The organism is Anaerovibrio sp. JC8, assembly GCF_002100115.1.
In the GTDB taxonomy this organism is placed as follows: Bacteria; Bacillota; Negativicutes; order Selenomonadales; family Selenomonadaceae; genus Anaerovibrio.
Map to the genome: position 1 here is coordinate 1 of NZ_ANBM01000002.1, position 115343 is coordinate 115343.

The 115343-nt window shown below is 47.2% G+C and carries 108 protein-coding genes, 7 tRNA genes and 1 pseudogene (1 of these 116 running past the window's edge); 4 read left to right on the forward strand and 112 right to left on the reverse strand.

What is annotated here, in order from left to right; all coding sequences use genetic code 11:
- Window positions 1–210: 210 nt before the first annotated feature.
- The 8 genes from D081_RS01675 to D081_RS01710 all read right to left on the reverse strand — a co-directional run bounded on the left by D081_RS01675 (window position 211) and on the right by D081_RS01710 (window position 3816).
- A tRNA-Tyr gene (locus D081_RS01675) sits at window positions 211–295 on the reverse strand.
- 9 nt (window positions 296–304) lie between these two features.
- Window positions 305–382, reverse strand: a tRNA-Arg gene (locus D081_RS01680).
- Window positions 383–414: 32 nt separating this feature from the next.
- Window positions 415–491, reverse strand: a tRNA-Ile gene (locus tag D081_RS01685).
- A 57-nt stretch (window positions 492–548) separates the two neighbouring features.
- Window positions 549–624, reverse strand: a tRNA-Gly gene (locus tag D081_RS01690).
- A 6-nt stretch (window positions 625–630) separates the two neighbouring features.
- Window positions 631–706, reverse strand: a tRNA-Gly gene (locus D081_RS01695).
- A gap of 169 nt (window positions 707–875) precedes the next feature.
- Window positions 876–951, reverse strand: a tRNA-Thr gene (locus tag D081_RS01700).
- A gap of 47 nt (window positions 952–998) precedes the next feature.
- Window positions 999–2471 (reverse strand): hypothetical protein, encoded by a 1473-nt coding sequence (locus tag D081_RS01705; RefSeq protein ID WP_085022412.1) that lies wholly within the window; start codon window positions 2469–2471, stop codon window positions 999–1001.
- Window positions 2472–2505: 34 nt separating this feature from the next.
- Window positions 2506–3816 carry an amino acid permease gene (locus D081_RS01710; protein WP_085022650.1) on the reverse strand — a complete coding sequence of 437 codons (1311 nt, stop codon included), beginning with the start codon at window positions 3814–3816 and terminating at the stop codon, window positions 2506–2508.
- 399 nt (window positions 3817–4215) lie between these two features.
- Between D081_RS01710 and D081_RS01715 the strand changes: the two genes are divergently transcribed.
- A complete protein-coding gene (locus tag D081_RS01715) occupies window positions 4216–4593 on the forward strand; it encodes a hypothetical protein (protein WP_085022413.1) in 378 nt (125 codons plus the stop codon).
- Window positions 4594–4640: 47 nt separating this feature from the next.
- Here D081_RS01715 and D081_RS01720 read toward each other — a convergent pair whose 3' ends face one another.
- From D081_RS01720 to serA, 10 genes are all read right to left on the reverse strand, one after another.
- Entirely contained in the window at window positions 4641–6332 is a 1692-nt protein-coding gene (locus tag D081_RS01720) for a bifunctional diguanylate cyclase/phosphodiesterase (RefSeq protein WP_085022414.1), read from the reverse strand.
- Window positions 6333–6515: 183 nt separating this feature from the next.
- Window positions 6516–7283, reverse strand: a complete 768-nt coding sequence (locus D081_RS01725; protein ID WP_085022415.1) for a G5 and 3D domain-containing protein — start codon at window positions 7281–7283, stop codon at window positions 6516–6518.
- Window positions 7284–7470: 187 nt separating this feature from the next.
- The gene (locus D081_RS01730; protein ID WP_085022416.1) at window positions 7471–8256 is read right to left on the reverse strand and encodes a TatD family hydrolase; all 786 of its coding nucleotides are present in this window, start codon (window positions 8254–8256) and stop codon (window positions 7471–7473) included.
- Window positions 8257–8390: 134 nt separating this feature from the next.
- On the reverse strand, window positions 8391–10340 hold the full coding sequence (gene metG / locus D081_RS01735) for a methionine--tRNA ligase (protein ID WP_085022417.1): 1950 nt from the start codon (window positions 10338–10340) through the stop codon (window positions 8391–8393).
- Window positions 10341–10377: 37 nt separating this feature from the next.
- Complete coding sequence (rsmI, locus tag D081_RS12495; protein WP_143272092.1) at window positions 10378–11235, reverse strand: 16S rRNA (cytidine(1402)-2'-O)-methyltransferase; 858 nt, start codon at window positions 11233–11235, stop codon at window positions 10378–10380.
- An 18-nt stretch (window positions 11236–11253) separates the two neighbouring features.
- Window positions 11254–12027 carry a tRNA1(Val) (adenine(37)-N6)-methyltransferase gene (locus D081_RS12500; RefSeq protein ID WP_233127387.1) on the reverse strand — a complete coding sequence of 258 codons (774 nt, stop codon included), beginning with the start codon at window positions 12025–12027 and terminating at the stop codon, window positions 11254–11256.
- Window positions 12017–12844: a stage 0 sporulation family protein gene (locus D081_RS01745; protein ID WP_085022418.1), complete on the reverse strand. Its 828-nt coding sequence runs from the start codon at window positions 12842–12844 to the stop codon at window positions 12017–12019. The genes D081_RS12500 and D081_RS01745 overlap by 11 nt, the downstream gene beginning before the upstream one ends.
- A gap of 1 nt (window position 12845) precedes the next feature.
- Window positions 12846–13865 carry a DNA polymerase III subunit delta' gene (gene holB / locus D081_RS01750; RefSeq protein WP_085022419.1) on the reverse strand — a complete coding sequence of 340 codons (1020 nt, stop codon included), beginning with the start codon at window positions 13863–13865 and terminating at the stop codon, window positions 12846–12848.
- On the reverse strand, window positions 13865–14317 hold the full coding sequence (locus tag D081_RS01755; RefSeq protein WP_369823982.1) for a YaaR family protein: 453 nt from the start codon (window positions 14315–14317) through the stop codon (window positions 13865–13867). The genes holB and D081_RS01755 overlap by 1 nt, the downstream gene beginning before the upstream one ends.
- Window positions 14318–14491: 174 nt before the next feature.
- On the reverse strand, window positions 14492–16072 hold the full coding sequence (serA, locus tag D081_RS01760; RefSeq protein WP_085022421.1) for a phosphoglycerate dehydrogenase: 1581 nt from the start codon (window positions 16070–16072) through the stop codon (window positions 14492–14494).
- A 215-nt stretch (window positions 16073–16287) separates the two neighbouring features.
- Between serA and serC the strand changes: the two genes are divergently transcribed.
- Window positions 16288–17379, forward strand: coding sequence for a 3-phosphoserine/phosphohydroxythreonine transaminase (gene serC, locus D081_RS01765; RefSeq protein ID WP_085022422.1), 1092 nt, complete (start codon window positions 16288–16290; stop codon window positions 17377–17379).
- Between the two features lie 85 nt (window positions 17380–17464).
- Here the strand turns inward: serC and D081_RS01770 are convergent, their stop codons facing one another.
- From D081_RS01770 to D081_RS01795, 6 genes are all read right to left on the reverse strand, one after another.
- On the reverse strand, window positions 17465–19138 hold the full coding sequence (locus D081_RS01770; protein ID WP_085022423.1) for a DUF4127 family protein: 1674 nt from the start codon (window positions 19136–19138) through the stop codon (window positions 17465–17467).
- A gap of 32 nt (window positions 19139–19170) precedes the next feature.
- Complete coding sequence (locus D081_RS01775) at window positions 19171–19842, reverse strand: hypothetical protein (protein WP_085022424.1); 672 nt, start codon at window positions 19840–19842, stop codon at window positions 19171–19173.
- Window positions 19843–19863: 21 nt separating this feature from the next.
- The gene (locus tag D081_RS01780) at window positions 19864–20577 is read right to left on the reverse strand and encodes a DUF2225 domain-containing protein (protein ID WP_085022425.1); all 714 of its coding nucleotides are present in this window, start codon (window positions 20575–20577) and stop codon (window positions 19864–19866) included.
- Window positions 20578–20628: 51 nt separating this feature from the next.
- Entirely contained in the window at window positions 20629–21330 is a 702-nt protein-coding gene (locus tag D081_RS01785) for a hypothetical protein (protein WP_143272094.1), read from the reverse strand.
- A gap of 76 nt (window positions 21331–21406) precedes the next feature.
- Window positions 21407–22348: a homoserine O-succinyltransferase gene (metA, locus tag D081_RS01790; protein WP_085022427.1), complete on the reverse strand. Its 942-nt coding sequence runs from the start codon at window positions 22346–22348 to the stop codon at window positions 21407–21409.
- Window positions 22349–22381: 33 nt separating this feature from the next.
- Window positions 22382–23257: a hypothetical protein gene (locus D081_RS01795; protein ID WP_143272096.1), complete on the reverse strand. Its 876-nt coding sequence runs from the start codon at window positions 23255–23257 to the stop codon at window positions 22382–22384.
- A gap of 167 nt (window positions 23258–23424) precedes the next feature.
- Here D081_RS01795 and D081_RS01800 point away from each other — a divergent pair, with 167 nt between their 5' ends.
- A complete protein-coding gene (locus D081_RS01800; RefSeq protein WP_085022429.1) occupies window positions 23425–23991 on the forward strand; it encodes a hypothetical protein in 567 nt (188 codons plus the stop codon).
- A gap of 58 nt (window positions 23992–24049) precedes the next feature.
- Here D081_RS01800 and D081_RS01805 read toward each other — a convergent pair whose 3' ends face one another.
- From D081_RS01805 to D081_RS01865, 13 genes are all read right to left on the reverse strand, one after another.
- Entirely contained in the window at window positions 24050–24901 is an 852-nt protein-coding gene (locus tag D081_RS01805; protein ID WP_085022430.1) for a PHP domain-containing protein, read from the reverse strand.
- A 49-nt stretch (window positions 24902–24950) separates the two neighbouring features.
- Window positions 24951–25748 (reverse strand): HAD family hydrolase, encoded by a 798-nt coding sequence (locus D081_RS01810; protein ID WP_085022431.1) that lies wholly within the window; start codon window positions 25746–25748, stop codon window positions 24951–24953.
- Between the two features lie 277 nt (window positions 25749–26025).
- The gene (gene nirJ2 / locus D081_RS01815; protein ID WP_085022432.1) at window positions 26026–27018 is read right to left on the reverse strand and encodes a putative heme d1 biosynthesis radical SAM protein NirJ2; all 993 of its coding nucleotides are present in this window, start codon (window positions 27016–27018) and stop codon (window positions 26026–26028) included.
- The gene (gene nirJ1, locus D081_RS01820; RefSeq protein ID WP_085022433.1) at window positions 27018–28208 is read right to left on the reverse strand and encodes a putative heme d1 biosynthesis radical SAM protein NirJ1; all 1191 of its coding nucleotides are present in this window, start codon (window positions 28206–28208) and stop codon (window positions 27018–27020) included. Before nirJ1 ends, nirJ2 begins: the two co-directional genes overlap by 1 nt.
- Window positions 28209–28250: 42 nt before the next feature.
- Complete coding sequence (locus tag D081_RS01825; RefSeq protein WP_085022434.1) at window positions 28251–28910, reverse strand: TetR/AcrR family transcriptional regulator; 660 nt, start codon at window positions 28908–28910, stop codon at window positions 28251–28253.
- Window positions 28911–29031: 121 nt separating this feature from the next.
- Window positions 29032–29109: transfer RNA gene (locus tag D081_RS01830), tRNA-Arg, on the reverse strand.
- A gap of 76 nt (window positions 29110–29185) precedes the next feature.
- Window positions 29186–29545 carry a hypothetical protein gene (locus tag D081_RS01835; RefSeq protein ID WP_085022435.1) on the reverse strand — a complete coding sequence of 120 codons (360 nt, stop codon included), beginning with the start codon at window positions 29543–29545 and terminating at the stop codon, window positions 29186–29188.
- A gap of 28 nt (window positions 29546–29573) precedes the next feature.
- On the reverse strand, window positions 29574–30413 hold the full coding sequence (gene yqeB, locus D081_RS01840; protein WP_085022436.1) for a selenium-dependent molybdenum cofactor biosynthesis protein YqeB: 840 nt from the start codon (window positions 30411–30413) through the stop codon (window positions 29574–29576).
- A gap of 3 nt (window positions 30414–30416) precedes the next feature.
- On the reverse strand, window positions 30417–31079 hold the full coding sequence (locus D081_RS01845) for a TatD family nuclease-associated radical SAM protein (RefSeq protein WP_085022437.1): 663 nt from the start codon (window positions 31077–31079) through the stop codon (window positions 30417–30419).
- Between the two features lie 35 nt (window positions 31080–31114).
- Window positions 31115–31942, reverse strand: coding sequence for a pyridoxamine kinase (locus D081_RS01850; protein WP_085022438.1), 828 nt, complete (start codon window positions 31940–31942; stop codon window positions 31115–31117).
- Between the two features lie 30 nt (window positions 31943–31972).
- Window positions 31973–33184 (reverse strand): FtsW/RodA/SpoVE family cell cycle protein, encoded by a 1212-nt coding sequence (locus D081_RS01855; protein ID WP_233127389.1) that lies wholly within the window; start codon window positions 33182–33184, stop codon window positions 31973–31975.
- Window positions 33181–33831 carry a tRNA (guanosine(46)-N7)-methyltransferase TrmB gene (gene trmB, locus D081_RS01860; RefSeq protein WP_085022440.1) on the reverse strand — a complete coding sequence of 217 codons (651 nt, stop codon included), beginning with the start codon at window positions 33829–33831 and terminating at the stop codon, window positions 33181–33183. Before trmB ends, D081_RS01855 begins: the two co-directional genes overlap by 4 nt.
- An 18-nt stretch (window positions 33832–33849) precedes the next feature.
- Complete coding sequence (locus tag D081_RS01865) at window positions 33850–35766, reverse strand: sigma 54-interacting transcriptional regulator (protein ID WP_085022441.1); 1917 nt, start codon at window positions 35764–35766, stop codon at window positions 33850–33852.
- 256 nt (window positions 35767–36022) lie between these two features.
- On the opposite strand from D081_RS01865, the gene D081_RS01870 reads away from it, so the two are divergent.
- Entirely contained in the window at window positions 36023–36361 is a 339-nt protein-coding gene (locus tag D081_RS01870) for a hypothetical protein (RefSeq protein WP_085022442.1), read from the forward strand.
- A gap of 99 nt (window positions 36362–36460) precedes the next feature.
- Here D081_RS01870 and atpC read toward each other — a convergent pair whose 3' ends face one another.
- From atpC to rnr, 75 genes and pseudogenes are all read right to left on the reverse strand, one after another.
- A complete protein-coding gene (atpC, locus tag D081_RS01875) occupies window positions 36461–36889 on the reverse strand; it encodes an ATP synthase F1 subunit epsilon (RefSeq protein ID WP_085022443.1) in 429 nt (142 codons plus the stop codon).
- Window positions 36890–36892: 3 nt separating this feature from the next.
- Entirely contained in the window at window positions 36893–38305 is a 1413-nt protein-coding gene (gene atpD / locus D081_RS01880) for a F0F1 ATP synthase subunit beta (RefSeq protein WP_085022444.1), read from the reverse strand.
- Between the two features lie 12 nt (window positions 38306–38317).
- Window positions 38318–39178, reverse strand: coding sequence for an ATP synthase F1 subunit gamma (gene atpG / locus D081_RS01885; RefSeq protein ID WP_085022445.1), 861 nt, complete (start codon window positions 39176–39178; stop codon window positions 38318–38320).
- A 19-nt stretch (window positions 39179–39197) separates the two neighbouring features.
- Complete coding sequence (gene atpA, locus D081_RS01890) at window positions 39198–40715, reverse strand: F0F1 ATP synthase subunit alpha (protein ID WP_085022446.1); 1518 nt, start codon at window positions 40713–40715, stop codon at window positions 39198–39200.
- A gap of 22 nt (window positions 40716–40737) precedes the next feature.
- Window positions 40738–41280, reverse strand: a complete 543-nt coding sequence (atpH, locus tag D081_RS01895) for an ATP synthase F1 subunit delta (protein ID WP_085022447.1) — start codon at window positions 41278–41280, stop codon at window positions 40738–40740.
- Entirely contained in the window at window positions 41274–41777 is a 504-nt protein-coding gene (gene atpF / locus D081_RS01900; protein WP_085022448.1) for a F0F1 ATP synthase subunit B, read from the reverse strand. The genes atpH and atpF overlap by 7 nt, the downstream gene beginning before the upstream one ends.
- Before the next feature lie 42 nt (window positions 41778–41819).
- Window positions 41820–42074, reverse strand: a complete 255-nt coding sequence (atpE, locus tag D081_RS01905) for a F0F1 ATP synthase subunit C (protein ID WP_085022449.1) — start codon at window positions 42072–42074, stop codon at window positions 41820–41822.
- A 71-nt stretch (window positions 42075–42145) separates the two neighbouring features.
- Window positions 42146–42817, reverse strand: coding sequence for a F0F1 ATP synthase subunit A (atpB, locus tag D081_RS01910; protein WP_085022450.1), 672 nt, complete (start codon window positions 42815–42817; stop codon window positions 42146–42148).
- A gap of 63 nt (window positions 42818–42880) precedes the next feature.
- Window positions 42881–43258, reverse strand: coding sequence for a hypothetical protein (locus D081_RS01915; RefSeq protein WP_085022451.1), 378 nt, complete (start codon window positions 43256–43258; stop codon window positions 42881–42883).
- Window positions 43259–43405: 147 nt separating this feature from the next.
- Window positions 43406–43660, reverse strand: coding sequence for an AtpZ/AtpI family protein (locus tag D081_RS01920; protein ID WP_085022452.1), 255 nt, complete (start codon window positions 43658–43660; stop codon window positions 43406–43408).
- A 248-nt stretch (window positions 43661–43908) separates the two neighbouring features.
- Entirely contained in the window at window positions 43909–45072 is a 1164-nt protein-coding gene (wecB, locus tag D081_RS01925) for a non-hydrolyzing UDP-N-acetylglucosamine 2-epimerase (protein ID WP_198941934.1), read from the reverse strand.
- Between the two features lie 17 nt (window positions 45073–45089).
- Window positions 45090–46127 carry a glycosyltransferase family 4 protein gene (locus D081_RS01930; RefSeq protein WP_085022454.1) on the reverse strand — a complete coding sequence of 346 codons (1038 nt, stop codon included), beginning with the start codon at window positions 46125–46127 and terminating at the stop codon, window positions 45090–45092.
- 281 nt (window positions 46128–46408) lie between these two features.
- A complete protein-coding gene (locus tag D081_RS01935) occupies window positions 46409–46867 on the reverse strand; it encodes a dCMP deaminase family protein (RefSeq protein WP_085022455.1) in 459 nt (152 codons plus the stop codon).
- 20 nt (window positions 46868–46887) lie between these two features.
- Complete coding sequence (locus D081_RS01940) at window positions 46888–47313, reverse strand: pre-16S rRNA-processing nuclease YqgF (protein ID WP_233127390.1); 426 nt, start codon at window positions 47311–47313, stop codon at window positions 46888–46890.
- Window positions 47314–47568: 255 nt separating this feature from the next.
- A complete protein-coding gene (locus D081_RS01945; protein WP_158087523.1) occupies window positions 47569–48777 on the reverse strand; it encodes a DUF3084 domain-containing protein in 1209 nt (402 codons plus the stop codon).
- Window positions 48778–48845: 68 nt separating this feature from the next.
- Window positions 48846–49937: an LptF/LptG family permease gene (locus D081_RS01950; protein WP_085022457.1), complete on the reverse strand. Its 1092-nt coding sequence runs from the start codon at window positions 49935–49937 to the stop codon at window positions 48846–48848.
- 13 nt (window positions 49938–49950) lie between these two features.
- On the reverse strand, window positions 49951–50670 hold the full coding sequence (gene lptB, locus D081_RS01955; protein ID WP_085022458.1) for an LPS export ABC transporter ATP-binding protein: 720 nt from the start codon (window positions 50668–50670) through the stop codon (window positions 49951–49953).
- Window positions 50671–50686: 16 nt separating this feature from the next.
- On the reverse strand, window positions 50687–51379 hold the full coding sequence (locus D081_RS01960; protein WP_233127391.1) for an LptA/OstA family protein: 693 nt from the start codon (window positions 51377–51379) through the stop codon (window positions 50687–50689).
- Window positions 51380–51396: 17 nt separating this feature from the next.
- A complete protein-coding gene (locus tag D081_RS01965; protein WP_085022459.1) occupies window positions 51397–51942 on the reverse strand; it encodes an LPS export ABC transporter periplasmic protein LptC in 546 nt (181 codons plus the stop codon).
- Window positions 51935–52849 carry a lysophospholipid acyltransferase family protein gene (locus tag D081_RS01970; RefSeq protein WP_085022460.1) on the reverse strand — a complete coding sequence of 305 codons (915 nt, stop codon included), beginning with the start codon at window positions 52847–52849 and terminating at the stop codon, window positions 51935–51937. The genes D081_RS01965 and D081_RS01970 overlap by 8 nt, the downstream gene beginning before the upstream one ends.
- A 42-nt stretch (window positions 52850–52891) precedes the next feature.
- On the reverse strand, window positions 52892–53452 hold the full coding sequence (locus D081_RS01975) for an HAD family hydrolase (protein ID WP_085022461.1): 561 nt from the start codon (window positions 53450–53452) through the stop codon (window positions 52892–52894).
- A 1-nt stretch (window position 53453) separates the two neighbouring features.
- Window positions 53454–54422, reverse strand: a complete 969-nt coding sequence (locus tag D081_RS01980; RefSeq protein WP_085022462.1) for an SIS domain-containing protein — start codon at window positions 54420–54422, stop codon at window positions 53454–53456.
- Between the two features lie 22 nt (window positions 54423–54444).
- Entirely contained in the window at window positions 54445–55269 is an 825-nt protein-coding gene (kdsA, locus tag D081_RS01985) for a 3-deoxy-8-phosphooctulonate synthase (protein WP_027397644.1), read from the reverse strand.
- Between the two features lie 20 nt (window positions 55270–55289).
- Window positions 55290–56036 carry a 3-deoxy-manno-octulosonate cytidylyltransferase gene (gene kdsB / locus D081_RS01990; RefSeq protein WP_085022653.1) on the reverse strand — a complete coding sequence of 249 codons (747 nt, stop codon included), beginning with the start codon at window positions 56034–56036 and terminating at the stop codon, window positions 55290–55292.
- Window positions 56037–56060: 24 nt separating this feature from the next.
- A complete protein-coding gene (gene lpxK, locus D081_RS01995; RefSeq protein WP_085022463.1) occupies window positions 56061–58553 on the reverse strand; it encodes a tetraacyldisaccharide 4'-kinase in 2493 nt (830 codons plus the stop codon).
- A 30-nt stretch (window positions 58554–58583) separates the two neighbouring features.
- Window positions 58584–60314, reverse strand: coding sequence for a lipid A export permease/ATP-binding protein MsbA (gene msbA, locus D081_RS02000; RefSeq protein WP_085022464.1), 1731 nt, complete (start codon window positions 60312–60314; stop codon window positions 58584–58586).
- The gene (gene lpxB, locus D081_RS02005; RefSeq protein ID WP_085022465.1) at window positions 60315–61475 is read right to left on the reverse strand and encodes a lipid-A-disaccharide synthase; all 1161 of its coding nucleotides are present in this window, start codon (window positions 61473–61475) and stop codon (window positions 60315–60317) included.
- 241 nt (window positions 61476–61716) lie between these two features.
- Window positions 61717–62526: an LpxI family protein gene (locus D081_RS02010; protein WP_085022466.1), complete on the reverse strand. Its 810-nt coding sequence runs from the start codon at window positions 62524–62526 to the stop codon at window positions 61717–61719.
- A gap of 15 nt (window positions 62527–62541) precedes the next feature.
- Entirely contained in the window at window positions 62542–63381 is an 840-nt protein-coding gene (lpxA, locus tag D081_RS02015; RefSeq protein ID WP_085022467.1) for an acyl-ACP--UDP-N-acetylglucosamine O-acyltransferase, read from the reverse strand.
- A 201-nt stretch (window positions 63382–63582) separates the two neighbouring features.
- Window positions 63583–64023 (reverse strand): 3-hydroxyacyl-ACP dehydratase FabZ, encoded by a 441-nt coding sequence (gene fabZ, locus D081_RS02020; protein WP_085022468.1) that lies wholly within the window; start codon window positions 64021–64023, stop codon window positions 63583–63585.
- Window positions 64024–64071: 48 nt separating this feature from the next.
- Window positions 64072–64899, reverse strand: a complete 828-nt coding sequence (lpxC, locus tag D081_RS02025) for a UDP-3-O-acyl-N-acetylglucosamine deacetylase (protein ID WP_085022469.1) — start codon at window positions 64897–64899, stop codon at window positions 64072–64074.
- Window positions 64900–64967: 68 nt separating this feature from the next.
- Window positions 64968–65846, reverse strand: coding sequence for a lysophospholipid acyltransferase family protein (locus tag D081_RS02030; protein WP_233127392.1), 879 nt, complete (start codon window positions 65844–65846; stop codon window positions 64968–64970).
- Between the two features lie 123 nt (window positions 65847–65969).
- A complete protein-coding gene (locus D081_RS02035) occupies window positions 65970–67112 on the reverse strand; it encodes a glycerophosphodiester phosphodiesterase family protein (RefSeq protein ID WP_085022470.1) in 1143 nt (380 codons plus the stop codon).
- Between the two features lie 164 nt (window positions 67113–67276).
- Window positions 67277–68296, reverse strand: a complete 1020-nt coding sequence (gene lpxD, locus D081_RS02040) for a UDP-3-O-(3-hydroxymyristoyl)glucosamine N-acyltransferase (protein WP_085022471.1) — start codon at window positions 68294–68296, stop codon at window positions 67277–67279.
- A gap of 27 nt (window positions 68297–68323) precedes the next feature.
- Window positions 68324–68773 carry an OmpH family outer membrane protein gene (locus D081_RS02045; RefSeq protein ID WP_085022472.1) on the reverse strand — a complete coding sequence of 150 codons (450 nt, stop codon included), beginning with the start codon at window positions 68771–68773 and terminating at the stop codon, window positions 68324–68326.
- A 34-nt stretch (window positions 68774–68807) separates the two neighbouring features.
- Window positions 68808–69866, reverse strand: a complete 1059-nt coding sequence (locus D081_RS02050; RefSeq protein WP_085022473.1) for a hypothetical protein — start codon at window positions 69864–69866, stop codon at window positions 68808–68810.
- A gap of 75 nt (window positions 69867–69941) precedes the next feature.
- Entirely contained in the window at window positions 69942–70406 is a 465-nt protein-coding gene (locus tag D081_RS02055) for an OmpH family outer membrane protein (RefSeq protein WP_085022474.1), read from the reverse strand.
- A 119-nt stretch (window positions 70407–70525) separates the two neighbouring features.
- Window positions 70526–71881 (reverse strand): hypothetical protein, encoded by a 1356-nt coding sequence (locus tag D081_RS02060; RefSeq protein ID WP_085022475.1) that lies wholly within the window; start codon window positions 71879–71881, stop codon window positions 70526–70528.
- Window positions 71881–73860 carry an outer membrane protein assembly factor gene (locus tag D081_RS02065; protein ID WP_233127393.1) on the reverse strand — a complete coding sequence of 660 codons (1980 nt, stop codon included), beginning with the start codon at window positions 73858–73860 and terminating at the stop codon, window positions 71881–71883. Before D081_RS02065 ends, D081_RS02060 begins: the two co-directional genes overlap by 1 nt.
- Window positions 73861–73908: 48 nt before the next feature.
- The gene (locus tag D081_RS02070) at window positions 73909–74472 is read right to left on the reverse strand and encodes a hypothetical protein (RefSeq protein WP_085022476.1); all 564 of its coding nucleotides are present in this window, start codon (window positions 74470–74472) and stop codon (window positions 73909–73911) included.
- 136 nt (window positions 74473–74608) lie between these two features.
- The gene (locus tag D081_RS02075) at window positions 74609–75241 is read right to left on the reverse strand and encodes a sigma-70 family RNA polymerase sigma factor (RefSeq protein WP_085022477.1); all 633 of its coding nucleotides are present in this window, start codon (window positions 75239–75241) and stop codon (window positions 74609–74611) included.
- Between the two features lie 13 nt (window positions 75242–75254).
- Entirely contained in the window at window positions 75255–79673 is a 4419-nt protein-coding gene (locus D081_RS02080; protein WP_085022478.1) for a translocation/assembly module TamB domain-containing protein, read from the reverse strand.
- A 113-nt stretch (window positions 79674–79786) separates the two neighbouring features.
- On the reverse strand, window positions 79787–81142 hold the full coding sequence (locus D081_RS02085) for a TolC family protein (protein WP_085022479.1): 1356 nt from the start codon (window positions 81140–81142) through the stop codon (window positions 79787–79789).
- 76 nt (window positions 81143–81218) lie between these two features.
- On the reverse strand, window positions 81219–82496 hold the full coding sequence (locus tag D081_RS02090; RefSeq protein WP_085022480.1) for an MlaD family protein: 1278 nt from the start codon (window positions 82494–82496) through the stop codon (window positions 81219–81221).
- Between the two features lie 2 nt (window positions 82497–82498).
- On the reverse strand, window positions 82499–83239 hold the full coding sequence (locus D081_RS02095) for an ABC transporter ATP-binding protein (protein WP_085022481.1): 741 nt from the start codon (window positions 83237–83239) through the stop codon (window positions 82499–82501).
- A gap of 18 nt (window positions 83240–83257) precedes the next feature.
- Entirely contained in the window at window positions 83258–84028 is a 771-nt protein-coding gene (locus D081_RS02100; protein ID WP_085022482.1) for an ABC transporter permease, read from the reverse strand.
- Between the two features lie 95 nt (window positions 84029–84123).
- Window positions 84124–86148 (reverse strand): SpoIVB peptidase S55 domain-containing protein, encoded by a 2025-nt coding sequence (locus D081_RS02105; protein ID WP_085022483.1) that lies wholly within the window; start codon window positions 86146–86148, stop codon window positions 84124–84126.
- 184 nt (window positions 86149–86332) lie between these two features.
- Window positions 86333–87826 carry a phosphodiester glycosidase family protein gene (locus tag D081_RS02110; protein ID WP_158087526.1) on the reverse strand — a complete coding sequence of 498 codons (1494 nt, stop codon included), beginning with the start codon at window positions 87824–87826 and terminating at the stop codon, window positions 86333–86335.
- A gap of 82 nt (window positions 87827–87908) precedes the next feature.
- Entirely contained in the window at window positions 87909–88385 is a 477-nt protein-coding gene (locus tag D081_RS02115) for a rod-binding protein (RefSeq protein ID WP_085022485.1), read from the reverse strand.
- 12 nt (window positions 88386–88397) lie between these two features.
- Window positions 88398–89513, reverse strand: a complete 1116-nt coding sequence (locus tag D081_RS02120) for a flagellar basal body P-ring protein FlgI (protein WP_085022486.1) — start codon at window positions 89511–89513, stop codon at window positions 88398–88400.
- Between the two features lie 28 nt (window positions 89514–89541).
- On the reverse strand, window positions 89542–90108 hold the full coding sequence (locus D081_RS02125) for a flagellar basal body L-ring protein FlgH (protein ID WP_369823983.1): 567 nt from the start codon (window positions 90106–90108) through the stop codon (window positions 89542–89544).
- 67 nt (window positions 90109–90175) lie between these two features.
- Window positions 90176–90922, reverse strand: a complete 747-nt coding sequence (gene flgA, locus D081_RS02130) for a flagellar basal body P-ring formation chaperone FlgA (RefSeq protein ID WP_085022488.1) — start codon at window positions 90920–90922, stop codon at window positions 90176–90178.
- Window positions 90922–91713: a flagellar basal-body rod protein FlgG gene (gene flgG / locus D081_RS02135; protein WP_085022489.1), complete on the reverse strand. Its 792-nt coding sequence runs from the start codon at window positions 91711–91713 to the stop codon at window positions 90922–90924. Before flgG ends, flgA begins: the two co-directional genes overlap by 1 nt.
- A gap of 130 nt (window positions 91714–91843) precedes the next feature.
- On the reverse strand, window positions 91844–92653 hold the full coding sequence (gene flgF / locus D081_RS02140) for a flagellar basal-body rod protein FlgF (RefSeq protein ID WP_085022490.1): 810 nt from the start codon (window positions 92651–92653) through the stop codon (window positions 91844–91846).
- A 22-nt stretch (window positions 92654–92675) separates the two neighbouring features.
- Complete coding sequence (locus D081_RS02145) at window positions 92676–93698, reverse strand: rod shape-determining protein (protein WP_085022491.1); 1023 nt, start codon at window positions 93696–93698, stop codon at window positions 92676–92678.
- Between the two features lie 352 nt (window positions 93699–94050).
- Window positions 94051–94953 carry a succinate--CoA ligase subunit alpha gene (sucD, locus tag D081_RS02150; RefSeq protein ID WP_027405992.1) on the reverse strand — a complete coding sequence of 301 codons (903 nt, stop codon included), beginning with the start codon at window positions 94951–94953 and terminating at the stop codon, window positions 94051–94053.
- A gap of 14 nt (window positions 94954–94967) precedes the next feature.
- Window positions 94968–96167: an ADP-forming succinate--CoA ligase subunit beta gene (gene sucC, locus D081_RS02155; protein WP_085022492.1), complete on the reverse strand. Its 1200-nt coding sequence runs from the start codon at window positions 96165–96167 to the stop codon at window positions 94968–94970.
- A gap of 167 nt (window positions 96168–96334) precedes the next feature.
- Window positions 96335–98029: a bifunctional diguanylate cyclase/phosphodiesterase gene (locus tag D081_RS02160; RefSeq protein ID WP_085022493.1), complete on the reverse strand. Its 1695-nt coding sequence runs from the start codon at window positions 98027–98029 to the stop codon at window positions 96335–96337.
- A gap of 155 nt (window positions 98030–98184) precedes the next feature.
- Window positions 98185–99465, reverse strand: coding sequence for an S-layer homology domain-containing protein (locus D081_RS02165; RefSeq protein WP_085022494.1), 1281 nt, complete (start codon window positions 99463–99465; stop codon window positions 98185–98187).
- A 224-nt stretch (window positions 99466–99689) separates the two neighbouring features.
- Window positions 99690–100211: a hypothetical protein gene (locus D081_RS02170; RefSeq protein ID WP_085022495.1), complete on the reverse strand. Its 522-nt coding sequence runs from the start codon at window positions 100209–100211 to the stop codon at window positions 99690–99692.
- On the reverse strand, window positions 100189–101373 hold the full coding sequence (locus D081_RS02175) for a hypothetical protein (RefSeq protein ID WP_085022496.1): 1185 nt from the start codon (window positions 101371–101373) through the stop codon (window positions 100189–100191). The genes D081_RS02170 and D081_RS02175 overlap by 23 nt, the downstream gene beginning before the upstream one ends.
- Before the next feature lie 72 nt (window positions 101374–101445).
- Window positions 101446–101637, reverse strand: a complete 192-nt coding sequence (locus tag D081_RS02180; protein ID WP_085022497.1) for a DUF951 domain-containing protein — start codon at window positions 101635–101637, stop codon at window positions 101446–101448.
- A 127-nt stretch (window positions 101638–101764) separates the two neighbouring features.
- A complete protein-coding gene (rfbC, locus tag D081_RS02185; RefSeq protein ID WP_085022498.1) occupies window positions 101765–102370 on the reverse strand; it encodes a dTDP-4-dehydrorhamnose 3,5-epimerase in 606 nt (201 codons plus the stop codon).
- Complete coding sequence (gene rfbD, locus D081_RS02190; protein WP_085022499.1) at window positions 102371–103243, reverse strand: dTDP-4-dehydrorhamnose reductase; 873 nt, start codon at window positions 103241–103243, stop codon at window positions 102371–102373.
- Between the two features lie 8 nt (window positions 103244–103251).
- The gene (rfbB, locus tag D081_RS02195; protein ID WP_085022500.1) at window positions 103252–104232 is read right to left on the reverse strand and encodes a dTDP-glucose 4,6-dehydratase; all 981 of its coding nucleotides are present in this window, start codon (window positions 104230–104232) and stop codon (window positions 103252–103254) included.
- Window positions 104233–104234: 2 nt separating this feature from the next.
- Complete coding sequence (rfbA, locus tag D081_RS02200; protein WP_085022501.1) at window positions 104235–105134, reverse strand: glucose-1-phosphate thymidylyltransferase RfbA; 900 nt, start codon at window positions 105132–105134, stop codon at window positions 104235–104237.
- Between the two features lie 70 nt (window positions 105135–105204).
- Window positions 105205–106311 carry a redox-regulated ATPase YchF gene (gene ychF / locus D081_RS02205; protein WP_085022502.1) on the reverse strand — a complete coding sequence of 369 codons (1107 nt, stop codon included), beginning with the start codon at window positions 106309–106311 and terminating at the stop codon, window positions 105205–105207.
- Window positions 106312–106330: 19 nt separating this feature from the next.
- On the reverse strand, window positions 106331–107347 hold the full coding sequence (gene galE / locus D081_RS02210) for a UDP-glucose 4-epimerase GalE (protein ID WP_085022503.1): 1017 nt from the start codon (window positions 107345–107347) through the stop codon (window positions 106331–106333).
- An 11-nt stretch (window positions 107348–107358) separates the two neighbouring features.
- Window positions 107359–108229, reverse strand: a pseudogene (galU, locus tag D081_RS02215) (UTP--glucose-1-phosphate uridylyltransferase GalU).
- A gap of 49 nt (window positions 108230–108278) precedes the next feature.
- The gene (locus D081_RS02220; RefSeq protein ID WP_085022504.1) at window positions 108279–109289 is read right to left on the reverse strand and encodes a type I phosphomannose isomerase catalytic subunit; all 1011 of its coding nucleotides are present in this window, start codon (window positions 109287–109289) and stop codon (window positions 108279–108281) included.
- Window positions 109290–109516: 227 nt separating this feature from the next.
- Window positions 109517–109891, reverse strand: a complete 375-nt coding sequence (locus tag D081_RS02225) for a desulfoferrodoxin family protein (RefSeq protein WP_198941940.1) — start codon at window positions 109889–109891, stop codon at window positions 109517–109519.
- A gap of 96 nt (window positions 109892–109987) precedes the next feature.
- Window positions 109988–111691, reverse strand: a complete 1704-nt coding sequence (locus D081_RS02230) for a methyl-accepting chemotaxis protein (protein WP_085022506.1) — start codon at window positions 111689–111691, stop codon at window positions 109988–109990.
- A 78-nt stretch (window positions 111692–111769) separates the two neighbouring features.
- A complete protein-coding gene (gene pfkA / locus D081_RS02235) occupies window positions 111770–112750 on the reverse strand; it encodes a 6-phosphofructokinase (RefSeq protein ID WP_085022507.1) in 981 nt (326 codons plus the stop codon).
- Window positions 112751–112796: 46 nt separating this feature from the next.
- A complete protein-coding gene (smpB, locus tag D081_RS02240) occupies window positions 112797–113267 on the reverse strand; it encodes an SsrA-binding protein SmpB (RefSeq protein WP_085022508.1) in 471 nt (156 codons plus the stop codon).
- Window positions 113268–113431: 164 nt separating this feature from the next.
- A protein-coding gene (gene rnr / locus D081_RS02245) for a ribonuclease R (protein ID WP_085022509.1) crosses the window boundary here: on the reverse strand, window positions 113432–115343 show its 3' portion. The gene runs 452 nt beyond the window's last position; 1912 of the gene's 2364 nt are visible here — the last part of the coding sequence; the start codon falls outside the window, past its right edge — the gene reads right to left on this strand; it ends in the stop codon at window positions 113432–113434.

Consider the following 115343-nt stretch of genomic DNA (forward strand, 5'->3'; position numbering starts at 1 on the left):
CTACTTTATGAAAAGTAGTACCATCATCTGGCTTGAATCATGTGTGCATGATTCCTCATTGCATTGTTTAGTTTTCAAAGAACACCCGCTTTCTCAGAAGCCTCAACTTCGTGAGTCAGCTTGTTTAGTATATCTTTTAAAACCTATCTTGTCAAGCACTTTTTAAAACTATTTTTAAAGCTGTATTTGACTTAGTTTTTAAAAGAAAAATGGTGGGCAGGGATGGATTCGAACCATCGTAGCCTACGGCGACGGATTTACAGTCCGTTCCCTTTAACCACTCGGGCACCTACCCAATATAATATGGTGACCCAGGAGGGACTCGAACCCCCGACCCCTTGATTCGTAGTCAAGTACTCTAATCCAGCTGAGCTACTGAGTCATGTTAAAGGTTATGCTGCTTGATCAGTGAAATGGTGGGCCCACCAGGACTTGAACCTGGGACCGACCGGTTATGAGCCGGTTGCTCTAACCAACTGAGCTATAGGCCCTTTATTTACTGATAGAAAATCTCGCACTGTTAACCAATGCGAGAATCGCAAACTTTATGGAGCGGAAAACGAGACTCGAACTCGCGACCCCCACCTTGGCAAGGTGATGCTCTACCAACTGAGCTATTTCCGCATGATATGGAGCGGAAAACGAGACTCGAACTCGCGACCCCCACCTTGGCAAGGTGATGCTCTACCAACTGAGCTATTTCCGCATTTTATGTAGTTATCATCAGCTTTCCCGCACCAGCGTTTCGCTGACTGACAAAACATATTCTACTGTTTTCGGCTTTTCTTGTCAACACTTTTTTCAAAAAAGTTTATTTTTCATCCTTTAGCTTGAAAAATAAAGGCCCCCGCATGGACGGGAGCCCTGAAACTCAATGGTGCTGACAGCCAGGATCGAACTGGCGACCTTCGGGTTACGAATCCGATGCACTACCAACTGTGCTATGTCAGCGACACTAATACATTATAGAGCATGACCAATAGCTTTTCAATCCTTTATCAGAATTTTTCCAGCCGTTTTTTGGTCTGCTCATTTACTTCACTGTCCTTCAGCTTCAACAGGGTTGATTCCATGGCACTGGTCAGCTGAAAGTCTGACTTTCTCCACTTATCAACAGTATTTAAGGCAATATTCCTTGTGCCTATAACTGGAGAATAGAGTCCTGCACAAATAAGCTTCTCACCCTTGCCCGGAACAGCCTGAAGCCCCTGAATAACATAAGACAATATACCATAATCGGCAAACTTCTCATCATTGCCCATTTCATTTTCCGGGCCGGAAGCCATATCCTCCAATGGCAGTTCATCCTCAAAGAGCTCAATGATTTCATCCACGTACTGTTTTTCCGGAAGCAGCAGGTCAATCATATCATACTTGGTCTGCCAATCATGACGCAGGGTATCCATAGCCCGATCAGCATAGTCAAGTCCCAATGCCTTGCCAAGATAGAAGCCTTCACCTGCATCCATGGACGCTTCTACACAATCAATACACTCCTTGGAATCGAGAATTACAGCGGCACTATTCAGCAAACTGCCCTTTTCTGCCAGCTCGCTTTTCTCCAAAAAGTCCCGAATATCAAAAATATTACTGTAATCCTCCAGCTCCTCTGCGTATTTGTCCGCCAAATTGAAATACGCAGTAAGCAACTCGTTGGTTTTCTTGTATTTACTGAGTCCCGGAATCGGATTATCCTCCAAAGAGGCACCAATAAGCTGACCCGCCAATACAAAATCCTCTTTGGTTGCATCATCAGCAGACAGCTTTTCCAAAAGCCCGCCCCGCTTAATGGCTACAATGGCAGAATATTCCGGCATAATCTCATTCTTCCAGCCTTCCTCCAACAGCCACTGGGCCATCTCATCATTTTCAGGCTTCAGCATGCTCACGGCATGAATCCTGCCCCAGCCCTTAAGACGCTTGGCAACAGAATAAATCAGGGCATTGCCATCCTCAAAGGTACTCAAAAGGAACAGACAGAATAATGTCAGCTCCTCAGATGCAGCCAATACCAGCAGAATATCCCGCAGTTCCTGGCTTTCCTCACGGTCAAGAAGCTCCAGAATAGTAATGGCAAATTTTACGGATTCCACATCCTCACTCTGCACCAGCAGGGTCATGCAAAAACGGCCCAGTGCCTCCGGAGAAAGCTTCTCCGGATGTTCAAATACCCAATCCTGAAGAGCATCCATAACAGGCAGCATAACGCCTCCTGCCTGGAAATGAGTCAGCAGTGCGTTAACAGAATCCTTAAAACGCTCCTGGGAAGCCATTTCCAGCACCAGTGTCAAGGCACTGATATCCGGATTCTTGGTAGGTCCCATATGATAGCGGACAGTGCCATCAATAGCACCATCAGCAAAACGAAGCCCCTGCTCCGGCAACTGACGGAGCACAAAATCATCAGGCAGGGTGCCATCCGGCAGCAATGCCTCTTTTATTCTATTATAAATTGATAAATTCTCTGACATAGTAAAATCCCCTAAAATACCCCAAAATTATATATTATTCCACGCTGCCCTTTTTCTCCCGGCTCATCTTAAAACGGTAGCCTGCATAAAGAATACACAGCCAGATAGGAAGTGCAATAACCGCCATTCGCATATCCGGAATCTGGGTCATCATTACAATTACCCCCACCAAAAATGCCATACTAATATAGTTGGTCAGCGGATAAAGTACAGACTTGAATTTGGAATGAACACCATTTTCCTCGCAATACTTTCTGAACCGCATGTGAGTCAGGGTAATGCATACCCAATTTATAACTGCAGAAATGACCACAACCGCAAAAAGATACATAAATATCTGGCTTGGGAACAGATAGTTCATAACCACAATAATAAGGGTTATACAGGATGATACCAGAGTACCAATTACTGGCACGCCACGGGAGGACAGCTTCATAAACACCTTAGGTGCATCTCCCTTTTCAGCCAAGCCGTAAAGCATACGGGCATTACTGTAGATAGCGGAGTTATAAACAGATACCGCAGCTGACAGCACAACGAAATTCAGAATATGGGCTGCCGCCGGAATACCTACATTATCAAAAATCTGTACAAACGGAGAAGACTCCATCCCCACCTGGTTCCAAGGCCACAGGCACATGAGCACAAACATGGTGCCCACATAGAATATCAGAATTCTCCAGATAACCTGGTTGATAGCCTTTGGAATGGAACGGTCAGGATCTTCTGCTTCACCGGCCGTAATACCCAAAAGCTCAATACCACCATAGGAGAACATAACCACAACGCAGGCCATAGCCAGGCCCCATACTCCATTTGGCATAAATCCGCCGTAGCTCCACAAATTGCTGATATTGTCAGGATAGCCCAAAGGATTTGTAATAATAAGATAAGCTCCCAAAAGAATCATACTGAGAATAGCCACTACCTTAATGAGGGCCATCCAAAATTCAGTCTCACCATAGGCACTTACATTAACCAGATTAATCGCCGTAATTACAATAAGACAAATAAGTGCTGACAGCCACTGAGGCACATCAGGCCACCAGTAATTTACATATATACCCACGGCAGTTATCTCTGCCATACTCACCATAATATAACAATACCAATAATTCCAGCCTGCCAAAAAGCCCGGGAATCCCCCCCAGTACTTGGTGGCATAATAACTGAAGGAACCTGCCACTGGCTCATGCACTGACATTTCCCCAAGCATACGCATGATAAAATAAATTACTATGCCGCTTACCAGATATGCCAGCATAACTGACGGCCCGGTAAGGGCAATAGTTGAGGCCGAACCATAAAAAAGACCTGTGCCGATAGCACTCCCCAGTGCCATCATTTGCAGGTGCCGGTTCTTCAAGCCTCGTTTAAGATTCTTGTTTTCCAATTAACCCAACTCCTAAAATTGAACATTATCTCACAGCCAATTTCTTGTGGATATTGTTAATAAGTTATGCACAGAATACCCCTTTTTGTGAATAACTTAGTGGATAACCCGAAAAATCAGCCATGTTTTTGCCAACTTTTCCCCAATTTCTGTGGATAAGTGTGTGGCAAATGACAAATAGTATTATAACGCAATTGTTCACATTTTTCCATTTTTTGAAATGGAAAAATATTCCTCTTAGCGTTTCAACGAGGCAACAGCCGAGTTATAACATATTTTCAGTTTAGAAATAAATAACCTCTTGATGTATACATCCGCTTATGCTTTAATTACCTTCAGAGGTGACATTTTATGGAAGAAAATAACAATCAGCAGCTTATAGATATGGCCCACGGTATGCAGGAAGACATCAAGATGAAGATGCTGGAAATGGTCCAGCAGGCTGCCAGTCCTTATGATATTCTCTATGAGATAGCTAATTATCTGGAAGCCGTTTCTGCAGAAAGAGGCTACGCCCAGCACATTATTGACAACATCCACACCATTTATGGCATCGCCCTGAAGGATAAGAAGCCTCTGGAGGATGAGATAAAGGATCTGAAGGACCGGGCTGCACGAATTCAGGAATCCCTTGACAGCGGCAAATTCTCCGAAGAAGAAAATGCCAGAATGGATTTTGCCATTAAGGCCCACCAACGAAAAATCAATCAGCTGAAAGACATGCTGTAACCAAAAAACTGTAGCAAGCATCAAGCCTGCTACAGTTTTTGTTTTTATTATATAAGCTTTTCAAATTCTTCTACGGAAAGTGGCTGAGAGAAATAATATCCCTGCACCCAATTACAGCCAATGGATTTTAAGAATTCTGCCTGCTCCTCAGTCTCAACCCCCTCGGCAATAGTGTGGAGATTAAGGCTGCCCGCCATCTGAACCATGGCACTGAGAATATTGCCTCCTCTGCCGGTCTGGTCGGTGCTCCGCAAAAATTCCATATCCAGCTTTAATATATCTATATGAATATCCTTCAGCATGTTCAGAGATGAATAGCCGCTGCCGAAATCATCCATAAGAATCAGAAATCCTTCATTCTGGAGGGATTCCGTAACCTGCATAATCATCCTCGGGTCATCTGTATAGGCCGATTCGGTAATTTCCAGCTCCAGCAGATGCTTAGGAATGTTATATTTCCCCGTAAGCCCCACCAATACATTGATCAGCTCCGGATCATACAGGTCTATTCTTGATACATTTACAGAAACCGGCTTAACTTCCTTCCCCAAATCCATCCATCTCCGGAGATTCCTGCAGGTTTCCTCCCAAATGTAACGGTCCACAGAATAAACGGAGCCATTCTTTTCCAAAACCGGTATAAACACCGAAGGCATCACACTGGTACCATCTGACTTAATCCAGCGTACAAGAGCCTCAGCTCCTATGATGTCCTTGGTAACCAAATCATATTTTGGTTGAAGAAACAGCTTGAATTCCCTGTGCTCCAATGCGGCATCAAACTCATTGACTATTTTTTGCTCCAAAAGCATCTGGTCCCGCATCTTGTTGTCATATAAGCAATAAGGCATCACATGATTGCCCTTTGCCTGATTCAGGGCCATATTAGCCCTCTCAATCATTGTGCTGACAGGTATGCTCTTATCATCAACATGATATATCCCGAAGGTCAGTACCGTGCGATGGGATATCTCAAAGCTATTGGCCACTATCTGCATGGTATAAATCAGCTTTTCTGCATCGCCCTCACCAGATTCAAAGCAAACCACAAAGTTATCGGCATAAAGTCTGGCCGAAAGACACAGCTCCAGGTCAATACTCTTAAGAAAGCCCGCTATATAGTTCAGCAGCTTATCTCCCTGATGCTCGCCAAATACCTCATTAATGACCTTAAACCTCTCAATGTTGATGCGCAGGATATCAAAGGATTTCTCCGGATAGTCCGTCATCATATCCGACGCCCGGGCACAAAAAGCCTCACGATTAAGAAGGCCGGTAGCACTGTCATAGGACGCCAAAAATTCCAAATCGTCCATGGCAGTCTCTGTCAAAACCTTGTAGGTTTTTTCCCGGTCATAGTCCAGAGCCATATTAATGCCGTTAATCATGAAGCCATCCGGTACCATGCGGTACATGGTGTTGATATTTAAAAGCAGCAGCTTTCTTTGCTGCAGGCTGGTCATGATTACATGGGATTCAATGGAAAGCTGCCCCTCCCGGATAAACTGCCGGCTGCGGATCTTGCTGATGTTGCACGGAGCAAACCGCTCATATTCTCCCTGCAGGAACCTCTTAACTTCCCAGCTGCCGCGGAAATAATAATGATCCGACGGGCTGAAGCCCACTACATTATCATCCAGCACATCGGCTATGGCATCCACTACTCCCTCGGTAAACAGACGCTTTATTAATTTTTCAGTTGCTCTTTGAAGATTATCTATTCCTACTCTTAAAGCCATAACAAAGCCCCATTTATCGTAACGTTTATTAACTATTGATAACTATTATTGTAAAACAAATACTACTTTTTAGCAATATTTCATTTTACCTGCAAAAATAGAAAGCGGGGAATAGTAAAGGCCGTTGTTACCCTTACTAATCCCCGCTTCCTATTGCTTCCCTTCAGGAAACAATCTCCGGTTTTAGTTTAATATGTACACCTCTACAGTACCACGGCCAAAGTTAATGGCCTCACGATAAGTATTCATGCACAAGTCTATTCTATTGCCTCGGATAGCTCCACCGGTATCTGCGGCAATTGCCATTCCATATCCCGGAATGAACACGCGGCTTCCCAGCGGTATCACATCTGGATCAACAGCGATTACTCCATGCTGTGCAACCATGCCGGTAGCAGTTATACCGCTGCCGCCACCATCACTTGGAATATATGCTGTGGCCTCCATTGTTAAATGACTCTTGTAAGTCATGGACCCCTGTGGGGTATTTACTACATTTACCGGAACAACTGGTACATCAGTAACCTTTATGTGCATACCAGCTACAACGTCTGTTTCTCCGGCCTTATCAATCTTATATCTGTTACCTACATAACCAAGCTCTATCATGATGTCGTCTACAGTAGCATTGGCAGTAAGCAGCTCTTTCTGCTCGCCCTTGTACTCAACAACAACTGGTACAGCTCTTCTGATGTTGATGACCTCATTGCCATTTTCATCAGCAGTTATCTTATACACATCCTTCTCATTTCTGATGACACCAGCCTGAGAAAGGATATTATCCACAACGTGATATGGAGTGCTTAGCTCAATGTGCTGACCATCAACGGAAATTGTCACATGTCTTTGGGACACAAAACCTGTTACCATGGTCATCACAGTAAGCAGTCCAATGAATATCAGGAACCGGAAATCCCGGATACATCGGACATGGGACTTGTCAAAATTCATTCAATTCCTCCCTTGTTCTGAAAACATGTTTGTTAGTATATCAGCAAAAAATTGCTTTGTCAAATTTTAGAAATTCTCAATCACCACTTTGGGGGTAATATTATACTCCAAACATGAAAATAATATGAAAAAACGGCTGCAAAATAGCAGCCGTCTCCCACATTGGTATATTTTTGCCCTTGATGGCTTATTTAAGCCTTGTGTATAGTGACTTGGCATTAATTGTGGTTTGCCTTTTCACAGCCTCAAAATCCATACCTTTCAGTTCCGCCAATTTCTCCGCCACAAACTTAACAAAAGCCGGTTCATTGCGCTTTCCCCGCATAGGTGCAGGAGCCATATACGGACAGTCCGTTTCCACCAAAATTCTTTCCAGAGGAATATCTTTCACAATCTCCGGCAGCTTGGCCGCATTTTTGAAGGTGAGGGGACCGTCCACTCCAATATACCAGCCCATTTTCACCAGTTCCCGGGCAATTTCCAGGCTGCCTGAATAGCAGTGCATAACACCAACAATGCCCTTACCCTCTTTTTTCAGTATTTCCATGGTGTCTCCGTGGGCATCCCGGTTATGGACACACACCGGTAAGTCCAGCTGTCTTGCCAGATCAAGCTGCTGAATAAAAATACGTTTTTGTAAATCTCTTTTTTCCGGATCTTTTTCCCAATAATAATCTAGTCCGATTTCCCCGATACAGACAACCTTTTTATTTTTCGCCCAAATTGACAATTTATCAAAATCATCATTTTTCATTTCAAAGGCTTCCTCAGGGTGTACGCCAACACCAGCATAGCATATATCATAGGCTTCAGCCAGCTCCAACACGTGTTTAGATGATTCTATGGTGTCGCCCAAATTAATGATTGCCCCCACGCCATTCTCGATAGCGTTGGTAATAATTTTTCCTCTATCTTGGTCAAATTTTTCACTATTTACATGAGCATGTGTATCAATTAAAATATTTTCTTTCATATTATATATTTCTCCAAAATAATTTTTTCAAAATTTTGCTCTAATTTTGCCACTTTAATTACAATGTTTTTTCAAGAAATTTCCTATATAAATAAGGGCTGCCACAAAACGCAGCAACCCCCATAAAATATTTTTTATCTAACAATACTGCCCACTGGCATATCCACAGTGACAACCTCCAGGTCATCCCCCTTGGTTGCAGCCAAAATCATACCCTGTGATTCTACACCACGGAGCTTTGCAGGCTTCAAATTCATCACCAAAATTACCTTTTTGCCAATAAGCTGGTCTATTTCATAATGCTTGGCAATGCCGGATACCACCTGTCTCTTTGCCTCACCCGTGTCCACAATGAGCTTTAAGAGCTTATCTGCCTTTGGAACTGGCTCCGCCTCCACAATTTCTACCACCTGCAGCTTCACCTTGCCAAAGTCATCAATGGTAATGAGGCCATCCCCGGCTGGTGCCTCCTTCTTCTCAGCCTTGTCTTTTTTAGGCTGCTGCTTTTCCTTCTTTGGAGCCTGAGTCTTGGCCTTATCCTCTTCGTCCAGCTCAATACGTGGGAACAGCTGCTGCGCCTCACCAATATGCATACCGGCAGGAGTGCCGCCCCAGTTACGGATATCATCAATACGGACATCCTTGAAATCCCCCGGAATGTTCAGCTGCTGCCAAACCTTCTCAGCAGTTACAGGCATGTACGGAGCAATCATTACGCTGATAACACGCATGGACTCAATGAGATTGTACATTACATTGGCCAGCTCCTGCTTCTTGGCAGGATCCTTGGCCAAAGCCCACGGTGCAGTTTCATCAATGTACTTGTTGGCCCTACTGATAAATGCCCACACAGCCTTCACTGCATTGCTGATTTTCATATTGGCCATGCCATCATCAAAGGCCTTAACTGCCTCATGGGCTTCATTAATGAGGGACTCATCAATTTCAGACCGGCCCTCAGGAGCCAATACCTCACCATTCTGGAACTTGCCCACCATGTTAAGGCTGCGGTGCAGCAGATTACCCAGGTCGTTGGCCAAATCGGAATTAATACGCTGCACCAATGCCAGCTCCGAGAAGTTGCCATCCTGTCCCAGATTAATCTCACGAAGCAGGAAATAACGGATAGCATCTGGTCCATATTTCTCAATCAACTCAATAGGGTCAATTACATTGCCCAAAGACTTGGACATCTTGGTACCGTCCACCACCAACCAGCCGTGGCCATAAATCTGCTTAGGCAGTGGCAAATCCAGAGCCATGAGAATGCAAGGCCAGATAATGGAATGGAAGCGCACAATTTCCTTGCCCACCAGATGAACATTGGCAGGCCAGAATTTCCTGAACTTTTCAGGATCATCCAGGAAACCAATTGGAGTCAAATAGTTGGTCAGAGCATCAAACCATACATAAATAACATGCTTCTCATCTATTGGCACAGGAATGCCCCAATCAAAGGAAGTACGGGAAATGCAAAGGTCGTCCAGTCCCTGCTTGATAAAATTAATCATCTCGTTGCGGCGGGATACTGGCTGGATAAACTCAGGATTATCCTCAATATACTGCAAAATCTTGTCAGCATATCTGGACATCTTGAAGAAATATGCCTCCTCGGCTACTTCCTTAACAGGACGGCCGCAATCAGGGCAGCAGCCATTCTCATCAAGCTGCAGCTCAGTCCAAAAGCTCTCACATGGAGTGCAGTACAGCCCCTTGTAGGAGCCCTTATATATATCGCCCTTGTCGTAAACACGGCGGAAAATCTCCTGAACCACCTTCTCATGGCGTGGCTGGGTGGTACGGATAAAATCATCATTGGAAATATTCAGCATTTTCCAGAGGTTCTGGAAACCTGCCACAATCTTGTCAGTGTATTCGATAGGCTTAATACCCTCAGCTTCTGCCTTTTCCTGAATTTTCTGGCCGTGCTCATCACTGCCAGTAAGGAAAAATACATCATCCCCGGCCAAGCGATGATAACGGGCCACAGCGTCCGCAATAGTGGTGCAGTACGCATGACCAATGTGCAGCTTGGCACTTGGATAATATATTGGTGTAGTTATGTAAAAGCTCTTATTACTCACGAAAGAATGCCTCCTAAAGTGTAATTATAAATTCTATTTATTTTAGCAGTGCCTGATAAACATCACGGCGACTGATTCCCAGCTTCTTTGCAGCTTCCCGCATGGCATCCTTACGGCCCATGCCCTCAGCTTCCAGCTTGGCCACCATTTCCTCGGGACTAAGCTGCTGCTCCGGCTCAGCGAAAATATCATTATCCGCATCAAAGCCTTCTATTATAATGACGAACTCACCCTTGGGCTCACGTTCATCATAATATTCCTTTAACTCACCCAAGGTACGGCGGTTAAATTCCTCAAAGGTCTTGGTTAGCTCCCGGGCTGTTGTTGCCCGACGATGGCCTCCTAACGCCTTGATTAAATCTTCCAAGGTCCCCTTTAAATGGTGGGGTGCCTCATAAAAAATCAATGTTTCAGGACTTTTGGAAATGCGTTCCAACAGCTCCCGACGCTTTTTCCCTGTCCTTGGCAAAAAGCCATAGAAAGTAAAGGCCGTAGTATCAAGTCCTGAGCATATAAGGGCGGATAATGCCGCATTGGCTCCTGGCAAAGGACTTACCTGAACCCCCGACTCAATGGCCAATTCAGCCAAATGAGCTCCAGGGTCAGATATTCCCGGCAGGCCCGCATCGCTGATACAAACAATGGTATCTCCCGCCAGCATCCGTTCCACCAGCTCCGGCCCCTTTTCCAGCTTGTTGTGTTCATGGTAGCTGGTAAGAGGTGTATGTATATCAAAATGGGACATCAGCTTGCGGGAATGCCTGGTATCCTCAGCGGCAATCAAATCCGCTTCACCTAGTATCCGCACACTTCTGTAGGTCATGTCCTCCAAATTGCCAATTGGGGTAGCTGACAAATACAGCATACCTATTTTTTTGTTGCTTTCCTCTGACATAAATGCGTCATTCCTTTTTTAATCCTGCTTCATATTGTATATCCGCAAAATATCATCAGTGTAGCTCCCATCGTCATTATGCACAAAAAGAGGCAGCTCAGCCTTCATGCCACCAGGCACTGCCCCCACAATCCCCTCCACCAGCATAAGGTTGGAAGGCTTGCCGGGCTTAGGCTGTACCAGCTGCAACCGCTTAATTTCTATCTGATTTTCATGCATGGCCACAATGATTTCCCCCAGCCGCTCCGGCAGATGTACCATGGCAAACTTCCCCCGAAATCTCAGGAGATATCTGGCAGCCTTTACCACATCCTCAAGGGTAGCAGTAATTTCATGCCTTGCCCTGGCCACACCATCCTCAGCACTTAGGGTGCCCTGATTCAATGGACGATAGGGTGGATTTGCAATAACACAATCAAAGCATTCCGGAGGATACAGCTCGCGAATTTTCCTGTAATCCCCCTGCTGAACGGTAATCTTCTCCTCCAAATGATTCAGCCGCACATTTCGTTGGGCCAGCTCTGCCATTACCGGATTAAGCTCCAGTCCATGAACCTCCTTCACCTCATCTGCAATCAGGAGAGGCATCACTCCAGTACCGGTACCAAGGTCAAAAACCCGCCAGTTTGTATGGTACTTGGGATAATGTGCCAACAGCACCGCATCAATGGAAAAGCAGAACTCCTTGGTATTTTGGATTATTTTTCGGCCGCCCAGCAGCAAATCATCCAGTCGTTCATCAGGCCCCAGTTCAATTTCCATATCCCCATGGGCCTCCTTATCAAATGTCATCTTCGTCCTTCTCGATTACATCCTCCCAGGATGCCACAATAGTCTTGCTGTTATCCAGAAGGATAGTAGCAGTCCGGCGCTGCTGGTTTAGGTTAATAACCTTGCCCTCACCCTCGGCTGTTATTACCTTGCAGCCCTGAGTAGGTGGCTTCACCTTAATCCGCTTCTGGGATTTGCCACAGTAGCACTCGTTTTCGTACTTTAAGCAGCACATAAGACGGCCGCAGATACCGGAAATCTTGGTAGGATTAAGGGACAGATTCTGTTCCTTGGCCATACGGATAGACACCGGCTCAAACTCTCCCAGGAAGGTATGGCAGCAAAGGGAACGCCCACAGCAGCCAATGCCCCCCATAAGCTTTGCCTCATCCCGCACACCGATCTGACGAAGCTCAATACGGGTACGGAATACGGCAGCCAAGTCCTTTACCAGCTCTCTAAAATCAATACGGCCATCAGCAGTAAAGTAGAATATAATCTTGTTGACATCAAAGGTATATTCTACCTGCACCAGCTTCATAGGAAGACCATGGGCACGGATTTTCTCCTCGCAGATGCCAAAGGCCTCCTGCTCCTTGTGGCCATTGTCAATAACCTTGTTTTTATCGGCCTCAGTGGCCTTGCGAAGCACTTCCTTCAGTGGAAGCACCACATCGCTGTCCGGAACCTCACGGGGACCGATTACAGCAGTACCATACTCAATACCTCTGGCGGTTTCCACAATAACATCATCATTTGTTTCAATTTCCAGCTTTCCCGGACTAAAATAATATATCTTTCCAGCCCGCTTAAAGCGAACACCAACTACTGTCTGCACCTTAATCCTCCAATAAATCCTTAACTTTTATAATAAAGCTTTCCACCATCAGCTGCGGGACTATGTTGTATCTAAGTCTCCCCTGATACTCCCGCACCAGCTTAAGCATAGCAATCAGCCGGTTCTGTGAAAGCTGACCAGCCAGCTGATTTATTCTTGCGATATCTGTCTGATTATAAAGGCTGACCTCACTGCCACTATACAGTACCAGCTGATCACGGATAACCATAGACAAAAAGCTGAACCATTGCTTAAGCCTTGCCTTATTTTCCTTGCCCATGGCCCCCAGCCTGCTGCCCTCGCTCCATACCTTTTCCATGTCCAGCCCATGATTGACACAGGCTTCAAAGAACTCCACTGCTGACTTTTGCAGTGCAATCCCCTCCTCATCATTAAGGAGCATGGCGTGACGGACACTGCCATCTGCAAAGGCTGCCAGGTAATTGGCCTGATATTCAGCCACTCCCTGCTGCACCAGCACGGTACTGATATCCTCAGAACTCAATCCGGCAAACTCCTCCCGCATACAACGGGAAATAATAGTGTCCAAAAGGGCCATAAGTGAATTAGTCACCAAAATAAAATAAACCTGCCCCCCTGGCTCCTCAATGGTCTTCAACAGACTGTTGGCAGCCGCCTCATTCATGGTCTGGGCATCGTCAATAATCACCGCCTGTACCTTCGACATAATAGGCACCCTGGCGATTTTCCCCTGCATTTCACGAATAGAATCAATGACAATATTTGCATTGCCTTTTTTTCTCTCCGGCTCCACAGTAAAAAAATCCGGGTGAGTTCCGGCCAAAAGGGCCCTGCAGGAGGGACACTCCCCACAGGCCGCACCCTCAACAGGATTATGACATAAAAGAGTGGCCGCCATAGCCTGGGCAGCCAGCTTCTTGCCTATGCCATCAATGCCGCAAAACAGCATGGAATGGGGCACCATATCCTCCCTGCAAAGGGTTGTCAGGCGTTCAATATTAGATTTGTGACCTGTAATATTATTCCAAGAAATGTTCATTACATATATAAGTCTACCAGCATACCACGGATGGCATCATGGCTGGCCACCACATCCAGCTGGTCAGACTGTCCCAGGCGAATTTTTTCCGCCATGCTTTCCAGCTCCGTATCAATTTTCCGCACAGTGGTATACACCTTCTGACGGCCCATACGGTCCCAGCCTGACTGGGTGCTGACATCATACATCTGGCTGACAACAGTTCCCACAAAATTCTTGATGAGACTGCGATATTCAATGAGCTCATCATATGTAGGAGTCTTTGTAAGCTTGGCCCCCTGCTCATCAATCTGATCCAAAAGGCGCTGCAGCTGTTCATGAGAAGCACTGCTTCGCTGATCCTCAAACTCGGAGGAAAAATCAGATTCCATGGCATTGGCTTTTCGATTGGAGCTGCTGCCCATGGCAGGCATTGTTCCTCTGGTACCTAAGCCTTCTATTTTCATATTAATCACCTGTTATCCATAAAAAGTAGAATACAATATTTACAAGTATACATACCTATTATGATTATAACTTAGTTTTGTGGCTCATGGCAACAAAAGTCATGGTCATTTTCCCATTAAAACAAAAATGCCAGAGAAATATGTTATCACACAAATCTCTGGCGTCAAATATGTCTTTTTTTATTTAAACATAATCATCTTGGCATCGAAAATTTCTTCCATGGAGGTAATGAGCTTCAGCACATCAGCCGGAACCTCACTGTCCAGTGTAAGAATCATCAGGTTTACATCCTCCTTGCCGGTGGTGGAAACCTGCATGCCGGAAATGTTTACACCAGCTGCGCCCATGATGGAGCCCACCTGACCGATAACGCCCGGACGGTTGTTGTGAGGGCAAAGGAGCAGGCAACGGCGCGGAGCCACATCCACTCTGTTATCATCGATCTGTACAATGCGGGCCTTATCCCCAAACAGGGTACCCATAATGCTTACAGTCTGGTTCTTGCCGGCAGTTACATGGACAGTAACGGTATTGGCAAACCTTTCAGTATTCTTGTTCTTAACCTCACTGATCTTAATATTACGGTCCTTGGCCAGACCAGGGGCATTGACGAAGTTTACAACATCATCCAGCTCTGCACTCAAAATTCCCTTCAGGGCAGCAGTGGTAATCATACGGGTGCTCACATCGGCAATCTCACCGTTGTAGGTAACCTCCAGCTTCTTGATGCCACCCTCTACCAAAGCCCGTGCAGCACAGCCCAGTCTTTCTGCCAAATCGAAATAAGGGGCAATGACCTGCATTACAGACTTGTCTACAGGAGCCATATTAACTGCTGTCATAACAGGCTCACCCCGGAGTGCTGCCTTGATACCCTGAGCCACATCAACAGCCACACCTACCTGGGCCTCTACAGTAGATGCACCAAGATGAGGGGTAACAAAGATATTCTTTACACCCAAAAGCGGATGATCTGCCGGAATAGGCTCGCTGGTAAATACATCCACAGCTGCTCCGGCCACCTGACCGTCAAGCACGGCATCCCGCAGGTCTTCCTCAACGATAATGCCACCACGGGCACAGTTAATGAGGCGAACCCCCTTCTTCATCCTGTACATAACTTCCTTGTTAATCATGCCTCTGGTGGTATCAGTAAGAGGCATGTGCACAGTGATAAAGTCAGACTTGGCAATAACATCGTCAAAGGTACCAACCTCAACGCCCATATCCTTGGCCCGTTCCTCATTAATATAAGGATCGTAACCGATAACCTTCATTTCAAAGCCCAAGGCTCTCTTTGCCACGCCACTGCCGATACGGCCCATGCCGATAACTCCCAGGGTCTTGTCCTTTAACTCCACGCCGGTGTACTGCTTGCGATTCCACTCGCCCTTCTGCAGTGTCTCATTGGCTATTGGAATATTGCGGGCCATGGCCAGCATCATGGCACAGGTATGCTCAGTAGCGGCATTGGTATTGCCGCCTGGGGAATTGATAACGATAATGCCCCGGGCAGTAGCAGCCGCCACATCAATATTATCTACACCAACACCGGCCCGGCCAATAATCTTCAGATTGGTGGCGGCATTAATAACCTCAGCAGTCACCTTGGAGGCTGACCGGACAATCAAAGCGTCAAACTCTGGAATAATCTGTAAAAGTTCCTCGGCTGGCAGCTTGTCTTTAATAACACATTCATAATCATCCTTAAGAATGTCCACCGCCATCTGAGAAACGCCATCTGCAATTAATACTTTCATGGTAAGCCTCCTGTTATTTTAAGAATAGAATAATATATATTCATTTCACTATACCCTACATCATATTTTATTTACACCAAAAAATCAAGTGTATTCTGGAGTAAAACTTTTTGTAACAGTACCACAAACTTCCTTGACCCTTTTCCTTTTTCTGATGTAAAATTAAGGATAGACGTTTTAAACAATACTACTTTATATTTTTAGGAGGTTGTCCCATGGAAGCAAATCGTATATATAACTTTAATCCAGGCCCTTCAATGCTGCCTTTGGATGTATTAAAGGAAGCCCAGGCCGAGTTTTTGAATTTCCAGAACACCGGCATGTCCATATTGGAAATCAGCCACCGTGCCAAGGCTTATGACGATGTTCACAACCAGGCCAAGGCAGATATTCTTGAACTGATGGGTTTGGGTGACGATTACGAAGTATTGTTCATCCAGGGTGGAGCCAGCCTGCAGTTCGATATGATTCCTATGAATTTTGCCACCAAGGAAAAGCGGGGCAATTATGTACAGTCCGGAAGCTTTGCTACAAAGGCTTTCAAGGAAGCCCAGATTTTGGGTGTAGGTTATTCCGCAGCTTCCAGCAAGGATGTGGACTACAAGCACATTCCAACCCAGGACGAAATCAAGATGAGCGATGATGCCGCTTATCTGCATCTGTGCTACAACAACACCATCTACGGAACTGAGTACCACTATATTCCTGAGACCGGTGATGTGCCACTGATTGCCGATATGTCCTCCGATATTCTTTCCCGCCCTCTGGACTTTAAGAAATTCAGCTTCATTTATGCCGGTGTCCAGAAGAATCTTGGTCCTGCCGGTGTAGTATTGGTAGTAGCCAGAAAGTCCATGCTGGAAAAGAGTCCGGAAACTCTGCCAACCATGCTGCGCTATGACACCTTCTACAATAAGAATTCCCTGTACAATACTCCACCAGCCTTCTGCATCTACATGGTGGGCAAGACTGCCAAGTGGATTAAGGCCCAGGGTGGTCTGGAGGCTCTGGCCAAGGTTAACAAGAAAAAGGCTGACCTGATATACGGTGTTATCGACAGCAGTGATGGCTTCTACAAGGGTCATGCTGACAGGGACAGCCGTTCCTTCATGAATGTAACCTTCCGTCTCCCTAGCGAGGAGCTGGAAAAGAAATTCGTAGCCGAGGCACTGGAAAACGGCCTCAGCGGTGTAAAGGGTCACAGAAGTGTGGGCGGTATGCGTACCTCCATTTACAACGCCATGCCTTATGAAGGGTGTGAAAAGCTGGCAGACTTCATGGAGAAATTCCACAAGGCAAATAAGTAAGCCAGTCTCCAATTACAATATAATTACATAAAAACAAGCCAGTTTCCTGCTAGTTCAGGAAACTGGCTTTTAAATTGCCGTATATTTATTTTTCAGGACTTATCTTAACCTCAAACAATCTGTTCCATGGACAGGTTATCTGCATTTTCTTAATAAAATCGCTTTTATCTGCAGGCAGATTATCCACGGCAAAGGTATGCATCAAGGAAGTAGCCCGACGCTCCACATCGCCCTTATCGGCCCCCAGCTCGGAATACACACCCGCATCCTTGAACCAGGAAAGCTGGCGGTTCACCATCTGACGGATATTGGCCTGATAGAGCCAATCATCCATATAACGAATGGTAAGAAGCTCGTCCTTATCCTTCTTCTTCATATCCTTGGCCAACACACCCTGAGCCAGGGCAAAGCCAATGCTGTTGGTAGGAGTATTCCACCCGGAATAGGACTGGAGCTTGTAAAGCATCCCCCGGTCCCTCAGCTCCTCCATCAGAGAATTATCGGAGCCGTTTACAAAGGAAACATCCGCTACACCTACGGGCTCGCCACGATTAATGGCCCGCTCCATATAGGATACAAATGTCTTAATATCAGGACGTACCTTTTTGGCATTGCTGAACCAGTTGGCCCCCAGATTATCTCCGGTCTGATGGGTATTCACCATCAGCAGCAAATCCACGTTAGTGCCATTGTCCACATATTCCCCGCCCAAAAGCTTGACATGGGACCGAACCGTGGTATCCACCGGTTCATCGGAATATGGCGGAATAAGATATTTGCCGCTGCCCCAGTTGTAATCAGCTGTTACCACCGGTCGTCTGCCGGTAATCTCATTAACGGCCCTGGTCAACAGCAGCAGGCCCATTTCATCAATACCAGCAATGTTCTGTACCCGGTCAGCCAGCTTGGAATTACTGTATTCCTTTAAATGACGGGCCTCCATGTGGGTCTGGGACCAGGCCGCATTGTCATCCCGCCCCAGAACGAGGCACTCAAATTTATTCTTGGCGCCCAAATCAATAAGAGCCTCATTTACCCGATAATTTTTATCCCGGCGGTTATTCCAGTCCCGAAGATATTCAGATGGAATCAGCTCCTGAAGGAATTCCAGCTCCTTCTTTTCCCGGGAATTGAGCCCCCTGTCATCTGCCTTGTCCTTAAGGGCCGTATAACGAAAAATATCCCGGCCATAGGCCTTATAATAATCCGGCTCCTGAGACCCGGAGTTTTCTCCGGAGGTCGGAGTCCTCATAACAGAGGAAAAGACATAAAGCTTGGCATCATCGTGACGATATTTGTAATCAGCAAAATTAGCCACCCGTTCCTTGAGCTTCCGCTCCGTAATACTGTGCTTGCGGGAGCTTACCAGACTTCCATAAATCATGCTGTCAGCAGAAATAACGATGGCCTTGATATTAGGGTCCAGGCCCCATATCTGACCACCGGTATGGAAACGCTTCTGTTCCAGCTTGCTTGGCTTTCTTTTCACGGTTGTATTCTTTTCCAGCCACATCCAAAGCTTTTCAGGATTCCCCATATTGTCATTGCTTCCCAGCAGCTCGTCAGGAGGTACAATTACCTCGTAGCCCAGCTTTCTGATAGTTTCAGCCGCCATCTCATCGGATACCGGCCGGTTATCATGGGGAACGAATACGATCTTGCCCTTGGATGCACTATCACTTACTTTCTTGGCAGCCTCAGTGCCCGATGCCACCATCAAACATAAAAGACATATAAATAAAACAAATAATTTTTTCATATTCTCTCAATTATCAAAAACTCACTCAACAATTAACGCAATACATTCAATGCCATTTCCTTGATATCATCAGGAACATCCACCTTGGTCTGAACTGTAATATACCCTTCATGTGGAGTGGCCGACTCAACCCTGAACAAATCCAGCAGGCGGTGTCCCCTAAGCTCTGTGGTGGCCAGCTCCGTATTCTCCAGAACAGGCTTTAAATCCACAGTTACCCGGTTGCCCTTAATGGTAGTGGGTATATCCTCCACCTCTATTTTTCCAAAGAGGTCCTGCACCATGGAAAGGGACATACGGGAAAAGAACCAGGAGGCCAGGCCATGATCCTTCAGGGCTCTTTCCTTCACCTTGAAGGTTAAGTGGGAATCATCGGTATTATGTACCATATCCTCAATAAGACAGGAAAACTCAATCCGCCCCAATTTTCTGGTATCCGCCTTAATGTCAATCTTTCCATTTTCATGGGAAGCAACAGTCATAGTCTTAATATTATACTCTTCCTTACTCAGGCGATGCTCCAGAGCATCATTAATGACAGAATCCGGCACGGAAATACTGCCATTCATAATGTCCATTAACGACTGGTGACTCCAGGTATGCTGTATCACCTGAACCACAGGGCCAAAATCTTCAATGACCTCTGACACCTGATACCAATCTATATTTGAAGCAGCCTCTATTATAGCTGCAGGTAAATCCACTATTGGTCATCCTTTTTATGATTACTTCTTCGCAGGCTGCTCCGGAGCCTTGTTTTCCTCAGCTTCCTCTGCCCGGATATCCTGCCAGAGCTTGCGTGCATCATTATAGAGCTTGTTATCCGTCATCTTCAGATCCTTGTCGTTTATCATTCTGCCCAAATACTGGGTACAATGCTCCCGATCGCCAAGGCGGTTAAAGAGGGTAGCCAGCAGATACATTACCGTATTGTCTGAAAGACTCTCCACCGGATAACGCTCCGTCATAAGGGAACGCTCGTAGAGCTGCACTGTCTTTCTGGCCCATTCCAGCTCCTGTTCCTTAAGGCCAACAGTACGGAATACCCAGGAAAGGCGCAGGGATAAGCCAGCGCTCCTTGAAGGCGGGGTTGAAATGGCCTCAGCACAATAAATAGCCAGCTGGTAGGAGGCAATAGCCTCCGGCAGACCTCTTTCCGGAGTAAATACAAAACGCACCCGTTTGTCATGAAGGAATTTTGCCAGCATTTCCTTGTGCCTGTCAGGCAATGCTGCGAGGAAATGCTTTTCATCAGCAGCAAAGCCGCAGTGCTCGCAAACCCAAATGGTGTAGTAATACGGGTTGAAGTCACGGTAATGATTGCAGTAATCATCATCAGTGCGGGAAATCATCAGTCTGGACTTAACTTTTACAACTCTGGTTTCCTTGCCGCAAACAGGGCATTGCTTCTCCACCACGAAGGTAAATTCATTTGACATACTCATCATCCCTCATTTGGTCAGTGCCACAAGCACCGACTGTTTTTCTCACTATTTCTTTTCCTTCTTTTTCTTTTTGTCCTTATCGTTACCCTGAGCCTCCATAGCCGCCTTTAACTTGGCAGCTGACTTCTCATCCAGTTCCTCATTGTCCCTTGCATCCCATGGCTTATGCTCGGCCCGGTATTTGTCCTGGTCAGCCTGCATACGGGCAAGAAGCTCATCATCAGCATTGCTGTTGCTTCTAAGTACCAGCTTCACCCTATTGCGCAGGGCATAATCAATGATTCTGTTGTAGAACTTATAGTCGAAGCTCTTTTCTGAGAGTTTTTCCATCTTAACGGTCTGATCCGGCTTATTCTCTGCCAGAGTGGTCCAGGTAGAGTCCAGAAAATCCTGCTGCTTAAAATCAACAGTCTTGTCCTGAATATTTATCACATAATACTCAGCCGCACCTACCAGATCGCCAAATCCCTCCACGGAGTTACCGTTCCAGCGGCGCTTGGCCACCACATCATTAATCATAAGCTCATCGTAAACCTTGAGGGCAGGCACTACCAGCTTATTATAGTCATAGTTGCCCTCACTGTCCTTAGCATAGCATATCTGCTGCATGTTAAAGAAATAATCACATCTGGCTGAGGACTGGACCCATTTAAATATAGACTCATCCACCTGGGGACTGGCACCGGCCACGGCGGTCCACAAGGTACATAGAATTGCAAATAATACAAACACAGACTTTTTCATCACAAAATATGCCTCCATACATACATCTTCAAAAGTTTACTCTAACCCATCAAAATGAAAAAATTATGAAAACATCTCCTTAAACCCGATCATCAGACGGTGTAAGAGTATCCAGTTCATATGGAGTCTCCTGATATACATAATAGTTGAGCCAGTTGGCAAAAAGCAGATTGGCCACAGACCGCCATCTAACTATAGGTGGCTGGGAAGGGTCATCATCGGGATAATAATTAATTGGTACATTGACATTTGGCATGCCAGCTGCCATATCCCTGTCGTACTCTGCCTTCAGGGATAACGGATCATACTCGGCATGGCCTGTAATAAAGAACTGACGCTTTTCCAGGTTGGCAATGGCGTAAACCCCGGCCTCCTCATCGGATTCTGCCATTATAGTAAGCTCTGGCACCTTCAGAATATCCGCCTTGCGGATTTCCGTATGGCGGGAATGAGGCACATAGAACTCATCGTCAAAGCCCCGGAACAGTCGCTCATTTTCTACACAAAGATGGTGCCTGTACACACCGAAAATCTTTGGTGCCACATCATACTTCTTTATACCATAATGGTAATAAAGACCGGCCTGAGCCCCCCAGCATATATGGAAGGTGGAATAGGCATGGGATTTGCTCCACTCCATTATCTCAGCCACCTCGTCCCAATAGGCCACATCCTCGAAGGGCATCTGCTCCACAGGGGCACCGGTTATGATAAATCCGTCATATTTCTTATGGCGAACCTCTGCAAAGGTTCCATAAAACTCAGTCAAATAATCCGTGGCTGTATGGGTAGGTACGTAGGATTCCGTATAAATGAAATCCACCTCCACCTGCAGCGGGGTATTACCCAGCAGGCGCAACAACTGGGTTTCTGTTACCTGCTTTATGGGCATAAGGTTCAAAATCAACAATTTAAGTGGGCGGATATCCTGACTGTATGCCCGGTCAGAATCCATAACGAATATATTCTCACCCTCTAAAATCTTCGTTGCCGGAAGATTATTGGGTATCTTAATTGGCACAAAATCACCTCAAAAACATTTATTGAAAACCGGTTACTCCTCATCCAGGCTGTAACGCTTTAACCAGTTTTCATGCGTGCTCCCGTAAATTTTGAGAGCATTAAGGGCCTTTTCACTGTTGGTGCCCTTTTCGATGGCGTGATACATGCCATCTGTGGTATTGGTAATATCCTTCCAGCCGTTTTTGGCATTCCAGGTCATGACCCGAACCACCTTTTCGGTGTACATAGGAATATTCACGGCCTTTTTCTGGAAGATAATGCTGTCCACCTCACCGCCGGATTTTTTCTTTTCCTGCCATTCCCAGAAAATCACATTCTGCCCCTTCAGGCGCATGGTGGATGTATCAGCCATGCTGTACAGAACATCTCCATCCCCGGCCACGTCCTGCCACAGGGTAAGCCAGCGGTCACCGGCAGTGCGCCGCTCATTTTCCCCTTGCTTAAAATAGCTGTCCACAATGTAGCAATAAAAGTCCTCATCAAACTCCTGGGAATTCATTTCCTTGGGACGAACCGGACTATACTGCTTTTCCCAAAGCTTCTGGTCATTCTGATCATAGAAGGTCTCATGGATATAAGCCAACATACGGTTCTGAGGATTTACCTCCACCTCTGCCAAGCTGTAAGCCAGCTGCTCCGGCTTGATATCGCTGATACCATAATTGTCCAAGGTCTCCTTTGCCCCGGCAGGGCTGTAGGTTGTCTTGGTCCAGGCACTTATCTGGACTGCTATATTACCAAAGGACCGCAGTACCTGTACCTTATCCGGTGCATAAAACTTACTGTATTTATCATCGGAGGAAATCCAGTACCATTCTGCACTATCGTTGGCAGCATATCCCACGGTAAACATCATCATGAGGCTGCACAAGCACATAAAGCTAACTATGAATCGGCGTATCATCATATATCACTCCTTCATAATCTCTTCTGACACTGCATAAAGAGATACAAATACTTCAGCACTATATATTTTATCATAAAACAGTATTTTTGGACAGATAAGCCTGTTAACCTTGTGAGATATTTCAGGATATGATAAACTGCATTCAGACAAATAGGGGGTTGTAAACCATGAGTTATACTAATTTTCAGGTGGGAGAGAAATTCCCGCTACCAATAAAAAATCAGGGAGACGGAGGACTTTTCCAGATAGACTCCAACGGTGCCATGTTTATTTTACAGCTGAGCCACACGGACGTTATTGCCACTGAGGCCTTCCGCACCGGGGCCATGGAGCTGGGACTCTTTGAAGATGAGGGGATTGTGTTCTTCCTCTACAAGATAGACGGTATTTTTAAAGAAGGCTGGGGCGACTCCCCTCTGGGCATTCATCTGCTGCCACCGGGGAACAAGCCATGCATTGCCGATCTGGATGACCCGGTTATGCACCTTTATCTGGTGGACACCAACCTACAAATTCTCCTGGCCCAGCGCACCGTGACTTTAGACAAGGATTTCCACGCCATGCTCCAGAAAAAGGTCCAGGAGCAGCTGGAAAGCTCCATCACTCCGGGTGCCTTTGTCACCACCCTCCAGCGGGTATGGCAGAAGCACAGCTCCAAGGACATGAGTGACAATGCTTTAATAAAACAATCCGTGGCACTGAACATTCCAAAGCCACCAACACCATTGCACTAATCCCGGAAACAAATAAGAGGTATTTTGCACGTTTCTGTGCAAAATACCTCTTTATTTTTTACCCCAAATCCACCATGATACGCTTGCGCTTGTCGAACATTACCCCCTGGGTGTAGCCATAGCGCTTTACGTACTCTACGGCTTCGTCTATGTAGCTGCCGCAGTCCTCCGGCTTATGGGCATCGGAGCTGGTGATAACCGGCAGCTCTGCCTGGGCTGCCAACTTCATAAACTTATAATATGGGGTTATTTCCGCAATTGGATAGCGGTACACGGTTCCGGTGTTTACATCCACACACATATTGGCCTTCTTTAAGGCCGCGATAGCCCTCTCCAGATAAGGAGTGGCATCAAAGGACGGAATAATGCGGTAAAGGCGGATATTGTATGGGTGACCCAGTATATCATAAAGACCGCTGGTCACCATATGCTCAATCTCCTTGGTGTAGGCATCATATATTTCATCCAAATTATGGTGGTTCCATTCTGCCATAATTTCCTCAGAATCATAGGCCCAGCCATTAATGAAGTGAATGGAGCCAATTATATAATCGAAATCGTACTCCTTCAGGATTTCTGCCACCTGCTCCTGGTTCTGGAAATTGCAGACCTCAATGCCGGTCTTGGCATTGTAGCCGGCGGATTTCAGCTTTTCCATAAACTCAAAATAATCATCCAGGGTATGCTTGAATTTGTTGGATTTCAGCCACTGCTGCTGAAAACGGCCCACAAAGGAATCATCCAAAATCAAGTCATCGTAGTAAAGCTGCTTGAACTCCGGAAAGGTATGGCTATGCTCGGAAATACCGATTTCGTCCAATCCCCGGGCAGCCGCTGCCTCAAAGAAACCCTTGGCCCAGTCAACGTCGTAATCGCCTTTTTCAAAATGCATGTGGTAATCGAATTTCATATACTTTCTCCTTACCCCTATAAACCCCTAATATGCTTATCGAAAAATCTTAGATTAACCCTTGTTTTATAAAATCCTTAATCTGGTACATTACCCCGTGCTCCACGTTGCTTCTGGTGGTAAACCGTGCCACCTTCTTAAGCTCAGGATGGGCATTTTCCATAGCATAGCTGTAATATACCGCCTGCATCATTTCGTAATCGTTCATATAATCCCCGAAAGCAGCACATTCCTCCGGCTTAAAGCCAAACCTTTCCTGAACCTTCTTAATGGCCCAGCCCTTGTTGGCACCTGGGTTAAGTACGTCCACCCAGTAATTGCTGCTTAATGACACCTGCTGCTCCGGCTCAAACCGACTCAGTACCGGCATCAGGTTGTGCTCTGCATCCAGCCCTTCACAGTCCGCAAAGGCCATCTTCACGAACTCATCGTCGATATCATCAAAGCTGTCCACAAACACGCTGTGGGTAAAGAAGCGACGGGCCTCATGGATATAAGGCTCCCATTCCTTCCGCACGTAGGCATTTTTCTTGCCGCAGAGAATGGCGTAAATATGATGTTTGTCCGCCTCGGCAATTACCCGGTGAACCAAATCCATATCCAGCACGCTGGAACAGATTTCCTTTTCCTGATAAATGTTGAAGGCGCCGTTTTCTGCCAGAAACATGAACTCGTTTTTATATTCCCCCATCTGCTCCAAAAGGGCAAAATACTGGCGGCCACTGGAAGGGGCAAAAATAACATTGCGCTTTTTCAGCTCCGCCATGACCTCCGGAAACTCCTCCGGCAGATTCCCGTTTTCGTCCAGCAGGGTACCATCCATGTCTGAAAAAATAATTTTTATCATATATTCACCTGCATATCAATATTACATTACATTATACCGCAATAACGCAGATGATTAAAGTATTTCAATAGAAAAAGGGCAGAAACAGATTGTCTTGAACGTACGGCATCGCTGCGTTAATAAATCTTTTTCTTGGTATACTATCACCTAGTGAAAAAAGTCGATGTCTGAGCGTAGCGAGTTTCGACTTTTTTTGCTATTTAATAGAGCAAGAAAAAGTTTTAGCAGCGTGACCGTGTGAAAGACAACTGCTTCTGCCCTTTATAATTACTATATTTTATCCTTTGCGCCCATGATACAGACACCATGGCTCTTCTGCCATATAATCCCCTTCGTGATAATACGCAGCTCTGGCCCGGCATCCACCGCAGGCCTTCTTGAACTGGCACTCGCCGCAGCCGCCCTTATATTCCAAGGTACGCAGGGTATTTAGCACCTCATTGTTCTTCCAGATTTCATCAAATGGAGTTTCCCGCACATCACCCAGCTCCATATTTAGGTAAGCACATGGCTGTACCTTGCCCCGTGGGCTGATAATACAGTAAGCAGTGCCGGCCAGACATCCCCGACGGAATCTGGTCTTTACGCCCATCTGGGCCGCAATCCGCATAAACTGCGGTGCACAGGTCGGCTTCAATTCAATGTCGACCTCCTGCTGCTTCTTCATAATACGGGTAAGGGTTTCCTCATACTGCTCTGCCCGCAGGGACTCAGCCTCGATGGTCTTGGCCCGCCCCGTTGGCACCAGGAAGAAGAAATGATGGGCCACTGCCCCTTCTGCTACTGCAAAATCCGTAATAGCCTCCAACTCATGGTTATTCCAATCCATAACCGTGGTATGAATCTGGAATGGCAACCCGGCCTCCCGGCAATTCCGCATGCCCTGAACAGCACCTTCCCAAGCCCCTTCAAACTTGCGGAACTCATTGTGCTTCTTTTTATCCATGGAATCCAGGGAAATTCCCATGCCCATGGCTCCGGCAGCCTTCAGCTTCCTGGCCATATCCAGGGTAATCAGGGTACCATTGGTACCAAATACGCACCGCAGCCCCAGCCCGGTGGCATAAGCCACCAGCTCCAGAATATCCGGCCGCATAAGCGGCTCGCCACCGGAGAAAATCATTATCTTAAAACCTGCCCTGGCAATCTGAGCCAGCAGGGTCTTGGCCTCCTCTGTGGACAGCTCCTCTTCTGCCTTGCAGCCGGCCTCACGATAGCAGTGGTCACAAAACATATTGCAGGCATTGGTTACATTCCAGGAAACTATCATTATCTCGCACCTCCAGCCAGACCAATTTCTTCATCCGTCAAGTAGCAGGCCGGATCTGACTCCCAGAAATCCCCGGTCCGTGCTTCTGCCCGTGTACGGAAATTACCATTGCAGTTATCTAGGAATTTGCACTGGCTGCAGCGTCCCTTTAAGAGTTGTTTTCTGTCCTTCAGCCCTGTCATAATTGGGTGGCTGGTATCTGTCCAGATTTCGCTGAATTTCTTGTCCCGAACATTGCCAAAGGTATGATGCTGAGTAAACTGGTCAGGGTGAACATAGCCAAATGGGTCCACCTCGCCGAAGGCAATGCCGGAACGATTGCCGCCGTTCATGGAAATATATTCCTTAATCTGGGCAGCGATTTTCTCATCACCCTCTGCCAGGGCCTTCAAATACATATAAACACCATCACAGTGATTATCTACTGTGAGAATCTCCTTTTCCAGTCCCCGCTCCTCAAAGTCCCTGGTACGACGAATAATGGTATCCATGGCCCTGCGGGATTCCTCAGGTGTTACATCCTCGTCCATCATGGCATTGCCCCGTCCGGAGTATACCAGATGGTAGAAGCATACTCTGTTGATGTTTTCCCGCTCGATGAAATCAAAGATATTATCCAATTCCTGAATGTTGTGATGATTAATGGTAAAGCGCAGGCCAACCCGCTGACCTACTGCCACGCAGTTCTGAATGCCCTGCATCGCCTTTTCATAGGCTCCGTCCACACCCCGGAACTTATCGTTGACATCCTTCAGGCCATCAAGGGAAATACCTACATAGCCAACACCGATGTCCTTAATTCGCTGAGCCACCTCTCTGGTAATCAGGGTACCATTGGTGGACAAGGTTGGACGAACCCCCTTCTTTTGGGCATATTCTGCCAGCTCAAAGAAATCAGGGCGAATAAGAGGCTCTCCGCCGGAGAACAGCAGCACCGGTACCTTGAAATCAGCCAAATCGTCAATAAATTCCTTGGCCTCCTGGGTAGTCAGCTCATTCTGATACTTTTTGTTATCAGAACTCATATAGCAATGACGACATTTAAGGTTGCAGGTCTTGGTGGAATTCCACACCACCACAGGCCCCATGCCTTCACCGGCACCGTTTCTCTGAGCATGGGCACCCTTGGTATAGCGCAGGGAATCCCCATAATACTCTCTAGCGAATAATAACTTTGTTACACTGATCATCTTTTTCCACCTAAATATAAATCTAATATAAAATTACACACACTATTTTTTCTGACTGCAAATTCCCGCCAACAGCAGAGTCAGCTTCATTTCGATATTCTCCTCAAAGGAAACCGGAATATGGCTGAAGGCCGCCGCCTGAAACATGGAATGGAACATTTCTGCCATTATTTCCGGAGGGATATCGTTGCGGAACTCGCCACTGGCCTGCCCTGCCTTTAACAAGTCCAGGAACTTGCCCATGAACTTCGGTGCCGGCATATCTATTTTATGGCCGCCCCTTGGGTTGGACTGAGTCATTGCCCCTGTAAAGAGCAACGGCAGCAGATACCGGTTCTCACCCACCAGCTTCGCCGTCAGCATGACCATTTCCCGCAGAATCACCTTATAACCAGGCCTGGTCTTCATCAGTGCCTGAAGCTCCTCCGACATGGTGCCGGCAAAGCGGTTCAGCAGATTAATCAATATATCTTCCTTGGATGTAAAGTAATTGTAAAAAGTCCCCAGGCCCATATCCGCCCCAGCCATAATATCTGCAATGGAGGTGGCCTGAAAGCCCTTTTCACTGAACTGAATTACTGCCGCATTCAAGATATCATTGCGGGCCTTGATTTTCTTCTGCTCCCGACGGCCCAGCTTCTCCTCCTGCTCCTGACCATCCTGTATTTCTGTTTTATCTAAAGTCAATGGATGTCCTGTCATTCTGTTACCTCCATGAATCCACAATTAATGAATCCCATTCACTTTTTAACAGCTTGTTTAGTATAACACAAAATAGTAGAAAATAAAAGCGCGAAGCAAATGCTTCGCGCTTAATATGCAATGGTGACCCAGGAGGGACTCGAACCCCCGACCCCTTGATTCGTAGTCAAGTACTCTAATCCAGCTGAGCTACTGAGTCATGGTCGGTCTTAAATAACCAACACGAGTATATTACCCTAATAAGGAATATTTGTCAAATACTTTTTAAGAAAATTTTAAATCTCAGCCTTTTTCTCTCCATCAGATACCAGGGCACCGCTGAGCTTCACAAATTCCTCATCTGCCGAGGTGCAGGTAAAAATCTTCTGGTGATCCTTCTTGATTATCTGATTTTCCTCTGCAATGCTGATATCCAGCTGAATACGGTTGTGGCGGTCCTTGCGGAAGGAATACTCTCCCCGGGTGCTTAACCACTCATTAATCATTTCCAGATTCATGAAGGATGCCTGCTTATTGTATTCCTTGTATTCATCCGTGGCTGCTGCCGCCGCCTGCTTCATATCGGAAAAACTGCCAATAAGGAAAAAATCAGTACTGTTCTCCGTAGTCAGCAGCTTAGTAACTATATATGACATCTATTACCATCCTCAAATTTTATTTAGTTTACTTCTTCCAAGGCAACCGTGACTTCTTCACATGGGAGTGCTCCCAACCCACAATTACCTCCAGCACGGAGCCGGATACACATCTGGTCTTGGCAGAAATACTCATGCAGTTGGCCGGCTTGGTGCTTGGGTCAATCTCCGCAATTTTCAGGCCGGTACGCACCGGACAGTTATCGTGAAGCATGCCCCGCAGTACTCCAGCAATCGGGGTCCGAATCTCCATTACATGGCCCCCATCCACATGCAGACGGCCAATCAGCTCATTCTTGTCAATAATATACGCTGTAGGATGCCCGGCCTCCAAATAACCATCACATGGAGAATTAATGGAATGGGAGGCCCGCATAATAGCCCGTGCTTCCGCAATATCCTTCTCCGGCAGAGCAATCCCCTCATGGAGAATCCGCCCCAAATTATGTCCCCTGGCGGTTTCAATAACACATGTTACATCCTGTCCTGCAACAAAACCAGGACCGATACCAATGGTCAACGGAGCCATATCTTTTCTGGTACCAAGATTGCGCTTGGCATAAATGGCATCCACCAGTACATTGGGTTTGAAGATATGCAGGCTATCAAGGCCAGGATCAACCATAATGACCAGCTTACCATCCTTTAACATTTTGGCAGCTTCCTTGGCATTATCAGCCTTATAACAGGTAACCCTTTCCACAGTGGCTTCACCGTCATAAACGGCCTCGGAAAAAACAATATTTCTTCTGATAGCGGATGGATACTGCTGCTCCAGCATGAGCACCTTATATCCGCAATTATGGAGACGATGGGCAATGCCCGTTGCCAGCTCGCCACCGCCCCTAATCATAATAAGTTGTTTCATTTCTTAGCTGTCCTCATATATACGAACACGAAGCTTCAGGCCCCGCTCATCACAAATCTTCTGGCACAGGTCGATTTCCTGCTGGTTCTCCACCTTTTCCACCACGGTCATGACCACATTGGGCACATAGGCCTTGCAGTCCACGGCAAAATTAAGCATGGCATCAAAGGATTCAATACCGTACTTGGCACGGGTCAGCTCCAGATACCGCTCCCTGTTGGAGGCGTTCAGGCTGATGGAAATAGTGTCAAGAATATTCCCGGCAAAATCCCCGGCAGTACTACGGCCGTACATCAAATCAGACAGGCCGTTGGTATTCAGCCTGGTCTTCACCTCCGGATGAGTACTCTTAACATACTTTAAAAGCTCCACCACTGCCTCAATTCGGCAGGTAGGTTCACCAAAGCCACAAAATACAATTTCCGATACCTTCTCCCAAGGAAGCTCATCAAGAAGAAGCTTCACCTCATCAACGGCAGGCTCCTCCTTCAGCCACAGGCTGCTCTGTTCCGCCATTTCCTTCATATTGCGCAGACAGAAGGTGCAGGCGCAGTTGCACTTGTTGGTCAGATTGACATATATACTGCGCTTGCCCTCAGGCTGTTCCTTTAAGCTGTCAGCCACCTGCAAATAGCGGCCGCCGGCGTGAGTTGCATAAACTATCATATTGCCACCCCGTACTACTCCAAACACTTACACTGCTATTTCAGCTCTGTTAAAAATTCCTCAAAGGCCAGACCGTAATTCCACGGCAAATCCAGCTCACAGGTGTATTCCAGAACCTTATTTATAAAATCAGCAGCCTTTATAACTGCCGTCTCCAAAGTTTCTCCGTTTACCAAGCTGCCTGCCACAATGGCAGCGAAGGCATCCCCCGTACCGGACCGGTCATCTCCCACCTTGTCCTTTTTGATAATCCGCTGAACTCCATTCTTTTCATAAAGGTAATTCTTTATATGACTATCATCGCTAAGACCGGTAATAACCACCTGCTCCGGACCCCGTTCTGACAGGGCCTTGGCCATTCCGGCCAGTTCTTCCTCCGTAATGCGGCCATTTTCCGGATATTCCACATCAAGAAGCTGGCAGGCCTCCGTAAGATTTGGTGTTACCAAATCCGCCCATTTCAGGAGGCGGCGCATTTCCCGGCACATCTCCGGAGTATAGGAGGAATACAACCTCCCATAATCACCCATAACGGGATCCACCATAACCCGGGTGTTATCGCCCTTAAAACGGTGAATAAACTCCTCCACCAGATTAATCTGGTCAAGACTGCCCAAAAAACCGGTGCAGATGCCATCAAATTCAATTTTATGCTGAGCCCAGCTATCCATATATGGAGTCATGCGCTGGGTATAATCATCAATAAAGGGATTCTCAAACCCGGTATGAACCGATAATATGGCGGTTGGCAGCGGACAGGCCTGAATTTTCATGGCAGAAATCAGGGGCAGCTCCACCGCAATTGAGCAACGGCCAAAGCCTGTAATATCATTAACTAACGCAATGCGCTTCTGTCGTTTCATTAAACAATCTACCTTCAATCCAGTCAAAACTTACTTTACCCGCCGCAAATTTGGCCTTGGGCGCTTTATTAGATGAGGTTCCTTTTTCAGAGCTTCCCGAATAAGATCTCTTTCCTTTATTCTCACAGTCTGGCGGCTTATATTGACCATAATGCCCACAGCAAACAGGGACATTACAAGAGAAGTACCACCATAGCTTATGAACGGCAGTGGCACACCTACCACTGGAATCATGCCGCTGACCATAATCAGATTGGCCACAGCCTGCCCGCCAATAAGAAGAAGTATTCCCACCGCCAGCATCTGGCCGTACATATCCTGGGCCTGTTTGGCAATGCTTGCCGCATATCGGCAAAACATCATATAAACAATCAAAATACCCAAAACCACAAAAAAGCCCATTTCCTGGCTAAATACCGCAAACGCAAAATCAGTATGGGCCTCCGGTAAATAATCGTACTTGCTGAGGCCTTCGCCAATGCCCATGCCAAACAGCCCACCGGAGCCTATGGACATAAGTGAGCGTACTGTCTGATACCCCTGATCCTGCTCATAGGGCCATGGGTCATAGGTTACCATCAGGCGCTCCAAACGATAGGGCTGCATGTAAATCATAACACCCACCAGAATAAAAGCTCCAAGTACCAGCCACTTTATCTTGCTAAAATGCAGGCCTCCCACTACCATCATTATAATGGGAATACCCATAACGATACAGGCAGTACCCATATCCGGCTCCACATAAACCAGTAGGGCCATAAGCCCCACCACTGCCAGCTGACGGTTAAAGAGATTCAGTTCCTTCCCCAGGCCATTTCGAAAGGATATATAATATCCTGCCAGCATAATGCTTACCAGCTTGGCGAACTCTGCCGGCTGGAAGGAAAAGCCCGGCAGGGAAATCCAACGACGGGCTCCATTAATCGGTGCCGTAAACAAAAGAACCACTACCAAAGCCACAACTATAATGCCAGTCACAGGCATAATCAGACTGCGCCATTTGTGATAGTCAACCCGGGCCCCAACAAAGCATGCCAGCAAGCCAAGCACCATGCTGATTGCATGGCGTATGAGAAAGGCATAGGGACTGCCATAATCCCGTTCAGCCATGACAAAGGTGGAGCTGAATACGTTGAACAGCCCGGCAATAAGCAATATTATCACCAGAGTCATTACTGCCTCATGGTTGTTTTTCCATAGTTTAACGCCTTGCCTACGGGCCAGTGGCTCTATTTTACTCACTGGAAGGTTACCTCACAACGATTAATTTTCTCACCAAAACCACTAAACTTCCGCTCATATTCCGTCATGATGTTGTCAGGACGGTTCTCTGCATGAAGGTCAAAGGACACATCATCCACCTGAAGGCCAGCTTCTTCAAACTGCTCCAGGGAGAAATCAAAGAGAGGGCGGTTATCTGTCTTAAACACCAGCTTACCCGGGTGCTTCAACAGCTTTGCATAACGCTTCAAGAAGCCCACATGGGTAAGACGGCGCTTGGCGTGTCTTGCCTTTGGCCATGGGTCACAGAAATTGATGTAGAACTGGTCTACCTCACCCTCGGCAAAAATATCCTCAATATTATTTATATCAAACACCAGAAGCTTTACGTTGGTAAGGCCTAGCTCACGAATTTTCTTGGCAGCCATATACAGTACGTCCTGCTGGGCCTCAATGCCAATGAAATTTATGTCGGGATGGCGCAGGGCCATCTGGCTGATAAAGTCACCCTTACCGGTGCCCAGCTCCACATGAAGGTCTGCCTTGCGGCCGAAAACCTCATGCCATTTGCCCTTCTGGTCCTCAGATGCAGGAGCATCCTTGGGAAATACAAAATCGTCAAAATCATGAATAGCCTGGTCCACCCAAGGCTTTCTTCTTAAACGCACAGAATCTCTCCTATTCTATTATTTCTTTTCAAAACCGTATTTTTTCAAATAGCGATAGAGTGTAACCCGGCTTACATGGAGCAGATTCGCCATACGGGATACGTTGCCCCCGGCTGCCTTCCAGGCCTTGACGAAGATGTCCTTGTCTTCTTTCCATTTGTTGTCCGGCTTCACATCCCCCATAAGGTTGATGTCCTCAGGACGGATAACACCATCAGTAGTCTTAAAGAAGGCAACCTCCAGCACTCCCTGAAGCTGCTTGATATTCCCCGGCCAATCATAATTGGTAAGAATATTGACAGTTTCCTCCGCAATGGTCTTTTGCGGCATCTGATGCTGGCTGGCCAGCTCGTTGACAATGTGAACCGCCAAATCACGGATATCCTCCCGACGGTTCCGCAGGGATGGAATACGAATCACACTTCTCGAAATAATATCATATAATTCTCTTGCAAACAAGCCTCTTTCCGTGAGACGTTTCAAATCACTGTCACAGGCGCCCACGATGCGCACATCAATGGACCGGTCCACGTCCTCACCTACACGGTTGGATTGACTGGTATTCAAGGCTGCTGCCAATTCAACGGCAATATTTTTCGGCATTTTCTCAATTTCATCAATAAAGAGAGTTCCGCCGGAAGCCAGCTCCAGCTTGCCCGGGTGGCTGATTTCGGAATTCAGTGACACACCAAAAAGCTCCTGTTCCAAAATTTCCGGTGTGGTGTCACCACAGTGAATGGTAATAAGCGGTCCCGCTGCCCGTGGGCTGGCCTGATGAATACCGTGGGCCATACGCTGCTTGCCAGTACCAGCCTCACCCTGAATCAACATGTGATGCTTGTTACGGGCAATACGCAGAGCCTTGTCCTTGATGGAACTGAAGTTGGTGCCGGCACTGACCAGAGAATTAAGGCTGTACTTGGCGGTAAAGCCGGCAGCATGGGCCACCAGGGTACGCAGGTCCTCAATTGGCATGGACACAGCCACCACGCTGCGGACTGTTTCATCCCCATTGTAGTCCAAAGGCACAACAGTGGTAATATCCTCGTAGGTCTTGGCCTGGGTAATCCAGGTGACCTCTTTGTTATAGGATGGCACACCGTTAAAGCCACGATATATTGGGGTGTGACGATAATTCATTATCACTTCATTGAGGTTGGTTTTGACCTCCTTGCTGTCCTGTGGCTTGGCTCCGATTCCCATAAGACGGCTCATACCAAGCTTGTTGGCGTATGCTACCTCATCTCCGGCCATAACATGATAAACAGCAAACGGAGTTGCATCCAAAATAGCCTCCTGGGCCTTAATCCGGGTGAACTGATGGAGGTAAACCTCCAGGGACTCCTTTATGGTCAGCAGCATGGCAATGATGGCATCCTGCGGCATATCGGTCTGCTCTACTGCCACCAGAGAAATAATGTAGCTGAGCTCATTATCCACGATAATTGGTGCAGAGCAGGCATCACTCTGCTGGCACTCAGCCGCCCACATCTCAGGGCCAAAAAGCCAGAAAGGAGCCTTGTGCTCATAGGCAATACTTATACTTGAGGTACCTACTTCTTCGATACCAACCCGCACACCTTCTATCTCTCCCGGTGTCATCTGATAAAAAGGCATGGAATAGCTCTTCAGTACCGTACAGTTGGCGTCCAAAATAAGCAGACTTATATTATATTTCTGGAAGAATTCACGAACATTGGCACAAATATCCTCCAAGTATTTTATTGCCGGCTCATGGAGTCTCTGGGCCTCCTTCAGCTCAGCCTCAGAAAGGCGTTTGACAGTAGACATCCTGTCAGATGGTACCTTCAGTTTGGCACTCTTCTCCCAGGACTTGGCCACCCAGGGATGTACATTAGGGTCAATTTCACCCGTTTCGATAAATCTATGATAATATGCTTCAAGCTTTTCTCGACTACGACGTTCTCTAATCATAAAACCTTCACACTCCCATCCTCTTAATTCTATAAAGCTAAAAGTAAAACTTTTCTAAAACTAATCATATACACCTATTTTAACATTAGTGATTTTTCTCTGCAAATTTTCCCGCCTAAAAGTTACAATTAAGACCATATTTTATCTTATATAATGTAATATTTTGTTTACTGGCTTTTTTCAATACTCCAATTATGGTATAATCTCAGTGTCTGTTTATATAATAGGCAAAAAATAAAAGAATGGTGGTTTATAAATGTCTACTCAATATAAGAAGATTCAGAAGAAAAATGCTCCTGCTGCAGATGCAGGCCAGGCAAAATCCAATATGAAGCCAAAGGCTTCCAGAGATTTACTGCTCCTCATCATGATGGCCTTTTCCGTATTGATTATGGCTCTGGGCTGGGAGGCATTGGATTCCATCGGTGTCGCCATGTACACCTGCCTTATCATTGGTATGGGTGTGGTATACGTTAACCGTCATGGCAACTTTACCGACAAGGTACACAGAATTCTCGTGGGCGTAAGCATGGGTACCCTCTTTGCTTCCGTTGGTCTTCTGGGACTCAGCGTGTACATGCAGTATTTTGCATAATAAAATCAAAGTTTAAAACGGCTTTCTTCAGAAAGCCGTTTTTTATTGCAGTTTTATACATAAAAAGACTGGTCCGAAAACCAGTCTTTTTGCATTTTATTAAATTTCACCCTTGGTTCCCAAAGCCTTAAGACGGGCCAACGCACGCTGCAGGGAAGCCTCTGCCCGGAGGAGATTAATATGGTCACGACCTTCTCCACCAGCCTTATAAGCCTCGATGCGTTCCTTGGCACGTTCCATGGACTTGCGGGCACGATCTGCATCAATGTCCTCAGGAAGCTCTGCCACAGAGGCCAGGACGGAAATCTTTTCCGGCTGCACCTCCATAAAGCCACCGCCTACAGCCACCAGCTTCTCGGTACCTTCCATCTTCACCCGCATGGCATGTGGTACAAGACCAGTTACCAATGGTGCGTGATGAGGCAGAATACCCAGTTCACCGGCAGTGGAGCGGACAATCAGCATATCGATATCAGCAGAATAAACGATCTTATCCGGAGATACAATCTCTAGCTTTATTGTAGCCATGGATTATCCCTCCTTTTTCATCTTCTCTGCCTTCTCCAGAACCTCTTCGATGCCACCTACCATATAGAAAGCAGCCTCTGGCAGTTCATCGTACTTACCCTCCAGGATTTCCTTGAAGCCGCGGATAGTATCACGGAGAGGAACATACTTACCAGGTGTGCCGGTAAAGATTTCTGCTACAGCGAATGGCTGGGACAGGAATCTCTGAATCTTACGGGCACGGGCTACTGTGAGCTTATCATCATCGGAAAGTTCTTCCATACCCAGAATTGCGATAATATCCTGCAATTCCTTATACTTCTGGAGAACTGCCTGCACGCCACGGGCCACCTCGTAATGCTCTTCGCCAATTACGTTAGGGTCAAGAATACGGGAAGTGGAATCCAGTGGGTCCACGGCTGGATAAATACCCAGCTCAGCGATCTGACGGGACAGAACTGTGGTAGCATCCAGATGGGTAAAGGTACCAGCTGGTGCAGGGTCTGTCAAGTCATCGGCTGGTACATATACAGCCTGTACAGAAGTGATGGAACCCTTGTTGGTGGAGGTAATACGCTCCTGAAGGGCACCGATATCCGTGGTCAGGGTTGGCTGATAACCTACTGCGGAAGGCATACGGCCCAGCAGTGCGGATACCTCAGAACCAGCCTGAATGAAACGGAAAATGTTGTCGATGAACAGAAGCACGTCCTGACCCTGAACATCACGGAAATACTCCGCCATGGTCAGACCGGTCAGACCTACACGCATACGGGCTCCTGGTGGCTCATTCATCTGGCCGTATACAAGAGCAGTCTTGTCAATAACGCCAGACTCAGTCATCTCAGACCACAGGTCATTACCCTCACGGGTACGCTCGCCTACACCGGCGAATACGGAATAACCACCGTGCTGGGTAGCAATGTTATGAATAAGCTCCATGATAAGAACTGTCTTACCTACGCCGGCACCACCGAACAAGCCGATTTTACCACCGCGGGAATATGGAGCAATAAGGTCAACGACCTTGATACCAGTCTCCAGAATCTGAGTAGCAGTCTCCTGCTCATCAAATTTAGGTGCTGGACGATGAATTGGCCAGAACTCCTTGTTGCCAACAGGTTCTGGATTATGGTCAACTGTCTGACCCAATACGTTAAATACACGGCCAAGGCAGGCATCACCTACTGGAACCTTGATAGGTGCCCCGGTGTCCACAGCCTCCATGCCACGGGTAAGACCATCAGTAGAGCTCATGGCGATACAGCGGGTAACGCTGTCACCCAAATGCTGCATAACCTCTACTACCAGATCTATTTCCACGTCGCCGGCTTTACCCTTGATTGTAATTGCATTAAGAATCTCTGGCAGTTCACCTGCAGGAAATTCAATATCTACGACAGGTCCGATTACCTGTACGACTTTACCGTTTGCCAATGGTAAACCCCCTTATTTAAGCGCCTCAGCACCGCCCACGATTTCTGTAATCTCGCGGGTTATGCCGGCCTGACGAACTTTATTATAGTGCAAATCAAGTTTTGCGATAAGCTCCTGAGCATTATCCGTAGCGTTACTCATGGCATTCATACGGGAACTGAGCTCACTGGCAGATGCCTGTAAGAGTGCCGCATAAATGGTGGTAACCAGATACTGTGGCAGAAGATACCCCAGCACCTCCGCTGCATCAGGCTCGTAGATGTATTCGGAACGAATCTTCTTCTCCTCGCCCTCCTCACTGGTCAAATCACCAAAAGGAAGCAGCTTGACAGTTTCAGGAACGCAGTTAATTGCAGAAATGAATCTGGTATAAACCATGTACACCTCTTCAATTTCACCGGACTTGAAACACTCAATGATATTTTCAGCTATATCCTTGGCATTCTCGAACTTTGGTCGCTCACTGATGCCGATGTATTCGCTGCAAACATCATAGCTACGGTTGGAAAAATAATCTCTTGCTTTACGGCCTACAGTAATAAACTGAGTATTGCCCTTATCCGCCACCTGGGAAACCGCTTCTTTAATTGCATTACTGGAATAGGCACCAGCAAGGCCCTTATCAGAAGCCATAACCAGAATAAGACGTTTGCCTCCCGGATAAACCTCCAGGAGAGGGTGGCTGAAATCAGTCACATTAGCGGCAACATCAGATACGACCTGAGCCATTTTATCTGCATAAGGCTTATTGGCAACAGCAGCCTCTTTGGCCTGACGAAGGCGGGAGGTTGCTACCATGTTCATGGCATTTGTGATTTGCTGTATACTCTTTACGCTCTTGATACGACGGCGTATGTCCTGTAAACTAGCCAAATAAAATCACCTCGCTGCCTTATGCCATTTTGTAGGTTACAGTTTCCTTAAATTCCTCAATAGCCTTGGAAATCTCAGCCTCTAAAGCATCATCCAGCTTCTTCTGGTCTGCAACCTTCTGGAGAACCTCTGCATGCTCATTGTGCATGAACTTCAGGAGATCGCCCTGGAAGGTAACAACCTTGTCTACCGGAATATCGGTCAGGAAGCCACGAACTGCGGAGAAGATTACTACAACCTGTTCCTCTACAGCCAGTGGAGAATACTGAGCCTGCTTCAGGGTCTCAACCATACGGGCACCACGGTCCAACTGGGCCTTGGTAGCCTTATCCAAATCGGAAGCGAACTGTGCGAATGCAGCCAGCTCACGATACTGAGCCAGATCCAGACGCATGGTACCGGCAACCTGCTTCATAGCCTTAATCTGAGCACTACCACCTACACGGGATACGGACAGACCTACGCTGATTGCAGGACGGATACCGGAATAGAACGCATCAGTCTCCAGCATAATCTGACCATCAGTAATGGAGATTACGTTGGTAGGAATGTATGCAGAAACGTCACCTGCCAAAGTCTCGATAATAGGCAGTGCGGTAATGGAACCGGCACCCAGCTTATCAGAGAGCTTCGCAGCACGCTCCAGCAGACGGGAATGTAAGTAGAATACATCGCCCGGATATGCCTCACGTCCTGGTGGACGACGGAGCAGCAGGGACATTGCACGATATGCAGCCGCATGCTTGGTAAGGTCATCATATACGCAGAGGCAGTGACCGCCCTTGTACATGAAGTACTCAGCCATAGCAACACCGGCATAAGGAGCCAGATACTGGAGTGGAGCACTATCAGAAGCTGTAGCAACAACTACGATGGTGTATTCCATAGCACCGGCATCTTCCAAAGTCTTTACTACACGGGCAACGGTGGACGCCTTCTGACCAATTGCAACGTAAACGCAAGTACAGTTCTGACCCTTCTGGTTCAGAATGGTATCTACGGCAATGGCAGTCTTACCAGTACCACGGTCACCGATAATCAGCTCACGCTGGCCACGGCCAATAGGTACCAGGGCATCAATTGCCTTTAAACCAGTCTGGAGTGGCTCATGTACTGACTTTCTGTCAGCAATACCAGGAGCCTTGTACTCTACTGGACGATATTCGGTTGTGTTGATAGGTCCCTTACCATCAACTGGACGGCCAAGTGCATCAACTACACGGCCAACCATGGCTTCGCCTACAGGAACCTGCATGATGGTGCCGGTACGTTTTACCATATCCCCTTCCTTGATAGCAGTATCGCCACCAAGAATAACTGCACCAACGTTGTCCTGCTCCAGGTTAAGAACAAGACCATATATATCGTTACCGAAATCCAGGAGCTCGCCGGCCATAGCCTTGCTGAGGCCATGAACGTGGGCGATACCATCACCGATTTCGATAACAGTACCTACATCATCAACATTCAAATCAACATTATAGTTTTTGATTTGATCCTTGATAATGGCTGTTATTTCTTCCGGATTCATTTTCATACTTCGCTGTCACCCCAATTTCTCAATTACTTGCCATCAATTCAGCCTTGAGTGCCTGCAAACGACCGGTTACACTGCCATCGATGCGCCTGTCACCGATTTTTACAACCACGCCGCCGATGATTTTCTTATCCTCGTGCATGCGGAGCTGTACCTTCTTGCCGGTCACTTCTTCCAATTTGCTGCCAAGACTTGCCTTGAGTTCTGCCTTCAAATCAAATGCACTGGTCACATCAGCGATTACAATGCCCTGTGCCTTATTGGACAGTTCCTGATAGCACTCGTTAATGGCCTCCAGCAATACAATACGACGCTTGTCCACCAGAAGCAGCAAAAACTTAAACATCAAGTCAGAAATCTCACCCTTTAAAAGCTTGGTAATGAGATCTTTCTTGGCTTGAGGCTGTACCTGCGGGTTGGTCAGGAAGCCCTTAAGATCAGCCTGGGAAAACAGATCCTGGCTTACCTGGGTAAGCTCTTTTCCGTATTTCTCAAGCTCATTTTCTTCTTTGGCAATCTCAAAGATTGCAACCCCGTATTTACGGGCAAGCTGTATATTTAACATGGCAAATCACCAATCTTGTCCTTATCGAGCTGGTCGATAAACTCCTTGATAAGTGCTTCATTCTCAGCAGCATCGATATTCTTGGAAACGATTTTCTCAGCTGCGGCAATGGAGAGTGCAGCAACCTGACCCTTGAGTTTTTCAACTGCCAGAGCGCGTTCCCTCTGAATTTCCTGCTGGGCTGCATGCTTCATCTGATCGATCTCAGCTCTGGTTGTCTGCATGCTGGCCTCATGATCCTCACGAGTACGCTTTTCTGCCTTGTCGATGATTTCCTGAGCCTTAACCCGGGCGCCGGCCAACTGGTCCTGATACTGTTTCAGGGTAGCCTCGGCAGCCGCGGCATCGTCGTCAGCCTTTTTAATGCTGTCAGCGATTCTTTCCTCGCGCTCCTTGAGCATCTTGACGATAGGCTTATAAGCTACTACGCGGAGAAGAATAACCAAGAGAAGGAAGTTCAGCATCTGCGCAAGTAATGTTGCGTTTATATCTATCAATTATATTACCTCCTCTACTTATCACGTCACCCAAAAGCTTTATTATTTGGTGAGAAGTGGGTTAGCGTAGAGCATAATCAACGCGATAACGGTTGCGATAATACACATAGCCTCGATCAGACCTACGGAGATCAGGGTGTTAGTGAAGAGTGCATTCTTAGCCTCAGGCTGACGGGTCAGACCCTCAATGAACTTACTGGTTACCAAAGAGTCACCAAGAGCTGCGCCAACTGCTGCCAAACCCATGATAATACCTACACCGATCATAGCTGCCGCTACCATAATTGCATTTTCCATTTGATAATCCTCCTTAAATTTGAACAAATCTCGCTGTAACAGTTACGTTTAAAATTTCGCAACCACAGCCATTACTCTTCACTATCCTTAACAGCGTTTGCAAGGTAAGCCATAGAAAGGCTTGTGAAGATAAAGGCCTGAACTCCGCCGATGAATATACTGAAAGCCAGCCATATTACTGATGGAATTGGCATCCAGATTGGTACCAGCTTCAGCAGGATGATGATGAGAATCTCACCTGCCAAAATGTTACCGAATAGACGGAAGGCCAGTGTGATTGGTTTTGCTACTTCTTCGATTACGTTGATAACCACAAAGATTGGGAACGGCTGGAAGAAATGCTTGATATAATGCATTCCCTTCATGTAAAGTCCCAATACATGCACAATCAACACAATGAGGAGAGCCAAACCAAATGTGGTGTTCAGGTCGTTTGTCGGCGACGCCATGGTTGGAACCAGGCCCCACCAGTTTGCCACAATCAGGAACAAAAACAGGGTTACGATCAAAGGACAAAGGAAATCGCCCTTTGGACCAAGATTGGTCGCAACCTGTTCTCTGAGCCACACTATGAGTGCTTCAACCACATTCTGGGTACCCGTTGGTACCATCTTGAGGTTCCTGGTAGCCAGTACAGCAATGATTAAGCAAATCGCCATACAAATCCAGGTCATCACCAGTGTCTCCCAATTGAAGGTCAGTCCGGCAAACTGCACTGTTTCGCGAACACCGATTTCGTGCATAACCTATACCCCCTTCTAATGTGTCTGGCACATGCCAAACACAACATGAGAATTTACATTGACTTACAGATACCTGCTGTAGTTGGTCTGTATCAGCAGAACCATTCCCAATAAATAAACAATGGCGAAGCCTACGACAACAGCCGCAAACTGTTCCACCGAAATCTGAATGGCCACACCCAACACAACCAAAAGCAGCACCAACCGTAAAATAAGTCCCATTGCCATGGTGCTTTTCGCCTGTGCCACAGTCATTTCAGAGCTGCGCCACAGTCGCCCCAGCATAACTCCATACCAGACAAAGCCCATAAGATAACCGGCTGCCAGTCCACAGAGCAGGACTATCTGCTGATATACCAGGAGAGAAACCGCCGCCATAGCGGTCAAAATTCCCAGTATCTTTAACATCCTGATGATGTTAGTCAATATAACTTCCCGCATATTCCTCCTCCGACAAGTTTTTATTTACCCGTCTTCGTTGAATATAGTATTGCTCTGCACCGGAATTATTCCGATACAGAATAATTATAGCATAAATGGTTACTGTATTCATCTAATTTTCATAAAAGAAAATCCCATGAATACGGCTTAAATTATGCCTTTAAGCTGCTTGTAGGTCAGATAAAAAGCAATGGGAAATCCAAGGACGATCCCCGTCAGCTTTCCTCCGTATTCAAGGCCCAGAAATTCATCTGCCATAGCTCCCAGGAAAATACATATTCCCATGACTACCGCGAAGAAAATCCCTACGCCGCCTAAAACACCGAAGGCCTTCAGAGCCTGAGCCAGCCCGCTGGCTTCCTTCTCCTTATGCTCATCATCGTGATTATTCGCCGCCTTCATGTGCTTCACCTGCCTTTGGCCCTTGAAATATCTACAACACTTGCAACATTTGTAATTATAGCAAATTATTGTTAATTGTGAAACAATTCTGTGAAATTTATGAAAATAATTTCATATTAATATTTTCATAATTTCCATTTATGATGTTTTCAAATTGGAGTGCTCAGGGGAACGCGAGCGGTTTACTGAGGCATTATAAGCTATTTAAATAAAAAAGAGACTGCTATAAAACAGTCTCCTAAACACAATTATTTTGCTACAAAGCGGTCCGGCTTTGCATGACCCTTGCCATACTTATGGAGAATGGCTTCCACGATGCGGCGGGATGCCTGACCATCACCATATGGGTTGCAGGCCTCAGCCATGCTGTTGTACTCTTTGACATCAGTCAGAAGCTTTTTGGCTTCATCATATACTACCTTTTCATCAGTGCCAATTAGCTTAACAGTGCCAGCCTCTACAGCCTCTGGACGCTCAGTGGTATCACGAAGCACCAGTACAGGCTTGCCCAGGGCCGGAGCCTCCTCCTGCACTCCGCCGGAGTCAGTAAGAATCATGTAAGCTCTGTGCATAAGGTTGGCAAATGGCTCATAGTCCAATGGATCGATAAGGTAAACCTTATCATGGCCTCCCAGCTCTGCCTTAACAACTTCCCGAACCTTAGGGTTCTTATGTACAGGGAACACAATCTCCACGTCTTCAAATTCCTCAGTGAGCTGACGCAGAGCCTTGTATACATTGCGCATTGGTTCACCAAGATTCTCACGGCGGTGGGTGGTAACCAAAATAATCCGCTTGTTTTTGTAATCAATCTTCTGCAGGGTTTCGTTTTCAAATACGAAATCATCACGCACAGTCTTATGGAGAGCATCAATAACCGTATTGCCGGTTACATAAATGCCATCCTTGTCAATGGATTCAGCCAACAGATTGTTCTCGGAAGTATTGGTAGGCGCAAAGTGCATATCGGCAATGGAGCCGGTCAGCTTGCGGTTCATTTCCTCAGGGAATGGCGAATACTTGTTATGAGTTCTGAGGCCAGCTTCCACGTGGCCTACTGCAGTCTGATGATAATACGCAGCCAAAGCCCCCGCAAAGGTAGTAGTAGTATCACCATGTACCAGCACGATGTCAGGCTTTTCCTTCTGCAGCACCTTGTCCAGGCCCATCATGGCCCTGGTGGTAATATCAAATAATGTCTGACCGGCGGCCATGATATCCAGGTCGTAGTCAGGCCTTATATGAAAAAGATTCAACACCTGGTCCAGCATATCACGATGCTGGGCAGTAACTGCCACCACCGGCTGAATTTCCTCAGGATGTTTGGCCAGCTCCAGCACTACCGGAGCCATTTTTATTGCTTCTGGACGGGTACCAAACACGGTCATTACTTTTATTTTCTTACCCATCATTCTCTCCTTCCGCACAATTAAGGGTTCTTCATTCTGAGAATGCCCAATTTTTTCGCACCTAAAAATACAACCAAAACGACCGCAATAACGATAGCAATGGCTATTCCTCCGGATACTTCATTTAAAAGCACGGCACTGAGGCCCAGCATGGCACTGATAATATACATCAGCAGCACGGCCTGACGCTGATTAAAGCCCATATCCAGCAAACGATGGTGGAGATGTCCCTTATCAGGCTTAAAAATAGGCACACCGCCCCGATAACGGCGGATAATGGCAAAGGACGTATCAAGAATTGGCACACCCAGAGCCAAAATAGGCACGATCAAAGCAATGGTAGCTGCACTCTTTACAGCACCAATTACAGAAATACCAGCCAACACAAAGCCCAGGAGCATACTGCCTGTATCCCCCATGAAAATCTTGGCCGGGTTGAAATTATACCACAGAAAACCGATAGCTGCTCCAGCCAACGCAGCTGTAACAACGGTCACCAGGAAAAATTCGTTCTGAATTGCCACCAGCAGAATAGTGATGGAGGCAATGGTTGCCACGCCTGCAGCTAAACCATCCAGTCCATCAATAAGGTTCACTGTATTGGTCAGGCCAACAATCCAAAAGATAGTAGCCGGAACGGCAAAATATTCGAGATAGAAATAATCACCAAAAGGATCAGCTATGAAGTCAATCTGAACTCCAAAGGCCACCAGCACCCCGGCAGCCACTATCTGTCCCAGGAGCTTCACCTTTGGCGGAAGATTTTTATAATCATCCACCAGGCCAAGAATCACAATCAGGGTGCTGCCCACCAGCAGACCGATTACCCCGGAGCGCACATCCTCCGGCAAAAGGTCCAGCTGCAGGGTGCCCAGCACACCGGCCATAAAGGCAATATACATACCCAATCCGCCAATACGTGGGATTGGCTTTTGATGAACCTTTCTGGCATCCGGTGCATCCATGGCACCAGTTTTATCTGCAAAAATTATAACCACCGGAGTAATCACAAGGGATACCACCAGTGCAATCAACAATGCCCAAATAAAATTCGGCATAAAAAAGTCACCTGCTTTCTTTAGAACATACCAATTTTACTGCACGAAATTCACTATGTCAACAGGATAAAAAGCAGGGATTCTGAACCTCAAAAGGCTGAGACTGCTTATTGTCACGTCGGCCATGTGCCTAAAGCTTTTTGTCCGATTATATAGTGAAAAAAATCATAACTCGCTTCGCTCAAACAAATGATTTTTTCCACTATAATCAAGGTACGGACATAAGAGTTTCTTAACGTCCCATGTCCTAATTGTTCCAATAATCAGCCTCAGTCCTTCGCTTACTCTATATCTTTAGGAGCCACTTCCACCGTGGAACCATCCGATTCAAGATAAATAACCTTGTCCAGCATGGCGTTTCTCAGCATACGGCGGCAAAGGAGGCATGGCTTGCCACTGGCCAAAGTGCCATCTGCATTATAGCCTACAATATAGGCCGTAGCTCCCTTCATCTTTTCCGGATCACCATTAATAATGGCATTCTGCTCCGCATGAACTGCCACACACAGCTCATAATTCTGTCCCGGCTTGATACCAAGACGCTGACGCTCGCAAAGCCCCGTGTCTATACAGTTGGCCTCTCCCCGGGGAGCTCCGTTGTAGCCGGTACTGATAATTATCTTATCCTTTACGATAATTGCCCCATATTTACGTCTAAGACAGGTGGAGCGCTTGCCCACTGCCTTGGAAATATCAAGAAAATAATCATTCCATTCAGGTCTTTTTGACGCATCAGCCATTTCTTTCTCCCCTTCTCTGATCACTTTTTACTATGCTCTTCCAAATACCTTCTAGCCAAAATAACCGCCACAAAATCATCCACCGGCTCCGGTGGCTCCTGCATACTGGTTGGCAACAGCTTCCGCCATCCCCTTGGCGGTTTTACCTTCCAGTATTCACGGCGGGCCAGCTGGGTAGTAAAGTACTCGTCCATCTCCACTATCTGCAGCTCCGGACATTCACCTTTAATATGTTCCTGGGCCTCACTGGAGGTTGTACCATTACCAATTACAAGTATATCAGCTTCATACTCTCTCTTCAAACGGCTAATTTTTCCAGGCATGGCTGCAGTCTCCACCACCCGCTGGTAAAGGACTGTCCCGTCTATGTTCAATGCAGCCACACCGCATTTATCCCGTCCCGGGTCAACAGATAATATAGTTTTTCCAATCAATTTCGTACTCAAAACAAATACTCCTATATATTGTCAAGGGCAGATGCTGATTGCCTTAAGCATTAAGTTTCGAAGCGTAAGAAAATAGTTTTTGCGTACTTACACAGCGAGAAAACACCCGCTGTTTGAGCGACGCGCAGCTAGTCCCGTAGGGGCGAAGCGAGTTCGGATTTTTCTTGCTGTTAATTTTAATGCAAAAAATATTTTTAGCATCGAAACTGAGCGAAAGGCAACAGTATCTGCCCTATGTAAATTTTTTTCAGTATTTTAAAATGCACCAATAACTCCGGAGGCTATAATCTTCAGTTTAATCCTCAACGGCCCGAATACCTCACAGGCCCCCTTGGCGTAAGCATATATAGTTGCATTGCCGTGGGCAGCCTTCAGGCCATTGATGGCGTTGTAAATTTCCTCGCCCTCAATAAGTCCCACATTGCCAGAAAGAGGGTCAGGCAGCACTCCCTTTTGGGTTGCAATGCCATTAACCTCCTGAAGGAATCTGGTTATCTCCGAATCCACAGCATCATCCTTGTTGGCATCAACATGGATACTCCTGGTGGCAATGAGCTCACCGTCATTAAATACCCGCTTATTGCGATACAGCTGCAATACAGTACGGACATCCTCACCACGAACCAGATTGCCAATAGAGACTATACGGACAATCATATCGTCCTTACTTTCAGAAATAATCCGGGAAGCATATTGATAATCTGTCTCCAAAATCCAAATCTGCTTTTCCTGCTCTGTAGCCTTGTCACCTAGCCGACGGGCAATATTTTCCCTGGCAATATCTGTAAGCATTCGCAGGTCATTCATGGTCTCCTCAGGACTGCGGCCACATTTAACCACACCACCTGACAGAACCTCACCGGCCCGGAAGGTAATATCACCCTCCCGCATAATCTGTATACCGGTGGTCAGGCTGGCATTTCTGTCCTCCAGGTGCTTGTTGTCATCCACCAGCTTGGCATTATCATCAGCCAGCCCATGATTTTTGGCAACCAGGTTATTATTTTCCGCCATAAGCTCAGCCTTGGCAGCCTCCAGCATATCATTGCCCCGCTGAAGCTCATCGGCCCTTTCCTCCAAGGCACGGCGCTGATCCATCAGCTGGTTCAAATCATCACGGGTAGTGGCCAAAGCTGCTTCAGTTTTGGACTGCTCTGCCTTGGCATTTTCCAGCTCCCTGGAAGCAGCCGCCAAACGGGTTTCCGTAAGGGCCATGGTCTGCTGAAGCTTTTCCATGCCAAAAAGGGCAGTACGAACATTATCAGATACCGTGGTCATTACTGCCAAGGTCATGGTGGTAATGCTGATACCCGTAAGAATAGTCACCAAAACAGAAGTATGCTTCGGTCTGAGTCCAAAAATAGTCAGCTTTTTCTTGCCCACCTTGGACCCCAGTCTATCACCAATAAAGGCTATGGCTCCGCCAACTACTACCAGAACCACAATCAAAAACAGACCATACACGGCGAAGTCACTCCCTTTCTCAATAAACTATCAACAAAATAATTTGTCATTTTGTGTAATTATTCCAATTATCTTGACGCCCTATGCATGAGCCAGCCACCAGCTATAAGTCCCACAATATTAGGCAGCCATACAGCAATAATTGGTGGAACGGTACCTCCCTGGGCGATTGCTCCCGCCATGGTCATCATACTGTAATAAATAAAGATAATTATTATGCTGATAACAAAGCCCCGGGAAGAGCTGTTACGGTTTGGCTGCATCCCCAACGGAACTGCCACCAATGTAAATATAAGGCTGGCCATAGGAATGGTTATGCGCTGATAAAGCTCAGTTTCCAGCTTGGCAGTATTAACATACTGGCTCTTCATAATCTCAATCTGGGCCGTCAGCTCAGCCATGGACATTTCTTCTGGTTTCTTCTGCTCCCGGACAATTTCCTTAGGACTTTCATTTACCGGCAGAACCTGACTGTCAAAATGCATGGTATGACGAGACTCGCCACTGGATACATCATAAATAATCCCCTGATGCATGGTCCACTGATTATCCTTCCATTCAGCGTACTCCGCATTTTCCACATGGCTCAGCTCCCCTTTTTCAAAGGACTGCATGGTAATACCCAACATTTTATTGGTAACAGCATCATACTGACGGGCATAAATCAGGTTTTCAATATTGCCGTTTTTAATGTCCTTAATGATAATATGCTCCTGAGACTGAGGTGCCAAGTTTCCCCTGATTTCATAGTTCAGAACATTGCTGTAGGCCTCGTTGGACCATGGCACCACATATTCACTGAAATAGACAGCAAATACGCTTACAAAGGCACCCAAAACAATAGCCGGTGCCGCAATGCGATAGAAGCTGACACCACAGGACTTCATGGCAGTTATCTCACTGTTGCCGGACAGGCGGCCTATGGTCAGCAGGCCGGACAACAACATGGACATAGGGAAGGTCCAAATCACTACGCCCGGCAGGCTAAGTACGAAAATCTTGGCCACAGAAGTCAGCGAAGCACCGTATTCAGTAATGTACTGTGCAATACGGAACAGGGTTCCCGAACCAATAAAAACAGCAGAAAATGCACATATACCAAATATAAAGGTCTTAAAAACCTCTTTAAATATGTATTTATCTAAAATTCGAATCTGCATCTTCCTACCCCTATTATAATGTAAAGTCATCACCAAGATAGAATTTCTTGGCAAGTTCACTGTTTGCTATGGTATTGCTGTCACCCTCAAGAAGGATTTTACCATTATTGAGGATGTAGGCCCTGTCAACGATGTGCAGGGTCTCTCTTACATTGTGGTCTGTAATAAGAATGCCCATGCCACGTTCCTTCAGGTACTTAATAATTCCCTGAATATCTGCTACTGCCAGCGGGTCAACCCCGGCAAAGGGCTCATCCAGAAGGATAAACTGTGGCTCCAAAGCCAGGCAGCGGGCAATCTCCACCCGGCGGCGCTCACCACCGGACAGCTCAGTACCCAAACGGTCAATGACGTGGGATACATGGAACTCCTCCAGCAACTGCTGGACCCGCTTTTTCCGGGCGTCCTTATCCTTAATGGTTCCCTCCAGAATAGCCATTATATTTTCCTCCACCGTCAGGCTGCGGAAAATAGATGCTTCCTGGGCGAGGTAGCTTATACCCAGCCGTGAACGCTTATACATAGGCATATCACCAATAGGCACATCAGATAAATATACCTCACCATTGGTTGGCTTCTCCAAGCCTACTATCATATAGAAAGTGGTAGTCTTACCGGCACCATTTGGTCCCAACAGGCCTACGATCTCTCCCTTGCTTACCGTCAAGGAAATACCATCTACCACGTTGCGCTTTTTAAATGTCTTTACTAAATTTTTGGCCTCTATATGCACTGAATAGACCTCCTAATTATTTAACAGACGCCTTGCCGTCATCAGCCAAATATACTGTAAGCTTTTTGCTTTTCATAGTGTTGTTGTCCTGCACGGCCCAGGCATTGCCGGTAATAACCGCCTTTCCCTGTTCCTTGCCCCAATAATCCACTTGGTCACCGCCGGCTTCCATGTTATTCTTCGGACTTACCATATGGGCATTGCCACTGCCCACAAAATGATCTTCCTTCATGAAGCCGCGAATAAGGTCTGCCTTAAAAGTACCATCAGCAGAGGTAATGCTGCCGCCTGACGGAATGAGCACATACTCATCCTGCTGGAAATATTCCACCCGCGGACCAATAAAATGGGTATCGGCCTTTATACCATTCACCGCCCCCTGGGCAACTAAATGGTCCTTGCCATCGGTTGTTACCAGCTCAGCAGTAACCCGCATATCATCCTTGGTAGCCACAACATTGCCACTGAACTTTCCCTCCTGGGTATTGGAATTATACTCGGCATAATCCCCCGTAACAGTGGCATTACCCTTGGTCATAACCACATTGCCTCTGGCACTGGCCTGACCGGTCCTCATATCATACTCAACCTCTTCCGCGTCCAAAGTGGCCGGCTCATTGGTTTCAGCCGCATAGATGGTACCTGTTACTGCCATAGTAGCAATACCAGCCATAACGATGGCTTTTTTTATATTTAATCTCATGCTCATAGCTTAATCTCCTATTGTCAATTGCCCTTTTCCAGATGTGCCTTGCCTATAACCTTAAACTTATTGAAGCCATCGGAGCTTTCAATACGGTCACCGGAAGCTTTTACATGGGCCTGCTCATAATCTATTTTGGCTTCACCCTTCATGACCAGCATATCCTTATCATGGAGCCATTCCACTTCCTTGCAGGAAAACTTGCCGCCATCACTGGACTGTCCCTCCACACCATCGAGGATTTCCAGATTGTGTGTCTTGTCACGATAAATAGCCTTGGCCGCCCTCAGTTCTACATTCCGGCCATCCTCAAAGTTATAAACTGCCTTCATATCCTTGAGAAAAACATCCTTGGTATCAATATCCATATCAATACTTTCAGCTGTAACAGTCCATATAACCCTGCCGTCCTTTTCCTCGCGGATAGTATTGCCGTCAAAATTTACAACACGCTTGTCCAGTTCACCGCCATCACCAGGTGGCTCCGGTATACTATTGACTGCCCAGACAATGAGGATTACCAGCAAGGCTGACACAATGCCTATTAAGGCCTTCCCTTTTTTATTCATCACTTGCTACCTCTGTTTTTACTATATGATGCTTCTGCACCTTCTGCTCAGGGGCTGTATTCCAACGCTTCTGGAACCAAAGCCACTGAGTCGGATTTTCAATAATAATTTTTTCAAGAATTTTAGTCATCTTATAGGTCAAATCGAATAAATCCTTGTCGCTGTCGCCGGTATCCTCATATCGAAGAACCTCTCCGATTACAACCTTGTGATGGCCATCCGGCTGGCGAAGAATAAAGGCTGGCAAAATCGGTGAATTGAACTTCTTGGCAAATACAGCAGCTCCCATAGGAGTAGAAGCCGTCTTGCCCAAAAATTCAATAAAAGCGCCACCAGGACCAGCATCCTGATCGGCCAAAAATCCTAATATTCTCCCTTTTTTCAGGGCCTTGGCAGCAGCCAGAAGCTCACTGGTACCCCGGGAGAAAATCTCTACATCAATAGTCGCCCGCAAATCATTCAGGGCATTGGTATAATCCATATTCGGCTGTGGCTTGGCAATAGCACTGACAGGCATATCGTTCATGGTAAAGGCCGCTGACAGCCACTCCCAGTTACCCACATGACCTGTCAGGACAACAACGCCGTGCTTTTCTGCCAAAGCCGCCTCCATCCTTTCCAGATGGTCGATTTCAATATGCTTTTTAAAATTTTCCTTGTTAAGGGCTGGCATATACAACACTTCAAAGAAATTGCGGCCCATATTGATGAAGGATTCCCGAACCAGCTTCTCAGCCTCTTCCTGAGAAACTTTCAAGGATTCTCTCATCTGCTTAATCGCCAGATTTCTCTGTTTCTTTATTAATTTGTAATACAGGATGCCCAAGCCCTTGCCCGCTGCCATAAGCCAGCTGTAAGGGGTTCTGCATGACACCCAGCTCAGAAACATAAGAAGCTTGTATACCATAAAAATCCAAATCTCCTATCCCTATAACAAAGAATAATATATTTATTGACCCACACCGTCAACTGGTTTTTTTCCAATAAATGTTCCCACAAGGGAATCCCATTTCCCCTGCTCCTTCAGTATAAACTCAATAATCTCCCGAACCGCACCATTGCCTCCCTGGGCATCAGCCACCACCTGGGCCAACTCCCTGACCTCCGGCACTGCATCTCCTACTGCACAACCCAAACCGGCCTGCATAATAAGAGGAATATCATTTATGTCATCACCTACGTAGGCAATCTCATCGTCCTTAAGGGAGAATTTAAGCTTAAGCTCCTCGTAAGCTCCCCGCTTGTCGATACACCCCTGGTAAACAGCAGTGAATTTCAGCTCATCAGCCCGTCTGGACATAATGCGGGAGCTACGGCCGGTAATAATGGCACTCTTCAGCCCTGCCTTATGAGCCATGGCAATTCCCATACCATCCCTGGCTGAAAAAGCCTTCATGGCCTCTCCCTCAGGCCCCATAAAAATACGGCCATTGGTAAGAGTTCCATCCACGTCAAAAATAATCATCTTAATTTTCTTGGCAATTGTTGAAGCAGCATTTTTCGTTTTCATATTATACAACTCCCTGACGCAAAAGGTCTGTCAAATGCACAATACCAACCGGCTTATTATCAGCATCCACCACCGGCAAAACAGTAATCGGACGTGGCTTATGCTTTTCCATAATACTCAGTGCAGAAGCTGCCAGCTTCTCCTTGGAAATAGTCTGCGGTGTTTTGGTCATAAGCTCTTCCACCGGCTCATCCAGAAACTGACTGCCCTTGGCAAGACAGCGACGGATATCACCATCTGTCACCAAACCTATAAAATTGCCATTATCATCCACCACGGAGGTAGCACCAAGCCCCTTGTCGGTCATCATAAAGAGAGCCTCCTTGGCAGTAGCACTGTAGTGGATAATAGGGTTATCCTCACCACTGTGCATAACATTTTCCACTGTCAGCAGCAGACGACGGCCCAAGGAACCACCCGGATGAAACAGTGCAAAATCCTGACGGGTGAAGTTACGGGCCTCAAGGAGTGCCACCGTAATGGCATCACCCATGGCCAGGGTTGCCGTGGTGCTGGCTGTAGGCGCCAGCCCCAAAGGACATGCCTCTTTTTCCACGCTGACATCAATAAAGAAATCAGCATTACGCCCCAGGGCAGATTCCCGACGGCCTGACATGGCAATAATTTTGGCACCAATGCGCTTTACCACCGGCAGGATATTAACTACCTCCGTGCTTTCACCACTGTTGGAAATAGCTACAACCACATCATCTGCAGTAACCATACCCAAATCGCCGTGAAATGCCTCGGCAGGATGCATGAAAAATGATGGTGTACCGGTGCTGGCAAGACTGGCGGCAATCTTTCTGCCCACGTGGCCGGATTTGCCCATACCGGTTATAATTACCCGTGCCTTGCACTCCAATATACACTGAACTGCCTGCACAAATTCCTCATCAACATGATCAATCAGCTTCAAAACTGAGTCGGCTTCAATACGAAGAGTTTCGATTGCAGAATCCTTAATCATTTACTACAAGCCTCACAAAAAATCACAACTGTTTTCTTACAATATCATGAATTGCAATGGCATCCTTCAAAAGCTCCTCCAGCTTATCCAGATAAATCATATTTGGACCGTCGCAGAGAGCCTCCTCAGGATTGTCATGAACCTCCATAAAGAGGGCATCAACACCAGCGCCCACAGCAGCCCGTACCAGATTTGGCACATACTCGCGATTGCCCGCAGAGCAGGTTCCCGCACCGCCAGGCAGCTGAACGCTATGAGTGCCATCAAATACTACAGGATATCCAAAGGAACGCATAATTGGAAATGCACGCATATCCACCACAAGATTATTGTAGCCGAAGGTTGCACCGCGCTCAGTAAGCATAATCTGGGAGCAACCTCCCTCATGGAGCTTATCCACTACGTTACGCATATCTGCAGGAGCCATAAACTGGCCCTTCTTGACATTTACCACGGCACCGCTCTTGGCAGCAGCGTAAAGCAAGTCAGTCTGACGGCACAAAAAAGCCGGAATCTGTATAATATCTGCCACCTTGGCCACAGGCTTGACCTGCTCCTCAGTGTGAATATCAGTAACAATAGGCACCTGCAGCTCATCCTTGATATGCTGCAACATCTCCAGACCCTTTTTCAGGCCAGGACCTCTAAAACCGTTAAAGGAAGAACGGTTGGCCTTGTCAAAAGAAGCCTTGAAAACATAAGGGATACCCAGCTTACCGCAGATTTCCTTGATAGTGCGGCCAATCAGCAGACAACGGTCCATTTCCTCCAGGACACATGGGCCAGCCAACAGAGCCAGTGGCTTGCCATTGCCAATTTCAAAATTTCCTACCTGAACAGTATTCATAATGCTACCACCCTTCTTCCTTAGGCATTCTGCCCATCTAAACGCTGTTTATATGCTTTATTTACTGCTTCCAGATCTTCCTTTGTATCCACTCCAACGAAATGGAAGTCAGTTTTGATAACCTTGATTTTATAGCCATTTTCCAAAGCCCGAAGCTGCTCCAGAGATTCAGTGGTCTCCAGAGGCGTTGGTTCCATCTTGGCATAATTGAGCAGAAAATCCCGCTTGTATGCATAAATGCCAATGTGCTTATACACTGTGACCCCCGTATCCTCTCTCGGATATGGAAGGACACTTCTGGAGAAATACAGGGCGTAGCCCTTTTTATCAGTAATCACCTTAACATTATTTGGATTTTTGATATCCTCAGAATTGGTCATGGGTGACTTCACTGTGGCCATCTGCAAATCCGGGTCATCGTCAAAGGCTGCTGCCAATTCATCAATAAGGGATGGCTCTATCATAGGCTCATCACCCTGAACATTGATAATAAGCTCTGCCTCCGGATGAGCTGCAGCCACCTCTGCCAAACGGTCTGTGCCCGTTGGATGGTCCTTGGCAGTCATCATTGCCTGGCCGCCATTTTTTACCACAGCCTCATAAACCCGCTCATCATCAACAGCCGCAATAACTCCCGTAAGGCGTTTTGCCTTGGCTGCCTGCTCATAAACCCTGGAAATCATAGGCTTGCCGCATATATCTGCCAGGGGCTTCCCCGGAAGGCGAGTAGATGCAAAACGCGCCGGAATTACACAAAGTGTATTCATTGACATATCAGCCTCTCTTTAATATTAGACTTTCCGCTGCCCCAGCTTTTCAGCAATTTTCTTCTGCAGCAGCTCCTCAAATTCATCCTTGCCATTCTGGAGTACCACCTCAACAGTGAGTATGAGTACTGGAATAGCCTTATCATCAGGCACCGCTGCCAGGAATTCCATCGGCAGCTTAACCGCATCCTTCTCAGTGGTTACAATGGCCTCAGCCCCCTGACGGACAGCCTGCTCCATGGCATCCACCATTTCCTCCTGGGTATATTCATGGTGATCCGGGAAACGGAAGCTTTCGATAATTTCCGCTCCGGCACTGGCCACCGTCTGCTCAAAGGATGACGGATTGCCTATGGCGGAAAGGGCAACTACCTTCTTGCCCTTAATGACGGAAATGGACATTCCCTCGCTGGCCACATTGCGCTTCCAGTCACACAGCTCTATGCAGGACTGAGGATGATGGATACTCTCCACTATGGTAGGATTGCTGCCATACCTGGCAATCTGATCCCTGATATATTTCTTGAAGCCTGGAAGCCCCTGATCCACCTTGGTCATAAGGCACACATCAGCACGCTCCAGGTGGGTAATTGGCTCACGGAGTGTGCCCCTTGGCAGCACATGGCCATTGCCAAAGAGGTTAACTGAATCAATAAGCACCACATCCAAATCACGGGCCAGCTTCCAGTGCTGGAAGCCGTCATCCAGTATGGCCACCTCAGCACCAAAATGCTCCACGGCATACCGGCCGGTTTTATAGCGGTCACGGCCAATTAACACCGGAACCTCCGGCAGGTGCTTGGCCAGCATATAGGCCTCATCACCGGCCTGATCAGCTTCCATGTAGATATGGCCTCCATCTGATACCAGACCGACCTCCCCCTGCCACTTGGCACGGTAGCCCCGGTTAAGGATAACCACCTTATAGCCCAGATCCCGAATATATCTGGCCAAACGCTGGGCCGTAGGGGTCTTGCCAGTACCACCCACAGTAATATTGCCCAAACTGATTACGAAGCAATCCAGCTTGTTGGTCTTTACAATACCAAATTTATAGCTGTCCAGCTTCAGATTTACCAGCATACTGTACACCTTGGAAAGTATGAACAGTACAGCCATTACGCAACGTGTAAAAAAGCCCTGTGGTTCCTTATTATGGATAATCTGCATGAAATAGGTCTGAAAGTTTTCCAACTTGTCGGTGGCCTTGACCTTGTTCATTTCCACCTTGGTGAGAAGATCATTAAGAATTATGGCAGTTCTATGTGCTGCCCCCTTGTTCTCCTTAACAATGGCCAGGGTTTCAGCTTCCATGCGATGACGTTCCACATCATCTCTGAAGAGATGCAGTGCCTCCACTGCCAGCCCGTCCCCATTCTTGACGGTAACTACCGCATTGCGCTTCTTGAATAATACGTGGGTATCCTTAAAATTCTGCATGTTTTCACCCACGATAATGGCCTTGCCATGGGCAGCCGGCTCCAAAATATTATGGCCGCCATGTGGCACAAGGGTACCACCTACAAAAATAACATCACCCACACTGTACATTTTTCCCAGCTCACCAATGGTGTTCAGTATTACCACGTCATGGTCAGTGGAGAAATTCTCCTGCAGCTGGGTTCTGGTCACTGCCTTAAAACAGTACTGATCACAAATCTCCAAAATTTCATTGGTCCGAAGAATAGCCCGTGGAGCAATAACCAGCTTGGCCTTTGGAAAAAGACGACGTATATCGTTAAATGCCCGAATTACATGTTCTTCTTCACCCTTGTGTGTAGAACCGGCCAGCAGTACCCCCTGATTATCTTCCAGCCCCAGCTCCAGCAGCAGATTGCGCTTTTCCTCAGGGCTTACATCTGTATAGGTCTGATCATACTTAGTATTGCCGGTTACCGTCACCAGGTCCGGATCGGCCCCCAGCTTCAGAATATTTTCCGCATCCACATTGGACTGCATGGCAAAAACCTTAATGGAGCTCAGTATTTCATCCCACAGGCCCATCATATAACGATAGCTCTTGGCACTCTTGTCGCTGATTCGGCCATTAACCATAAGCACCGGAATATCAAGCTTTTTGCAGGCTCTGAGGAAGTTGGGCCAAAGCTCGGTCTCCACTGGCATAAACACCCGTGGGCGCACCCTATATAGAAGATTGGCTGATAACCACGGCAAATCAAAAGGGAAGTGAATTATGCTGTCCGCGTCCTTAATAATGCGGTTAGCCATTTCATAGCCACTGTTGGTAAACACCGATACTAGAATCGGGCTCTGGGGGAATTCCTTGTGGAACTCCTTAATCAGCGGACTGGCAGCCACAATTTCACCTACAGAGGCCGCATGAACCCATATACAATTTTTACGGGCGACCTTGTCCAGGGCATGCTTGGGCAAAAATCCCAGTTGCTGCCTGATTCGTTCTACGAATCCCTTTTCCCGGACAGCCCTGATGCAGAATACGGGAGTCATGAGAATGACCGCCAATATGCCTGCAATATTGTACACTAAATGGAGCATATAATAATTTTCTCCTCAAAAACGTGAAACTTACGCATTACTGTTACGGAACTGTATATTGTAGAGGTTGCTGTACAAACCATCATTGGCCAGCAGCTCCTCATGGGTGCCATGCTCAACCACATGTCCATTTTCCACTACAAAAATCTGGTCTGCATTAAAAATGGTGGACAGACGGTGAGCAATAACAAAGGAAGTGCGGCCCACCATGAGATGGTCCAAGGCCTCCTGCACTATTTTCTCACTTTCCGTATCCAAGGCCGAGGTTGCCTCATCCAGTATCAGCACCCGCGGGTTCTTCAAAATAGCCCGGGCAATAGCCAAACGCTGACGCTGGCCACCGGAAAGGTTCAGCCCCCGTTCACCAATCTTGGTATCATAACCATCAGGAAGCTCCCGGATAAATTCATCTGCATTGGCAGCCTTGGAGGCCTCAATTATTTCTTCATCCGTGGCGTCCAACCGGCCATAACGGATATTCTCCATTACGGTGGTACTGAACAGCATGGTCTCCTGAGGTACCAGACCAATCTGTTCTCTCAGTGAGGCCGTGGTCACCTCCCGCACATCATAGCCATCAATGGTAATGCTCCCGGAATCTATATCATAAAATCTTGGAATCAAATTAGCTATGGTGGACTTACCGCTACCACTTGGACCTACCAGGGCAATCATCTGGCCAGGTTCCGCTGTAAGGCTGACATTGGCCAAGGCTGCCTGGCCTTCCTTGTAGGAGAAGGTAACATCATCAAAGACCACCTTGCCCTCGATTTTAGGCAGCACCTTGGAATCAGGACCATCCTTAATCTGCTCATCCATATCCATAACCTCAAACACGCGCTCAGCAGCTGCCATGGCCTTCTGAATGGCGCCATAGACACGGCTTAGACGCTTTACGGGATTGGCCAGATTAACGGCATAGGTCAGGAATGCCACCAGCTCACCGGCAGTAATGGTTTCGTTGACAACCTCATAGCCACCGAACCATACTATGAAGGTCACCGCCACTGCGGCCAGAAACTCCACAGTAGGAGTCAACAGGCTCATGAGCTTCACATTCTTCATGGCTGCCTGAAAATTCAGCACATTCTGATGATCAAAACGCTTAATCTCATAGGCCTCACGGACAAAGGACTTTACCACCCTGATAGCCGCAATGCTCTCCTGAAGCATGGAGGTAATATCAGCCAAGCGCTCCTGTATAAGAGTGCCGGAAGATTTAAGCTTACGACCAAAAATCTTCATGGCATAGCCTACCAGCGGGATGGTCATCAAGGTCAACAAGCTCAAACGCCAGTCCAGATAAACCATCATTACCAGCGATCCCACCAATACGGATGCCTCAGTTACCATCTCAATAAGGTTATTGACAATGGCACTCTGCATGGCAGCCACATCGTTGGTAATATAACTCATTACCGTACCAGTCTGCTGCTTGTCATAGTAGGACAGCGGCATTTTCTGAAACTTGCGGAACAAGATGCTACGGACATCAATAATAACCTTTTCCCCCACGTAGGACACCAGATAGCTCTGACCATAGTAGAACACGCCCCGAAGGAACATTACCACCAAAATACCAATGGCAATCAGGTTCAGCATATACATATCCTTTTCCATGAGCACCTTATCAATCATGTCCTTGATAATCCATGGAAGATATAGATTGGCTCCTGCTGCCATAATAATACAAAATACTGCCGCCACCAGTCTTCTGGTATAAGGCTTTATATACATAAGCAGACGCTTATAATTCTTCATTTATTTACTAACCTCCAGGCGGTCCCTGCCATATCTTTCTGCCGCCGCCAATATTTTCTCTGCTACTCTGGATGCTGCACCAGGCTTGCCCAGCTTGGCTACAGCTTCCCTCAGGCCTTCCAGGACCCTGTCCCGAAAGCCCTTCTCTGCATAATACTTTCTTGCCTCTTCAAATATTCTTGGGCCCGTAACCTCATTCTGCAAAAGCTCCTTTTGCACCTGACGTCCCATCAAAATATTTGGCAATGTAAAAAATTCGATATCAACCAATAATTTGCCAATGGCATAGTTAAAGGATGCCATCTTGTAAAGGCAAACACAGGGAAGCCCCAAAAGAGCTGCCTCCATTACCACCGTACCAGATGTTGCCAACGCAAATGACCCAATGGACATGAGGTCATAGTTCTTATCCTCAGTATAATGGACAGTCACCTTATATGGGGCCGCAATATCCGTAACCAGCTTCCTGTCTATCCCCGGTGCCACCGGTAAATAAAACTCCAATACATCATTTTCCTGCCGCAAAAGCTCTGCAGCCTCCAGCATGGACGGCAGCAGCATGTTTATTTCCTGCCTACGGCTACCCGGCAACAGAATAACAGGCTGCTTTCCATCAGGCACACCAAAGTATCGGCGTGCCTCTGTCTCCGTCATGGATGGCTTAACCGTATCCACCAGCGGATTACCATTAAATGAAATATTGGCTCCCGCAGCCTCATATACAGGCAGTTCAAAAGGAAAAATGGCCGCAAATTCATCTGCAATGGCTGCACATTTTCTGGCCCGTCCTTTCCGCCATGCCCAGGCGGAAGGCGGAATGTATGAAAACACCGGTATACCCATGGCCTTGGCTTTTTTTGCCAACCGCCAGTTAAAATCCGGGTAATCTATCAATACTAACAGGTCGGGCTTCTCTGCTCTCATAAAAGCCTCCAGCTTATCCAAAAGAGCAAATATCCTCCGAAGGTTTTTAATAACCTCCCAGACCCCCATAATGCTATATTCCCGCATATCAGAGCACAGGCGAACTCCTGCCGCTGCCATTTTAGGCCCCCCGAAGCCGACTAACTCCGCCTGGGGACACTTTTCCAAAACAGCCCTGGCCAGGCTTTCCCCATGCACGTCCCCAGAGGGTTCTCCAGCAGAAAACATTATTTTCACAATAGGCCCTCCTTAAAAATACGCGCAAAAATCCATTAAAAAAGCATTACAATATATTATAACGCAGTTGTTCAAATTTTGCCACAGGCAAAATAACCTTATAACGCGTTTCAACGTGATAGAAGATATAACATTTTTTATTTCAAAAGAAATATCTTAAATCACGTTATCGCACATTTCTCTAAAACGCACAAGAAAAGGGCCTGAAATCTCAGCCCCTTTTCCATTATTTTTCATATTTTTATTCCATAACAGCAATGGTAATGTCATTGGCATCGGCCATTTCAATAACCTTGGCCCTGTCCACCAGCAATGTTCTGCCAGCCTCAATAACCAAAGCCTTGGCTCCCACAGAAATCATGCTTTCAAGAGTTGTAGTACCAACAGCAGGAACATCAAAGCGCAAATCCTGATTTGGCTTGGCAACCTTGGCTACCACGGCACCACCACGGGCCAGCTCGCCGCCACGGCGAATGCAGGCATCGGTACCCTCAATAGCCTCCAGTGCCATAACCCCCAGCTGCTTTACCACAGCAGTCTGTCCCACATCAAGACGGCCAATCTCCCGGGCCATCTCCATGCCGAACTTCATATCCTTTATTTCTTCATCAGTCGGCTGCCGCTTAGTGAGAACACCCACCTCAGGCATTAGGGATTTAATCAGTGCTGTCTGGTCAAAAGCCACCAGATCATCCTTGGCCAACTCCTTAATAAAGGCCAGCATCAAGGTATCATCCTTACGGTCCGGCAAAGTAAATATCAGGGAAAGCATACGAAGATCCGGCTGCACATGCTGACCACTATAGAGAATCTCCTTGGTAACCTTGCCAATCATGGTTACCTGCTGAACCCTATTTTCCTTCAAGTAGTCGATGATAGCCTGCAACTGGGCCACATTTATATCCTTGTAGCCAGCGGTGCATTCCTTTAACTCCTCATCGACTCCAGGAACCAAGCCCACACAATATACCTCATAGCCCATAGCCTTAGCCGCCATTGCACATTCCACAGGCAAACGGCCCACACCAGCCAAAAGACCAATTTTTTCCATACCTAGCCTCCGATATTACTCCTCAGATTCCTCGCCGGATTTGGAAGTATGCTTCACATTTGGACGGCATATCCCCCGATCGGCATTTCTGAGGAAATTAAGTAAGTGCTCTACTTCCTCGCAGGAATCCACCTGCTCCTCAATGGCCTCAATGGCCTCCGGCAAACGAAGGCCGGAACGGTACAGGAATTTATACGCCTGCTTTATCTTGCTGCGATTCTCCGCTGTAATACCAGCCCGGGACATACCAACACTGTTAAGGCCACATGCTCTGGCCGGAGAACCATCCACAATGGTAAACGGAACAATATCATGAATATTGCGGGACATGCCACTGACCATGGCGTTGCGGCCAATGCGAACAAACTGATGCACCCCGGCCATCCCGCCGATAACCGCTCTGTCCTCTACCACCACATGACCAGCCACCATGGCAGCGTTGGCCATGACAATGTTATTGCCCAAAACACAATTGTGAGCCACATGAACATAGGCCATTAGCAGACAGTCATCACCAATCCGTGTAACCTCGTCCTCTCCACAGGCGCGATGTATAGTGCAAAACTCATGAATCTTGGTACGGTTGCCAATCTCCACAAAGCTGCGTTCACCCTTGAACTTCAAATCCTGAGGTTCCTCACCAATGGAAGCCCCCTGGAAAATATGGCAATCCTGCCCAATCTTTGTATAGCCGGTAATTACCACGTTAGGGCCAATTTCCGTACCATCACCGATTTCAACATTTTCCCCGATAACAGTGAATGGACCAATTTTAACATTTTTGCCCAATTTGGCATTGGGATGGACCACGGAAAACTTATGTATATCAGCAACAGAATTATTGTTATCTGTCATATAAAACTACACTCCTTTAGTACGCCCGAAAAAAGCCAAACAGCATTCAGCATACAACCATAGCCACAATCAATGACATATCTTTACTATGGTATAAGTCATGAAATAGTTGTATGCTGCTACACGCCATTTTGGCCTATTTTCCATCATTTTTAGGCAAATACTAAATATTTCTCTGCTTTTCTTTATTTTATGTCTATTTTACTCTCCGGCTGGACGTTGCAATGCAAAGGTGAAGTCACCCTGTGCGGCAAAAACACCATCTACAAAGGATTCAGCGTGTAATCTGCCATAATCGCCGTGAACCTTTACCAGCTCTGCCTTCATTATCAGCTGATCCCCTGGTACTACCGGCTTCTTGAACTTAATATTATCCATGCCACCAAAGAGGGCAATTTTACCACGGTTTTCCTCAGGATAAAGCATAGCAATGCCACCCACCTGGGCCATGGCCTCCAAAATCAGCACACCTGGCATAATAGCCTGATGTGGAAAATGACCATGGAACTGTGGCTCATTATAAGTTACATTCTTGATGCCGGTGGCAGATTTGAATGGGTCAATCTCAATAATACGGTCAACCAACAGGAATGGTGCCCGGTGAGGCAAAATCTTCTTGATTTCATCTACTTCCAATATCATATTAATACCTTCTTCCTTTTTAGATGTTTACAGATATTTAAAAATAACTTACTTGGCAAATGCTTCAGCCAAATGCTTGGCCATGGTGGTATTCAGGGCATGGCCGGATTTAACGGCAATAATATGCCCCTTGATAAAGCCGGCCAACCGCAAATCGCCCACAATATCCAGAATCTTATGGCGGACCAATTCATCCGGATAACGGAGCTCATTCATCCAGCCCTGGTCATTGTACACTATAACATTCTCCATAGTGCCGCCCAAGCCCAGGCCCATTTTACGCAGAGCCTCCACCTCTGCCTCATAGGCAATAGTTCTTGCGGCTCCCACTTCTTTGATATATTCTGACTTAGTTATTTCATAATCACCATATTGAATCCCAATAAGCGGATGCGGATTGATGGATGTGAAGCTTACCCTGAATCCATCATACGGAATAGCCAGGATAAACTTGTCCCCATCGTCTACCCGGTACAGCTTATCAATGACAATTTCCTGACGCTGAGCATCCAACTCCCTGATTCCAGCCTGTTCAATCAGCTCACAAAAAACCTTGGAGCTGCCATCCGCCACCGGTGGCTCCTCCGAGTCAATAAGTACACGGCAATTATCTATCTGCATGGCATTAAACGCCGACATAAGATGCTCAATGGTGAACATCTTGATTCCATTATCTTCAATTGTAGTAGCTCTGAGAGTAGAGGTAACATTTTCGGCCTTGGCTTCCACCTGAGGGGCCCCCTCCAAATCGTTTCTTACAAAAACGATTCCCGTATCCACCTCAGCCGGCTGCAGAGTCAAATGAACATCCACACCAGAGTGCAACCCTACTCCCACATAGCTTACTTCTGAGTTTAGGGTGGTCTGTTTACTCAAATTCAGCCCTCCTTGACATAGTTTTGTATTTTTTATTATACATATTTTCCATCAATAGTGCAAAATTCCTACTCCAGACCTGCCTCACGCGCTGATTTCCAACGGTCATGGAGCCAAAACCAATCCTCGGGATACTCTCTTATATGAGCCTCCAAAAGGTCCATAACCTGCTGGGTTGCCTTTTCAATATCTGCTTTTTTATTATTAGTCTTATCCACATAAATTGGCGGATATATAGTAATATGGTGTCCCCCATCAGGACGGTGCACTATCTGTCCATGAAAAATAGGTGCGTTCTGAAAACGGGCCAACTGGGCTGGCCCCGTAAAGCAGTTGGTAGGTCGATTGAAAAAATTTAGGATTATACCATCATTGATGGCCGGGTCCTGATCGGTAATAAGGCCGATCATCCACCCCTCCTTTATCATCTTGAACATTTCCCGAATGCCTTTAGTATATGTAATATGCATTCCCACCATGGTACGGTATTCATTAATAAACCGGTCCATGGCACCATCCTTCTGCTTGCGGGCAACACCTACCAGCGGCACGCCATATTGGGCTAAAGCCGCTCCCATCAGCTCCCAGCTATCACTGTGTGAGGTAGCAATAACCGCCCCCTGTTTCTTGTCAATGGCCTCCTGAAGGTATTCCAAACCATCAATGGTGACATATTCCTTCATGCGGTCATTTTTCAACAATTCAGGGTAACGCAGTACCTCCATAAGCATTGGTCCAAACTGCACCCAAGAAGCCTTGGCAATACTCTTTGCCTCAGCATCATCTACACCCAGGCAACGCTTGATGTTATCCACTGCCATCACCTTGCGGCGTTTCGGTACTGCCCCCCAGGTCAGCTTACCCAAAATCTTACCAAATCTATTACAGCCAGCCATGGAAAACCGACAGGCCAGCCAACTAAACATTTTCATCAAATAGTAGCCCAAAATTACACCTTCTGTCAGATTTAAATTTGCCTGTACTATTCTATCACATTTATGCAAACTTTGTAATATAAAAGGACCAGGGGGTATTCACATACTCCCTGGTCCAGGTTAAACTATATTTTTTTAGTAGGATGCATCAGCACCGCCAGTAACCTTGTCGGTCTGAACCTCAATATGATCTGGCTCCAGATGATACTTGGACTGGAACGGATGCTTAGGATAGAGCTTCGCACCCTTCTTCTCCAGGAAGGAACGGAGAATCCATGGCTTATCGGAGATAAGGCCATCTACACCCATGTCGTACATCATTTCCATGTCCTTAACATCATTTACGGTCCAAGGAACTACCTTCATGCCTAAGGAATGAGCCTCATCCACCATGTTCTTGCTGATTTCACCGTAATATGGAGAAACAATATCAGCACCAAAGGAATGAGCAGCCGCAATTGCATCGCCCTTGAAGTCCTTAATATCCAGACCACCTAACCAAGGAGATTTTTCCTTGTCAAAAGGTCTCAGGGACTCAGCAGACTTGCCCCAGGATGGCTCCTCCTCAATCAATGCAGAAAGAGTGATGTTTGGATTCATCTTCTTTTCCATCATGAGGGTCTCCCAGTCGAAGGACTGAAGGACTACGCGGTCTTCCATGCCATATTTCTGCACCAGCTCATTGAAGCGGGTAAGGAATGCCTTCTTGTCAGCATTGCCGGCATGCTCAGCCACATTCAGTGGATCAGGATAAGACTTGGTCTCAATGTTTAACTTAACATTCTCATTGCCTGATTCCTTTACCAGCTGGAACAGCTGCTCCAGGGTTGGAATCTGAGCGAACTCAGGGTTTACTCTGGTCAAGCCATGAAGCTTGTAATACTCAATATCAGGATTGATGTCAGAAACATTGAACTTCTGAATCTCAGCCACGGTCATCTTGCGAATATCGTATTTGCCGGCTTCAACCCTCTTACCGTTCGCATCACGGGTGATGTCAGGATTCAGGAACGGATTGTGACTCATTACAATATCACCATCCGCGGTGAACTGCATGTCACACTCGATGCAGGTTGCGCCATTTTCAATGGCATATGCGTAGGAATACAAAGTATTCTCTGGGCGGGCATCACGGCCGCCGCGATGTGGCTCAAAGTCGAAAACCCCTGCAAAATCAACCTTTGCCTCAGCCTGTGGCAAATCAGCAACACCGGCTACCCCAGTTGCCATTACTGCTGCCAAAATACCCATAGCAATTTTTTTACGATTCAATTTCATTTTATTTCCCCCTTAAAATAATGAATCTATAATCAGTATAGCAGAAAATTGAAAGAATGTTTATACAATTTTGGTCCTTTTTGCATGGGTATTATGTCTTAAATTCCTTATAAATAATAAAAGACCTCTGAACAAAGCCTGCGCTAAGTTCAGAGGTCTTATACTTACTTGGACAGCTCCTCTACTTTCTTTTCCAGAGCCTTTATCTGCTTGCCCATATCCGCAAGCTTTTTCATATGAGCCTGCATGCGCAACCATTCCTGATGTGGTCTCGCAGGAAATCCGGCATAGAATACTCCCTCAGGAGTATTGCCAATAATACCGCTACGGGCCGCAAATACTGAGTTGCCTCCAATATCAATGTGCCCTACAGTACCGGTCTGGCCGCCGAAGGTAACATTTGTCCCCGTATTGGTGGAACCGGAAATGCCAGTCTGAGCCACAATCAGATTATTAGGACCAATATGGCAATTATGACCGATATGTACCAGATTATCAATCTTGGTTCCCTTGCCGATTATGGTGGAGCCGATGGTAGCCCGGTCAATACCCGCATGGGCACCAATCTCCGTATCGTCCTCCAGCACCACGTTGCCCACCTGAGGTACCTTGGTATGCACTCCATCCTTGGTGGTAAAGCCAAAGCCGTCAGCACCAATAACAGCAGAGCTATGGACAATAACCCGCTTACCCACCTTGCAGTGTTCCCGTATGGTCACGCTGGAATAAAGGGTAGCATCATCATCCACAGTGGCATACTGACCAACATAAACATGAGGGTAAATTACTACCCGATCCCCGATAACCGCATGGTCATCCACATAGGCAAAAGGCAAAATAGTAACATCCTTGCCAATTGTAACATCCTTGCCAATATGTGCCTCCGGATTTACGCCCTTTTCATGCTGAATTGGAGGTGTAAATGTTGTCAGCAGCACCGCAAAGGCTGCCCGCGGATTCTCCACGTAAATGGCAGGTAGCGGAAAATCCACATCCACAGTGTTCGGCAGCAGAACCGCCCCTGCCTTGGACTTTGCTGCCTCCTCCACATGGGCCTCGTCAGCAAAGGTAACAGCCTCGCCATCAGCCCCTTCAATATTGTTTACTCCAGTAATGACAATAGAAGGTTCCCCGGCCAAACGGCCTCCCACCAGTGTTGCGATCTCCTGTAATGTCATTTTCATATTCCCAAATCTCCCCTAATCAGCGGCTTACTGCAGCTTGGCAATAACGTCATCCGTGACGTCCACTCCGCCGGTAACCATACCATCCTTGCCATTGCTCTTTACCACAGTATCCAGCTTCTTTTCCTTGGCGATACTGTCCATGGCGGCATAAATCTTGGATTGAACCTGAGTAGCGTACTGCTGCTGGATGCCAGCTGCCTGCATTCTCAACTGCTGCTGCAGCTCCTGAAATTTCTGGGCATCCTCCTCAGAATTAATATTGGCACTCTGCTCCTTTAACTGCTTTTCTGCATCCTTTTGGAAATCCTCCATACGCTTCTGCATTTCTTCCAGAGAGCTCTTTATCTGAGGAGCCTCGGTCTGAACACGCTCATAATCCACATAACCAACATTTACCTTGCCGCATCCGGCAGTGATAAACAATGCACACAGTGCAGCCAGAGCCAGCACCAGGGCTTTCTTCTTAAAAATCATTGCATTTGGCCTCTTTTCATATAAAAATTAAACATTATTGTATATTTTTCATCTCCTGCAACATTTCATCCGTCAAGTCCAGAGTATTGATGCCAATAACCGGTGACCTAAGTTCATGCCATGTCACAAACCCCAGGCGGTCAAACTCCAGGCCCAGAATATTATCTACAGGATCTGTAATTATCAAATTTAGATGATGAACCATGGCCAGCTTGGCAGCCCGACTGGAAATATCCTCAAAAATTTTCTTTTCCAGCAGGTCAATTTCCCTCAGCTTCAGCTCCAAAGTCGTCTTTTTCCTGGCAAGATCCATTTTAAGCTGGATAGGCTTCATGGCTTCATCAATAGCCTGGGCATTTCGCCCCTGCACCTCTGCAAAATGCTGCATTGCATCGGTCTGGGCCTGCCCCCTTATGCTGTTTTCCTCAGCCAGCATATTGCGCCGGGCTTCCCCAGTTGCGGCCTCCACCGCAACCTCGTAGCGGTGTTGCTGATCCTTCAGCAACTGATTATGGCGTTCATTCCGCTCATCCTTCAGACGATTCCACTCAGCCTGCAGGCTGGCCCGTTCCGCCTCACTTAGTTCCAAGGTAGCTGCATTATCCGCCTTTATTTGAATATTTAAAATACGATTTTCATACTCCCGGTCAATGGCAGCCCGTTCCTGGTCAAACTGGGATTTCATGCGGTCATAAATGGCATCAGCCTGAGCCTTCAGCTCATCCATCGTTTCTGAATGGCTGGTTATAATCTCCAAATTGGCTTTTTGCTTGGCCGCATCCTCAAACAGCTTTTTATCAGCCGTAACAGCCTGAGCGGTTAATTCAAAGCTCTTCAGCTTTAATTCTGCCTCCATGGACGCAGCCTCCCGCAGCAATGTCTGAAGCTGGCCATAATCCTTGTGAACCCTGATAACCTGTGCCATATCCATAATCCCGATTTCCGGCTCCTGGATTGCGGTTGGGGTATTCTGACGGTTAAACAGAAAAAAAAGCGCTAAAACAAGTATAGTAATAGCCGCTGCACCCATCCATATCCGCCTGTTTCTTAAGCTGTTATTCCTGTCTGTATCCTGTTGCGCCTTAACAGCCATAAGAATCCCCCTTGTTGTAATAAAGTACCGAGCACAAAAGTGCTCGGCACCGTTATTATCTCATTTCAGCTTATCTTACTTGTTGAGCTTCTTAAGAACATCCTGAGTAAGGTCAGTTCCGCCGTATACTACAGCTTCCTTGTTGAGAACTACAGTAATGCCCTTGGCATCAGCAACTTCCTTTACAGCTGCTTCAATCTTGTTGCGGACAGGCTCCATCATGTCCATCTGCTGCTGCTGGAGACGCTGCATGGTCTGCTGATAATACTCGGCCTTCTGCTGGTCGTTCATGCCGGCAGACTTCTCTTCAAAGTCCTTCTGGGCATCATTGGTCAACTGCTGCATCTGAGCCTGCATATCGGTTACATCCTTAATGGAACCAAACTGGGAATAATCAACCACACCTACATTGGAGGATGCAGCTGCATTGGCAATGCTGCTATTGGACTGGGACAATGCCAGGGCCACAACAGAGCCAACAAATACCAGAGCAATGAGAACACTGATAATCTTTACCTGAGTTTTCTTTAACTGTACCATAATTTCTTCTCCTTTTTGTGAGTAAAATTAATATAATTATTGCTCGCCAAGGCCACAAACTCGCCCTATGACTGCACATATTATAACAAAGTATCAGATTTCATTCAATAAAATATAAATTAAAAATATCCTATAAAACGAAGCCATTTATCATCATTATCCATGACTGCCTCCACCGACAGGAAATCATGTAGCTTATACCTTACGGCAAACTCATTGATACTATCCTGACCACGGTATTCATACAGGAGAGACCAGCGTTTGTGGAAATTGTATTCCAACCCAGCCTTCCAGTAGCTGTCACTAAGGGAATAACGGACATTGCCACGAATTTTCGGCACCAGCTCCCGATAAACTCCCAGATCGAAATTCCAGCGGGTATCCTTTGGATAGAAATCTATCAAAGTAAATATACCATCGCGGGCTGACAGCTGCTTACCAAAGAGCCCCCGGAACATAATTTCACCATCCTGATTGCGGCTCTTGTGCCCCAACTCCCCCCGGCCCTCAAAACGGACCAGTACCGTGCTGGAATCTGACCGGCTCATTACCTCCATGCGCTCCGCCGGAGTAATTGTCACTTTGGTATGAACACCCCAGAACTTGGCTTCCTCCAAATCATCAATGCGATGGGACAACAAATCCTGTATGGTGTCCTGATGGCGCTTCACAAAAGCCACTGGTACTCCCACGAACATATCCGCACCATCCTGCATGGTCTGGCGCTCCATTAACAGGGCCGCATTGGGTAACGTATCAGAACGCATACAGAGATCAATGGTTCGGACCACTGGAAGCAGAGGATAAATATCAACTGTAACTTTGGTGCTTTCGCCAACCTCCACATCAAAGTCCGCCCGAAATTCCGGTGCCCGTTCCTGCATAAAAGCCCTTACGCGATGCTTCATGACTCCGTTGGTCCAATCCACCGCCGCCACCGGCAGCTCCTGCAGCATCTCCTTGAAAAGCTGGTCTATGCCGGCAATATCATCCAACAGTAGCTTTTCCACCACCGCTGGCATGCCTATCACCTGTGTTTCCACGGTGATGGACTCTATCCTGTCGTTCCAGCCCAGCAACTCAACAAATATTTGCAGATTATCCCCTGGTGCAATTGTCACTGACTTAACAGTATAACCAACCAGCACCTTGTCAAATACCTGCTGTATAATACCTTCATAATAGCTCCTACGTGATGCTACTTCATCGATATTCTTGCCCTCCAGCAGCTGATTCCCAATGGCTTGGACACTCTTTTCCATCCTCTGGCATACATCCACGGGAATATGACCATCACCCAAAACAGAAGCCCTAACGTCTTCCACCTGTCCATGAACTTTGGAAGAAATCACAGCCTCAGCACTGGCAATATCAGTAGAAGAAAAACTGATACCGGCCACGGAAACCATGGCCAGCATCAAAAAAATTGCACATCTCTTTATTAAGTTAGCTTTACAAAACTCCAGCCACTCCATTAGAAGGATGCACCAACATTAAAGTGTACCCTATTGCCCTGGGAACCATGACCAACATCTATACGGATTGGTCCCACCGGTGTATCCACCATGACTCCAAAGCCCACGGAAGCATGGAAGTCTTTTGGTACCCAACCAGAATTCCAGGCAGCACCCCAGTCAGTAAACAGGGCTCCCTTTATCTTATTTGCCAATGGGAAGCGGAATTCCAGGCTGCCAACATACATGCTGTTGCCCCGGAACTGGTCATCACGATAACCACGGAGAGTTCCCTGACCACCGATTCTGAACTTATTGAAATAGCTTAAGTCACTGGTGGAATGACCATAACAATTACGCAGGGCTACAATCTGATTTCGGCCCACCTTCCGATATACGGAATCATCAATGGTATACTTCTGATACTTAAAGTCACCACCCAAGCCGGCAAACTCCGCTGCTAAAATTACATTATGACCATCTGTTGGATACATAATGTTATCACGGGTATCGGTTGTATGGGACAATGTAATGGACCTGGTCAGTCCAAAGTTTTTGCTGTTCCAATCAGCCCATCCTGGCTTACTGCGATCAATCGGTCCGGATTTATGAGCATCATAGGTATCATCACTGTTTTTAAAATAAATACTATTGGAAGAATACTCACTTACCGGACGGCTAAAGCCAAATTCAAAGCCCTTGGCTCTACGCAACATTTCCTCCAGCAGATCTCCATTTTCATTATAATCGTTATATCTATATGTACGATTATAAATCTTGATTACTCCAGCCGTTTCCTTTTTATCCAGCCACGGTTTGCGATAGGAGAATGTCCAGCCCCGGGCATCGGTACTGGAACCACTCATGGCATAGCTAAGGCCAATAGAATCTCCAACGCCACGGAAATTGGTATCACCTACGCTGATCATACCAATGATACCATCGGCTGTACTGTAGCCGGCACCTACACCAAAGGTGCCGGTATTCTTCTCTGTTAAATCAATCTCCAGCAGGCAGGCATTAGGCTCTACACCAGGAATCGGCTTAATATCAATGGATTCAAAATAATTCAGTTTTGACAAGCGCTGATAGCTGCGGACTACATCCTTTTTGTTAAGGGGTTCTCCTACCTTGGTACGAAGCTCACGGACAACCACCTTTTCCTTGGTTTTCTTCAGGCCCTTGACCCTGTAGCCCTCCAAAATTCCTTCATTAACCTGAATGGAAATCTTGCCATACTCATCAATACCCATATCATGGACCTTGGCCATAATATAACCGTCATTGGTGTAGACCTTCTTGATATTGGCCAGATCCTCCTGCAGGGAAACACGGTTAAGGCGATCACCAGGCTTTAACTGCATGGCATTAATCAGCTTGTCCGTGGATTCACGGCTACTGTTGCCGGTAATCTCAATATCAGAAATAATTGGGGTCGTAAACACGTGGTAAGTAACGATTACTCCCTCAGGAATTTCCTCAAAGCTTGGATAAAGGTCGTAGAAATATCCAGTTTCATAAATATTGTTGGCATCCTTGGACAGTCCATCAATAGTCAGCGTATCCCCCACCTTGGAGTAAAGGGACAGCTTGGCAGTATTGTACACATCCTCTGTGGCCCCCTCAACCTTAATATCCATAATGGTCTTGCCCACCAGAGCCTGGGCTGCTGTTGTAACCTCTGCATCAGTAGGTCTTTCCCCATTCCATTTCGCAGCTGCCTCCTTGGCTGCTGCAGCTGTGTCCGGAGTATTGGTAACATTTTCTGCTGCACCGGCCCTGTCCTCATTAGTGGCACCAGTCTGCTTATCCCTGATATCTGCCATGGCACCGTTCTCCGCAACGGCTGCCATTTTGCCATCCTTCATATTGAATACTACAGCGGAATCAACCGGCTCCTCGGCAGAAACCACCTGGGCTGCAGAAAGGCTTGTTGTCATTGCCACGGCAAAAGCCAAAGCCTTAATATTTCTTTTGGAATTCTTTGAAGTAAATCTCAAAGGAAAAACCTCCTGTAATATATTTCTTTTTTATATTAATTTAATTTTTTATTCCCTTAATGTCTTGCCCGCAGCCTGCATCAGCTGCTGCATCTCAGCATCAGGCACCTCACCCGGCGGCTTGTAAGCTTCTCTGGCAGGTTGCTGTACCCTTTGTACATTCTCAACTGCCGGAATCTCCTGCCGCACGAAGCCTGATTCAGTACTGTCTGCACTCTTTGGTGCAACAGATTCATGTGCCTCCAAGGATGGTGGTACCTCCACCATCTGGGCTTTCTCCAAACCTTTAGAGGAAGTATCCTGCTCATTCACTTTAGGTACATTGGCGGGAACCTCTGCCGGCCTGCTGCTATGAAGAAACGCCAAATAGCCTATTCCGACCAGCACCGCAACAACAAGTGGTGCCAGCCGCAGCAGCCATTTCCGCCATCCATGGCCAAACTTGGTTTCCTGGGCCCGCTGAAGCTCAGCCTGAGCCAGCATGACATCCAGGTCCCCCCGCAGATTGTTTTCCTTGTCCATGGAGCTTTCAGCCCTGCCCAGCCAATCCCTGGCTGCCGATATATGTTTTTTTATTGCCTTATTGTCCTTTATTTTGCGTTCTTTATCCATAAAAGCCTCCACAAGCAAACGCTCCCATGGAATATAATCACAAGCTTAATCCTAAACACAAAACATGAAATTAAGGTGAAAAACGGCGAATTTGGGCAAAATCTCCCAATATGTCCGTTTCCCTGCCTTATACCACCTACTTCCAGTTATGCATAAAACGGGACAACATCCCCCGAATCCGGCGGACTCCGCTTTTTTGCAGGCGATATATGTGGGCAGTGCTGACATTTAGCATATCAGCCACATCCTTTATCTCCTGACTGTTTACAAGAACCTGATTTAATACCAGCTGCTCCTTATGGGGAAGCCGGTCTATGGCCTCCATAACCATGTCGGATGCCACCCGGATTTCCGCCAGCTCCGGTATGGGAGTCCCCATATCCGCCAACATATCCAATCTGGACAATCCGGATTCCATTTCCGCTTCCAGACAGGCAATATCTGCATTGCCCTCTTCCTTTAAATAGCGGTACATACGGCCCCTTATGCGATAGACGCCATAAAGGCTGAAGGCCACACCCCTATCAGGATCAAAGCTCTCTACAGCCTCAATAAGCCCAACTGTTCCCTCCTGGATGACATCCATAATGTTATCCATATCCTTAAATGGCATGGCTGTCTTAAACACCAGTGGCTGATAAGCCTCAATGATGTAGCGGCGGGCCTCAGCACTGTGATGATGCTTAAAATCATACCACAGCTCCCGTTCCCTCTCTGGTTCTAGCACCTGCACCTTATTAAGTTCCTGCATGTACTCAGACAGCTTCATAACATACCTTCTTTTAGCGGGTTATTCTTGCGTAGCCCATATCATCATAAATGAATTTTTCCTCCACCACGTCATTTCCTGGAGAAGCCGTGGAAAATCTAAACCGTGCCCCTATACCAAAAATATTGGCATTATCCTCATCACGATAATATATAAGCTCCGTATTATCTGTCAGCTCATATTCAATTCCTGCCCTATAATCGTTGGTGTTAACACTCTTGGTATAGGTCAGCAAAAATCTGTCAGATATATATTTACCCAATTTGATATTATACACTTCCGCATAATTTTTGTCGCCTGTTTTTTTATTAAGATATTCCGAGGTATCCCGTTCTATGGAGAACAGGTCCAGTGCAAGGGCATTACGAAGGGCTGTTTCCACCTCGGAAAGAACCGTCATTTGCAGTCCCACATTGAACATAGCTGCAAATTTGGCTGAATCACTCATATTTGCATTGAAATCACTTCTAAGTGTCAGAAGCTGAATGATATTCTGCTCCGACATAGGCGGTGATGACATCAGCTTAAATCTCATGTGCTCTACCGGCCCCTCAAGACTTACATACACATGGGTACTTGCCACCTTGGTACCTGCCTTCAACGTAATTGAAGGATAAAGGCTGTCATTTCTATTGAAGTTTATAGCCCCCTCATACACCATGAAATTGGTTTTCAGATAGTTGACAGTACCCTTCTTCACAGTAATGGCCCCACTGGTGTGGGGGGCAAGGGTTGTACCCTTAAAATGAGCCTCCCCTACAAGCAACAGATTCCCCAGATTTGCACTGACAAAACGGACTCCCTTGCCCAGCTCCACATCAAAATCCAGCCCCACCTCCGGCATTTCCGTACTATCAGTAGGAATTGGCGGTGTGGAAATAACATCATTTTCCAGGAACAAGCGTCCCGATAATTTAGGAATTGTTCCATCAGGTGTCTCCAGGCTGTCAAGATTAATAGTTGTGGTCAGTGGCCCCCTGAAGAAATCACATTTCACATCCAATTTATCAGCATCAAAACCAAGATGATAGCTTACAGGTGTCAGGCCATCAACTTCTGCATAGCCTGTCAGTTTATATGTGCCCTCACCCATCCTGCCGGTGCAGTTCTCCAGCATAAAAGTGCTACCCAACATGGAAAGACGCAGCCCCACATCGGTTACTGGCTTGGTCACGCCCTTTATCTTATATGCACCGTCAGATACCACGATATTCCCCTCAAAGGATGGATGATTTGCAGTACCGGTTATATTGACTGTACCATCTGTAGGTCCCACTGCCCACTCAATATATTTTGACAAGGTTGGCAATAGGCTGAGATCCGCATCCTCCAGGGATACCTTTAGATTCATCTGCTCATTGCTATCAGAAGCATCAGACCGGAAAGCCCCCAAGGGTGCATAACCGCTCACCACAACTCTGTTGGCATTATTCCCCACCATTTTCTTGGCAATAAAAGGCTCAGTAATATGAACAGTCTTGTCCTGAAGCTTGAATTTTCCAGAAATACTATCCAGGGCAGCCCCCTGAACTCCAAGGTTTTCACCAGTCAAAGTAATTTCCGCCATAGGGTTGACAGTTTCTCCTGCAGCCTCTACATGGCAGTTAACCTTACCAGTAATATCACCAACATATCCGGCAGCTCCGGCCAGCGCCCCCGCATCAATATTTGAAGCATCTGCCGTCAAGGACAGTTCTCCATCCAAATCCACAGTACCCATGACAGTGAATCTACCGTGTTCTCCCTCTGTGCCTGTAAGACTCTTTATGGTAATAACCCTATTATCAAGGGTTGCGCTGCAATAAACATCATTGATTGGATATTTGCCAAAACGGCCATCCGTAACATAGGCGCCAAATACCAGACTCGGATTCTGGACAGTACCCGCAATATTACAGTTGCCGTTAAGCCGTCCGGTAATATTGTTATTCTCCCAGCCAGCAACGACCCCCAAAGACTTGATATCTACATTTTCCAAAGTAATGCTGCCACCAATAGCCTCTGTTGCAGAATTATATCTGGCATTAAGGGTATACTTGCCCTCTCCCTGCTTTACGTACATATTTTTGAAGAAAATACGGTGGTTGCGGTAATCAATGTCTCCCGCCACCTCATCGAATTCCTCACCACGAACAACAATACCCTTGGAAGCCACAGTGCCGTGGAAGATTGGTGCCTCCACATTTCCCGTCAGGGTACCTGTAAAGTCGATATAGCCATCCAAAGGAATAGGTGACCGCTTATCAAAATCATCCAAATTTATATCTTTGGCTTCCACCGTAATATTCATGTCTCCTTTGGAGGTTATGGTACCGTTGCCAATATAGGCCCGAATTCCAGGAGAAAGGATATGTATGTCCTTTAGTGTCAGTAAATTATTTTCATAGGAATAATTACCAGTAATGCTCTGAATGACAATTTCGTCGTTAAACTTACCCAAACGGTAAGTAAAATGACCATTCACCAGTGGATTATCCAAGGTGCCGGTTATTTCTATTTCATTATCCACGCTTCCTGTAAGAGGCAAATCCACATCTACGGCCTTCAACATATTTTCCATGCGGGCATTTTTAGTGGAAATGTTCAGTTTTACCTTCCTTTCTCCCATAAAGCCCACAATACCATCTACTTCCCAGCGGTTGCCATTGTCACCTTCAATAACAAAATCCTTCACCCCCACACCCCGCAGGCCGCCGATGGCCTTGCCGTGAAGTCTTTTAAATGGCTGGCTGAACAATAAACCATCACGGGCCGCAAAAGAGGCACCTATTACCGGATTATCCAAAGTACCCTTCAGCTTGCCCCGGAAGTCCCAAAAACCGGTAATATCATCCGCTTCCGGTTCAATATCCTGCAACAGGGACAAATCAACCTCGGCACCATAGAAGCTTATGTCCAACTCCTCACCCAAAAGAATGTCTCCCTGAAGCCCCACTTCACCACCACGGGCCAACATGACACTGAGATAATCCACATGAAGGCTGCGGTTTTGATAAATCAGAGAACCATCCAGACGGGAGGCGCCAACCCCCATATAGCTGGCTCCGTTAGAGCTGACAGTAGACGTTACCTTTGTATTGGTCAAATCATTGACATTACCCGTCAACAGAGCATCAGCAGATACAACCCCTCCGGCCTCTGCCAAAGCCGGAATATGGGCTGCTGCCTGACTGAGGTTGATTCCCTCCGCCTTAACCTTGGCCGCAAAATCAAAGCTTTTGGCATCAAAATCGCCCTCGGCAGCTATATGCCCACCGAAGATGTCACCATTGAGCCCGGTAACCGTAACAGCCTGCTCAGCATACCTTACCCTGGCAGTGCAATTGGTAAAATCATAGCCGCTGACACTGCCCCGGTCAATTTTCACATCAGCATCCACCACTGGATTGGTGGCATCCCCCATAACTCTGGCATTGAAGGCCACCGGACCACTATAAGGAATATCATCTGTAAGAACTCCCGGTTCAAAACCGTCGGAGGTCACCGTCAAATCAAGAATTGGCCGTCCCTCTACCAGCTTCACCTTTCCCTTGGCTGCAGCTCTCTGTCCACTGGTTTCAGCACTCATAAACACCTGAACGTCCTTCTCCGTAAAGGAGAAGAGTCCCTTTATATTTTCTACCTTTTTATCGAGGATAATAGCCTCACCGTTCTGCAGCTCCAGCTCGCCGCTGTAATAAAGCTCCGATCCTGTCCTTTCTCCAGCTGCCACAACCCTGGTTACCCTGCCCCGAATACTGCCGGCCTGCAATATATCCTCAGGAATAGTACCTCCCGGAACATAAGGAATATAATTGGCCAGCTCCAGGTCGTAAATTTCCACATTAAAGGTATCCTTAAGACCACCATAGCTGGCAGCCACCTTTACCTCGGCTCCCTGGTGTTTGGCGGTTCCCTCTATACGCACTGCCGGATAATTGTCAAAATCCAGCTCGGCCTGCAGATCCTCCACCAGAATATCCTGACCATTATAGACTGTTCTCAGCGTACCACCAACAATGTGTACCATGCCGGTAAACTTGTTATCGGAAGGCTCTTCAGAAACAAGATCTGAAAAATTCCAGGAGCCGTCGCTGCGCTGATGGATATCTGCCTCTACATCTGTAAGATACACATCCCTGATTCCCTCAGAAACAGAATTTTTAAACATACTAAAGTAGCTGAAGCCCACCCTAGCATCAGCGACCCTGGCAATAATCTTATCCTGCTTATCGTAAACAGCAATGTCCTTTATATCCACAGAGTTAAAGGATTCCACCTTCACCAGGCCGATTTCGACTTTGGTATCCAGCACCTCACCGGCAATGGAAGCTGCGTTTTCCGCTGCTTTCGCCATAAAGACAGAAGATGAAATATAACCGTAAATGCAGGCCATTACTATAAAGACCACGGCCAGAAGGCCAAGGCCCTTCCCCATTACCTTACGGTCCATCCAACATCCCCCTAAAAAGAAAACTGCCACGCAATAACGCGGCAGTTATTATCACTAATGCATATTGCAATTAAAGTATAACATAATAAACTGTAAACTATTTGAAAATTATATTAATTTTTTGCCAATTTATCCTGAAATTTGCTTACATCCAAGTCCACCATGATACCCATGGCACGGTCCAGGGCAGCCTTGCTGGAATTGTACTGATAGAGGGTGTTGTAATATTTGCTTTGGGCAGCCACCAGCTTCTCCTCTGCATCCATTACATCCAAATTGGTACCCACGCCGGCAGAATAGCGGACCTGGGCAATCTTGTAATCATCCCGCGCCTTTTCCACAGCCACCTTGGCGGTGTCGATACTCTTTTCTGCGGAAGTAAGGTTGAGATAAGCAGTCCGTACCTCAAGATCACCGGTATCACGGGCCTCCAGAGCAGCCTCCTTGGCCTTTTCGATGGCAGCCTTTGCCTGCTTGACCTTTGCCTGGGTTACATTGTTGTCAAAAATATCCCAGCTGATACCAATGCCGGCATACCAAGTATTTTGGGAAGAAAAAGCCTCTGCCGGACCGTCATCCTCGCTAAATGGTGTCTCACCGGTAATTGTCTTGGAAACAGTGGCATTAACCTTTGGCAAATTACCGGAGGCAGCCACATCCCGCTGAGCTTCGGCAATCTTCACCTTGTACTCAGCAGCCAAAATATCAGGCCGGTTCTGCTGAGCGTACTCAGAACACTGTTCCAAAGAAATTTCATAAGGCACATATCCCAGCTCATCCTTAAGATTCAGTTCCGTACCGCTGGAAAGTCCCACCACATTGTTTAGTGTGGCAATAGCCACATCATAATTGTTCTGGGCAGAAAGAAGTGACAGTTGGGCATTGGAAAGCTGAACCTGAGAAGCCAGCACGTCCGACTTGGCCACAGTTCCGGCATCAAACTGGGCATTTACATTTTTGAGATGCTCTGTCAAATTCTTTACAGCATCTTGATTTACCTTTATCTGATTGCGGCAGTTAAGGGCATTATAATAAGCCGACTGGGTTTTGGCCTTAATATTCTGTTTTGTGGCCTCTACACTCAGCTCACTGGCATCCAGGGACAAATCTGCCGCTTTGATGGAGCCCTCCAACTGACCGCCGGAATAAATCGGCATACTGACAGCCACTGTATTGGAATACAAGGCGTTCACATGAATCTTGTCATAGCCCCTGCCCCCAACACGCTGGGCTGCACTGGTCCAGTTAAGCTTGGGACCATGCTGCCGACGGGCTGCATGACGGGCCCACAGGGCAGCATCATAGTCATCAATGGAGCTTTTGACAGTATGATTGTTTTCCATTGCCATTTTAATACAATCATCAATATTTACATCCATGGTTTCAGCAAAAGCAATACCGGCCACAGACATGGTCATAATACCGCCGACCACCATGGCAGTTAATTTATTAAATCTATTATTTTTCATTAATACATACCTCCACTAGGGTAATATTACTACCAATTGTTGAAAAAAACATGAGAATCAGATTAAAAATCCTTACTTAAAAGCTTCTCCGTATGCCAAAATAGGTTGCCCTGGTACGGCTACGGTTAATGTCATTTACCTGGGTGAAAAGATATGTATCCGGTGCCACCTCAAACTGCAGCCGGGAGCGAAGCTTAAAATCATTTGGGTCGTAAGCATCCACAGACAGCTGTACCTTGTTTCCCCCGAAAAGGTCTATGCCAAGGCCCGCCTTGCTGTCAATAATTCCACCATGGGCTCCAAACATGCCGGAGCGGGTACCCCCCTGGAGATTAAAGTAATTCTCCCGGCCAATATCGGAGACACCAATCTTGCCGTAGCTGTTGCCACTATAAAGCCCCAAATCAAGATTGCTGGACCAGTCATGCTTATTGCCACTGTACATGGTCTCCAGACCACCACCAACCTTGATGCTGGAAATCTTGGACATCATATTGTCCGCCCTTTCCGTGAGATTTCTGGTATTGTGAATAGTTGTCTTCAAATCGTCTGCCACCTGAGGATCAGTTACCACACCCTCCAGGGATTTGGCCATATTATTGAGCCGCACACTGGCCTCAGACAGATTATTCACTGCCACCTTCAGATTTTCCGCAGTGGCGCCGTCACCACTGAAGGTATTTACCATGGCCTCCACACTGTTGGCACTTCTGGTGAGGCTGGCTGTCATAAGATTGAGGTTACGGGCCATATTGCGGATATCATCCTGGGAGCTTACCGCCACATTGGCCAAGGTTGCCGTCATAACATTCATGTTTTCCGTAACCTGGCGCATATTCATGGAAATATCCTTTAAAGCTGTCTTGGTCTCATTATCGCCAATAATATCATTCAAATTGGCCAGAAGCTCATGAACCTGGTCCAGAGCCGCACTGACACCCTCCATTACGTTATCAATGCCTGTTTCACCCTGCCCCTCCACATAATCATCGGGCTGGTAGCAGTCTGACAGGTCACTGTCCTGGGCTGGCTGAATATTGACAAACTTTGCCCCCATTACACCGTTTGAAGTAATGGTAAAGGCAGATTTTCTAGGTATCTTAACCTCATCCTTGATCTTTACCTTCACCAGAACCCCGGGGCCATTGGGGCTGATTGCTTCCACGCTGCCCACAGTAACGCCGGCATAAGCCACCGCATTTCCCGGAGTCAGACCTATGGCCTGCCCAAAATTCACATAAAGATTATAGCTTTTGTCCCCACCAAAACTGAAGTTTGTGAGAAATACAAATACTGCCATTACCAGGGCCAAGCCCCCTACCGTAAAGGCACCAACCTTAACCTCTGTATTCACCCCTATGCCTCCTTGCCAATATACAGGCCCCTTAGGAAGGCCCTTACCCGCGGATCCTCTATCCTGCGGAATTTATCTACTGCATCAACTGCTATGAGCCTTCCCTCATATATCATGGCTATTCTGTCTGCAATGTGAATTGCACTGTCCATGTCGTGAGTTACCACCACCGAGGTTACCCCCAGCTTTTTCTGTGTGGAAATAATCAGCTCATCTATTTTGTCCGTCATAATCGGATCAAGACCAGAGCTGGGCTCGTCATAAAATATAATCTCCGGCCCAAAGGCAATGGCCCTGGCCAGGCTTACACGCTTTTTCATACCGCCGGAAAGCTCCCCGGGCATCATGTCCTCGGTCCCCGGCAGCCCCACTACCTCCAGCTTTTCCCGGACGATTTCTGCTATTTTTTCATCGCTGTAGTCCGTGTGCTCCCTAAGACCAAAAGCTACATTGTCTCCTACGGTCATGGAGTCAAACAGGGCGGAATACTGGAAAACCATACCCATGTGCAGGCGGATTTTATCCAGCTCCTTTTCCGACATATGGGCAATATCCTTGTCCCCCAGCCATATTTTTCCCGCAGTGGGACGGCTAAGCCCTATCATCAGCCTCAGCAGGGTGCTCTTTCCGGAGCCCGAGCCACCAATGATGGCCAGGGTCTCCCCGTCCTTTATTTCCAGATTTATGTTGTCCAATACCTTTTTATCCCCAAAGGACATGGATACATTCTCAATTTTAATCATAAACCGTCTCCAACACCATCAATACAGTACCATAGACAGCAATACATTCAACATAAAAATAACTATAATGGCACTTACTACGGAACGGGTGGTAGCCTTGCCAACGCCCTCGGCCCCCTCCGGAGCCTTCATGCCGTAATAGCAGCCCAATACCGCTATAACCACTCCGAATACCACTGCCTTCACCAGGCCCCCGGTCATGTCGTTCAACACCGCATATTCCGGAATGGAGTTCACATATACATGGGAGGAAATGCCAGCATACATCTTGGCTACACACCAGCCTCCAAAAACGCCGATTACATCGCCGTAAACCGTCAGCAGGGGAACCATAATCATGCAGGCCAGCATCCGAGGTACCACAAGATAGCCCAAAGGATTTGTGCCCATAACCCGCAGGGCATCAATCTGCTCCGTCACCTTCATGGTACTGATTTCCGCCGTCATGGCAGAGCCTACGCGGCCGGCGGCCACAACTCCCACCAGTACAGGCCCCAGCTCACGGCCAATGGCAATGGCAATAATACCGCCAACGGTGGATTCTGCCCCCATCTTGACGAACTCATTGGCCACCTGAAGGGTCATAACCATTCCCGTAAACATCATGGTCAGGGATACAATAGGCAGGGTATCCACTCCCAGATGGGACATCTGGCGGATTACATGCCCGGGCCGAATCTTCACCGGCATCTGCTTTACCGCGCCGATAAACAGCAGCATTACATCGCCGATAAAATATAACAGCTCCAAAACTGAAGCACCGATTATCTCCAGAAACCTAACAAACATAATTTATTATTAAGCCTCCATAAAACATAAAAATAAATATGGCAGGTACAGTTTCCTTTCACTTGTTCAAGTCAACTTTCCCTGCCATAATATTATCAGTTTTTCTCCTTTTTTTCCACGATTTTTAAAGTTGTATGTATTACATTCTCTATAACGTAGTCTGTAGGGGTGCTCTGTACTGCCTCTACCGGCTTTCCATTGTCTGCCGCGGCCTTTTTGCCCTTTTCTGCCAGCTTCTTGGAGAGCTTGATGGCCTCCTTGACAGCAGCCTTCTGCTGTTCATCAGTCAAGATAGGTGCCGCTGCCGGCTCCACCACAATATCATTGTTTTTGGCAGTCTTCAGCATTTCCTTGATTTTGGTCTCGGTCTTAACATTCTGGTCCTCCTCCAGGGATTCATCACCAGCCTGCTGAGCCAACAAAAGCTTGGCCACATTTATAAGGCCGCCACCATGAAGGTCAAGATTCAGTGTCCCCGGAAGCTGGGTCTTTGGAATAGTATAAGGAACATCCACTGTTATCTTTTCCTGACGATAAGGCTTCAGGGTAGTCTTAAAGGTTACAGTATCACCGGCACATGCCTCTGTCTTATCAGGGGTAGCTGACAAAATAGAAGCCGTCATGCGCTGTTCACCAATGAATACATTCACCTTGACATCATAGATGTTAGCCTCCCGCTCTTTGTTGTTGCATATGGTGTTCATTATCTCATTAAGCTCGGCCACCGCCTGCTTGCCCACGTCATTGGCGTTGTAGAACATGTTGGTACGCTCAATTTTCCCATTTTCTCCCATATCGGTACGAATGGTAAAATTCACCTTGGCCGTACCATTCATGCCCCGGTCTATCGTCCTGTACATGGAATCATAAACCATGGCCGTTGTCAAAAGAGGTACCACTTCCTCATCATAAGCCACCAGAGAGTGATAGGTCTGGGAATTGGAAAGATCAATGTCATTAACGGAAAGAATCACTGGTATATTCTGGGGATATTCCCCCAGGATGCCGGCCACACCATCAATGCGGTCCTGATTAACCCGGCCAATTATGGAGGTCATATGACCGATTTTCATACCATCCAACGGGCCATGGGCCGTTGAAAAAACATCCGCACCAGTCATAAAGTAATTTACATTGCCCCGGTTGGTATGGCCATGTCCAAAGGCCAGTACCCTTCTGCCATCCACGGCTGTTACTGTACCCATGGCACCCATGTAGTAGTCTCCCACCACTTCTGCCACACCTACAGCTCCTCCAGGCTCCAGTGATGCGTTGTAATCAATGGTAGCCGGACCTGCATTGGAATTCCAGTTGGCCACATCCCGCAGCTTTATGCCGGGAATCTTGTCCGAAAGGAAGTCCACACCCTTATCCGTAAAGCCGGAAACCATTTTCCAGGCCTTTTCCTTGTCCTGAATATCGTTTTTCTCAGGAGCCTCCACCTTCTCCTCAGGCTCTGACTCCTTCTTTTTATTTTCCAGCTCCTCCTTGGTCACATAATCCTTATCGGCTATGCTGTCCTCAGATGCTTTTTCACCGCTGACATTTTCCTTTGTTGCTGCGTCCTTGCTGTCAGCCTCTTCCTTGGTTGTTTTATCGTTCTCATCCTTGGTTGCTTTTTCTTCCTTGGCCTTGGCTTCTTCCTCTGCTTTCTTGGCTGCCTCCTCACGGATTTTCTTCAAATCCACCTGTGGCAGCTCCGACTTATTCTTTGTATCCGGCAGCTCCCATAATTTAAGCATATATTCAATTGGAGTTACCATAACCCGCTTATCAAGATACACATTGCTGAAGGAAGCAGAGGCGGCTCCGATAAGCTTGCCATCCACATAAATGGGAGAACCGCTCATACCGGAAACAATACCACCTGTGGTTTTGATCATATCTCCGGACAAATCCACCAGAATCCGCGGTGAGGCCAGCTTGCTGCTGCTGCCATTTACACCAACTACTGACACATCAAAGGAACGGATTTCCCCGCTCTGATCGATGATGGTATACCCCTTGCCAGTCATGCCCGGTGTCACCTCAGTGAGAGGCATAATCTCCGGCATGGCAAAGCAGACGGAGCTTACAGACACGCTAAGGGCAATGCAAGTAGCTAATGTATTTCTTTTCAATCTATGTAAAAATCTGTTTATTTTAATCACCTCACAGAAACAATTATAACTTATCTATCTGAAAAACGACAGTAACAATTTAAAACGGCAGTAACAGTTTTCTTTCACTCAGCTGTGGCACTAAAAATATTATTTTCTGACGCACCACAGCTTAATGTTCAAGTTAACTGCCCCTGCCATTATATTAGTTCTTTCGCATTACAAGCATAGCATTACCTATACGACGTTCTACTCCTTCAGAAGGAGAATTCACAATGCGATTGTTCAGTATCATTTCTGAAGAGCCGCCACCATCCAGGTTAAATCCCTTCACAGCACCATATTTGACCAGTAACTGGCCCATTTCTGTAAGGGATGCACCGATACTATGGCTCTGGCGTCCATCCACCACCATCAGCAGCAGATGGCCGTTATCCTTCAGCCCCACTGCTGTTCTTGGGGCACGGCCTGCAGCCACATCATTGCCAAACTGCTCCGCAGAGGAAGCCACACTGACACGGCCATTGGCCACCAGCTGAGGGCCTGCACCATAAAAGTCAGGAGCATCTCCCACCTCAGGGCCGAAGCCTTCCTCCACGGTCAATTTGTCACCAATTTTAATACCGGCAAAATATGCCTGGGACTGGCCATGAACAGATACCACCACTCCATTGGCTGGAATGACGCTGTTACCCTTGTTAATTGCCTGCACCCTGCCGTTAACAATTACATACTCCGTACCAAACTCATTGGTACCGGTGGAATATCCATAAAGGGAGTTATACATAATAATAGCATCAGTACCCCGTGGGCAGTTTACACCCCAGAAGGAAATACTGCGGCCATTGACATTCACGCCACCGGAGTAGCTTCCCCGACCAATATCATAGGAACCGTCCTTGCGCTTAATCAGCCCGGTGCGGTTCTGGGTTCCGATTCCTGCGGTCTTGCCGTTAATGCGGATATCACCAATGAGGAAATCACCGCTCCAATCGAAGTAACCGCCATTTACCCCGGCCACAGCCCCATTGCTGCTGGCAATAGTAGACAGCTTTCGAAGTCCTGAGGACACCTTTCCGGCTCCCAAGGCCATGGTCACATCAAACTTGGATGGGTCAATATCAAGCATATATGCCGTCAGCATGCCCCTGCCGTCCACCCGGACATACTTGCCCGACATGAGACCATCCTCCACCTTATCTAAAGACTCTTCTTCATATTCCTTGTTGATGTCAATAACGATGCGGTTAGGATATTGCAGAGTATACACTTTATTGGGCATAGCAGCCTGCATATCCACTATAACCTGCAGAGTATCCCCATATTTTCCCAAAATAAGGTTCTTAACGGCACCTCTTCCAGCCGGAGCTGCTGCCAAAGGGGTAGAAATACCATCGATAGTAATAACGAGACGTGTGTTGTTGTTCTCATACGCTGTTTTATATTTCTTGGCATTGGTCAAGTCAAGCACAACACGGGTGTATTTGGCATTATCCCCCACCCGGATATTGTTCAGCAGGGATTGTCTGCCGTTCTGGACCGCCTGTCCCGGCTTAACCGACTGAGTAGTCTGTACTCCCGGTCTGTTGTTGTTTTTCTTGGCTGCTCCATAGGCAGAACTGTCTGCAAAGCCTGCCAAATTTAAAGTAAAAGCTGCCGCCAAAAAGGCAGCTGCAATTTTTTTCCTGTTAAAATTCATAAATAATAAACTCCTATAATGGTATAGCAAGAGGGCTATTGCGTTACCTGCAATAGCCCCCATTAATTCATCTCCCACTGAATCAAGTCCTGACGACCTTGTCCTTCGGACTCATATTCTCTATCCGCTGAGTCCAATCTGCCCTGGCCTTGTCTTCAAGGGTCAGCTGCTTATAAAGCACATCAGCCAATCCCACGCCTCCGGCCTTGGACATCTGATTGACCATTTCAGTATCCCGCATATCCATCAAAATCTTGTCTGCGTTGGATTCTCCAAAGAGGCTGTCCTCAGGTACGGTATTACGCATTTCCCTGTACATTATGTTAAGGAACATGGCTTCAAAGCCCTGACAGGCCTCCCGCAGCTTCTTGTCATAAGCCAGTTGCTCAGGCGTTTTCTCCCCTGTCGGGTCCGTTGCCTTAACCCGTGGTCTTGCCACATATTCACTGGCACGCTTCAACTCATCGGCGAAGCCCTGAGCCTCCTCCACAGCCCTGGCCCCCTTGTCAGTGGCCTGCTGGGCCATTATCCAGTTGCTGCTTACGTTATCTATATTCATAACATCACCTGCTTAGATAATCTCCAAATCTGCATGAAGGGCTCCAGAGGCCTTAATGGCCTGCAATATGGAAATAATATCCCTTGGAGTTGCCCCTACGGCATTGAGAGCCCCCACAATATCATTAATATTGGCAGTGGCTGGAAGAACGATGGAATTTGCCGTCTGCTCATCCACCTCTGCGGTTTCATCTTCAGTAACCACAGTACGTCCCATGCTGAACGGCTCCGGCTGATCAACCTCAGTATCCTTCTTTATTCTTACGCTGAGGCCCCCCTGAGTAATGGCAATGCTGTCAACGGAAACATTACCACCCATAACAATAGTACCGGTACGTTCATTCAATACCACCTTGGCCACGTTATCAGGAGTAACATAAAGGTCCTCCAGACTGGCCACAAAATCCACCACACCGTTGCGATAATATGCCGGGATGGTTACATCTACACGTCCAGGGTTGGCTGCCTTGGCAATACCGCCGTAATTACGGTTAATGGCAGCCGCTATACGGCTGGCAGTGGTAAAGTCAGGATGGGTAAGGGAAAGGGACAGCTTCCCCCCCAGCTCGGTCAAGTCATCCTCCACAGTGCGCTCCACTATGGCACCATTTGGAGTAGTGCCTACAGTTGGAAAATTCTTCTGGGCGGAACCGCCGCCACGGCCTGCCACGAAACCGCCTGTAGACACCGCACCCTGGGCCACAGCATATACATTGCCATTGGCGGCCTTCAACGGTGTCTGTACCAGAGTACCTCCCTGAATACTGGTGGCATCACCAATGGAGGAAACAGTAATATCAATATTATCTCCTTCTCTTACGAAAGGAGGCAGAGTAGCAGTTACAATAACCGCTGCCACGTTCTTCGGCTTTAGGCCGGCAACCTCGATGCCCATTCCAAAGGAAGACATCATATTGCCGATGGACTGAATGGTAGGGGTCATCTTGTTGGAATCACCGGTACCATTTAAACCAACCACCAGACCGTAGCCCACCAGCTGGTTTGAGCGAACCCCCTGAACCTTGGCAATATCCTTTATTCTGGTAGTTGCGCTGTCCGCAAACACCACACTGGTGGCCATCACACACAGGCACATCACCAGTGATAATATCTTCACAATGCGTTTCATTCTGAATCCTCCGTAGTGCTCCGTATAATTAGAACAGGAAGTTGAAAATCTGAGTGAGAATACCCTGTCTCTGCTTAGCATTCAATGGGCCCTTGCCATCAAACCTCAGGGTTGCCTCCGCCACCTTATTGGAAGGAATGGTATTACGATAGGTAATATCTTCAGGACGGATAATTCCCTGAAGGGTAATCTTGTGTTCATTTTTGTTATTCCAGATAGACTGGCTGCCCTCAATTATCAAATTGCCATTTGGTGCCACATCCACAACCGTCACTGTTATAGTGCCTTTGGCCGTATTGGTATTGGTGGCACTGCCCTTGGCATCAAAGCTGTCCTTCTGGCTGGCACTTGCCGCAGTCAAAAAGTCAAAAATACCAATACCGGCACCAAGGTCCTGGCTGCCGGATTTGGAATTACTGGAATTCTTGGAAGTTGAGGCACTGGCGGTCTCACTTATAATAATGGTTACAATATCTCCCACCTGGGAAGCCCTGTGATCCATAAAAATATTACGGCTGTCCTCACTCCACAGGCTTACAGCCCCGGCGGTGGACGGAATCATTATTCCCATCTGAAAAAACATCATTGTCCCCATAATAACGGACAAAATATATTTCATAAAGGTCACCTGCCCCCAACTTTAACAATCAAATCATACAATATCAACGCGAAATCTCCACGTTGTTCTTATCAATAACCTTGCCTCTGACCACCTTGCCGGAGGTCATGTTCTTCACGTTAATATAGTCCCCCTCACGGCCATTTTCCATGGCCCTGCCCTGGGTAGTCACTCTAATGCCATTAATCACCGCAGAAAGATCTATCAAATCACCGGAATGGATAATCACAGGATTCTGGATATTCCTTGAAGTGATAATCTCTCCCTGAGAGATTCCGCGGCTGGCCACCTTGCCGATGACCTGGCTCATGTCCGTGAAATATTTCCAGTTTTCGCCCTTGTACTCACGCTCATCTATCCGCAGGTCCTGTGCTGTAATCACATTGCCCTGTATCAGCTGCTTGCTGGCCGTCACCATCTGGTCAAAGACACGTACCCGCATCATACACCGCATAGTAACATATTTACTGCCATCCAAAAGCACATCCACATTTACCTGGGTTCCCTTGCTGAGTCTAACTCCATTGGGAAGAGTCGCTCTATAGGTTACACGTCCTTCCGGCAACCTTAGCCCCGCCGGGGCATTTATTGCCTCGATGGTATAACGCCGAAGTTCCCCACCTTTTTGGAGATAATCCTCAATGCCAATAACAGCCTGCTGAATCAAGTGCTCCCGCAAAATCACCTGGGGTAACTGAGCTGTGGGGGCAACCACCACCTTGGCTCCTTCGGAAGCCGATAAAGGCAGCAGTAAAAAAACTGCCAGTAATAAGCCAAGGACTTTATTCATCAGCGCTTCAACCCGTTGGCAATCTCCAGCATGGAGTCGGAAGTAGTAATAGCCTTGGAGTTGGACTCATAGGCACGCTGAGCTACAATCATATTAACCATTTCATCAACAATCTGAACAGCAGACATTTCCAATGCACTCTGAATAAGAGTACCAGTGCCGTCTGTGCCAGGATTATTTTCAAGAGGCTGGCCGGATGCAGCGGACTCAATAAACAAATTCTTGCCGATAGAAGTCAGACCGGAAGGATTCAGGAATCTGGCCAAGGTAATCTGACCGATAACAGTAGGAGTACCACCAGCCGGAGTATCAGAAACCGCACCAGTGGACGAAATGGTAATACTGTCCGCAGGAGCATTGGCATCAAACTGAATATTTTGGGTCAGCGGATAGCCGTCCGTGGTAACCAGATTGCGGTCAGCATCCACCTTGAAGGAACCATCTCTGGTATAGGCAGTAGTTCCGTCCGGCAGGAGAATCTGGAAAAAGCCCTCACCCTCAATGGCTATATCTGTAACATTATCAGTAACCTGAATATTACCCTGGGTAAAAACTCTGGTAGTTGCAGAGAACTTGGAACCAAGACCAATCTGTACAGGGGTTGGGAACATAGTACCGTCACCGCTCTCCGCACCGCCGGCCCGCAATGTCTGATATATCAGATCCTGAAATTCTGCACGCTGAGGCTTGGCACCATAGGTATTAACATTGGCAATATTGTGTGAAAGCACATCCATCTGTTTCTGCTCGCCCTTCATGCCGGAAGCAGCAGACCATAATGATCTCATCATAAGGCAAAAACCTCCATTTTATATAACACGACCAAAACAAAACACGATTTCATCTTATCCTACTATATCGTCAAAACATTGGATTTCCTTAATGGTTACATTAGAAAACCATTAAACTCAATGTCCGAATTTACATATTACGTCCCACTTCATTGACGGACTTTTCGAGCATGGTGTCCTGGGTAGTTACAGCCCTGGAATTGGCCTCATAGGCACGATAATTGGCAATCATGTTTACCATTTCCGAAACCACATTGGTATTGGAACGCTCCAGCATACCCTGCTGAATCTCCCCGGTGGCATTCATGCGGCGCGGGTTGCCATTGGTACGATAAAGATTATCTCCCTGCTTTATCATCACCTGATCGCCCCCATCAAACTGGAACAAACCAATCTGGGCCACAGGCACATTATCATCCATGGTTATATTGCCATTGGGTCCCACAATGATGGTAGTGGCTTCATCCGGAATATCAATAGGGCGGCCACGGTTATCCAACACATTATGCCCACTGACGTTTACCAGCCGTCCGGTGGCAGTACGATAGAAATTACCATCTCTGGTATATCGCTGCCCCTGAGGGGTATCCACCATAAAATAGCCCTCTCCGGAAATAGCCAAATCAAAAGGATTGCCCGTAGACTGGAAAGCCCCCTGGGAGTGGTCGGTAACTATTTCATCCACCTCGGAGCCCATGCCCAGCTGGCCGATAACAGGTGCATTGTTGTTCAGTGAGAATCCCTTGAAGGTGGTAACATCCCGCTGAACCTTGGACAAATCATCTATTCTATGAATCAGCATTGGCTCGAATTCCTTGCTGACAGCATCATCACGTTTAAAGCCGGTGGTATTGGCATTTGCCAGATTATTGGCAATAGTGTCTGTACGGTATGACTCCGTAATCATGCCCGTAGCAGCTGTATAAAGTCCTCGCCACATACTTAATCCTCCCTTTTACACGTTACTTTCTCCAGAAAGACATGGATTTCTTGTCGTCCAATTTATCAATATGTTCCAGCGCCTTGCCAGTGCCCAGTGCCACACAGGACAGGGCATCATCAGCCAGACCTACCGGAATCTGGGTTTCACGGTGAATCAAATCATCCAGACCATAAAGCATAGCACCGCCGCCTGTCAGGACAATACCTCTGTCCATAATATCCGCTGCCAGCTCCGGAGGGCACTCCTCCAGCACCTTCTTGACGCATTCCACTATCTTGGTAACCGGCTCATTAAGTGCTTCTGCCACCTGGTCAGTGGTCATTTCCACCAGCTTTGGGAGACCACTGAGCATATCACGGCCCTTAACCTCCAGCTTGCCATTTCTGGCCCCGGTGAAGGCCGCGCCAATGGTAACCTTTATATCCTCGGCAGTGCGTTCACCAATCATCAGGTTAAAGCTGCGCTTAACATAGTCAATAATTGCCTCATCAAAGGCATCCCCGGCAGTACGCAGGCTGTCACTGGCCACAATGCCGCCAAGGCTGATAACAGCCACATCAGTGGTACCACCGCCAATATCCACCACCATGGAGCCGTAGGCCTCGGAAATATCAAGTCCGGCACCCAAGGCCGCTGCCAAAGGCTCCTCAATAAGGAAGGTCTTTCTGGCCCCAGCCTGCTCTGCAGCCTCCTGAACCGCCCGCTGCTCCACCATGGTAACACCGGAAGGAACACAAATCATAATGCGGGGACGGAAAACAAAGCTATGTCCTGTAACCTTCTCGATAAAGTAACGAAGCATGGCCTCAGTAATATCGTAGTCGCTGATAACGCCATCACGGAGAGGACGAATAGCCACAATATTTCCCGGAGTACGGCCAATCATACGACGGGCGTCCTCACCAACGGCCAAAACCTTATTGGTATCCCGGTCCACCGCCACCACAGATGGCTCCCGCAGCACCACTCCCTTGCCCTTTATGTATATCAAAACATTTGCTGTACCCAAATCAACGCCAATATCCATTGACATACCAAACATTAAAACATCTTCCTTCCATCTATATACAGGCGCACTAAACACACCTCGCCTATTTTTATCGATATATACTAAATATAATATAAAAGGGCAAAGTTTTCAATAAAAAAAAGAAAGAGCCGAGGAACTGCTATACTCAGCTCGGGTCTCAGGTCTAAAACTGTTTTGCTTTATTAAATAGCTAAAAAAATTATAACTCGCTTCGCCCTTACAGGACTAGCTTCGCGTCGCTCAAACAAATAATTTTTTCAGCTAATGCAGGAATGCAAAAAGCAGTTTATTAACGACCTTCGCCCTAATGCTTTCGTATAGCAGTCCCCCGACTCCTAAGATTTATTCAATTGTGACGTCTTACTTAGCAAGTATGGCACTCGTCGTAAATGCCGGCTTCCTTCAGCTTCTTAACCACAGTCTCACCCATGGTTGCCACAGTCTCGGCAACCGGAATACCTACAGCGTTCAAAGCCTTGATTTTGTCAGCTGCAGTACCCTTGCCGCCGGCGATAATAGCACCGGCATGGCCCATGCGCTTGCCCGGAGGCGCCTGTACACCAGAGATGAAGGCAATAACCGGCTTCTTCATGTTCTCCTTGATCCACTGGGCAGCCTCTTCCTCAGCAGTACCGCCGATTTCACCAATCATCATGATAGCCTTGGTTTCATCATCCTCATTAAAGAGCTTCAAAGCATCGATGAAATCAGTACCCTTGATAGGGTCACCACCGATACCAATGGCTGTGGTCTGACCGATACCGGCATTGGACAGCTGGAAGGTTGCCTCATAGGTCAGGGTACCGGAGCGGGAAATAACGCCTACATGGCCCTTCTTGTGGATGTAACCAGGAATAATACCCATCTTGGCCTCATCAACAGTGAGAATACCAGGGCAGTTAGGACCGATAAGGCGGGTCTTCTTGCCCTCCATGTAACGGCGAACCTTTATCATATCCTGAACAGGAACATGCTCAGTGATACATACTACCAAATCCAGCTCAGCCTCTACACCTTCCATAATAGAATCAGCAGCAAAGCGGGCTGGAACGAAAATTACGGAAGCAGTTGCACCAGTAGCCTTTACTGCATCCTCTACAGTATCATAAACAGGTACACCCTCTACGGTCTGACCAGCCTTGCCCGGAGTAACACCAGCCACAATGTTGGTGCCATATTCCAGCATCTGCTTGGTATGGAAGGCTGCCGTCTTACCAGTAATACCCTGTACAATTACCTTTGTATCCTTATTAATTAAAACACCCATGTCAGCAGACCTCCTTAGTTCTTCTTAGCTTCTTCGACCCGTTTAACAATATCCTGGGCGCCGCCCTCCATGGTAGGAGCCATAAACACATTCTTCACCGGTTTCTCAGTGAGAATCTGACGGCCGCGCTCAACATTGGTACCTTCCAGGCGAACAACTACTGGAACTGGAATGCCATCCTGACCGGTCTTATCAGCAATAATCTGAGCTGCCTTCTGGATACCCTCGGCAATAACATCGCACTTGTTGATACCACCAAAGATATTAACGAAAATACCCTTTGACTGGCCACCATCAAGCATAATCTCAAAAGCAGTGGCAATCTTCTCAGGAGTGGAGCTGCCGCCTACATCCAGGAAGTTTGCTGGCTCACCGCCATAATATTTCAAAATATCCACAGTAGCCATGGCAAGTCCGGCACCGTTAACCATGCAGGCAACATCGCCACCCAGGTTAACGTAGTTCAGACCCTCATTGGAAGCCCACAGCTCCTTTGGATCCTCCTCGGTCTCATCACGCAGCTCAACAATATCAGGATGACGGAAAAGTCCGCTGTCATCAAAATTCAGCTTGGCATCGAGACAAATTACATCGTCCTCTGCAGTAACAACCAATGGGTTAATCTCAACCTGGCTGCAGTCCTTGCCAATGAATGCATTATAAAGCTTAATCATGGTAGCAGTAGCCTTCTTGATGGCCTCAGGCTTAAAGTTCATCTTGTAAGCCATGCGGGTTGCCTGGAACGGAGCAAGGCCAATAGCAGGGTCAATGTACTCCTTGATAATCTTATCAGGGGACTCAGCAGCCACCTTCTCGATTTCCATACCACCCTCTTCGGAGCCAATCATAACAATCTTGGCAGTGGAACGGTCGTTTACAAAGCTCAGGTAATACTCTTTTGCTATATTGGAACCTTCCTCAATGAGGAGACGGTTAACCTTCTTGCCATCAGGGCCGGTCTGGTGGGTTACCAGAATCTTGCCCAAAAGCTCAGTTGCATAAGCCTTTACCTCGTCCAGATTCTTGGCGATCTTGACACCGCCGGCCTTTCCACGGCCACCGGCATGAATCTGGGCCTTAACAACAGTTACCTTAGAGCCAAGCGCCTTGGCAGCTTCCACTGCTTCCTCGACAGTGAAGGCTGGCTTGCCATTTGGCACATTAACACCAAATTGTCTCAGGACCTCTTTGCTCTGATACTCATGAATGTTCATACTTTCTGTCCTCCTCTATTTTACCCCGTAAAGTATAACTTCCCTTGCTAACAAATACATCATATAACTTTTTAGGGAAAATGTCTACTTTTATCTGTTTTTCTTCCAAAAATAGGAAAAAGTTGGGTAATTCGTTTGACAAACTCCTACCCAACTTTTCCTATAATTTATTCTGCTATCAGCTTATTCATAAACTCATCTGTACTCATTGGTCTGGCGTAGTAATAGCCCTGTATCAGCTTGCAGCCAATGTCCTTAAGGTACTTCACCTGGGGCTCAGTCTCCACACCCTCGGCGATAACCTCCATTCCCAGGTCATGGGTCATGTTCACAATGCTCTTCATTATGGTGGCTGCCCGCTGGGAGGTCTCTATATCCTGAATAAACTTCATGTCCAGCTTCAAAATATCCATGGTGAGATTTTTCAGCATGTTAAGGGATGAATAGCCGCTGCCAAAGTCATCCATCAGCACCGTAAAGCCGGCATTTTTCAGCCGCCGAAGAATTTTCAGCATCTGGGACGGATTATCCACATAGGCGGATTCTGTCATCTCAATCCTCAGCATCCACGGTTCCAGGTCGTATTTGGCCAGCAGTGAGGTCATATAGTCCACAAAATTATGGTCGTACATGTTGACCCGGGACACGTTTACCGATACCGGCACCACATCAAGGCCATTGTCACGCTGACGACTGAGAAAACGGCAGGCAGATTCCCAGGCAAACCGATCCAGCCTGGTCACAAAGCCATTCTTTTCAAATACAGGGATAAACACACTTGGACTTATCATGCCCCGCTGGGGGTGGTTCCAGCGGATAAGGGCCTCCGCGGACTTTATCTTGCCGGTGGTGGCATCATAGATTGGCTGGAGATAAATGCAGAAATTATTGTTATCCAGGGCACCTTCCATATCCCGCACCAGCATCTGCTCCTCCATTAGAGCCGTCCGCAGCTGCTCATCATAATAGGCAAAACGTCGGTTATAATTCCCCTTTACCGTATTCATGGCCATATGAGCCCGATCCAGCATCTTGTTCACCGTAAGATAAACATTATCCACCGTAAACACGCCGGCGTAAAACATAATGCTGCGGTACACTGCCAGAGAACGCATAACAGCATCCAGCCCCTGAATAATCAGTTCCATGTCCAGGGCATTCTCCGGCATGCACAGGGCAAAGTGGTCCGCCGAAAGCCTTGCAGCCAATCCCCTAGTACCCACCACCGTCTTGAAGTAGGCTGCCGCTGTCTTTAATATCATGTCCCCCGTTTCCATATTAAAGAGCTCATTTATAACCTTGAAGCAGCTGATATCAAGATACACTATGCAGTACTGGGTAGCCCGGTTCTCCTGTATCATCTCTGCGGTTTTTACCAGCATTGTATGGTGGTTGTAAAGGCCTGTAAGCTGGTCCGTTTCAATAATGGTCTGCATGGCGCTGATTTTTTCCGCCTGGGCCTTCTGATTTTCCTTACGCCATTCATTCTCCTGCCGCGCCATAACGTTCCGCACCCGGCACTGAACCACTATGGGATTATATGGCTTTGTGATGTAGTCCGCCGCTCCGTTTTCCAGGGCCTGAATTTCACTGTTAAGCAACCCTTGGGAGGTAGTCACCACCACAGGAATATGCTGAAAACGGGGATGCTTATGGAGTACCGCCAACAGCTCCATGCCCCCCATAACCGGCATTATTAAATCCAGAAGTATAATATCCACATTACGGGACTCCAGAATATCAAGTGCCTCTTTTCCGTTGGGGGCCTCCAAAATCTCATATTCACTTTGAAAAAACTGGGAAAGTATGGCCCGGTTTATTTCCACATCATCCACTATAAGCATTACGGTTCGGTCTTTCATATTTCCACCCCACTTCTCTTGTAGTTATTCCACAAATATATCCATATTCCTTTTTACCAAATAAAAAAGCTGGGGCAAACAAAAAAACCTGCCACCAGTTTTACCTGGTAGCAGGTCTGTTTGTTTAGTTAGTAACTATTTCTTTCTAATTCAGATTAGAAGGAGAAGGTTACCTGAGTGAAGATCTTCTTAGCCTTGTCGTTGCCGCCACGGTTTACAACCTTGCCATCGAAGTACTGGATGGAACCAACGATGTTCTTCATGAAGGCATAATCAACACCGATCTTCCAGCCCTTGGTACCCAATACAGTGCTGTCATTCATGTAAACGGTATCATAGGTTGCAAATGGAGAAGCAGTAGGGCTCAGCTTCTGATAGCCTACATAAGCGCCCCAAGACTTAGGCTGAGAAGCCTTTGCACCCTTGTAGTTAACCTGAATGTTGTAAGCGTCCTTGCCCATGTTGTTCAATTCCTTATTGGAATGAGCATAGTCACCAGTGATGTAGAAGTCGCCAGCCTTGTAGCCGAGGCCAACACCCCAAACGCCAACAGAATTGCTGTTATCAACCTGACGAAGGCCGTTGCTGAAGTTGTAGTAACCGAGGTTAGCATCAAACTTGCCGTTAGCGTAATTTACGTTAGTACCGAGGATACGAGCCTGAGCATCCATAGCGTTACGGAGACCCTTTTCAGTCTTACCAGCATCGAGAGTCCAAGATACCTTGCCATCCTTGCCCATAGCCTTGTTGAAGGTTACCTGAGCACCAGTAATTTCGGTATCGAATACGAGACCATGAACGAAGGAAGCATGGTCATTAGGGTTCTCACGACCAGCATAGATATCAGTAGTACCTACCTTGCCATGTACCCACAACTGCTGTACACGAGCGCCACGATCATCATTAAATAAGGTATTTACATTGTGGTTCCACTCAACGCGTGCAAAACCATCAACCTTCTCATTGATCTTCATAGCGGAGTTCAAACGGAAACGGATGAACTGCTCATCGAGCTGGCCATCTCTGTTGTTGCCGCCGCTTCTGTCCCAACGATAACGGATGAAACCGCTGTGCTTTACGTTGTCCATGCGAGCCTCGAGGTCGTCCATGCGAACGCCCAGGTTAGCCAGCTCATCACGGAACTCAGCAGCAAGCTTGTCTACCATAGCCTTGGTAGCAGCATCGCCAGTCTCAACCTTAGCCATAGCCTTAGCTACGATCTGAGCCATCTCATAACGGGTCATGTTCTGGTTGCCACGGAAAGTGTTGTCAACAGCATAGCCATTTACTACACCCTTAGCCTGCAGCTCGGAAACTGCGTCATAAGCCCAGTGGTCAGCAGGAACATCAGCGAAAGGATTAGCAGCTGCAAAAGTAGTGGAAGCAGCGCCTACTACCAGAGCGGTAGTCAATGCGGATACGAGAGTCTTCTTCATTTAGAAACTCCTCCTTTGAAATAAAATAAATTATTATTCGACATCAGAGTTTTTCAGAAGCTCTTTCCGCGAGTATCCATGTTCCCTCAACGTTCAAGCATCTTTCAACCCTGATACATCCGTATAGTAACATAGTCAAACTAATAATGCAAGTATTTTCACAAAACTAATTTATTATTTAGGCAAATTTAATCTTGTTTTAATCCAATTACAACAACTGAAATTTAGTCCAAATATTCCCCTACATCTGTGTTGTTGCTGGAGTCCTGATGCCCCTGAGACCATTCGTAACAGAACCGCAGCACCTCTGCCATAATCATATTGTTTCCCGCCGCCACATTGGTATAGCCATAGGCCATGGAAGGCACTTCACTGTAGGATGTAAGTTTTTTTGTTTCATATTGGTATATCTTGGTGTAGGTGTACTGATATGACTGTGCTGGCAGATTGAAGACTGTCCCATAGCAATACATGGTGTTGTACAGGGCCTTTACCATATACACATCAACGGTAACCATGTTTTCCTGAACATTGATGGTATTCACGTCCACATAGTAACCGGTGCCGTCCAGGCTGTCCACAAAATGGCGGTCCACCTTATGGGATGCTTCAGCGATATTTCCTTCAGCAAATATGCCCATAAGGCACACAGTCAAAGTGAGAGCCGCGGCCACCAGGGTCACAGCTCTTTTATGGGAGTTAATCATATTTTTTAATATCCAATTAAGTCTTGTCATTATTTCCATTTTTTTCACCATTGTCTTTATTGTCATTACTGGTTTCATCAGCTTCTTTATTTTCCAGGCTTTCAATATCCTGCCCACTGTCCTGATTATCCTGTTCTTCCTGATTTTCAGCCTGGAGACTTGGCAATTCGTATTCCACAACAGCCCCCTCTTCATTGGACTGCCTGAACTGCTGATGGAACCGACGGCGCTGCAAAAGAGCCCTTTCCATATCATCCAGCTCTTCCTCCGGAATATCCTCTATAGATATTTCCTCAGGCAGCGTATCACTGTCCAACTCCCGATTCGCATGAGACGGCACCAGCTTCTTTGGTTCTCTCCCCTTAAGGGTCAGGAAGGTAAGGGCTGCCAGCAGCAGGCCCATAACCACGCCCACTCCCAGGCTAAGATAGCTGCCCTGCTGGGTCCAGCTGTCCTGAGGAGCCAGCTTGATTTGCCAGTAGCCTCCCGGCACCCTTGCTGATGACGAGGCAAAGCTGTCGCCTATATCCCCCTCGGAGCGGCCTATAAGGCCATCATGCTCCATGTCCTTGTTGTTGCCATAAAGGGCGTAGTCATAGCCAGAATTCATCAACGCCTTATAGGAGTCATCCTCAATGGCATCCGGCATTTTAAGAATTTCCGCCACATTGCCTATATAATCAAATTTTGCAGTGCGGTTATTGTAGGCCAAAACCGGGGACATGGCAATAACCACCATGCTGCCGTCCTGCCTGGTGACAGGACCCACAGCCAGGGACTCCCCATCCCCGGACATGACCATATCCTGCATTTTGGCATATACTGCTGCCAGCTTCTGGTCGCTGGCAAAGCTAAAGCCGGCAGGATACGACATAGGCGGCCGCCCTGCCGGAGTGTACTGAACTCCCGCCACATGGCCGTCACTCTGGATGGCCGACTGGGCTGCCGGCACGAACCAGGCATCATTGGCCCGCTGCCTTTCTGCCACTCCCGCCAAATAAATTGTATTGGCTGCAAAGTCCCTGGTGAGATACTGCAGGCTGGCACCATACTGGTCCGCCGCCCTCTGGGTATCCTCCATATTACTCTTGTGAATATAGTGGTACATACCCATGAGGCCAACATAAACGCCCCCTGCTGCCACCAGGAACACCACTATGGAAACCAGCCATTTATTTAGAATTATTTTTTTCACATTCATAAACTGGGTCCCCTCACTCCAATAGAAAAATCAGAACGATTGTATTATGCTAATCACGGTGCAGGAAGGAAGCTATTGCTTATGTTCAACGCTTTTCACCATACGGTTGAACTTCACCCTGGGCATCATTACAAAATGGCCGCACCCCTGACAAATAAGACCAATATCCATGCCAACTCTGGTTATTTCCCACTCATGGCTGCCACAGGGATGAGGCTTCTTCATACGCACCACATCACCGATTTCAATTTGAATTTTTTCCATAGAATCACCTATTACAATTTTACTTTAATTATCCCGAAGGAGCAAGTGAGATTTATCCCATGTCAACAGGTGCCAGGATGAATTAAGGCGATAAAAAACGTTGCACAAAATTTGTGCAACGTCTTTTTCATGTGAATATAAACGAATCCTTCAATCCGCCCCATTTTTTGTCCTTGTCACTGAGATTCAACGGAGTACCGTCTGCCAGCTTGTAGCCAACACCATCAGCACTGCCCTGGTAGACTCCAGTCAATTCCGGCCACTCAATGCCAATTTCCGGGTCGTTCCAGGCCAAGCCGCCCTCGTCACCGGGATGGTAGAAATCTGTACACTTGTAGCAAAATCTGGCAACATCAGACAACACCAAGAAACCGTGGGCAAAGCCAGGCGAAATGTAGAACTGTTTCTTGTTGTCCGCGCTTAACACTGTGCCAAACCACTTACCAAAGGTAGGGCTGTTCTGCCGCAGGTCCACAGCCACATCAAAAACTGTGCCATCAATAACCCGCACCAGCTTGCCCTGAGGATACTGCTTCTGATAGTGCAGCCCCCGGAGTACGCCTTTTTTGCTCATGCTTTCGTTGTCCTGCACAAAGACCATGTCGAGCCCTGCTTCCTTCATATCCTGCAGGTTGTAGGTTTCACAAAAATATCCACGGTCATCACCATGCACCGTTGGTTCTATCACATATAAGCCCTCAATAGGTGCTTTTGTAACCTTTATCTGTCCCATTTATTCTATCTCCTTAAGATATCTGGCAAGGGCGTCCTGCCAGGTTGGCAATGGCTCAAAGCCGGCCTCAATCAGCTTGCTCTTGTCCAGGCGGCTGTTAAATGGCCGCTTTGCCTTGCTGAGTCCATACTCAGCAGTGGTCACCGGCATGACCTTCACATCCAGTCCAGCCTGTCGGAAAATCTCACAGGCAAAGTCATACCAGCTGATAAAGCCCCCTTCATTGGTAGCATGGTAATAACCATATTTCTCACTTTCACACATATCCACCAGCAATCGGGCCAAATCATAGGTATATGTTGGTGTCCCGATCTGGTCGCTTACCACCCGCAGCTCCGGATGAGTCTTGCCCAGCTTCAGCATGGTCTTGATAAAATTATTGCCATTTTTGCCAAATACCCAGGCAATACGCACAATAAAATACTTGTCAAGGAGCTTGCTTACCGCCTTTTCTCCCTCCAGCTTGGTTTCACCATACACATTAAGAGGCCTGTACTCCTTGCAATCCGGCTGCCATGGCTCAGTGCCTTCACCATTGAAAACATAATCGGTGCTGAGATAAACCATTTTACAATCTATATTATTGCAGGCCCGGGCAATATTTTCCGTGCCTGTAACATTTACCGCCCACACCTTGTCCTTTTTGTCCTCATCCTCTGCGGCATCCACAGCCGTCCAGGCAGCACAATGTACCACTGCATCGGGCTTTACATCAGCTATAACACGGGCTACCGCCTCAGAGTCAGTAATATCCAGCTGGACATATTCTCCCATTGCAACATCAGAACCAATGGCCTCATGTCCACGCTTATTCAGTTCATTGACAACATCGTGGCCCAACTGTCCTGCCACGCCGGTAACAAATACCTTCATTTTTTATCTCAGTCCTTCAGCAATGGCCGCCACCATTTTTCATTATCCAAATACCACTGAATAGTCTTCTTTATACCGTCAGCAAATCTGGTTTCCGGCAGCCAGCCCAGCTCATTATGAATCTTGGTAGGGTCAATGGCATAGCGCATATCATGACCCTTGCGGTCAGTTACGTAAGTGATAAGGCTTTCCGGCTTTCCCAGTTCCTTGCAGATAAGCTTAACAATATCAATATTGCGCATCTCATTATGTCCGCCAATATTATAGACCTCGCCTACAGTGCCCTTGTGAATAATCAAATCAATGGCCTTGCAGTGGTCCTCCACATAAAGCCAGTCCCTTACATTAATGCCCTCGCCATAAACAGGCAGTGGCTTGTCAGCCAAAGCATTGGTAATCATAAGTGGTATAAGCTTCTCAGGAAAATGATACGGACCATAGTTGTTGGAGCAACGGCTGATGGTTACCGGCAATCCATAGGTGCGATGATAAGCCAGTACCAAAAGGTCAGCCCCGGCCTTGGAGCTGCTGTACGGTGAGCTGGTATGAAGAGGGGTTTCCTCTGTAAAGAACAGATCTGGTCTGTCCAAAGGCAGATCGCCATATACCTCATCGGTGGACACCTGATGATACCGCTTAATGCCATACTTGCGGCAGGCATCCATCAGCACAGCTGTCCCCTTGATGTTTGTCTCCAAAAATACATCCGGATTGGCAATGGAACGGTCCACATGGCTTTCAGCGGCAAAATTAACCACCACATCCGGCTTTTCCACCCGAAAAATTTCCTCAACAGCCTTGCGGTCGCAAATATCCACCTTGGCAAAGACAAAATTATTATCATTCATGACAGGCTCCAGGGTGGAAAGATTGCCTGCATAAGTCAGCTTGTCCAGACAGATAATTCTGTAATCCGGATGAGCCTTCAGCATATGAAAAATAAAATTACTGCCAATAAATCCGGCACCGCCGGTAACAATAATGGTCATTTTTATACTCCCGTAACATCAATGTATTTTCCATCCAGTACGTCCTTCAAATACTGGCCATACTGATTCTTTTTCAGCACCTCATAAACCTTCAGCACGTCTTCCTTGGAAATCCAGCCATTCAGATAAGCGATTTCCTCCAGACAGGCAATCTTGCGGTGCTGGTGTGTTTCAATGGTCTTTACGAAATTTGTGGCATCCACCAAGGACTCATGGGTTCCTGTATCCAGCCAGGTAAAGCCCTGCCCGAGAAGCTCCACACTGAGCTCTCCCTGCTCCAGATAAATCCGGTTCAGGTCAGTAATCTCAAGCTCCCCACGGGCACTTGGCTTCAGCCCCTTGGCATACTCAATAACTCTGTTATCATAGAAATAGAGTCCAGTAACACAGTAGTTACTCTTAGGCTGGGCCGGCTTTTCCTCTATGGAAATGGCCTTGCCCTTTTGGTCAAATTCCACAATACCAAACCGCTCCGGGTCATCCACATAGTAACCAAAAACTGTGGCCCCATTGCCTGTTTCTGCATGCTTTACAGCGGCCTTGAGACGCTTGGTCATGCCGTGCCCCGCAAAGATATTGTCCCCTAGGATCATGGCCACACTGTCCTTGCCAATGAATTCCTCGCCAATAATAAAGGCCTGGGCCAACCCGTCAGGACTTGGCTGTACCGCGTAGGAAAGATGAACCCCGAACTGCTTTCCATCCCCCAACAGCTCCTGGAAGCGAGGAGTATCCTGAGGGGTAGAAATAATCAAAATATCCCGAATCCCCGCCCGCATCAGAACGGACATAGGGTAGTAAATCATTGGCTTGTCATAAACTGGTAACAACTGCTTGGAGGTTACCATGGTAAGGGGGTACAGACGAGTACCGGAACCCCCTGCTAAAATTATACCCTTCATTCTTTATCTCCTTTTTATGGACACCTCATCCGTCTGCCAAAGGCAGCCACCTTCCCCTAAAGGGGAAGGCTTACACGTTAAAGCGGAAGTAGGTTACGTCCCCGTCCTGCATGATGTAATCCTTGCCCTCAAGGCGCACCTGTCCCTTTTCACGGGCAGCTGCAGTGGAGCCGGCAGCTACCAAATCGTCATAATTTACAATTTCTGCACGAATAAAACCACGCTCAATATCAGAGTGAATCTTGCCCGCAGCCTTAGGGGCAGTAGTACCCTTCACAATAGTCCATGCACGGCACTCATCAGGACCGGCAGTCAGGAAGGTCATAAGGCCAAGCAAATCAAAGGCTGCCTTAATCAGCTTCTGCAGGCCGGACTCCTTTAAGCCCATATCAGCCAAAAATTCCTTGGCCTCCTCATCATCCAGCTCCGCAATTTCAGACTCCACACGGGCAGAAATAGTTACTACCTCCGCCCCCTCAGTCTTGGCATATCCCTTTACCCGCTGTACATGTGGGTTGTCAGTATCAGCTGTTGCTACCTCATCCTCGCTGACATTGGCCACAAAGAGGGTCGGCTTCAGGGTAAGGAAATTCATCTCCTTGATCATTTCCTTTTCGTCATCGGACAGGTCCACACTGCGGACAGTTCTGCCCTCATCCAGAGCTGCCTTGATTTTCTCCAGCACCTCAGCCTCTGCCTTGGCTTCCTTGGCCCCGGATTTGGCCAGCTTGGTGAGCTTTAAGAGACGACGCTCCAAAACTTCCATATCTGCCAGACACAGCTCAGTATTAATAATTTCAATATCACGTATAGGGTCAATGGAGCCCTCCACATGAGTAATGTTGCCATCATCAAAGCAGCGTACCACCTGAGCCACTGCATCCACCTGACGGATATGCTCCAAAAACTTGTTGCCCAGGCCCTCACCCTTGGAGGCCCCCTTTACCAAACCGGCAATATCCACGAAACGGAAGGCTGCCGGGGTGGTCTTCTTGGAATCATACATTTCATGAAGGACCTTAAGACGCTCGTCAGGAACATCTACGATGCCCACATTTGGTTCAATGGTGCAGAAGGGATAATTCGCCGCCTCCGCACCGGCCTTGGTTATAGCATTAAACAATGTACTCTTGCCCACATTTGGCAAGCCTACAATACCTACTTCTAAGTTACTCAATTTCCAAATCTCCTATCTATTATCCTTCATACCCGTTAGGGTTATTTTTCTGCCAATTCCAGCTGTCACGGCACATATCCGCCAAATTCCGCTTGGCTGTCCAGCCCAGTACCCTTTCCGCCTTGTGGGCATCAGAATACACCACCGGCAAATCGCCGCTGCGGCGCGGACCGATTTCATAGGCCACCTTCACATCATTAACCTTTTGGAAGGTGTTCACAATATCCAGCACACTGTACGGCTGGCCAGTACCCAGATTAATTATTTCCGTACCATGATGATGGGCACAGAATTCCACTGCCTTAACATGGCCCTCAGCCAAATCCATAACATGAATATAGTCCCTCAAACAGGTGCCATCCGGAGTATCATAGTCATCGCCAAAAATTGTGAGCTTTTCCCGCTTGCCCACTGCCACCTGGGATACATAAGGCATGAGATTGTTAGGAATTCCCCTAGGGTCTTCACCAATGCGGCCGGACTCATGGGCTCCAATTGGGTTGAAATAACGCAGGAGCACCACGCTAAGATGTTCATCCGCCACAGAAGCATCCTGCAAAATCTGTTCCATCATGGACTTGGTCCAGCCATAAGGATTGGAGCAGGTTCCCTTAGGCATACCCTCATGGCATGGAGCCGCATTTTCCTCACCATAAACTGTGGCCGATGAAGAAAATACTATTTCCTTGCACCCGGTGAGGCTCATGCACTCCAACAGCGTCAAGGTAGTATCAATGTTATTCCGATAATAGCGGATAGGCTGCTGAACCGATTCTCCCACAGCCTTTAAGCCGGCAAAATGAATAATGCAGTCCGGCTGTTCCTTCTGCATTATCTTAAGAACCCGATTCTTATCCTTCACATCGTCTTCATAGAGGGTAACAGACTTGCCAGTCAGTTTCTCCACCCGCTTGATGGATTCCGGGCTGCTGTTCTCAAAATTATCAACAACCACTACCTCATGATCATGCTCCAGCAGTGCTACAGCTGTATGGGAGCCAATATATCCAGCGCCCCCTGCTAACAATATTTTCATAGGCAACCTCTTTACTTCAATATTTCATTCAAATAGGCCTTAAAGTCCGCCCCCAGGTCCTCACGGCGCAGGGCAAACTCAACTGTAGCCTTCAAAAAGCCCAGCTTATCCCCCACATCATACCGCAAACCTTCAAAATTGTATGCCCATACCGGCTCATTCTTTGCCAGCACCTTCAAGGCATCAGTAAGCTGAATCTCGCCGCCCTTGCCCGGCGGAGTTTTTTTCCAATATATCAAAGATGGATGAAGAAATAATGTAACGGCCCAGTACCGCCATATTGCTTGGGGCTTCCCCAACCTCAGGCTTTTCCACCATATCCGTTACCTTCAGCAGATTGGCACCGGCGATTTCCTCCCCGGCCACCACACCATAGGAGCTGACCTTGTCCTCGGGCACAAGCTGGCAGCCCAAAACGCTGCCGCCATAGGACTCATGAATGTCTATGAGCTGCTTTAAAGCCGGCTTTCCCTGGTTATAAACCACATCATCGCCCAACAGCACGGCAAAAGGCTCGCCCCCCATAAAGGAGCGGGCACAATAAATGGCATCCCCCAGCCCCCTCATGCTCTTCTGGCGGATGTAATGCACATTAATATCAGCAGTTTCCCGCACCATGGCCAGCAAATCATCCTTGTGCTTTTCCTCCAGCATGGCCTCCAAAACCGGTGCAGAGTCAAAATGGTCCTCAATGGCTCTCTTGGCATGGCCGCTGATTATCAAAATTTCCTCAATACCACTGTCCAGTGCCTCTTCCACAATATACTGGATAGTAGGCTTATCAACTATTGGCAGCATCTCCTTTGGAGTTGCCTTGGTAGCCGGCAAAAAACGGGTACCAAACCCCGCTGCCGGGATAACTGCCTTCTTTATTTTCTGCATAAAACTATCTCCATATCTTATTTTTTCAGTGCGTTATATTATATCATGTTTAACCATGTATATCCAAGAACTGTATTTTCCCATGAATTTTGACCGTTTCAGAATTGGCCGGGAAGAAGATACAATCTCCTCTAAAAACCTTGATATATTCGTTCTCATTGATAAATAGAGTACCACACCCATTGGTACACAAAAGCACCCTAAAGGATGTCTCATCGGCACCATATTCCACCAGCTGCCGCACCCGCTCAGTATTTACCAGCATGCGATGAACCTCAAAATATTTGCAACGGCACAAAAGCTCCTTGGCACACCCCTGCCGGTATTTCATGGAACGAACAGGCTGCTTTGGTTTGCCGGAGCCCTTCAAATTGGCTACGGCCAGGCCCTTTTCAATATGAAGCTCCCGTTTGTTGCCAAACTTATCAGTACGGTTATAGTCATATAGACGATAAGTGAGATTGGAGCTTTCCTGAATTTCTGCCACCAGCGCCCCAGCACCAATGGCATGTATAGTACCAGCCTCAATAAAAAAGACATCGTCCGGTTTAATTGATACCTTCTGTAAGTGCTTTTCCACCGTGCCATTTTCAATACTATGACGCATGGTATCTGCATCGACATCGTGATTTAACCCATAAACCAGTTGGGCATCCTGCTTGGCGTCCAACACATACCACATCTCTGATTTACCCAGCTGCCCATTTTCATACTTCTGGGCATATTCATCATCCGGATGCACCTGCACCGACAAATCCTTTTTGGCATCAATAAATTTTATGAGAATAGGCAGCTCTCCCCTGGTTTGAGGGTGGTCTCCCAAAAATTCCGGATGCTCACTAAGCACATCACTAAGTGGCCTGCCATCAAACTGTCCCCCGACAACGAAAGAAGGTCCATCAGGGTGAGTGGAGCATTCCCAGGTCTCTGCCAGAGGGCTCATATCTATATTTTTTGAAAAATCATCATTAAGCCGCCGACCGCCCCAGATATAATCCTTGCCGGTAGGCCGCAATAAAAAAGGCTTATTCAAGCCTGTACCTTTACTTGTTCCAATCATGTTTATTTCTCCTGTTATCAACGATAAATACCGTACCATTATATCACTATATTATTATAACGCCATTGTTCAAATTTTTCTTCCAAAAGAAGAAAAAACTTCCAATTAGCGTTTCAACGAGTTTTAAGTGTCTCCCATCCAAACATCTTAAACCTCGTTATAAAAGAAAGGACCGGCTTTCGCCAGTCCTCTGTAAATTCTCTTAACTTTTTAATAAAACTGCCCCATCAAGCCTTCCAAAGACCATGGAGATTGCAGTACTCATAGGTTGCCACCAGGCTCTCGCCATCTGCCAGCAGGAAGCTTGATTCCGGCTTATCCTGTGGAGTCAGCTTCTTCATCTGGCAGCCATTGCTGGTCTCAATAACAATCCACTGAATGTAATGGGCATCGGTCATAGGATGCTCAACACTGCCCACCTTAACGGTCACCTTGTTGCCATCTACAGTTACAGCCGGAACATGTTTTTCCTGGGCAGCATCGGTGGTACCAGGAATAAGCTCGGTCATTCCCTGGCCGCAGCAGGACAATGGGCCCTTAACATCGCTCAAGGCAGTAGTAATATTACCACACAAATCGCACTTGAAAAATCTCATTTCGATTCACTCCCATCAATACACACAATATTAACAAAATTACTCAAAACGGATATCTAGGCTAATTATATAACAGTAATATGAAAAATATAAGGAAAACTTTTAGAACTTAAACTTCCTCAGTACAGTCTGTACATCCTGGGCGAGTTTAGCCAATGCGTCGGAGGCAGAGGCGATTTCCTCGGCGGAAGCGGACTGCTCTTCGGTGGCAGCGGATACTGACTGCATTTCATCAGCTACACGGCGGGCACCGGTATCAATCTGGTGCATTTCATCGGTAATTCCTTCTGCCTGACGGGCAACAGTCTGAACTGTGTCAGCCATCTGGTTAACATTTTCACTAACCTGATTAACGATGCCGGCAATTTCATCAAATACCTGGCTCAGGCCCTCTACGGACTTGGTACCCTCGATTACTGCATCATTGCCCTTGGCCATGGCATCCACAGCCTTGCTAGTATCATTCTGGATACCACTGATAAGCTGTGCTATCTGCTGGGCTGCCTCACCGGACTGCTCAGCCAGCTTTCTTACTTCCTCTGCTACAACGGCGAAGCCACGGCCCTGCTCACCGGCACGGGCTGCCTCGATGGCGGCATTAAGTGCCAGCAGGTTGGTCTGGCCAGCCAAATCGGAGATGGTGTCTACGATGGCACCAATTTCCTGGGAACGCTCGCCCAGCTTGTCTACCAGCTGAGAAGCATACTCGGAGCTCTGTCTAACACTATGAATCTGCTTAACGGAGCTGCCAACCTCCACAGTACCGGCAGAAGCCTTGTCTGCGGCCTGTCTGGACTTGTCAGCAACGCTTTCAGCTTCCTTGCTTATGTTTTCTACTGATTCGCTGATCTTAATAACCTCGGAGCTGCCCTTATCTACAGCCACCTGCTGCTTTTCAACTATTTCGGCAGCACCGGTTACGGACTGGGCTACGGATACAGCTGCATCCGCAGACTGCATTGAGCTTGCAGTAAGCTCCTCAGAAGCGGAAGCTATCTGCTCAGCACTCTTTGATACTTCACTGAGGAAGTAATTTACAGACTTGGACATTTCAAAGAGGGCACGCTCCACATCACCAAATTCATCCCCACGAGTTGAGGCACGGCCTTCAATAACAAAGTTACCACTCTTAAGACGATCACAGGTATCAATCATGTCATTAAGAGGTGACTTGATTGCCCTGATAATAACCATGCTAACAAGGAGAAGCAAAACAAAGCAGATAACAATACAAACCACCATGGTACGGGTTGCACTCTTGCTGGCTTCCTGATTGGCCTCATTTACGGCTGCTGCTTCTTCAACAGCTTCCTTGGTCAACGCCTTCAACTGATCGCGCAGCTTGGTGGTATCATCCTTGGCCGCTCTGTTGTACTCAGCAGTACCAGCTTCTGATCCACCGGCTTTTACAGCATCAATAACAGCTGGCAGAGATACTTTAAATTTATTCCAGGTTCCCAATACTTCCTTAACCTTGGCATCCTTGGCAGGATCATCCTTTACCAAAGCAGCATATGCATTGATTTCTTCATCAAAGGAAGCGATATCCTTGGCCTGGGATTTCTTTACTTCATCACAACGAACCGGATCAGCAATAGCCTGCATGGAACGAACCTGGATGGTTCTCATTTTCTCTGTGGCACTGCCCAGCATATCTACGCTCTGAAGCTCACGGGCATAAAGATAATCCAGCTCCACTGCTGCCTGGTCAATGGATGAATACCCTTTATAACCCACGAACAGCATACCAATAATACTGATAGCCACCAAAATTAAAATTTTTGCCGTAACCTTTAAATCATTCATCCTTCATACCTCCCTTTTGGAGAATACCACAACTTGCCTGCACCCACCAAAATATTATCTCTTTTATTGGACTTAGTTTTATGCCAAAACCTTGGACAGTCTGATAAACTCCGTATCCAGAGTCTTGCGGTTATTCGTGGCCTCATCAATAGGAATCTCTACTACAACCCCTGTATCGAATCCTACCACCACGTCCTTCTTGCCCTCTATCATAGCCAGCACAGCCTTTTCCCCCAGCATGCTGGAATTAATACGGTCCTCAACTGTTGGTGAGCCGCCCCGCTGAATATGACCAAGCACCGTAACCCTGGTGTCTATCTCGGTCTTCTCCTGAATCTGCTTGCCCAGCTCTGTGGTGGTAACTCCCATGCCCTTCAGGGCACCGTCTGCCACTACCAGCAGGCTGTACTTCTTGCCCTTGGCATAATCTGCCCGAATTTCCTCGCAAATCTGGTCAATGTTGGACTTGGTCTCAGGCACCAGCACATACTCGGCCCCGCCGGCAATACCGGCTGTCATGGCCAACCACCCGGAGGTCTTGCCCATAACCTCTATCAGAACTATACGGCGATGGGCACAGGCCGTATCACGGAGCTTGTTGATGGCATCCACCACCGTATTGGCTGCCGTATCGGAGCCAATGGTATAATCTGTACCCCACACGTCATTTTCAATGGTTCCCGGAATACCGATAACCGGCATGCCGAATTCCTTGCTCATGGTAGCCGCACCCTTGATGCTGCCACTTCCACCTATGACTATGAGTCCCTCAATACCATGCTTTTTCAGATTCTCATAACCCTGACGGCGGCCATCCTCCTCAAAGAACTCACCGCTACGGGCAATTCCAAGGAAGGTGCCTCCCCGCTGAATCATGTCCCCTACGCTGCGGGTGGTGAGCTCCTCAATTTCATCATTAATAAGTCCCCTGTAGCCGTTGTGAACGCCCCAGATATGGACGCCCTGGTGTACTGCGGTCCGGACTACGGCCCTGATGCAGGCATTCATGCCCGGGCAGTCGTTGCCGCTGGTTAGTACAGCAATATTTTTTACCATCAATATTACCCCCTCATCCGCCCTTCGGGTATCCTTCCCCCAGGGGAAGCTATCTTTGGCGGTCTCTTAAATCACGTTCCACATCCCTGCGGACAGCTTTATCTTTGAGATCCTGACGCTTATCATAGTTGTGCTTGCCACTGGCCAACGCAATTTCTATTTTTGCACGACCCTTAACAAAGTATATTTTCAACGGAACTATGGTAAAACCCTTCTCCCGGGTCTTACTAAATAATTTTATTATTTCCTGTTTATGCATCAAAAGCTTGCGGGGCCTGCGTTCGTCGTGATTAAAAATATTTCCGTGGTCATACGGACTGATGTGCATATTTACAATAAATATCTCACCATTTTTAATTTCGGCGTAGCTGTCCTTAAGATTTGCCTTGCCCTCCCGCAGGGATTTTACTTCAGTTCCCTGAAGGACCAGCCCTGCTTCGAAGGTGTCGTGAATAAAATAGTCGTGGCGGGCCTTGCGGTTTTCGCAGACTATTTTGGTTCCTGTATTCTTTCTTCCCATAAAAAATTTAAATCTCCATATATTGCTCAGTATTGGTCCATATGCGGAACGCTCGCGCTCTCTAGTTTACCTAGTGGTACTAAGCTCATTCTGCGCTTTCAGCTTGAATTCACTAAGTACCAAGGTAAAATATGTCCTCATATAGACCATACTGAGCAATCATACTATATTTCAACAATTATATTATCTTTATTCTTTCTTTTCTTTACCGACTTGTGGTCGTGCTTATTGCGTTTGGAAGCCTTGGTCTTCTTTTTAGGCCTTTCAGAAGCAACCTTTTCAACTTTTTTCTTCTTATCCTTAGACGGCTTTTTGCGGTCAAATTTCTTGGCGGATTTTTTGTCTGACTTGCCAGTTTTCTTCTCCGCTTTAGTTGATTTTTTGCCGGCCTTTGTAGCCTTGCTGATTTTCTCCTTGGACTTTTTGCCAGAGGATTTTTCTTTTGGCTTGCGGTCAGAAGAATTTTCCATCAGCAGGGCCCGTGAATCACAGTTGTCCTTAACCACGAAATCCAGCGATTTTTCCTCTACGCTGGCCCTTACCAGAATTACCTCCACCGTATCACCCAGCTGGTAGCTGCGGTGATGATGATTGCCAACCAAAGCATAGCGGGACTCTACGTAATCATAGTAGTCGTCCTTCAGGGTGGTCATGTGAACCAGACCCTCGACGCCATTATCCAGCTCCACAAAGAAGCCAAAGCCCGTAACGCTGCTGATAACCCCTTCAAAGGTATCACCAACGAACTGCTCCATGTATTCAACCTTCTTCAGATCCGTGGTATCCCGCTCGGCAGATACGGCTATGCGCTCCCGCTTGGAGGCGTGGTCAGCCATTTCCGGCAGATTGGTAATAAGCTGCTCCCGGCGTGCCTTAGGAATACTGCCTGTTGGGAAGCTCTCCCGAAGCAGGCGGTGTACTATCAAATCCGGATAGCGGCGGATTGGTGAAGTGAAGTGAGTATAATATTCGGCAGCCAACCCGAAATGTCCTTCATTTTCTGCTGCATATCTTGCCTGCTGCATGGAACGAAGTGACACGGTGCTGAGTATCTTTTCCTCCGGCCTCCCGGCGATTTTCTCCAGGGCAATCTGCAGCTCCTTTGGACGCACGTTCCCCTCTGGAGAGGTCTTTATATGCAAGCCGAAGGTTCCCATAAGACGGTTCAGGGCCTCTATCTTGCTTGGCTCCGGTGTCTCATGGATACGGTACATAAACGGCTGCTTACGGCGGCACATGTGCTCTGCCACGGTTTCATTAGCAGCCAGCATACACTGCTCCACAATGGACTCGCCCAGATTGCTGACCCGCTTCTTTAAGCCCACAGCCCGGCCATTTTCATCAAGCTTAACCTTGATTTCCGGCACCTCAAAATTAATGGATCCCCGGCTATGGCGATGCTTGTACATGGCATTGCGGACTTCCTCCAAATTATACAGCAGTGGCAATATATCCTCATTATCCCGGCAGAAATCCACATCCCGGTCCACCAGAATCTTATTCACCAGAGTATAGGTCAGACGGCGGTATACATGAACCACCACCGGCAAAATCTTGTACTTGGTCACCATGCCCTCAGGACTGATTTCCATCTCACAGGCCATGGACAGGCGGTCTACTCCCGCATTAAGGCTGCAGATACCATTGGAAAGCTCCTTGGGCAGCATCGGAACTACCCTATCCACCAGATACACACTGGTGCCTCTGGCCTGGGCCTCAATATCCAATGGCTGATTTTCCCGCACATACCAGCTGACATCGGCGATATATACACCAAGGAAGAAGCTGCCGTCATCGTGCTTTTCCACATAGACGCCATCGTCCAAGTCCTTGGCATCTTCACCATCAATGGTGACGATCTTAAGATGTCGGCGGTCCTCCCGGCCATCTTTGCCAATATGCTCCTCTGCCTTAATGGACTGCTCCACGGCATTGGCGGCCTGCTGAACAACCTGAGGGAATTCCTCTGCCAGATCGTACTGACGCATAATGGAGAGAATATCCACCCCTGGAGCACCGGATTTTCCCAGCACCTCCACAATATGGCCCTCGGCCTTGCGGCCCTCCTCAGGCCAC

Excerpts from the sequence above, each read along its gene's own strand:
- lpxK (WP_085022463.1), bottom strand. The coding sequence starts at position 58,553 with ATGCTCCATTTAGTGTACAATATTGCAGGCATATTGGCGGTCATTCTC.
- D081_RS01835 (WP_085022435.1), bottom strand. The coding sequence starts at position 29,545 with ATGTCATATATAGTTACTAAGCTGCTGACTACGGAGAACAGTACTGAT.
- D081_RS02180 (WP_085022497.1), bottom strand. The coding sequence starts at position 101,637 with ATGGAAAAAATTCAAATTGAAATCGGTGATGTGGTGCGTATGAAGAAG.
- D081_RS02100 (WP_085022482.1), bottom strand. The coding sequence starts at position 84,028 with ATGTTTGTTAGGTTTCTGGAGATAATCGGTGCTTCAGTTTTGGAGCTG.
- D081_RS02120 (WP_085022486.1), bottom strand. The coding sequence starts at position 89,513 with ATGAAACGCATTGTGAAGATATTATCACTGGTGATGTGCCTGTGTGTG.
- D081_RS01725 (WP_085022415.1), bottom strand. The coding sequence starts at position 7,283 with ATGAATTTTGACAAGTCCCATGTCCGATGTATCCGGGATTTCCGGTTC.
- D081_RS01870 (WP_085022442.1), top strand. The coding sequence starts at position 36,023 with ATGTCTACTCAATATAAGAAGATTCAGAAGAAAAATGCTCCTGCTGCA.
- D081_RS01950 (WP_085022457.1), bottom strand. The coding sequence starts at position 49,937 with ATGCAGATTCGAATTTTAGATAAATACATATTTAAAGAGGTTTTTAAG.
- D081_RS01805 (WP_085022430.1), bottom strand. The coding sequence starts at position 24,901 with ATGAAATTCGATTACCACATGCATTTTGAAAAAGGCGATTACGACGTT.
- D081_RS02110 (WP_158087526.1), bottom strand. The coding sequence starts at position 87,826 with ATGAATTTTAACAGGAAAAAAATTGCAGCTGCCTTTTTGGCGGCAGCT.
- D081_RS02160 (WP_085022493.1), bottom strand. The coding sequence starts at position 98,029 with ATGAAAGACCGAACCGTAATGCTTATAGTGGATGATGTGGAAATAAAC.
- D081_RS01730 (WP_085022416.1), bottom strand. The coding sequence starts at position 8,256 with ATGAAAGAAAATATTTTAATTGATACACATGCTCATGTAAATAGTGAA.
- rfbD (WP_085022499.1), bottom strand. The coding sequence starts at position 103,243 with ATGAAGGTATTTGTTACCGGCGTGGCAGGACAGTTGGGCCACGATGTT.
- fabZ (WP_085022468.1), bottom strand. The coding sequence starts at position 64,023 with ATGATATTGGAAGTAGATGAAATCAAGAAGATTTTGCCTCACCGGGCA.
- D081_RS01930 (WP_085022454.1), bottom strand. The coding sequence starts at position 46,127 with ATGCCGAATTTTATTTGGGCATTGTTGATTGCACTGGTGGTATCCCTT.
- D081_RS01720 (WP_085022414.1), bottom strand. The coding sequence starts at position 6,332 with ATGGCTTTAAGAGTAGGAATAGATAATCTTCAAAGAGCAACTGAAAAA.
- D081_RS01715 (WP_085022413.1), top strand. The coding sequence starts at position 4,216 with ATGGAAGAAAATAACAATCAGCAGCTTATAGATATGGCCCACGGTATG.
- nirJ1 (WP_085022433.1), bottom strand. The coding sequence starts at position 28,208 with ATGATCAGTGTAACAAAGTTATTATTCGCTAGAGAGTATTATGGGGAT.
- D081_RS01915 (WP_085022451.1), bottom strand. The coding sequence starts at position 43,258 with ATGCGGGAAGTTATATTGACTAACATCATCAGGATGTTAAAGATACTG.
- D081_RS01965 (WP_085022459.1), bottom strand. The coding sequence starts at position 51,942 with ATGAATAAAAAAGGGAAGGCCTTAATAGGCATTGTGTCAGCCTTGCTG.
- D081_RS01800 (WP_085022429.1), top strand. The coding sequence starts at position 23,425 with ATGAGTTATACTAATTTTCAGGTGGGAGAGAAATTCCCGCTACCAATA.
- flgA (WP_085022488.1), bottom strand. The coding sequence starts at position 90,922 with ATGAATAAAGTCCTTGGCTTATTACTGGCAGTTTTTTTACTGCTGCCT.
- D081_RS02125 (WP_369823983.1), bottom strand. The coding sequence starts at position 90,108 with ATGGGGACAATGATGTTTTTTCAGATGGGAATAATGATTCCGTCCACC.
- wecB (WP_198941934.1), bottom strand. The coding sequence starts at position 45,072 with ATGATGGGTAAGAAAATAAAAGTAATGACCGTGTTTGGTACCCGTCCA.
- serC (WP_085022422.1), top strand. The coding sequence starts at position 16,288 with ATGGAAGCAAATCGTATATATAACTTTAATCCAGGCCCTTCAATGCTG.
- D081_RS02085 (WP_085022479.1), bottom strand. The coding sequence starts at position 81,142 with ATGAAAAATAATAGATTTAATAAATTAACTGCCATGGTGGTCGGCGGT.
- D081_RS02145 (WP_085022491.1), bottom strand. The coding sequence starts at position 93,698 with ATGTTTGGTATGTCAATGGATATTGGCGTTGATTTGGGTACAGCAAAT.
- D081_RS01780 (WP_085022425.1), bottom strand. The coding sequence starts at position 20,577 with ATGTCAAATGAATTTACCTTCGTGGTGGAGAAGCAATGCCCTGTTTGC.
- D081_RS02170 (WP_085022495.1), bottom strand. The coding sequence starts at position 100,211 with ATGGAAATAATGACAAGACTTAATTGGATATTAAAAAATATGATTAAC.
- atpB (WP_085022450.1), bottom strand. The coding sequence starts at position 42,817 with ATGCACGAAATCGGTGTTCGCGAAACAGTGCAGTTTGCCGGACTGACC.
- D081_RS12500 (WP_233127387.1), bottom strand. The coding sequence starts at position 12,027 with ATGACATTTGATAAGGAGGCCCATGGGGATATGGAAATTGAACTGGGG.
- lpxD (WP_085022471.1), bottom strand. The coding sequence starts at position 68,296 with ATGAAAATGACATTACAGGAGATCGCAACACTGGTGGGAGGCCGTTTG.
- flgF (WP_085022490.1), bottom strand. The coding sequence starts at position 92,653 with ATGTGGCGAGGACTTTATACAGCTGCTACGGGCATGATTACGGAGTCA.
- D081_RS01975 (WP_085022461.1), bottom strand. The coding sequence starts at position 53,452 with ATGAAAACGAAAAATGCTGCTTCAACAATTGCCAAGAAAATTAAGATG.
- rfbC (WP_085022498.1), bottom strand. The coding sequence starts at position 102,370 with ATGGGACAGATAAAGGTTACAAAAGCACCTATTGAGGGCTTATATGTG.
- D081_RS01845 (WP_085022437.1), bottom strand. The coding sequence starts at position 31,079 with ATGATAGTTTATGCAACTCACGCCGGCGGCCGCTATTTGCAGGTGGCT.
- flgG (WP_085022489.1), bottom strand. The coding sequence starts at position 91,713 with ATGATGAGATCATTATGGTCTGCTGCTTCCGGCATGAAGGGCGAGCAG.
- D081_RS02045 (WP_085022472.1), bottom strand. The coding sequence starts at position 68,773 with ATGATTTTTAAGAAGAAAGCCCTGGTGCTGGCTCTGGCTGCACTGTGT.
- D081_RS02080 (WP_085022478.1), bottom strand. The coding sequence starts at position 79,673 with ATGGACCGTAAGGTAATGGGGAAGGGCCTTGGCCTTCTGGCCGTGGTC.
- D081_RS01980 (WP_085022462.1), bottom strand. The coding sequence starts at position 54,422 with ATGATTAAGGATTCTGCAATCGAAACTCTTCGTATTGAAGCCGACTCA.
- kdsB (WP_085022653.1), bottom strand. The coding sequence starts at position 56,036 with ATGAATACACTTTGTGTAATTCCGGCGCGTTTTGCATCTACTCGCCTT.
- serA (WP_085022421.1), bottom strand. The coding sequence starts at position 16,072 with ATGAAAGTATTAATTGCAGATGGCGTTTCTCAGATGGCGGTGGACATT.
- sucD (WP_027405992.1), bottom strand. The coding sequence starts at position 94,953 with ATGGGTGTTTTAATTAATAAGGATACAAAGGTAATTGTACAGGGTATT.
- atpH (WP_085022447.1), bottom strand. The coding sequence starts at position 41,280 with ATGTTAAATATACAGCTTGCCCGTAAATACGGGGTTGCAATCTTTGAG.
- msbA (WP_085022464.1), bottom strand. The coding sequence starts at position 60,314 with ATGAAGAATTATAAGCGTCTGCTTATGTATATAAAGCCTTATACCAGA.
- D081_RS02230 (WP_085022506.1), bottom strand. The coding sequence starts at position 111,691 with ATGAATGATTTAAAGGTTACGGCAAAAATTTTAATTTTGGTGGCTATC.
- D081_RS01960 (WP_233127391.1), bottom strand. The coding sequence starts at position 51,379 with ATGAGCATGAGATTAAATATAAAAAAAGCCATCGTTATGGCTGGTATT.
- yqeB (WP_085022436.1), bottom strand. The coding sequence starts at position 30,413 with ATGAAACAACTTATTATGATTAGGGGCGGTGGCGAGCTGGCAACGGGC.
- D081_RS01710 (WP_085022650.1), bottom strand. The coding sequence starts at position 3,816 with ATGATGGCACTGGGGAGTGCTATCGGCACAGGTCTTTTTTATGGTTCG.
- nirJ2 (WP_085022432.1), bottom strand. The coding sequence starts at position 27,018 with ATGATAGTTTCCTGGAATGTAACCAATGCCTGCAATATGTTTTGTGAC.
- galE (WP_085022503.1), bottom strand. The coding sequence starts at position 107,347 with ATGAAAATATTGTTAGCAGGGGGCGCTGGATATATTGGCTCCCATACA.
- kdsA (WP_027397644.1), bottom strand. The coding sequence starts at position 55,269 with ATGAATACTGTTCAGGTAGGAAATTTTGAAATTGGCAATGGCAAGCCA.
- D081_RS01970 (WP_085022460.1), bottom strand. The coding sequence starts at position 52,849 with ATGGTATACAAGCTTCTTATGTTTCTGAGCTGGGTGTCATGCAGAACC.
- D081_RS02115 (WP_085022485.1), bottom strand. The coding sequence starts at position 88,385 with ATGAATATAGATAACGTAAGCAGCAACTGGATAATGGCCCAGCAGGCC.
- sucC (WP_085022492.1), bottom strand. The coding sequence starts at position 96,167 with ATGAACATTCATGAGTATCAGAGCAAAGAGGTCCTGAGACAATTTGGT.
- D081_RS01705 (WP_085022412.1), bottom strand. The coding sequence starts at position 2,471 with ATGTCAGAGAATTTATCAATTTATAATAGAATAAAAGAGGCATTGCTG.
- D081_RS02220 (WP_085022504.1), bottom strand. The coding sequence starts at position 109,289 with ATGATTGGAACAAGTAAAGGTACAGGCTTGAATAAGCCTTTTTTATTG.
- atpE (WP_085022449.1), bottom strand. The coding sequence starts at position 42,074 with ATGGAAAATGCAATTATGGTAGCGGCAGCTATGATCGGTGTAGGTATT.
- D081_RS02060 (WP_085022475.1), bottom strand. The coding sequence starts at position 71,881 with ATGGAGTGGCTGGAGTTTTGTAAAGCTAACTTAATAAAGAGATGTGCA.
- D081_RS02165 (WP_085022494.1), bottom strand. The coding sequence starts at position 99,465 with ATGAAGAAGACTCTCGTATCCGCATTGACTACCGCTCTGGTAGTAGGC.
- holB (WP_085022419.1), bottom strand. The coding sequence starts at position 13,865 with ATGAACATTTCTTGGAATAATATTACAGGTCACAAATCTAATATTGAA.
- smpB (WP_085022508.1), bottom strand. The coding sequence starts at position 113,267 with ATGGGAAGAAAGAATACAGGAACCAAAATAGTCTGCGAAAACCGCAAG.
- lpxA (WP_085022467.1), bottom strand. The coding sequence starts at position 63,381 with ATGACAGATAACAATAATTCTGTTGCTGATATACATAAGTTTTCCGTG.
- D081_RS01865 (WP_085022441.1), bottom strand. The coding sequence starts at position 35,766 with ATGATTAGAGAACGTCGTAGTCGAGAAAAGCTTGAAGCATATTATCAT.
- D081_RS01770 (WP_085022423.1), bottom strand. The coding sequence starts at position 19,138 with ATGAAAAAATTATTTGTTTTATTTATATGTCTTTTATGTTTGATGGTG.
- D081_RS01920 (WP_085022452.1), bottom strand. The coding sequence starts at position 43,660 with ATGAAGGCGGCGAATAATCACGATGATGAGCATAAGGAGAAGGAAGCC.
- D081_RS02175 (WP_085022496.1), bottom strand. The coding sequence starts at position 101,373 with ATGAATGTGAAAAAAATAATTCTAAATAAATGGCTGGTTTCCATAGTG.
- atpA (WP_085022446.1), bottom strand. The coding sequence starts at position 40,715 with ATGAAAATGAATCCGGAAGAAATAACAGCCATTATCAAGGATCAAATC.
- D081_RS02055 (WP_085022474.1), bottom strand. The coding sequence starts at position 70,406 with ATGGTACAGTTAAAGAAAACTCAGGTAAAGATTATCAGTGTTCTCATT.
- D081_RS02050 (WP_085022473.1), bottom strand. The coding sequence starts at position 69,866 with ATGGCTGTTAAGGCGCAACAGGATACAGACAGGAATAACAGCTTAAGA.
- D081_RS01850 (WP_085022438.1), bottom strand. The coding sequence starts at position 31,942 with ATGAAACGACAGAAGCGCATTGCGTTAGTTAATGATATTACAGGCTTT.
- D081_RS02075 (WP_085022477.1), bottom strand. The coding sequence starts at position 75,241 with ATGAAGCTGTCTGAGTACATGCAGGAACTTAATAAGGTGCAGGTGCTA.
- atpC (WP_085022443.1), bottom strand. The coding sequence starts at position 36,889 with ATGGCTACAATAAAGCTAGAGATTGTATCTCCGGATAAGATCGTTTAT.
- D081_RS02010 (WP_085022466.1), bottom strand. The coding sequence starts at position 62,526 with ATGGAAAAAATTGGTCTTTTGGCTGGTGTGGGCCGTTTGCCTGTGGAA.
- D081_RS02095 (WP_085022481.1), bottom strand. The coding sequence starts at position 83,239 with ATGATTAAAATTGAGAATGTATCCATGTCCTTTGGGGATAAAAAGGTA.
- rfbB (WP_085022500.1), bottom strand. The coding sequence starts at position 104,232 with ATGACCATTATTGTTACCGGCGGTGCCGGATTTATTGGCAGTAATTTT.
- D081_RS02035 (WP_085022470.1), bottom strand. The coding sequence starts at position 67,112 with ATGAAATTGAATCGTAAAAAAATTGCTATGGGTATTTTGGCAGCAGTA.
- rsmI (WP_143272092.1), bottom strand. The coding sequence starts at position 11,235 with ATGTCAGAGGAAAGCAACAAAAAAATAGGTATGCTGTATTTGTCAGCT.
- D081_RS01825 (WP_085022434.1), bottom strand. The coding sequence starts at position 28,910 with ATGACAGGACATCCATTGACTTTAGATAAAACAGAAATACAGGATGGT.
- D081_RS02070 (WP_085022476.1), bottom strand. The coding sequence starts at position 74,472 with ATGGATAAAGAACGCAAAATAAAGGACAATAAGGCAATAAAAAAACAT.
- D081_RS01810 (WP_085022431.1), bottom strand. The coding sequence starts at position 25,748 with ATGATAAAAATTATTTTTTCAGACATGGATGGTACCCTGCTGGACGAA.
- rfbA (WP_085022501.1), bottom strand. The coding sequence starts at position 105,134 with ATGAAGGGTATAATTTTAGCAGGGGGTTCCGGTACTCGTCTGTACCCC.
- D081_RS01795 (WP_143272096.1), bottom strand. The coding sequence starts at position 23,257 with ATGATGATACGCCGATTCATAGTTAGCTTTATGTGCTTGTGCAGCCTC.
- D081_RS01935 (WP_085022455.1), bottom strand. The coding sequence starts at position 46,867 with ATGGCTGATGCGTCAAAAAGACCTGAATGGAATGATTATTTTCTTGAT.